This is a genomic window from Nonomuraea rubra (assembly GCF_014207985.1).
In the GTDB taxonomy this organism is placed as follows: Bacteria; Actinomycetota; Actinomycetes; order Streptosporangiales; family Streptosporangiaceae; genus Nonomuraea; species Nonomuraea rubra.
Genome location: NZ_JACHMI010000001.1, coordinates 637,406 through 752,748, shown reverse-complemented (window position 1 = coordinate 752,748; position 115,343 = coordinate 637,406). Strand labels below are relative to the sequence as shown.

The 115,343-nt window shown below is 68.2% G+C and carries 93 protein-coding genes, 1 tRNA gene and 2 pseudogenes (1 of these 96 cut by a window edge); 50 read left to right on the top strand and 46 right to left on the bottom strand.

Annotated elements, in window-relative coordinates; all coding sequences use genetic code 11:
* The 5 genes from HD593_RS03420 to galU form a co-directional block, all read right to left on the bottom strand.
* Positions 1-412, bottom strand: the 5' portion of a protein-coding gene (locus tag HD593_RS03420; RefSeq protein ID WP_185111629.1) for a GNAT family N-acetyltransferase. It extends 242 nt beyond the left edge of the window; 412 of the gene's 654 nt are visible here — the first part of the coding sequence; its start codon is at positions 410-412; the stop codon falls past the left edge of the window.
* A 57-nt stretch (positions 413-469) separates the two neighbouring features.
* On the bottom strand, positions 470-949 hold the full coding sequence (locus tag HD593_RS03415; RefSeq protein WP_185111628.1) for a MogA/MoaB family molybdenum cofactor biosynthesis protein: 480 nt from the start codon (positions 947-949) through the stop codon (positions 470-472).
* Between the two features lie 223 nt (positions 950-1,172).
* Positions 1,173-1,649 carry a cyclic pyranopterin monophosphate synthase MoaC gene (moaC, locus tag HD593_RS03410; RefSeq protein WP_185100674.1) on the bottom strand — a complete coding sequence of 159 codons (477 nt, stop codon included), beginning with the start codon at positions 1,647-1,649 and terminating at the stop codon, positions 1,173-1,175.
* On the bottom strand, positions 1,646-2,833 hold the full coding sequence (glp, locus tag HD593_RS03405) for a molybdotransferase-like divisome protein Glp (RefSeq protein WP_185100673.1): 1,188 nt from the start codon (positions 2,831-2,833) through the stop codon (positions 1,646-1,648). Before glp ends, moaC begins: the two co-directional genes overlap by 4 nt.
* Positions 2,820-3,722: a UTP--glucose-1-phosphate uridylyltransferase GalU gene (galU, locus tag HD593_RS03400; protein WP_185100672.1), complete on the bottom strand. Its 903-nt coding sequence runs from the start codon at positions 3,720-3,722 to the stop codon at positions 2,820-2,822. Before galU ends, glp begins: the two co-directional genes overlap by 14 nt.
* Before the next feature lie 24 nt (positions 3,723-3,746).
* Between galU and HD593_RS03395 the strand changes: the two genes are divergently transcribed.
* From HD593_RS03395 to HD593_RS61055, 3 genes and pseudogenes are all read left to right on the top strand, one after another.
* The gene (locus HD593_RS03395; protein ID WP_185100671.1) at positions 3,747-4,316 is read left to right on the top strand and encodes a 5-formyltetrahydrofolate cyclo-ligase; all 570 of its coding nucleotides are present in this window, start codon (positions 3,747-3,749) and stop codon (positions 4,314-4,316) included.
* Positions 4,317-4,340: 24 nt separating this feature from the next.
* Positions 4,341-5,846, top strand: coding sequence for a potassium/proton antiporter (locus HD593_RS03390; protein WP_185100670.1), 1,506 nt, complete (start codon positions 4,341-4,343; stop codon positions 5,844-5,846).
* A 71-nt stretch (positions 5,847-5,917) separates the two neighbouring features.
* Positions 5,918-6,010 (top strand): annotated as a pseudogene (locus HD593_RS61055) (FmdB family zinc ribbon protein); the annotation flags it as partial.
* 62 nt (positions 6,011-6,072) lie between these two features.
* Here HD593_RS61055 and HD593_RS61050 read toward each other — a convergent pair.
* Positions 6,073-6,270 (bottom strand): hypothetical protein, encoded by a 198-nt coding sequence (locus HD593_RS61050; RefSeq protein ID WP_246549834.1) that lies wholly within the window; start codon positions 6,268-6,270, stop codon positions 6,073-6,075.
* Here HD593_RS61050 and HD593_RS03380 point away from each other — a divergent pair.
* Positions 6,262-6,423 carry a hypothetical protein gene (locus HD593_RS03380; RefSeq protein WP_185100668.1) on the top strand — a complete coding sequence of 54 codons (162 nt, stop codon included), beginning with the start codon at positions 6,262-6,264 and terminating at the stop codon, positions 6,421-6,423. The genes HD593_RS61050 and HD593_RS03380 overlap by 9 nt on opposite strands.
* 263 nt (positions 6,424-6,686) lie before the next feature.
* Here the strand turns inward: HD593_RS03380 and HD593_RS03375 are convergent, their stop codons facing one another.
* Both HD593_RS03375 and HD593_RS03370 read right to left on the bottom strand, forming a co-directional pair.
* Positions 6,687-6,848: a hypothetical protein gene (locus HD593_RS03375; RefSeq protein ID WP_185100667.1), complete on the bottom strand. Its 162-nt coding sequence runs from the start codon at positions 6,846-6,848 to the stop codon at positions 6,687-6,689.
* A 353-nt stretch (positions 6,849-7,201) separates the two neighbouring features.
* Entirely contained in the window at positions 7,202-9,169 is a 1,968-nt protein-coding gene (locus tag HD593_RS03370) for an MFS transporter (protein ID WP_185100666.1), read from the bottom strand.
* A gap of 140 nt (positions 9,170-9,309) precedes the next feature.
* Between HD593_RS03370 and HD593_RS03365 the strand changes: the two genes are divergently transcribed.
* The 3 genes from HD593_RS03365 to mscL are packed head-to-tail and all read left to right on the top strand — an operon-like array spanning position 9,310 to position 11,134.
* Positions 9,310-10,116, top strand: a complete 807-nt coding sequence (locus HD593_RS03365) for an S-methyl-5'-thioadenosine phosphorylase (RefSeq protein WP_185100665.1) — start codon at positions 9,310-9,312, stop codon at positions 10,114-10,116.
* Positions 10,113-10,709: an RcpC/CpaB family pilus assembly protein gene (locus HD593_RS03360; RefSeq protein WP_312903329.1), complete on the top strand. Its 597-nt coding sequence runs from the start codon at positions 10,113-10,115 to the stop codon at positions 10,707-10,709. Before HD593_RS03365 ends, HD593_RS03360 begins: the two co-directional genes overlap by 4 nt.
* Positions 10,710-10,732: 23 nt before the next feature.
* On the top strand, positions 10,733-11,134 hold the full coding sequence (mscL, locus tag HD593_RS03355; RefSeq protein ID WP_185100664.1) for a large conductance mechanosensitive channel protein MscL: 402 nt from the start codon (positions 10,733-10,735) through the stop codon (positions 11,132-11,134).
* A gap of 10 nt (positions 11,135-11,144) precedes the next feature.
* Here mscL and HD593_RS03350 read toward each other — a convergent pair whose 3' ends face one another.
* Positions 11,145-12,233 (bottom strand): D-alanyl-D-alanine carboxypeptidase family protein, encoded by a 1,089-nt coding sequence (locus HD593_RS03350; RefSeq protein WP_312903328.1) that lies wholly within the window; start codon positions 12,231-12,233, stop codon positions 11,145-11,147.
* An 867-nt stretch (positions 12,234-13,100) separates the two neighbouring features.
* Between HD593_RS03350 and HD593_RS03345 the strand changes: the two genes are divergently transcribed.
* The 3 genes from HD593_RS03345 to HD593_RS03335 all read left to right on the top strand — a co-directional run bounded on the left by HD593_RS03345 (position 13,101) and on the right by HD593_RS03335 (position 15,548).
* Positions 13,101-13,173, top strand: a tRNA-Arg gene (locus HD593_RS03345).
* Between the two features lie 670 nt (positions 13,174-13,843).
* Complete coding sequence (locus HD593_RS03340; protein ID WP_185100662.1) at positions 13,844-14,443, top strand: hypothetical protein; 600 nt, start codon at positions 13,844-13,846, stop codon at positions 14,441-14,443.
* Positions 14,436-15,548: a DUF262 domain-containing protein gene (locus tag HD593_RS03335; RefSeq protein WP_185100661.1), complete on the top strand. Its 1,113-nt coding sequence runs from the start codon at positions 14,436-14,438 to the stop codon at positions 15,546-15,548. Before HD593_RS03340 ends, HD593_RS03335 begins: the two co-directional genes overlap by 8 nt.
* A gap of 325 nt (positions 15,549-15,873) precedes the next feature.
* Here the strand turns inward: HD593_RS03335 and HD593_RS03330 are convergent, their stop codons facing one another.
* Positions 15,874-16,419, bottom strand: coding sequence for a GIY-YIG nuclease family protein (locus HD593_RS03330; protein ID WP_185100660.1), 546 nt, complete (start codon positions 16,417-16,419; stop codon positions 15,874-15,876).
* A 113-nt stretch (positions 16,420-16,532) separates the two neighbouring features.
* Positions 16,533-18,368 carry a DUF2075 domain-containing protein gene (locus HD593_RS03325; RefSeq protein ID WP_312903327.1) on the bottom strand — a complete coding sequence of 612 codons (1,836 nt, stop codon included), beginning with the start codon at positions 18,366-18,368 and terminating at the stop codon, positions 16,533-16,535.
* A gap of 336 nt (positions 18,369-18,704) precedes the next feature.
* Here HD593_RS03325 and HD593_RS03320 point away from each other — a divergent pair, with 336 nt between their 5' ends.
* The 4 genes from HD593_RS03320 to HD593_RS03305 all read left to right on the top strand — a co-directional run bounded on the left by HD593_RS03320 (position 18,705) and on the right by HD593_RS03305 (position 22,359).
* Positions 18,705-19,364 carry an HAD family hydrolase gene (locus HD593_RS03320; protein ID WP_185100658.1) on the top strand — a complete coding sequence of 220 codons (660 nt, stop codon included), beginning with the start codon at positions 18,705-18,707 and terminating at the stop codon, positions 19,362-19,364.
* A gap of 108 nt (positions 19,365-19,472) precedes the next feature.
* Positions 19,473-19,766: a hypothetical protein gene (locus HD593_RS03315; protein ID WP_185100657.1), complete on the top strand. Its 294-nt coding sequence runs from the start codon at positions 19,473-19,475 to the stop codon at positions 19,764-19,766.
* The gene (locus tag HD593_RS03310; protein ID WP_185100656.1) at positions 19,763-21,805 is read left to right on the top strand and encodes a hypothetical protein; all 2,043 of its coding nucleotides are present in this window, start codon (positions 19,763-19,765) and stop codon (positions 21,803-21,805) included. Before HD593_RS03315 ends, HD593_RS03310 begins: the two co-directional genes overlap by 4 nt.
* A complete protein-coding gene (locus HD593_RS03305) occupies positions 21,802-22,359 on the top strand; it encodes a hypothetical protein (RefSeq protein WP_185100655.1) in 558 nt (185 codons plus the stop codon). Before HD593_RS03310 ends, HD593_RS03305 begins: the two co-directional genes overlap by 4 nt.
* An 805-nt stretch (positions 22,360-23,164) precedes the next feature.
* Here the strand turns inward: HD593_RS03305 and HD593_RS03300 are convergent.
* From HD593_RS03300 to HD593_RS03265, 8 genes are all read right to left on the bottom strand, one after another.
* Complete coding sequence (locus HD593_RS03300; protein WP_185100654.1) at positions 23,165-24,529, bottom strand: tyrosine-type recombinase/integrase; 1,365 nt, start codon at positions 24,527-24,529, stop codon at positions 23,165-23,167.
* Positions 24,526-24,717, bottom strand: a complete 192-nt coding sequence (locus tag HD593_RS03295) for a helix-turn-helix transcriptional regulator (protein ID WP_185100653.1) — start codon at positions 24,715-24,717, stop codon at positions 24,526-24,528. Before HD593_RS03295 ends, HD593_RS03300 begins: the two co-directional genes overlap by 4 nt.
* On the bottom strand, positions 24,714-26,042 hold the full coding sequence (locus HD593_RS03290; protein ID WP_185100652.1) for a replication initiator: 1,329 nt from the start codon (positions 26,040-26,042) through the stop codon (positions 24,714-24,716). The genes HD593_RS03295 and HD593_RS03290 overlap by 4 nt, the downstream gene beginning before the upstream one ends.
* Before the next feature lie 243 nt (positions 26,043-26,285).
* Positions 26,286-26,447, bottom strand: coding sequence for a hypothetical protein (locus tag HD593_RS03285; protein WP_185100651.1), 162 nt, complete (start codon positions 26,445-26,447; stop codon positions 26,286-26,288).
* Between the two features lie 12 nt (positions 26,448-26,459).
* Entirely contained in the window at positions 26,460-26,783 is a 324-nt protein-coding gene (locus HD593_RS03280) for a hypothetical protein (protein ID WP_185100650.1), read from the bottom strand.
* Positions 26,784-26,791: 8 nt separating this feature from the next.
* The gene (locus tag HD593_RS03275) at positions 26,792-27,490 is read right to left on the bottom strand and encodes a DUF2637 domain-containing protein (RefSeq protein WP_185100649.1); all 699 of its coding nucleotides are present in this window, start codon (positions 27,488-27,490) and stop codon (positions 26,792-26,794) included.
* Positions 27,491-27,503: 13 nt separating this feature from the next.
* Positions 27,504-28,838, bottom strand: coding sequence for an FtsK/SpoIIIE domain-containing protein (locus HD593_RS03270; protein ID WP_185100648.1), 1,335 nt, complete (start codon positions 28,836-28,838; stop codon positions 27,504-27,506).
* Positions 28,831-29,160 (bottom strand): SCO3933 family regulatory protein, encoded by a 330-nt coding sequence (locus tag HD593_RS03265; protein ID WP_185100647.1) that lies wholly within the window; start codon positions 29,158-29,160, stop codon positions 28,831-28,833. The genes HD593_RS03270 and HD593_RS03265 overlap by 8 nt, the downstream gene beginning before the upstream one ends.
* A gap of 152 nt (positions 29,161-29,312) precedes the next feature.
* On the opposite strand from HD593_RS03265, the gene HD593_RS03260 reads away from it, so the two are divergent.
* The 3 genes from HD593_RS03260 to HD593_RS03250 all read left to right on the top strand — a co-directional run bounded on the left by HD593_RS03260 (position 29,313) and on the right by HD593_RS03250 (position 31,517).
* Positions 29,313-29,678, top strand: a complete 366-nt coding sequence (locus HD593_RS03260; RefSeq protein WP_185100646.1) for a winged helix-turn-helix domain-containing protein — start codon at positions 29,313-29,315, stop codon at positions 29,676-29,678.
* Positions 29,679-30,222: 544 nt separating this feature from the next.
* A complete protein-coding gene (locus tag HD593_RS03255) occupies positions 30,223-30,954 on the top strand; it encodes a P-loop nucleotide/nucleoside kinase family protein (protein WP_246546238.1) in 732 nt (243 codons plus the stop codon).
* Positions 30,951-31,517 carry an AAA family ATPase gene (locus tag HD593_RS03250; protein ID WP_185100644.1) on the top strand — a complete coding sequence of 189 codons (567 nt, stop codon included), beginning with the start codon at positions 30,951-30,953 and terminating at the stop codon, positions 31,515-31,517. The genes HD593_RS03255 and HD593_RS03250 overlap by 4 nt, the downstream gene beginning before the upstream one ends.
* On the opposite strand, the gene HD593_RS03245 is transcribed toward HD593_RS03250, so the two are convergent.
* Positions 31,505-31,798, bottom strand: a complete 294-nt coding sequence (locus HD593_RS03245; protein ID WP_185100643.1) for a hypothetical protein — start codon at positions 31,796-31,798, stop codon at positions 31,505-31,507. The genes HD593_RS03250 and HD593_RS03245 overlap by 13 nt on opposite strands.
* A gap of 332 nt (positions 31,799-32,130) precedes the next feature.
* Between HD593_RS03245 and HD593_RS61040 the strand changes: the two genes are divergently transcribed.
* Positions 32,131-32,382 (top strand): GntR family transcriptional regulator, encoded by a 252-nt coding sequence (locus HD593_RS61040; protein WP_185100642.1) that lies wholly within the window; start codon positions 32,131-32,133, stop codon positions 32,380-32,382.
* Between the two features lie 51 nt (positions 32,383-32,433).
* Here the strand turns inward: HD593_RS61040 and HD593_RS03235 are convergent, their stop codons facing one another.
* Positions 32,434-32,967: a hypothetical protein gene (locus HD593_RS03235; RefSeq protein WP_185100641.1), complete on the bottom strand. Its 534-nt coding sequence runs from the start codon at positions 32,965-32,967 to the stop codon at positions 32,434-32,436.
* A gap of 996 nt (positions 32,968-33,963) precedes the next feature.
* Between HD593_RS03235 and HD593_RS03230 the strand changes: the two genes are divergently transcribed.
* From HD593_RS03230 to HD593_RS03215, 4 genes are read left to right on the top strand one after another with little or no spacing between them, the layout of a single operon-like run.
* Positions 33,964-37,239: an ATP-binding protein gene (locus tag HD593_RS03230; RefSeq protein ID WP_185100640.1), complete on the top strand. Its 3,276-nt coding sequence runs from the start codon at positions 33,964-33,966 to the stop codon at positions 37,237-37,239.
* Complete coding sequence (locus tag HD593_RS03225) at positions 37,236-37,715, top strand: DUF7680 family protein (RefSeq protein ID WP_185100639.1); 480 nt, start codon at positions 37,236-37,238, stop codon at positions 37,713-37,715. Before HD593_RS03230 ends, HD593_RS03225 begins: the two co-directional genes overlap by 4 nt.
* Before the next feature lie 12 nt (positions 37,716-37,727).
* Positions 37,728-40,646 (top strand): DUF1156 domain-containing protein, encoded by a 2,919-nt coding sequence (locus HD593_RS03220; protein WP_185100638.1) that lies wholly within the window; start codon positions 37,728-37,730, stop codon positions 40,644-40,646.
* A gap of 2 nt (positions 40,647-40,648) precedes the next feature.
* Positions 40,649-43,981 carry a DEAD/DEAH box helicase gene (locus HD593_RS03215; protein ID WP_185100637.1) on the top strand — a complete coding sequence of 1,111 codons (3,333 nt, stop codon included), beginning with the start codon at positions 40,649-40,651 and terminating at the stop codon, positions 43,979-43,981.
* A gap of 482 nt (positions 43,982-44,463) precedes the next feature.
* Here HD593_RS03215 and HD593_RS03210 read toward each other — a convergent pair whose 3' ends face one another.
* Both HD593_RS03210 and HD593_RS03205 read right to left on the bottom strand, forming a co-directional pair.
* On the bottom strand, positions 44,464-46,119 hold the full coding sequence (locus HD593_RS03210; RefSeq protein ID WP_185100636.1) for a DUF6119 family protein: 1,656 nt from the start codon (positions 46,117-46,119) through the stop codon (positions 44,464-44,466).
* A 602-nt stretch (positions 46,120-46,721) separates the two neighbouring features.
* Complete coding sequence (locus HD593_RS03205) at positions 46,722-47,471, bottom strand: NUDIX hydrolase (protein ID WP_185100635.1); 750 nt, start codon at positions 47,469-47,471, stop codon at positions 46,722-46,724.
* Between the two features lie 86 nt (positions 47,472-47,557).
* On the opposite strand from HD593_RS03205, the gene HD593_RS03200 reads away from it, so the two are divergent.
* From HD593_RS03200 to HD593_RS63210, 4 genes are all read left to right on the top strand, one after another.
* Complete coding sequence (locus tag HD593_RS03200) at positions 47,558-49,273, top strand: hypothetical protein (RefSeq protein ID WP_185100634.1); 1,716 nt, start codon at positions 47,558-47,560, stop codon at positions 49,271-49,273.
* The gene (locus tag HD593_RS03195; RefSeq protein ID WP_185100633.1) at positions 49,270-50,145 is read left to right on the top strand and encodes a 5'-methylthioadenosine/S-adenosylhomocysteine nucleosidase family protein; all 876 of its coding nucleotides are present in this window, start codon (positions 49,270-49,272) and stop codon (positions 50,143-50,145) included. The genes HD593_RS03200 and HD593_RS03195 overlap by 4 nt, the downstream gene beginning before the upstream one ends.
* 12 nt (positions 50,146-50,157) lie before the next feature.
* The gene (locus tag HD593_RS03190; RefSeq protein ID WP_185100632.1) at positions 50,158-50,799 is read left to right on the top strand and encodes a hypothetical protein; all 642 of its coding nucleotides are present in this window, start codon (positions 50,158-50,160) and stop codon (positions 50,797-50,799) included.
* 503 nt (positions 50,800-51,302) lie between these two features.
* Positions 51,303-51,425 (top strand): hypothetical protein, encoded by a 123-nt coding sequence (locus tag HD593_RS63210; RefSeq protein WP_281402443.1) that lies wholly within the window; start codon positions 51,303-51,305, stop codon positions 51,423-51,425.
* A 512-nt stretch (positions 51,426-51,937) separates the two neighbouring features.
* Here HD593_RS63210 and HD593_RS64995 read toward each other — a convergent pair.
* From HD593_RS64995 to HD593_RS03165, 5 genes and pseudogenes are all read right to left on the bottom strand, one after another.
* Positions 51,938-52,168: pseudogene (locus HD593_RS64995) on the bottom strand (transposase); the annotation flags it as partial.
* 157 nt (positions 52,169-52,325) lie between these two features.
* Positions 52,326-53,636, bottom strand: a complete 1,311-nt coding sequence (locus HD593_RS03180) for an AAA domain-containing protein (protein ID WP_185100630.1) — start codon at positions 53,634-53,636, stop codon at positions 52,326-52,328.
* Positions 53,633-55,063 carry a hypothetical protein gene (locus HD593_RS03175; RefSeq protein WP_185100629.1) on the bottom strand — a complete coding sequence of 477 codons (1,431 nt, stop codon included), beginning with the start codon at positions 55,061-55,063 and terminating at the stop codon, positions 53,633-53,635. Before HD593_RS03175 ends, HD593_RS03180 begins: the two co-directional genes overlap by 4 nt.
* Entirely contained in the window at positions 55,060-56,169 is a 1,110-nt protein-coding gene (locus HD593_RS03170) for a hypothetical protein (protein WP_185100628.1), read from the bottom strand. Before HD593_RS03170 ends, HD593_RS03175 begins: the two co-directional genes overlap by 4 nt.
* Positions 56,166-56,912, bottom strand: a complete 747-nt coding sequence (locus tag HD593_RS03165) for a hypothetical protein (protein WP_185111626.1) — start codon at positions 56,910-56,912, stop codon at positions 56,166-56,168. Before HD593_RS03165 ends, HD593_RS03170 begins: the two co-directional genes overlap by 4 nt.
* Before the next feature lie 217 nt (positions 56,913-57,129).
* Between HD593_RS03165 and HD593_RS03160 the strand changes: the two genes are divergently transcribed.
* On the top strand, positions 57,130-58,785 hold the full coding sequence (locus tag HD593_RS03160) for a TIGR04141 family sporadically distributed protein (RefSeq protein WP_185100627.1): 1,656 nt from the start codon (positions 57,130-57,132) through the stop codon (positions 58,783-58,785).
* A 144-nt stretch (positions 58,786-58,929) separates the two neighbouring features.
* The gene (locus HD593_RS03155) at positions 58,930-62,064 is read left to right on the top strand and encodes a DEAD/DEAH box helicase (RefSeq protein WP_221524592.1); all 3,135 of its coding nucleotides are present in this window, start codon (positions 58,930-58,932) and stop codon (positions 62,062-62,064) included.
* A gap of 179 nt (positions 62,065-62,243) precedes the next feature.
* On the opposite strand, the gene HD593_RS03150 is transcribed toward HD593_RS03155, so the two are convergent.
* Positions 62,244-62,822: a dihydrofolate reductase family protein gene (locus HD593_RS03150; RefSeq protein ID WP_185100626.1), complete on the bottom strand. Its 579-nt coding sequence runs from the start codon at positions 62,820-62,822 to the stop codon at positions 62,244-62,246.
* Positions 62,823-63,083: 261 nt separating this feature from the next.
* On the opposite strand from HD593_RS03150, the gene HD593_RS03145 reads away from it, so the two are divergent.
* The gene (locus HD593_RS03145) at positions 63,084-63,611 is read left to right on the top strand and encodes a nuclear transport factor 2 family protein (RefSeq protein ID WP_221524591.1); all 528 of its coding nucleotides are present in this window, start codon (positions 63,084-63,086) and stop codon (positions 63,609-63,611) included.
* A 76-nt stretch (positions 63,612-63,687) separates the two neighbouring features.
* Here HD593_RS03145 and HD593_RS03140 read toward each other — a convergent pair whose 3' ends face one another.
* Both HD593_RS03140 and HD593_RS03135 read right to left on the bottom strand, forming a co-directional pair.
* Positions 63,688-64,935 carry an esterase/lipase family protein gene (locus HD593_RS03140; RefSeq protein WP_221524590.1) on the bottom strand — a complete coding sequence of 416 codons (1,248 nt, stop codon included), beginning with the start codon at positions 64,933-64,935 and terminating at the stop codon, positions 63,688-63,690.
* A gap of 150 nt (positions 64,936-65,085) precedes the next feature.
* A complete protein-coding gene (locus HD593_RS03135) occupies positions 65,086-66,210 on the bottom strand; it encodes an alkene reductase (RefSeq protein WP_185100625.1) in 1,125 nt (374 codons plus the stop codon).
* Positions 66,211-66,326: 116 nt separating this feature from the next.
* Between HD593_RS03135 and HD593_RS03130 the strand changes: the two genes are divergently transcribed.
* Positions 66,327-69,467 (top strand): AfsR/SARP family transcriptional regulator, encoded by a 3,141-nt coding sequence (locus HD593_RS03130; RefSeq protein WP_312903326.1) that lies wholly within the window; start codon positions 66,327-66,329, stop codon positions 69,465-69,467.
* Positions 69,468-69,496: 29 nt separating this feature from the next.
* Here the strand turns inward: HD593_RS03130 and HD593_RS03125 are convergent, their stop codons facing one another.
* Positions 69,497-70,084, bottom strand: coding sequence for a CGNR zinc finger domain-containing protein (locus tag HD593_RS03125; protein WP_246546233.1), 588 nt, complete (start codon positions 70,082-70,084; stop codon positions 69,497-69,499).
* Between the two features lie 85 nt (positions 70,085-70,169).
* On the opposite strand from HD593_RS03125, the gene HD593_RS03120 reads away from it, so the two are divergent.
* The 3 genes from HD593_RS03120 to HD593_RS03110 are packed head-to-tail and all read left to right on the top strand — an operon-like array spanning position 70,170 to position 73,030.
* Positions 70,170-71,012 (top strand): MBL fold metallo-hydrolase, encoded by an 843-nt coding sequence (locus tag HD593_RS03120; RefSeq protein WP_185100623.1) that lies wholly within the window; start codon positions 70,170-70,172, stop codon positions 71,010-71,012.
* Positions 70,963-72,465 (top strand): MFS transporter, encoded by a 1,503-nt coding sequence (locus HD593_RS03115; RefSeq protein ID WP_185100622.1) that lies wholly within the window; start codon positions 70,963-70,965, stop codon positions 72,463-72,465. Before HD593_RS03120 ends, HD593_RS03115 begins: the two co-directional genes overlap by 50 nt.
* A 46-nt stretch (positions 72,466-72,511) precedes the next feature.
* On the top strand, positions 72,512-73,030 hold the full coding sequence (locus HD593_RS03110) for a CAP domain-containing protein (protein WP_185100621.1): 519 nt from the start codon (positions 72,512-72,514) through the stop codon (positions 73,028-73,030).
* Positions 73,031-73,102: 72 nt separating this feature from the next.
* Here the strand turns inward: HD593_RS03110 and pafA are convergent, their stop codons facing one another.
* From pafA to HD593_RS03090, 4 genes are all read right to left on the bottom strand, one after another.
* Positions 73,103-74,461 carry a Pup--protein ligase gene (gene pafA / locus HD593_RS03105; protein ID WP_185100620.1) on the bottom strand — a complete coding sequence of 453 codons (1,359 nt, stop codon included), beginning with the start codon at positions 74,459-74,461 and terminating at the stop codon, positions 73,103-73,105.
* A 9-nt stretch (positions 74,462-74,470) separates the two neighbouring features.
* Complete coding sequence (locus tag HD593_RS03100; protein WP_312903325.1) at positions 74,471-75,607, bottom strand: acyltransferase family protein; 1,137 nt, start codon at positions 75,605-75,607, stop codon at positions 74,471-74,473.
* A 65-nt stretch (positions 75,608-75,672) separates the two neighbouring features.
* Positions 75,673-77,463 carry an AMP-dependent synthetase/ligase gene (locus HD593_RS03095; protein WP_185100619.1) on the bottom strand — a complete coding sequence of 597 codons (1,791 nt, stop codon included), beginning with the start codon at positions 77,461-77,463 and terminating at the stop codon, positions 75,673-75,675.
* Positions 77,464-77,556: 93 nt separating this feature from the next.
* A complete protein-coding gene (locus HD593_RS03090; RefSeq protein ID WP_246546227.1) occupies positions 77,557-78,864 on the bottom strand; it encodes an acyltransferase family protein in 1,308 nt (435 codons plus the stop codon).
* A 270-nt stretch (positions 78,865-79,134) separates the two neighbouring features.
* Between HD593_RS03090 and HD593_RS61035 the strand changes: the two genes are divergently transcribed.
* The 3 genes from HD593_RS61035 to HD593_RS03080 all read left to right on the top strand — a co-directional run bounded on the left by HD593_RS61035 (position 79,135) and on the right by HD593_RS03080 (position 88,590).
* The gene (locus HD593_RS61035) at positions 79,135-80,856 is read left to right on the top strand and encodes a DNRLRE domain-containing protein (protein WP_246546224.1); all 1,722 of its coding nucleotides are present in this window, start codon (positions 79,135-79,137) and stop codon (positions 80,854-80,856) included.
* Positions 80,763-82,391 (top strand): LamG domain-containing protein, encoded by a 1,629-nt coding sequence (locus HD593_RS03085; protein WP_312904428.1) that lies wholly within the window; start codon positions 80,763-80,765, stop codon positions 82,389-82,391. Before HD593_RS61035 ends, HD593_RS03085 begins: the two co-directional genes overlap by 94 nt.
* Before the next feature lie 73 nt (positions 82,392-82,464).
* Positions 82,465-88,590, top strand: a complete 6,126-nt coding sequence (locus HD593_RS03080; protein WP_185100617.1) for an RHS repeat-associated core domain-containing protein — start codon at positions 82,465-82,467, stop codon at positions 88,588-88,590.
* Positions 88,591-88,620: 30 nt separating this feature from the next.
* On the opposite strand, the gene HD593_RS03075 is transcribed toward HD593_RS03080, so the two are convergent.
* On the bottom strand, positions 88,621-89,325 hold the full coding sequence (locus tag HD593_RS03075) for a response regulator transcription factor (protein WP_185100616.1): 705 nt from the start codon (positions 89,323-89,325) through the stop codon (positions 88,621-88,623).
* A gap of 195 nt (positions 89,326-89,520) precedes the next feature.
* On the opposite strand from HD593_RS03075, the gene HD593_RS03070 reads away from it, so the two are divergent.
* Positions 89,521-90,765 (top strand): FxsB family cyclophane-forming radical SAM/SPASM peptide maturase, encoded by a 1,245-nt coding sequence (locus HD593_RS03070; RefSeq protein ID WP_312903324.1) that lies wholly within the window; start codon positions 89,521-89,523, stop codon positions 90,763-90,765.
* Between the two features lie 15 nt (positions 90,766-90,780).
* Here HD593_RS03070 and fxsT read toward each other — a convergent pair whose 3' ends face one another.
* Positions 90,781-93,288 carry an FxSxx-COOH system tetratricopeptide repeat protein gene (fxsT, locus tag HD593_RS03065; protein WP_312903323.1) on the bottom strand — a complete coding sequence of 836 codons (2,508 nt, stop codon included), beginning with the start codon at positions 93,286-93,288 and terminating at the stop codon, positions 90,781-90,783.
* A 269-nt stretch (positions 93,289-93,557) separates the two neighbouring features.
* Between fxsT and HD593_RS03060 the strand changes: the two genes are divergently transcribed.
* Positions 93,558-93,722: a hypothetical protein gene (locus HD593_RS03060; RefSeq protein ID WP_185100614.1), complete on the top strand. Its 165-nt coding sequence runs from the start codon at positions 93,558-93,560 to the stop codon at positions 93,720-93,722.
* A gap of 121 nt (positions 93,723-93,843) precedes the next feature.
* Entirely contained in the window at positions 93,844-96,948 is a 3,105-nt protein-coding gene (locus HD593_RS03055; RefSeq protein WP_379478769.1) for an NACHT domain-containing protein, read from the top strand.
* 12 nt (positions 96,949-96,960) lie between these two features.
* Here the strand turns inward: HD593_RS03055 and HD593_RS03050 are convergent, their stop codons facing one another.
* The gene (locus tag HD593_RS03050) at positions 96,961-98,379 is read right to left on the bottom strand and encodes a hypothetical protein (protein WP_312904427.1); all 1,419 of its coding nucleotides are present in this window, start codon (positions 98,377-98,379) and stop codon (positions 96,961-96,963) included.
* A gap of 24 nt (positions 98,380-98,403) precedes the next feature.
* Positions 98,404-98,889 (bottom strand): ALF repeat-containing protein, encoded by a 486-nt coding sequence (locus HD593_RS03045; protein ID WP_185100611.1) that lies wholly within the window; start codon positions 98,887-98,889, stop codon positions 98,404-98,406.
* Between the two features lie 295 nt (positions 98,890-99,184).
* Between HD593_RS03045 and HD593_RS03040 the strand changes: the two genes are divergently transcribed.
* The 4 genes from HD593_RS03040 (at position 99,185) to HD593_RS03025 (ending at position 104,002) form a co-directional block, all read left to right on the top strand.
* Positions 99,185-101,710 carry an FG-GAP-like repeat-containing protein gene (locus HD593_RS03040; protein WP_185100610.1) on the top strand — a complete coding sequence of 842 codons (2,526 nt, stop codon included), beginning with the start codon at positions 99,185-99,187 and terminating at the stop codon, positions 101,708-101,710.
* 357 nt (positions 101,711-102,067) lie between these two features.
* Positions 102,068-102,256 (top strand): hypothetical protein, encoded by a 189-nt coding sequence (locus tag HD593_RS03035; protein ID WP_185100609.1) that lies wholly within the window; start codon positions 102,068-102,070, stop codon positions 102,254-102,256.
* Positions 102,249-102,827: a sigma-70 family RNA polymerase sigma factor gene (locus HD593_RS03030; RefSeq protein WP_185100608.1), complete on the top strand. Its 579-nt coding sequence runs from the start codon at positions 102,249-102,251 to the stop codon at positions 102,825-102,827. Before HD593_RS03035 ends, HD593_RS03030 begins: the two co-directional genes overlap by 8 nt.
* Positions 102,827-104,002 carry an NsdA family TPR-like regulatory protein gene (locus HD593_RS03025; protein WP_185100607.1) on the top strand — a complete coding sequence of 392 codons (1,176 nt, stop codon included), beginning with the start codon at positions 102,827-102,829 and terminating at the stop codon, positions 104,000-104,002. Before HD593_RS03030 ends, HD593_RS03025 begins: the two co-directional genes overlap by 1 nt.
* 47 nt (positions 104,003-104,049) lie before the next feature.
* On the opposite strand, the gene HD593_RS03020 is transcribed toward HD593_RS03025, so the two are convergent.
* Positions 104,050-104,604, bottom strand: coding sequence for an ArsR/SmtB family transcription factor (locus HD593_RS03020; RefSeq protein ID WP_221524588.1), 555 nt, complete (start codon positions 104,602-104,604; stop codon positions 104,050-104,052).
* Positions 104,605-104,698: 94 nt separating this feature from the next.
* Here HD593_RS03020 and HD593_RS03015 point away from each other — a divergent pair, with 94 nt between their 5' ends.
* Entirely contained in the window at positions 104,699-105,349 is a 651-nt protein-coding gene (locus tag HD593_RS03015) for a hypothetical protein (protein WP_185100606.1), read from the top strand.
* A 24-nt stretch (positions 105,350-105,373) separates the two neighbouring features.
* Here the strand turns inward: HD593_RS03015 and HD593_RS03010 are convergent, their stop codons facing one another.
* Positions 105,374-105,799, bottom strand: coding sequence for a DUF6086 family protein (locus HD593_RS03010; RefSeq protein WP_185100605.1), 426 nt, complete (start codon positions 105,797-105,799; stop codon positions 105,374-105,376).
* Here HD593_RS03010 and HD593_RS03005 point away from each other — a divergent pair.
* Together HD593_RS03005 and HD593_RS03000 are read left to right on the top strand one after the other, a co-directional pair.
* Positions 105,716-106,975 carry a DUF6461 domain-containing protein gene (locus HD593_RS03005; RefSeq protein WP_379478768.1) on the top strand — a complete coding sequence of 420 codons (1,260 nt, stop codon included), beginning with the start codon at positions 105,716-105,718 and terminating at the stop codon, positions 106,973-106,975. The genes HD593_RS03010 and HD593_RS03005 overlap by 84 nt on opposite strands.
* A 77-nt stretch (positions 106,976-107,052) precedes the next feature.
* Entirely contained in the window at positions 107,053-109,164 is a 2,112-nt protein-coding gene (locus HD593_RS03000; RefSeq protein WP_185100603.1) for a hypothetical protein, read from the top strand.
* Between the two features lie 106 nt (positions 109,165-109,270).
* Here the strand turns inward: HD593_RS03000 and HD593_RS02995 are convergent, their stop codons facing one another.
* Positions 109,271-109,612 (bottom strand): hypothetical protein, encoded by a 342-nt coding sequence (locus tag HD593_RS02995; RefSeq protein ID WP_185100602.1) that lies wholly within the window; start codon positions 109,610-109,612, stop codon positions 109,271-109,273.
* Between the two features lie 112 nt (positions 109,613-109,724).
* Between HD593_RS02995 and HD593_RS02990 the strand changes: the two genes are divergently transcribed.
* Complete coding sequence (locus HD593_RS02990) at positions 109,725-110,318, top strand: hypothetical protein (RefSeq protein WP_185100601.1); 594 nt, start codon at positions 109,725-109,727, stop codon at positions 110,316-110,318.
* A gap of 51 nt (positions 110,319-110,369) precedes the next feature.
* On the opposite strand, the gene HD593_RS02985 is transcribed toward HD593_RS02990, so the two are convergent.
* A complete protein-coding gene (locus HD593_RS02985; protein ID WP_185100600.1) occupies positions 110,370-111,350 on the bottom strand; it encodes a hypothetical protein in 981 nt (326 codons plus the stop codon).
* A 93-nt stretch (positions 111,351-111,443) separates the two neighbouring features.
* On the opposite strand from HD593_RS02985, the gene HD593_RS02980 reads away from it, so the two are divergent.
* Positions 111,444-112,253 (top strand): MOSC domain-containing protein, encoded by an 810-nt coding sequence (locus HD593_RS02980; protein WP_185100599.1) that lies wholly within the window; start codon positions 111,444-111,446, stop codon positions 112,251-112,253.
* Positions 112,254-112,260: 7 nt separating this feature from the next.
* Here HD593_RS02980 and HD593_RS02975 read toward each other — a convergent pair whose 3' ends face one another.
* Positions 112,261-112,575, bottom strand: coding sequence for a hypothetical protein (locus HD593_RS02975; RefSeq protein ID WP_185100598.1), 315 nt, complete (start codon positions 112,573-112,575; stop codon positions 112,261-112,263).
* An 81-nt stretch (positions 112,576-112,656) separates the two neighbouring features.
* Here HD593_RS02975 and HD593_RS02970 point away from each other — a divergent pair, with 81 nt between their 5' ends.
* Positions 112,657-113,796 carry an RNA ligase RtcB family protein gene (locus tag HD593_RS02970; protein WP_185100597.1) on the top strand — a complete coding sequence of 380 codons (1,140 nt, stop codon included), beginning with the start codon at positions 112,657-112,659 and terminating at the stop codon, positions 113,794-113,796.
* Complete coding sequence (gene prfH / locus HD593_RS02965; protein ID WP_185100596.1) at positions 113,793-114,404, top strand: peptide chain release factor H; 612 nt, start codon at positions 113,793-113,795, stop codon at positions 114,402-114,404. Before HD593_RS02970 ends, prfH begins: the two co-directional genes overlap by 4 nt.
* A gap of 52 nt (positions 114,405-114,456) precedes the next feature.
* Here prfH and HD593_RS02960 read toward each other — a convergent pair whose 3' ends face one another.
* Positions 114,457-115,305, bottom strand: a complete 849-nt coding sequence (locus HD593_RS02960; protein ID WP_185100595.1) for a lytic polysaccharide monooxygenase — start codon at positions 115,303-115,305, stop codon at positions 114,457-114,459.
* Positions 115,306-115,343: the final 38 nt, after the last annotated feature.

Here is a 115,343-nt window from a genome sequence, read left to right as displayed (position 1 = left end):
TGGTGAAAAAGCAGTGGTCAACGGCCATGGCGAGCGCGGTGGGGGTGATCCCTTTGCCGGCCAGCGCCCCATCGACCCAGTAGCCGACCTGGGCAGAACGGGCAGAGCCCCACACAATGGCGCCCACGGTCAACTGCCCCGCGAACCGGCCGTCGTACGTCACCACCCACGGCAGCGCCAGCCCTTGCCGTGCCTCGCGGCGGAGGGCGCCGACCATCGAGATGTACGGCCCCAGCCCGGTCCTGAACAGCGGGGTCTCAGGATTGCTCGGCTCCCACGGACGTAGCCAGTCGGCGTTGCGCAGCCTGGTCTCGCGCCACACGCGTACGTCGCTCAGCCGCAGCGGCCGGAGGCCTACCGGACCTTCATTCAGGGTCACCGGCCAGCCACGAAGTCGATCCACATCTCTCATCATCCCCCTATCGGGCACGATGTCGCCACGGATCAAGGAGGGCGATCGGATTCGCCGTCAACGCGGGTGATCGCCTCCCCTGATTTGATCAACGGCGTGCCTCAGAATCGGAGCCAGTACGGCCACGCCATCACGCACGCCGCCGGACGAACCGGGCAGATTAACGATCAAGGTGTTGCCCGCCTGCCCCGCCAGACCGCGAGACAGCACGGAGGTCGGCACTTTTTCGCGATTTGCCAACCGGATGGCCTCCGCAATACCCGGAATTTCCCGGGAAATTACCCGGGACGTCACCTCCGGCGTCAAATCCATCGGTGTCAGCCCGGTCCCCCCGGTGGTGACGATGACGTCGTAATCCTGTGCCACCCCGTCACGGAGCGCACCCTCGACCGGCTCGCCGTCCGCCACCACGACGGGGCCGTCGACGACCTCGCAACCGGCCTCCCGCCGGAGCAGATCGGCGAGCAACGGCCCCGATTTATCCTCATAAATCCCCGCCGACGCCCGGTTGGACACCGTAATAACCAACGCCCGCATCACGCCCGGCTCCTGTCTGCCTCTCCAACCACCCCGGTCAGGCCGCAACCTCCGGCCCTGCTCCAACCGCCCCGGTCAGGCCGCAAGCCTCCGACCCGCTCCAACCACCCCGGTCAGGCCGCAACCTCCGGCCCCACTCCCGACCACCCCGGTCAGGCCCATCATGCCCGACCACCAGCGGCCCCGCAGCCGTGGTGAATCGCGCTTTTCCCGCCCAGGTGCCTCAAGCCTGATCGCGCGCCCACCGCCCCGTCTTCCCGCCCAGCTTCTCCTCCACCCGCACGTCAGTGATCACCGCACCCGGATCCACAGCCTTGACCATGTCGATCAGCGCCAGCGCCGCCACCGACACCGCGGTCAACGCCTCCATCTCGACCCCGGTACGGTCGGCCGTCTTGACCCGGCACGTGATCCCCACCCCCCAGTCCTCGACCTCGAGGGTCACCTTCACCCCGTGCAACGCGATGGGATGACAGAGCGGGATCAGATCGGGCGTACGTTTCGCCCCCATGATCCCCGCGATCCGCGCCACCCCCAGCGCATCGCCCTTGGGCACCTCCCCCGACCGCAGCAACGCCACGGTCTCGGCCGACAGCAGCACCCGCCCTGTGGCCGTGGCGCTGCGGGCCGAGACGTCCTTGGCCGACACGTCGACCATGCGCGCCGCCCCGGTCTCATCGATGTGCGTCAGCTCGCTCACAGCCGGACCACCTCCACAGAAGCCCCCGCCTCCACCTCGGTCACATCCTCCGGCACCACGATGAGCGCGTTCGCCGAGGCCAGCGCGGCAAGCTGGTGCGACCCCTGCCCGTGCGCGGGCGACACCGTGCCGTCGGCCGCCAGCACTCCGCGCAGGTACGACCGCCGCCCGAACGGCGACCGCAACGGCCCGGTGGTCCGCGCGGTGACCGTCTCCGGCATCCCGCCGGGCAACCCGCGCATCTTGTCGAGCGCAGGCCGTACGAACAGCATGAACGATACGAAGGACGACACCGGATTCCCGGGAAGCGCGAAGATCGGCACCTGGTCGTCCCCCAGGACTCCGAACCCCTGCGGCATCCCCGGCTGCATCGCCACCTTCTCGAACCGGACAGTGCCCAGCGGCGACAGCGCCTCCTTGACCGGCTCGTACGCGCCCATCGACACCCCGCCGCTGGTGATGATCGCGTCGGCGCGCACCAGGTGCGTGTCCAGCCGATCGAGCAGGATGCCCGGATCATCCCCGACGGACCCGGCACGGAACCCGTCGGCTCCCACCTCGCGCACGGCCGCCGTCAGGGTGTAGCTGTTGGAATCCCAGATCTGGCCGGGCTGGAGGGTGCCGCCCGGCTCGATCAGCTCGGCGCCGGTGGAGATCACGACGACCCTGGGTCGCGGCCGCGCCCAGACGCGCCGCCGCCCCACCCCGGCGATGATCCCGAGCTGCGCGGGCCCGATCACGGTGCCGGCCTTGAGCACGACCTCGCCGGTCTGCACGTCTTCTCCGGCCCGCCTGATCGCGTTGCCGGCCTCGGCGCGGCGATCGATGCGTACGGAGACGGTGCCGCCGTCGGTCCACTCGACCGGCACCACGGCATCGGCCCCGGCGGGCAGCGGAGCGCCGGTCATGATGCGTACGGCGTGCCCCGGCCCCACGGCCCGCAACTCCAGCGACCCGGCCGCCACATCGTCGATCACCGGCAAGGTGACCGGAATCTCCGACAAGTCCTCGGCCCGGACGGCGTACCCGTCCATGGCCGAGTTGTCGAACGGTGGCAGCGGCACCGGTGAGGACACGTCCTCGGCCAGCGTCGTCCCCAGAGTCTGCTCCAGCTCCAGCTCAAGGGGGGCCAGCGGACGTACAGTGGCCAGGATCTCGGCCAGATGCGCGTCAACTGATTTCATCAAGGAACTCCCGCAGCCACGGCACGAACTCCGGCGCCAGATCCTGACGATCCGCCGCGAACTTCACCACAGTCCGCAAGTAGTCGAGCTTGTCGCCCGTGTCGTAACGCCGCCCCCTGAACAGCACGCCGTGCACCGGCCCGCCCTCCTCGGAGCCGCGCGAGGCGAGCGTCCGCAGCGCGTCGGTGAGCTGGATCTCCCCGCCGCGCCCCGGCGGCGTCTTCTCCAGCACCTCGAAGACCGCCGGATCGATCACGTACCGCCCGATGATCGCCCAGTTGGAGGGCGCCTCGTCGGCCGGCGGCTTCTCCACGAGGTCCGTCACGCGGACGACGTCCTCCTCGGCGGTCGCCTCGATGGTGGCCACGCCGTACAGCGAGACCTGCTCCTTCGGCACCTCCATCAGCGCGATCACGCTCCCGCCGAACGTGTCACGCACCTCGATCATGCGCCGCAGCAGGTGGTCACGATGGTCGATCAGGTCGTCACCGAGCAGGCAGGCGAAAGGATGATCACCAACGTGGTGCTTGGCACAGAGCACCGCATGGCCGAGCCCCTTCGGCTCGCCCTGCCGTACATAATGCAGGGTCGCCAGCGAGGCGGGCTCGCGAACCTGGGACAGCCGATGCTCGTCGCCCTTGGCCTCAAGGGCCTCTTCCAGCTCGAACGCCCGGTCGAAATGGTCCTCGATGGAGCGTTTGTTCTTGCCGGTGACCATGAGGACATCGAGGAGCCCAGCGGAGGCGGCCTCCTCGACGACATACTGGATCGCGGGCTTGTCGACGATGGGCAACATCTCCTTGGGTGTCGCCTTGGTCGCCGGGAGGAACCGGGTGCCCAGACCCGCGGCGGGCACGACGGCTTTCGTCACAGGGTCGAAGTCAGCCATGAGTAGACCCTAGTGGAGGGACCTGTGGACAAGCTGAACCTGCGCCGCGAGCTGAGCGCGGCGCGTACCTCCCTCTCCCCCGAGCAACTGCGCGCAAACGCCATCAAGGTTCGCGAAAACCTGCTCGAACAGCCCTGGGCCCAGATGGCCGGGCTGGTGGCTTGTTACTGGTCAACGGGGTCGGAGCCGGAGACGCACGGGCTGGTGTTCGCTCTCTGGAAACATGGGGCCACAGTTATCCTCCCGGTCCTCCGTGACGACAATGACCTGGATTGGGCGGTGTACGACGGGCCGGACACCCTCGCCCCCGGCCGCTTCGGGATCATGGAACCGGTGGACACCCGCCGCGGCGTGGACGCCGTGCGCACGGCCGCCCTCGTGATCGTGCCCGCCCTGGCGGTGGACCGGCGGACGGGGATCCGCCTGGGCCGCGGCGGCGGCTCCTACGACCGGGCCCTCGCCCGCGTCGGCCCGAACGTGCCCACCGTGGCGTTGCTGCACGACGGCGAACTGATCGACGATGTCCCATCGGAGCCGCACGACCGCACGGTCCGCTATGCCATGACGCCCGCCGGACTCACTAGGCTGATGTGAACGCAGGTACGAGAGAGGAGCCAGATGACGCTTGATCTCTGGCTCCTCGTCGGTGCCGCGATCGTCATCGCGGCCATCGCCTCCGTACGGCTGGCGCATCGCACCGGTCTGCCCAGTCTGCTGATATTTCTCGGCTTCGGGCTGGCTGTGGGGCCTTCGGGGTTCGGAATTCCGTTCGAGAGCCCGCAGCTCGCCCAGCAGATCGGCCTGTCGGCGCTCGCGGTGATCCTCGCCGAAGGCGGTCTGACCACGAACTGGTCCCATGTGCGGCGTTCCGTCCCCTTGGCCCTGGTGATGGCGACCGTGGGCGTGACGGTCAGCATCGTCGTGTTGGCACTGCTCGTCCAGGGGATACTCGGCCTCGACGGCACCACGGCGCTGATCCTCGGCGCGGTGCTGGCCTCCACCGACGCCGCGGCGGTCTTCTCCGTGCTGCGCAGGCTGCCGCTGCCGCCGCGCCTGGCGGGAGTGCTGGAGGCGGAGTCCGGCTTCAACGACGCCCCGACGGTCATCGCGGTGGTCCTGCTCAGCGGCGCGTCCGGCTCCCACGCGACGCTCGGAACGTTCCTGTTGGAGACGTCCGTCGAGCTGATCATCGGCGCGGCCGTCGGGCTCGCCGTCGGCCCCACGGGCGCGTACGCCCTGCGCCGCGTCGCCCTGCCCGCGTCCGGTCTGTACCCGATCGCCGTACTGGCGCTCACCTTCGTCTCGTACGGCGGCGCGGTGCTGCTGCACGGCTCCGGCTTCCTGGCCATCTACCTGACGGCGCTCATCCTGGGCAACTCCCGCCTGCCCCACCGGGCGGCGACCAGGGGTTTCGCGGAGGGCGCCGCGTGGCTGGCGCAGATCGGCCTGTTCGTCATGCTCGGCATGCTGGCCGACGTGGACGAGATGCCGTCCGCCATCGTGCCCGGCCTGATCATTGGCACGATCCTGGTGCTCCTGGCCCGTCCGCTCTCCGTGGTGGTCAGTTCGGCGCTGGCCTGGGCCCTGCGGCTGGGCTGGGTGAACTGGCGTGACCAGGCGTTCCTGTCGTGGGCCGGACTGCGCGGCGCGATTCCGATCGTGCTGGCGACCATCCCCTGGGCGGCCGGCGTCGAAGGCTCCAAGGACCTCTTCAACCAGGTCTTCGTGATCGTCATCGTGTTCACCCTGCTCCAGGGGCCGACTCTGCCGCTCACGGCGCGCGTCCTCGGGGTGTCCGCGCCCGGCGAGGCCCACGACCTCTCCGTGGAATCGGCTCCGCTGGAGGAGCTCAAGGCCGACCTGCTGCAGGTCAAGGTGCCGCCGGGCTCCCGCCTGCACGGCGTGGAGATCTTCGAGCTCCGCCTGCCCGCCGGCGCCCAGGTCACTCTCGTCGTACGCGACGGCAAGTCCTTCGTGCCCGCCTCCACCACCCGCATCCGTGCGGACGACCAGCTTCTCGTGGTCACCACCGCCTCCTGCCGTGAGCAGGTCGAACGCCGCCTGCGCGCGGTCAGCCGCAGCGGGAAGCTGGCCGGATGGTACGGAGAGCGGGGGTTGGAATAGGTGTTTGACCCGATCGGTTACCATTAGCAGTCGCATCGCTCGAGTGCTAGAGCTTGTTTAAGGAGGAGCGCGTGCCGACGTATCAGTACGCCTGCAACGACTGCGGTGAGCAGCTCGAGGTCGTCCAGAAGTTCACCGACGATGCGTTGACGGTCTGCCCGAACTGCCAGGGCAACCTGCGGAAGGTGTTCTCCGCGGTCGGCATCGTGTTCAAGGGCTCTGGTTTCTACAAGACCGACAACCGTTCGTCGTCCTCGACCTCGTCGTCCTCGACCTCTTCTTCGTCCTCGTCGAAGTCGGGGGAGAGCAAGTCGTCCGACTCGAGCTCGTCGAGCTCGTCGTCCAGCTCGACCACGTCGCCCGCGCCGGCCGCCGCGTCCAGCTGATCCGCACGGCTCCCGCTCGACGCGGAGCCGTGCCCCATGAGCCATCCCGCCGCCCCGGCGGGCGTTTAGTCGTGCCGCTGCCCCAGCGGGCGTCAAGGTGTGCCGCCGCCCCGGTGGGCGTGCGGCACCCGTCCAGCACGTACGGCGTGCTGCGGTTCGAGATGTGCCACCACCGCTTCGAACGGCTGTAGCTACCGGCGCCCAGCCCGCATCACCAGCGACGCCACACCGCAGCCCGCACTCCCCGGGCCGCCCGGCATGCCACAGCACGCGGTGCCCACTCCGAGCCACCACCGCCCCAGGACACGACCCGGCACCACCGGCAGAAGCACGCCGCGGCATACAGTGCTGAGCCCGCGCCACCGCCGCCCGCCCCGCGCACATTCATCTCGCGCCACGGATAGCAGTCAGGGCAACGTGCTGCTCAGCAGCACGTGCAGCCAGCACTTGGCGCTTAACCCATCACGTGGCGGCTCAGCCATCGCGTCGCGTTCAGCTCGTACTCAGCCATCACGTCGCGCTCAGCCATCACGTCGTACTCGGCCATCACGTCGTACTCGGCCTCACCCGCGACCAGCACGGCATCCGGCACGCCGGCTAAGGCACGCTGCGGCATGCGCGGCCAAGCCCACACCACCGCCGCCCCGCACCACGACCACGCGCACCCCACGCCCGGCGGACATCCGGCCGACGCCCCAGCGCGACATGCGTTAGCGTGCCCCACCCCAGGCACCCCACCCCAGGCACCCCACCCCAGGCACCCCACCCCAGGCACTCCGCACCAGCAACCACACGCACCCCACACCCCGCCGACGCCCAACAGGACACGCGACAGCGCACCCAGCCGACGCCCCAACACGACATGCGACAGCACACCTCACCCAAGGCACTCGCACGGCCTGATACCCCACCTCCCTCAAGCCCGTACGACACCGGGAGAAGCCTCTACGCCCCCATCAGCGGCCACCTCTAAGGAGGCCGATCAACCGGCGCCCCGAGCAGCTCCGGTGCGACCCGATCAACAAGCCGTTCAAGCTGCGGATCCGGCCCCCAATCAGCCACCAACCGCCTGAACCCCTCACACGCACACCGCAGAAGCCGTACAGCCGCCTCCTCCCCCTCCTCCGTGAGCCGCAACAGGTCTCCATCGTCCGACCGCCGCACCAGCCCCACCGCCACGAGCTGATCAACGTACGGCCGCCCGTACTCCCTGCTCACCTCGGCCCGTTCGGCGAGGTCCTCAGCCCTCACCCACCCCTCCCCGCCCAACCTGGCGAGCACCCACACCCCCTGCGGCGAAATCCCCTCCAACCCGGCCACCACCCCGAGCCGGTCGTAATACCCCCGCCGCAGTTCCGCATCGGCCATCCGCACCAGCCCTCGCTCGACCTCGGCCAGCGACGACCGCTCCGCGGACGTGGCCCCCAGCCCCTCACCCAGATCCGCCGCCTTCGTCGTCTCCCTGAGCCGCGTCTGCGGTATGAGCCAGCTGAGCAGGAACGCCCCGCACATCACGGGTGCCGCCACCCGGAAGACCGCCGCGATCGCATCCGCGTACACATGCAGAAACCCCTGCGCCAGCCCTCGCGGCAACCGCTGGATGACAGTCGGATCCTCCTGAATCCTCCCCGGATCGAACCCGGGCGGCAGCCGCGCGCCACGCAGCACCTCCCGCAGGTCGTCGTTCAAGGTGGCCGCGAACACCGACCCCAGGGTCGCCACCCCGAACGACCCCCCGATCGACCGGAAGAACGTGGCCCCGGACGTGGCCACGCCGAGATCCTTGAAGTCGACCGCGTTCTGCACCACGATCACCAGCACCTGCATGGTCATCCCCAGCCCCACCCCGAGAACCAGCAGGTAGGCCCCCATCGCGAGCAGACTGCTCCCCTCCGTTAGGGTCGCAAGCAGGAACATCCCCACGGTGGCCACAGCCGTCCCCGCGATGGGCAGGAACCGATATTTCCCGGTCTTGGAGATGATCTGCCCGCTCACGATCGACATGGTGAGCATCCCGGCCATCATCGGCAGCAGGTACACCCCCGACAACGTCGGGCTGACCCCATGCACCACCTGCAGGAACAGCGGCAGGTACGTGAGCGCCCCGAACATCCCGAACCCCACCACGAACCCGACCACCGACGACATCGCGAACGCCCGCACCCGGAACAGCCCGAGCGGCAGCACCGGCTCGGCCGCCCGCCGTGCGACGAGCACCCACCCGGCCAGCAGGGCCACCGCCGCCCCTGCCAATCCCAGGATGACCGGATCGGTCCACGCGTACGTCGTGCCGCCCCAGGTCGTCATCAGCACCAGGCACGACGTCGCCGCGCCGAGCAGCACCACACCCGCGTAGTCGATCGTATGCTTGGTACGCGTGTCGTCCCCCGGCAGCACCGCGACGACCACGAACAGCGCCACCGCTCCCAGCGGCAAGTTGATGTAGAACACCCAGTGCCACGACAAGTGGTCGACGAACACCCCGCCGAGCAACGGCCCCACAATGCTGGACACGGCGAAGACCGCCCCGAAGAAGCCCTGGTAGCGCCCCCTCTCCCGCGCGGAGACGACATCCCCCACGATCGCCTGGGCCAGCACCATCAGCCCGCCCCCGCCAAGCCCCTGAACGGCACGGAAGGCGATGAGCTCCCCCATGTTCTGACTCAGCCCGCAAAGCGCCGATCCCGCCAGGAAGATGCAGATGGCCCCGATGAACAGCTTCTTGCGCCCGTACTGATCGCCGAGTTTCCCCCAGAGCGGCGTGGAGACGGTCGAGGCCAGCAGGTAACCCGTCACGACCCATGACAGTCGCTCCAGCCCGCCGAGGTCACTCACGATCGTCGGCAGGGCCGTGGACACGATCGTCTGATCGAGCGCCGCCAGCAGCATGCCGAGCATGAGCGCGAGGATGATGAGCCCGAGGCCCTGTTGCCGCATGCGGCGATCCTACTCTTCGTACTGGTGTGCCCACTCCCTGCAACCGAGTTATCCACAGCCACCCGCCACGCGCCCCGGTTATCCACAGAACGCCGTTCGCGTTCACCCCGCCCACCACCGCTCCGGCTACTCTCTGCGCCATGGTCACTCGCGCAGATATCGGCGTTATCGGCGGTTCAGGCTTTTACTCCCTGCTCGACGACGCAGAGGAGATCGAGCTCGCCACTCCCTACGGCCCCCCGAGCGATGTCGTCACGGTCGGGCGCATCGGCTCGCGTTCCGTGGCGTTCATCCCCAGACACGGGCGAGATCACCGCTTCCCGCCGCACCGCATCCCCTATCGTGCCAACCTCTGGGCACTGCGTTCGCTCGGCGTGCGCCAGGTGGTCGCGCCCAGCGCCGTAGGTTCACTGAGAGCCGAGTACGGCCCCGGCGCCATCGTCGTCCCCGACCAGCTCGTCGACCGCACCTCCGGACGCCCTCAGACCTATTACGACGTCGACGGCGCGGTCCACGTCTCCTTCGCCGACCCGTACTGCCCGACGGGCCGCTCCACGGCCGTGGCGGCGGCCCGCGCCGGCGACTGGCAAACGGTGGACGGCGGCACCTTGGTGGTCATCGAGGGCCCGCGCTTCTCGACCCGGGCGGAGTCGCAGTGGTTCGCGGGCAACGGCTGGTCCATCGTGGGCATGACCGGCTTCCCCGAGGCGATATTGGCCCGTGAGCTGGCGCTCTGCTACACGTCCATCTCCCTCGTGACCGATCACGACGCCGGCGTGGAAGCCGGTCAGGGCGTGACCCACGACGAGGTGCTGGAGTTCTTCGCCCAGAATGTCACCCGCATGCGCACCCTGGTCGCGGAGACCGTCCAGTCCCTGCCGGAAGAACGCACCTGCCCCTGCGGCTCGGCCCTGGACGGCATCAAGCTGCCCTTCGAGTTGCCGTGATCCAGTCCTGGCTCTCACGCCACGGCCGTCGCCGCCGCCTCGTAGCGGCGGCACTCGCCGCCGTCTCGGTCATCGCGGCCTTCGTCGCCACCCGCCCCACCGGCTTCGCCCCCACGGTCCTGGTGGCCTCCCGCGACCTGTCCCCCGGCCCTCTCAACCCGGCCGACTTCCACCCGGCAGCCCTCGCCCCGCCACCCGCAGGAGCAGTACGCACGATCCCGGCGGGCCAGACCCTGGCCACCCCCATGCGCAAGGGCGAGCCACTCACCGACGTCCGCCTGCTCGCCTCCTACCGCCTTCCGCCGGGCCTGGTCGCCACCCCCGTACGCATCGCCGACGCCGCCGCGGCGGCCCTCATCTCCCCCGGCTCCACGATCACCCTCCTGGCCGCCTACGACCAGGGCGCCCCGGCCCGCCAGCTCGCCCAGGACACCACGGTCCTGTCGATCCCGAACCCACCGGTAAGGACAACTCACGACACAGGCGACGGCACGTTGATCGTGCTGGCCACAACCCCCACCCAAGCAGCCGATCTGGCGACGGCCCAAGCCCACGCCCGCCTGTCGATCACCATCAGAACTAACTTACCGTAATCATTCGGCTACGATTCCTTGCCGTGAACGGATTCAAGAAGTTCCTCATGCAAGGGAACGTCATCGACCTGGCCGTGGCGGTGGTCATCGGGGCGGCCTTCAACGCGATCGTGCAGTCGTTCGTGGCCGACCTGCTCACCCCGCTGATCTCCGCGTTCGGCGGCCTGCCCGACTTCTCCTCGCTCAAGGTGACGGTCGGCCAGTCCAACTTCATGTACGGCAACTTCGTCAACGCGGTCATCTCGTTCCTGATGGTCGCCGCGGTGATCTACTTCCTGGTGGTGAAGCCGTACACACACCTCAAGGAGCGCGCCGCCGCGAAGATCGAGTCGAAGACCCGCGACTGCCCCGAGTGCCTGTCGGAGATCCCCAAGCCCGCCTCCCGCTGCGCCTTCTGCAGCGCGGAAGTGGCCCCGGCGATCTGAGCGGAATCCCTCAGAGAAGCTCGTCGATCTTGGGGTCGTACTCCCAGTGCCAGGGCTCGAACGGGCTGCTGTAGGCCCAGGAGGGGTGGAACCACCCGTACCGCTTGGAGTTCTTCTCCATCCACACGAACTCCGCGGACCCGGACCTCTCCACCCCGCCACACAGGTCCACAGCCAGCCCGAGCCCGTGGTTGCTCCGCCCAGGCACCGCAGCGAACCCAGGCCGCCGATAGTAGATCGACTGCTGCTCGGCCAGGCTCCGGTACGCGTCGGTCACGCACATCGGCTTCCCGAACCGCTGCCGATAAGCCTCGTTCAAACTCACGAATGCGATGGTGGCATCGGCCCTCAGACTGAACCCCTTCTGCTGCAACGGACAGAGCATGCCCTTGGGAATCAGCCCGTTGGGGTACTGATCGGCCGTAGCAGCCCGAAGCGGATTGCATCCGAGCGCCGCCCGCCCCACCTTGTCGATCTTGATCCCCAGCTTCACCAGCGCCGCCGTCAGCGACTTCACGATCTTGTCCGACCGTTGCCGCAGGGTGTCGACCTCAGCGGCCAGCTGCGCCTCGGCCAGCAAGTTCCCCGCCCGCAGTTCCTGCGCCTCACCGGCCAGCCGCTCGGCCTCCTTGTACAAGGCGCTCGTCTGCTCAACGGCCTGCTGCCGCACGGCCACGATCTGGTTCGCGTCCATCAGCGCGCGCAGCGTCTTCTCATCCGCGCTCCCGGACAGGTACGGCACGATCCCCCCGGCCATGAACGGCTGCTGATACAGCAGCTCGGCCATCTGGGACACCGGCTGCCGCATCACGGCCAGCCGCCGTTCGAGGTCCTGCAGCGCGGTGAGCTTGCTCTTGAGCTCCTTCTCGGATGCCGCGATGTCGGCCCGCCGCTTCTCCAGGGCCTTGGTGGCGTCCTCGAGCTCCTTGGCCGACCGCTCGGCCTCTTTCCGCAGCTCACTCAGATTGGACGGATCCCGCCGCACGCCTTCCAGCTGAACCCGAGCCTGTGCCTGCGCAGGGATGCCCCGCAAGGGCACGAGAAGAGAAGCCACCGCCATGACAACCGCGATCAGACCCGCTGATCGAGGGGCTGGCACGTTCGACTCCTCCGTTTGCAATCTCGTTACCCTGGTCAGGCACGCACGTTACTACAGCCCCCCGAGTGCCCGGACCGAACTCCGAAGAGCTGTTATGAGACAAATAACCCACTTTGCGCAGCGAACCCCGCCCCGCACACCCCTCACCCAGCACCCCCGCCAAGACCACCCCTCTCAGCAGCAGCACAACCCCATCCCCTGACCCCACCTACGAGCTCCGCAGCACACCGACACAAACAACCCACACAGATCAGTACGCCCGCCCCTCACCTCCGGTTCAGATCCCAGGCAGCCAGCTGTCAACAGCCCCCTCCTGCTCCCGATCCCGGCACAACTCCCACAACCAGGTATCCACCCACTCCCCCGGACACCCGCCCTGAGTCTGCACAGGCGCCGGCGTAACAGGCTCCTCCTCGACGACCTCCGGAGCCCTCTCCTCACCCCTCACCCTCGGCACCCGCTCAGGCACCTCACGCACAGGCGAAGGCATCGCCGCCGCATACCGCCGCTCAGGCCGAGCAGGCGCCGGCACCAACACAGGCTCGAACGCCAACCTCACTGCCCCACCCCCACCCCCACCAGCCTCGGCAACCCCTTCCTCAAACCCACGTATCTCCCCCGCCAGCAACCCTCCCGCAAGAATCGCCGGCGCCAGCAACGCCCCGAACAGCACAACGGGCCGCCGACGGGCCTGCGCGCATCGCCTCCTGGTCACAGCCCCAGACGGTATCCGGGCGCGATGAGCAAGAATCTGATCACTTGTCATGCCTTTACCGCAGCTCAGAGCACCCATAACCAACCCCGGGAAACTGGCGGCGGGGCCACGTCGCACACAGTGCCAAACTTTCGCTAGGCTTACGGGAGTCCGCCTCCGTAGCTCAGGGGATAGAGCACCGCTCTCCTAAAGCGGGTGCCGCAGGTTCGAATCCTGCCGGGGGCACGCTTCTCGACCAGGCATTTCGGCTTCTGACCTGCGGTTTCTTGGCCGCAGGTCTTTGCTTTCTAGACCCTGTATAGGTCACCAAGAGCACCCGTATGCAGCCGTAGGACCTTGATCAGGGGACATGCGGGGGATGATCTTGGTGACGTTTCCCCAGTCACGGTCCCTGGCGTTGACGACCTTCCGGCGTGGGTGCTCTCCGGACGCCCGCTGTTGTCCAGCTCGGACAGTAGAGGCTCAATCAACTCCCATGGTGCGTCGGTCAGTCCCAAGGCAGCGATCAGGGGATGACTACTATCAGCGCAGCGTCTTCTGGGCTCCCCTTGGTGATGACGATGTAAATGGGCAGCCCGGCCGAGGAGGTAGCAGCGTGCTCGCGCTGGATGAGCATGGCGGTGCTGGTGGCAACGGTTCCTGCCAGGTCGGCGACGCTGCCCAGCAGTGGCTGGATACGGGCTGCGGAGCGGAGGGCGACGAGGACGGCCCGATCCTTAGCCGAGCTGCGGGGTGATGAAACGCGATAGAATCGCCGCACGATTTGCTGGGAGATCGTACGGTGACCGCGCTTCCGAGGTGGTGGTACCGGTTTCACCACTCTCACCCCGGTGGCGCGCAGATGTAACGGCTGTAGCGCACGCGTGCTCAGCTCGACGCTCGCTGAGGGGACACGATGGCCGATATTTCAGGGCTACCCGAATTCTGGAAGGAGTTCAGTGCTCTGGAGCAGCAAGTTGACTACTTTGTGACTGCCCGGCTATTCGACGGAACACCTGCGGTGTGGCCTCAAGAGCTTAACTACATCAGATGGCGACATCTGGTTGCAACCGAACTAGGCGTGGACCCGATGGCCGTCCAGCTGGTCGGAAGCGCTCGCCTGGGTTACTCCATGAACCCGAAGAAGAACTTCAGAAAGTTCCACGAAGGCTCGGACTTAGACATCGCAGTGATCTCACCAGAACTGTTCGACAAGGCATGGGGTGAGCTCCGACAGTTAATCGAGGACGAGCTTTTCCCCAGAAATAAAAACTACCTGCGCAAGCTGGTTTTCGAGGAGTGCATCGCCCTCGACATCGTGCTGCCGCGACTGTCCTTCGGCGAGCAGTGGTCACGGTCTAGAGATCTCTTCATCCAGGATCTCGGTGACGCCTTCAGAAACTGCGAGATCAATTACAGGCTATACCGCAACCATGCGTCACTCAGAAGCTATCAGGTCAAGAGTGTGAACATAGCGCGCGATCGCGCGATCGAGGAAGGCGTACACCATGGCTGATCACGGACTCAAGTTCGAGATCGAGTCGAAGACGGTGGCGGAGTTCCGGTCGCTGGACAAGTCCGGCGAGCTGATCCTCCAGCCCGAGTACCAGCGCAAGGCCGTCTGGCCCGACCGCGCCAAGGTCTCCTTGATGGAGACCATACTCCTTGGGTATCCGATCCCTGAGATTTACCTCGCATACGAAACAACGCCGGAGGGAGAGCAGACCGCATCCGTTGTCGACGGCCAGCAGCGCCTCACCTCCTTGCTCGAGTTTCTGAACAACAGGTTTCCCCTGGACGGGCTGGAGGATGAAAAGCTACGCGAGAAGTTCGAGGGTAAGCTCTTTAAGGAGTTGCCCGACGATGTGCGTCAAGAGTTCTTCCAATACCGCTTCCCGATTCGGCGCCTATCCAACCTTGCCGACGAGTTTGTGCGCGCAGTTTTCGCGCGCGTCAACAGGGTCAACATGGTGCTGACGGAACAGGAACTCCGAAATGCTTTGCTGCCTGGTCCGTTCAACGACTTCCTCAAAGACTGTGTGGCTCACCCGATAAGCGAACTATCCGGCGTCTTCAGCGGTGAACGACGCAAACGAGGCGGTGATCTAGAGTTCTATGCCGAGGTCTTCGGCACTTGCATATTCGGCCTGTCAAATAAAAAGACCGAACTCAACGAACGCTACGATAAGATCTCCGCAGATTTCGAGGACTACCAGGATCGTTCGGCGGAGTTTCTCGAACTACTGACGGTTCTCAGCAGCACCATCAAGTGGGTTGGCCGAACCAGATGGTCGAACATCGTCGACATGTTCACGCTGCTACATGTCTCCTGGGGACTGCGCGAGGAGCTAGCAAACACCAACCCGGAACAGACTATGCAGCTTCGCGACCTTCTGGACCTGTTCCAGCGCGCCGTCTCTGCCAGGAAGCGCAGTGGCGAGAACGGTGAAGCTAATGGCCTATTGGTATCCCTTGCGACCATGGTCAACATGACGGCCGAGGAAGTCGATAAGGTAATCGAGCAGTATACATCGGGCATCCGAAACTCGTCCGACCTTGGCTCACGTCGAGTTCGCTCCCAGCAACTGACATTGCTTCTTTCAAGAAAGCTTAAGAGCTGACCGATTTTAGCTTGGGGCGGCCATCAGCGACATGGTCCACCAGCTCACCTGAAATGAGCCCGCGAGTAAGGCATTCCCCTGCGATTCATCCTCGGAGAAGAGATTTACAGAGGATAGCCCCCATCGAGTCGGTTGCGTCGCGCGCACTCTATGGGGCATGTCGTCAACCTGACCGGTCCCGTAGGGATCTCGGTGGGTGTCAAGGCCGAGCCGGCGGTAGATGGTCCATCAACGCATGCGGTATCCGCCTGCACAATCACCCTTGATGCCGCCGATCGCTCGCCGCCCGCGCGAACATCTATATGGAGATGCGGCACCTCAGCTCTCAAGAGCTGATCGGATGGTTGCGGGCATGGGCGCGTGCCGAGGCGCGAAGACCACTCAAGTACGGATGAAATCCGTGACTGCGATTCTGATCCAAGTTGAGGGGGAGATCCAGCCGAGCGATCAGCTCGGCCTCTCCCGTCCAGGGCTCGTCATGACGAACCCAGCACACACGGGCATACTCCGCCATCCAGTCCGTCAGTTCCTTCTCGCCGGCCTGGCCGAAGGTCAACCGCTTCCCGCTGCCCACCCGCCGGAGTTCGAGCCCGAGCAGGCAACCGAGGCTGAGGCGCAGAGTGGAGCCCTCAGCGTTGCCCCGGAAGTGATACCGCACCCTACTCCGGAGATTCTGCTTGCTGGCCCGGGTCACCATGCGTCGGGGAGCGATCCCCACGTAGAGAAGGTGATCGGCGGGCAGGCTTGGATGCGGAGGCTGGGCGAAGTACCACCCATAGATGCCCGCAGCGTTCGGCACAGGACTTGGGCGGGTGAGTACTTCGGCCGCTTCCCACAACCTGACCGGGTTGAGCAGCCCGAAAGTGTCCATGCTCGCCCTCCACTCTTGTCCGTGCAGGAAGGCTAGGCCACGCCACCGACAATACGGATGAAGGTGCGACAGCGCGTACCGGGCAGGTTTGAATTCTGTCCAGTCGCTCATGCCTACGTCTCTAGCAGCCCCGCGAGGAACTCTTGCGTCGCCGGGTCGACCGAGTACACAGCAGTGCCCATCATGCCGCGGGTCAGCAGCACCTTGTAGGTGTTGCGGATCAACTGGTCCGCCTGTTCGTCGCTGACTCCCCTCCGCATCAGCGCCGGATCCTTGCTGGCGCTCCGAACAGTGACCAACCTGCCGTCGCGATAGACGAGGTCCGGGCCGAAGATCACGCCGTTCCAGTCGTACTCGAAGCCCTGCGCGGTGTAGACACACCCCACCTGCTCGAAGCCACCGGGCGCCGAGGCCCACAAGGCGCTGGCCGGCGCGTTCCCCACGGCCCTGTCACCCTTGACGTTCCACGGCCGCGCCCAGTCACCGATTCGCACGTCGGCGACCAGGCTGTCATCCCCGCTCGGTGCGCTCCAAGGCCAGCAGAACCCCGCTGTGATCCGTGCTGAATATCCCTCCTGAAGTCGAGCTCGCAGCATGGCCTCCAACTCGTACGGGGAATCGGTGAGGGAGACAGCGAAGTGGTCGTCCCTCTTCCATACCTCTGGACCGTCGCCGTCCAAGCCCAGCAGGCGCAGCACCCACTCCTCGTACCTACGGCTCCCGCCGCAGCGGAATTGCGCGTCCAGATCAACCTGGTGCACAGCAAGGCCGAGGGAATGAGCGTAGTTGGTGATGTCGGCGACACGCCCCATCTCACCGGGCCGTACCACCTGATGCTCGTCCAGGAGGAAGACCGGCACTCTCGCTGCGTTGATCAGCTCATCCAGTTGCGGCCGGCCTGTTCGCTGGTCCGATCTGGTGAACCTGTTGGCCGAAGTCTCGCGAATGCGGTGAGCCTCGTCGCAGATCAGGACATCCAGATCGTTCGGCTTGGCGGTCATGAAGTTGTTGAAGTACTTGAACATCGCCTTCATCCGGCTCGACCCCTTGGCGACGACGCGCCTCATCGTCTCAGTGAAGGAGCGTGAACCGGTGGCGTGTAGGGCCGAGTAACCACGGTCGGAGAGCTCGCCCAGCAGGGACAGCGCGATGACGCTCTTACCGGAGCCAGGCCCGCCAGTGATGATCACCACCTGCTTCGAGTTGCCCGCGCGAGCCTTCTCAACCGCATGCAGGGCCATCTCGTAGGCCAAGCGCTGCTCGGCCAGTAGGACGAACTGGTCGCGATTCTTGATCTCTCCGGCAGCGGCCTTGAGTAGTTGCTTGGACGGACGAATGGAACTGGACAGCAGACGATCGGCCGCCGCGGCACCAGGCTCGGGCGCGAACTGCGCCTGCAGGTAGTCGACGAACTGACCTCGGCGCGTCTTGCTGAAGAGCCGGGTGCGTTCGTCCTCGACGTGGTCATAGAGATCGTGGATGTCCGGGTCGCTGGCGTTGTGCAGGTAGGCAACCCCACGTACCGCGTTCCGGTGTTGGTCCAGGGCTCCGACGAAGTCAGCCAGGTACTCGCAGTAGCCCCGCACCTGTACGACCGGGTGAAGTTTGGGTCGATGCCCCATACCGGACACCAGGACGAGATCCGCGTCCTCCTCGTACAGCTCGGCCTGGCTCCACTGCTTGAGCTCGACGATCAGGTAAGAGTCGGCTCCTGTGCGCCGGTCGCGTCCGGCAAGAATGACGTCCGCCCGCTTGCTGGTCAACGGCAGTTGGTACTCGATGAGCATCTCGACGCCACCCAGCCCCGCTTCGACCAGATCTCGGGCCAGGATCGGGATGCTCCGGTCCCAGGACCTGCGTTCCCCCCTCCCCGGATTGATGCCTTGGGTAGCGCGCAGGTTCTCAGCGATTACCTCACTGAGGACACGTTCGGGCACCGACTCAGACACCAACTGCACAATGCTTTCCGCCGAGTGCCGGAAAACGGCCACGGATGTACCCCCAGGCAGCACGAAAGACTCGTGCGGTATGGGGGCCTGTCCGCCATCGAAGCGGAAGCCCGTCGGGCCGCATCACCGATACGTCCAGAAGATTACCGGGATCTTCCCTCAGTCCGGTCACGGATGAGCCATCGAAAGCCCGAACCGGCGCGCCCAGCAACTCTCAATGCAATCCGCCGATCGTGATCGCTAGAGCTAGCGCGAAAATTCGAAAGGGTAGTCCGAGTACGTAGCAGATCACGAACGGCCTGTTGTCGACGAGATGTTCGCACCTAAAGTGTCATCGTGCAGCGACTCACCCTCTTTGACCTCGATAGGACGCTCATTGACCTCAATGACGCGTTCTTGCGGTGGGCCGAGGAGTTCGCTGAGCGACATCGCTTGAACCATGAGGACCTGGCCTGGCTCGTCGGCCTGGACCAAGGCGTCCACCCACATCGAGAGGTCTTCTTCCAAACGGTACGCGAGCACTTCGCACTGGCGACACCGGTCGAGGAGCTGTGGGCTGGTTACCGTCGGCGGATGCCGTACCTCGTGCAGTGTTACCCAGGCGTCCTGTCGGGATTGGGAGAGCTGCGGACCGCGGGGTGGCGCGTCGGGATCGTCACCAATGGCATGGCAGACAACCAGCTCGGCAAGCTCCGCCGAACCGGCCTGGCTGACGTGGTCGACGGCTATGCCGTGTCAGGGGTCGAGGGCATTCGGAAGCCGGACGCTCGTCTCTTCCAGATCGCCGCTCAGCGGTGCGGAGCCAGCCTCACCGAGGGCGGTTGGATGGTGGGAGACAACCTCGTCGCGGACATCGCAGGTGCTCAGGCCGCGGGCCTACGCGGGATCTGGGTGGATCACGGGACGTGGTCAGGGCACGAACATCGGGCCGACCACGTGGTAGCGGACGTAACCGAGGCCATCGCCTTCATGAGTGATACGCACCAGCCGGGATGAATGTTGAGCTCATGCCATATGAGTAGTTCGGCTCGACGGCACCACGACGGCCCTTTATCGTCACATTGATCCCATAGATAGCCGTCCTCAAGGTCCAAAGGATCCAGGATGATGGCGACCCAGGAACAAATCGCCACCGCGCGACGCACGATCGAGCAGTTACGCGACCAGCACGCCAACGACGTGCGCAAGCTCATCGGCCTGCTCGAAGACGGCGCGATGAAGGGCAAGGCCGCCGACAAGCTGCTCAAGGACTGCCAGGCATGGGAGGCGGCGTACCGAGGCGTCTTCAACCGAGCCCTTGCACTGGTCGAGTCCGTACGTCCCGACCCGGCCAAGCCAGCAGACCCTGTAGGACTGTGGCCACCACCCCTGAATCTGCAGGGGAAGGCCGGCGGATGAGCCCAGCTCCGAACCGGATCGGCATCGACCCAGCGCTGATGACTCAGCTCATCAGCGAGTTCAAGCGCCTCAATCGAGCATGGCCGGACGCGGATGCGCAGATCGCCAGGGCGCTCAGCTCGATCGGCACCAGCATGACCGGACCAGGCCTGCTCAGGGACGTCGCTTCCCAGATCGCCCAGCACATCCCCGACCTCCAACGCCGCCTGGACCTCATCATCTCCACCCAGAAGATCGGTCTGGACAAGGGCGTCGTCTGGGCGGACGAGACGCTCTGGGTCTCCAGCTCACCGGCAAGCGGCGCCGCAGCGGCCAAGACCGTGGCCGGCCAGCTTCGCAAGGCGGTCGAGGACGTTGCCAACGGCCGGGGGGCGCTCTCCAAAGAGACCTTGGACCTGCTGGAACGGCACCAGCACGATCCCTACTTCGCCGTCGCTCTCGCCAAGGAGATACCGCCGAAGGAGTTGAAGGCGCTCCTGGAACGTCTCTACCTGGCGCACCGAGGATCCTTGGGAGACGACTGGGCGAAGCCGTCATCTTCCTCCGTGATGGACCGCCTGGCGCGAGCTCTCAGCGTGACGTTGGGAACGGCCTCGCGCGGAGTCGGCGACATGAAACTCCCCAAGACGTACGTCGACGAGCTGATCGCTACCGACGACGATCCGATGAGCGGCCGCATGGTCGACGAGCTCCTGCGCTACGGCACCTTCGACGACGCGTTCCTGCGCGAGGTCGCCAACAAGGTCTTCGACAACGCGCAGAAACCGGCATCCGAGCAGCAGGACATCATCAAGTTCGGGCCCGGCCTCGCAGCCGCCCTGGCGAACAACGCCAGGGTCGCCCAAGACTTCTTCACCGACCCTGTACGCAAGCCCCTGTCCTTCCTGATGCGAGACAACTTCTGGGGCAGCGGCAACGGTGAACTCGGCCGGGCCATCGAGGCAGCCACCACGAGGTTCCGCGACCACGGCCAGCCGCCCGGGAGTTCACGCGGGTACAAGTCGGCTTTGATTGCGTCCTGGGCGGCCCACTTCTGGTCTGACCCGCGAGCGCAGGCCAACCTTCCCGATACCAAGCAGAACGCTGCCCGCGTGTTCTCTGCCTACATGGGCGACGTTCATCGAGCGGCTATCTCCGATTTCCCGGAGCCGATGGGTGTGAATCCGCAGCCGGACTCTGACCCGAACCTCCCTGGCAAGCAGCCTCACGGAGCCATGTTCGACGGCGGCGCCGTCAAGAACGTGATGACGTGGGCCTTCAAGGATCCACAAGCGCTGAAAATCGCAGTCGAGGGACACGGCGAGTACAGCACGAAGGTGCTGGACGCCCAGGGCAAGGCGATCCGCGATACGGTCAACGCCGAATTCGCCGAGTGGCAGAGCACCCATCCGGACGCATCGAAAGAGGAGCAGGCGACACATCGCCAGAAGCTACTTATCGACAACATGAACAGCAATCCTGGAAAACTATTCAATGCTCAGGCGAGCGCCCTCGGCAAGTCGCTCCACCTCATAGTCGACGCCGGAAACTTGACCAACATTAACGAGGCAGACCAGAAAGATCAGAAGAGCGAAGCATTCAAGGATGGCGTATCCAGAACACTCAAGCTGGTACTTACTCCAGCCGGAGACTGGGTCGTTGCCGGCTACGAGTACCTCGAAGGCCCTGTTAGCGACAGCATCAAGCACACCGAGGGCAAGGCCGCACGCAGCCAGGGAGAGGAAACCCTCCGTGAAAGCCAGCGCCTCTTCAAAGACCTGACAGCTAATGTGATGATGCGGTACGGACTGTTCGGTGACGAATCAGCCAAAGGGTCCGCACATCCTCACGCATCCGAGAACTACGCTGAGCGGTCTGGTGGCGACTTCCTTGTCAATGGCCGGATCATCCCTCGTGACCAGATGACTTGGCAACAGAGGATTGCCTACGATGAGTGGCTGAAGAGCTCTCCGGCCGCCGCCGTCTTCCGTGAGGTCGACCGGGCAGTCTGGGAGGGATTCCAGCTAGACGTCCCTCCGTATCCGGAGGCAGAGGAATGAGAAACTGGTCGGCTCCCGCCTTGTTGGCTGTCATCCTCATCTCTGTGGCAGGGTGTTCATCGCCTCCCCCTGCGGATCGCCGCCCGCTCGGCAGTGTGACGACACCGCCTGTGGAATGCGGCCTGCTTTCCAACCAGGCCATTGGCCGGGCCATCGGGTTAAGCGACTTCTACGCGAGCGGGTCAACCTCGGCGAACGACTTCTCGCATTGCGTCGTCAGCAAATCTCCCAGCATCAGGGACAAGGCGTCGATGACCGTCGAGCTACAGGATCCCTTTCCTTCGACTTTGCAGAGTCTAGAGAACGGGAAAGCAAGGGATAGGGGCGTAGCTCTACCCAGCGGTGTCGGTCCAGGCTACAGCGCGTCGATAAAAGATACAGACGGAAACATCGTTGGGGCCAAGGCCTTTGCCTGGACGCAGGACGGCACCAAGATGCTGGCCATCCAGATCGTCAAGGGGGCACCGGGGCGGGATCATCAAGCCGATGCCGTCGAGTTCGCTCGCCAGCTCCGCCCCCTTCTCCTGACCTCGGCCCCGCAACAACCGCGCTAACCGTAGAGAAGGTGGCACGCCCGATTTCGGATTCGGAACTCGGGACGGGAAGGCGGGAACAGTTCGTCACATGCCGCGATGCTCTCCAGCAGCTCCGGGTTCATGTCTCTGGGGCGTGGCTCGTAGTTCCGCCTCCTCTTCGTGCGATCGGCAGGAACCACGGTCTTCATGGGCGGGACCAGCGGCCCAGTTCGATGACGATGGCGCGGCGTAGCTGACGGCGCTGGTCGCAGGTGGGGCCTCGGCGATTGCGCCTTGCGCTTCGACACCTTGGGGATGGACCTGGGCGTCGTCGAAGGCAGCGCTCGGGGCGATGGAGACACAGACGGCGCGGACGCGACCGAGCTCCCGCCAACGATCGGTGTGGGTGTCGGCATCGAAGCGGCGCTGGTTCGCGACGCGGCACCGTCCGTCCCCCAGGAACCCGACCAGACGCTGAAGGCCAGGCACCCCACGAGGCCCGCGACAAGCGCCGGCCGAGCCAGCCGACGCCGATCACGCAGCGGTGGTCGATCTGGCGGGATGGGGGTCGAGTACCTCCGCCAGCCGAGAGCATCGGGCGCGGTGCCAGGTCGAAGGCGGTCCCGGGGCGGCAGGCCGTATGGCGGGCGCCGCCGCGGGCGGGGCTCGTTCGGCGGCGGGGTGAGGCGGTTCTGGTCTTCTTGCATGATCCTCCCTACGGGCCGTCCACGCCTGCCAGGGTGCCGCAGGACACCTACATCCAGCGGGAATGACTCGGCAAAGACAGCGGTGCAAGACGAACCGGCCCCGCGATGAGCAGGGCCGGAAGCAGGTGAAATGTGGGCTATGTATCTAGGGCGTCGTTGATCTTGCCGTTGATCTGTTCCTGCTGGCCGTCCATGCACTTGGCATAGACCCGCAGCAGCACGTCAACGCTGTGTCCGGCCCTCTTGGCGACCTCCGGGGCCGGTACGCCGGCGTTCAGCCAGAGCGACACCGCCGCGTGACGAAGGTCGTACGGTCGAGCCGCCAGCGACGAGGCGACCTGCGCCGGAGTGAGGGCGAGCTTGCGGGCTTCCTGCCAGACGTAGGAGTGCGCCGAGCTGGAGTAGGTGCCGCCCGTGCCGGTGCTGAAGATCCGGCCGTCCTTGGCGGTGCCGTACTCGGCGATGTGCTCGCCGAGCATGGCGACCAGGACGGGCGGGATCGGGATCTCTCTGGTCTCCTTGTTCGCCCGGTGCTTCAGGCTGCGCGACTCGTGGGTCTGGCCGGAATCGGTCCAGCGCTTGATCCCCTGAGGCCGTGCGTTCTCCAGGACGATCAGGCCCCAGCCCGTCTCAGGCAGCGTGCAGTTCCTCAGCCGCAGGTCCGCTGCCTCCTCGGGCCGGAGGGCGGCGTAGTAGATGCAGGCGAACAGGGCTTTGAGCCGGGGTCCGCGCTTGCGGCCCACCTTGGGCACGGCGTCGAGGAGTGCCCGTGCTTGGGCGGGATTGACGACCGTGCGGGGATCGATCACCGTGACGGCCTTGGGCGCGGTCCACTTGATCTCATCCAGGGGGTTGCTGCCGAACAGCTTCTGCTCGACCGCGTGCTCCAGGAGGTGATGCAGGATGGCGCGCTTACGCCGTACCGTGTTCGCACCCGCCGGCGAACCGGCGAAGGTCACCGAGATCGCGTCGAGAGCCATTCGAAGGACCTGCGGCTCCTTCAGATCGGACAGCGGAAGCGACGCCCGTTCCAACCAGCCGAGAGCCACCGTCTGGGAAGCGGTCAGGACGGCTCGCCTCTTCTCCGGAAGAAGCGCGTGGATTCGGAGAACCTCCCGTAGGTCCTCGTCGGTAGGACGGTGCGGTGCCTTGGCCACCAATGCCGGAATCAGCGATAGGAGTGCGTAGACGTCGGTCTCCCGGGTTCGGGCCGCCGAGGTGTTCCAGCGGCGGAGAATGTACGCCTGAGAGAACTCGAAGAACGTCGGTCCGGAGGACGCACGGGCCAGCATCGACACCGGCAATCCGGTGACGACGTCGAACTCCTCCCCTGTCTTGGCCGCCTGCCGTAGATCGGACATGAAGGCGTTGGCCAGGCCCCTGGTCCGGAAGCTCTTCGACTTCTGCTTGCCTGCGACGCGCCAGCGGGCGATGAACGTGGGCGTGTCCCGGTCGGTACGGTGCTGGATTTCGCCGAGCTTCACGTCGTACGTGGTGTTCACGCCGCCTCCCGTCGAGTGTCGAGCCAGGCAGTGAGGTCGCTCCGCCAGACGCGGAGTTCGAGGTTGGGCAACTGGACGCAGACCGGCGCACGGCCGAGCTCACGCCAGCGGTAGAACGTGCGGCGGGAGACTCCGCCCAGTTCGGCGAGGACCTGAGGAACGGTCAGCAGCTCATCACGCCTGGTCATTGGCGATCACCCGCCCCTGAAAGTGGGGTGCCGCTGATTGCAGCCGCGATGACTTCTTCTCCTATCGAGAGCCCCTGTCCGGCGTACTCCCAATAGGCGATGACCAGGACGGTGTCCTCGTCGAACAAGGGCAGGCGCCCGGTGGTGATCTTCTCGTCGCGCATGTGTTCTTCGCGAGCGGCGCGGAGTTCGCCAAGGGTGGTGGAGTAGTGGCGGCTCTTCGTCGAGAAGTGGCCGCGGAAGCCGAGCATGTGGGCCCAGTGGATCAGCCGGAGGTCGACCAGGCCGGGGTGTTCGCCGAGGCGCATGCACGCCGCGATCAGCATGCGGGCGTGCTGGCGGACGGGTAGGGCGTCGAGGTTGTCGAGTGGTTGGATGCGCCGGTCGAGAGTGCCGACGCATTCGGCGGCCTTGGTGGCGTACTTGGCGATGTAGGCGGCGACCGCTTGTTCGGTGAGGTCGCCGTCCATGGTGATGCGCCGAACGTCGAGTTGTGTCCCCCAGCGGAAGGTCCGTCCCAGGGGCTTGATCTCCGCGGTGACCACGGAAGCCGCGTGCTGGGTGGCCTCCGCCAGAGCGTCAGCGGTCGCCCAGGCGGGCGGTGGCGAGGACGGGCCGTCAGGACCGTCGAGGCGGATGACGGCGTGGAAGTGGACCACCCCACGCCGCTGGTACTCGGCGACCTTGGCGAACGCGATGCTGACGAGCCCGCGCAGGGCCTTGACGGTCAGGCCGTTGAGGCGGGCGAAGCGACGGCGCAGAGCGAGTGTGAAGCGCCGCCACAGCTCGGGACTGATGGCGTTGAACAGGACCGAGCCGTCGTAGTCGTAGCAGTCCGGGCACAGCGGTTCCCCGAGTTGGGGGGCGTCGGCGCTGTGCCGGTCGGTGCAGGACATGACCCGCCCGTGCGGGCAGGTCTCGGCGTCTCGGCGGGCGTGGCAGGGCAGGACCTTGCCGTTCTTCTCCTTCCGGACGTGGACCGCGCCGAAGGAGGGCGCGGTGAGGGTGACGAACAGGCACGGGTGAGCGGCGACGGTCTCGGGCACGCCCTTGCCACCGACGAGGCCGGCGCGGACGAGCTGGTACGTGTCGGCGCGATAGACCTCGGCGCAGGCCGGGCAGCGGGAGGCGCGGCGGGTCTTGCACGGGACGCGCAGGACGCCGTTCGGTTCCGTGGTGGTGGAGTAGCGGTGGAGCAGGTGGCCGGTGGCCTGGTCGAAGTGTTCGACCTTGCCGCGCAGGTGGATGGGCTGTCGGCAGCCGCCGGTGCGCTTGATCTGGTTGGCCCAGCGGTCGTAGTCGGGTTGGTTGAGCCGGTCGATCACCCCGGCTACGGCGTGAGAGTGGGCAAGGCAGGGCAAGATGGGTTCCGTCCTATCCAGTGACGCTGGTGTGGATGGCCCCCGGCCTGGCGAACGTCTTGGCGGATGTGTGGCCAGGCGGGGGGCGCTACGGCTATGCGCCGTGGTTGTCGATGCCGGTGCCGTCGCAGTCGGCGCAGGTCCGGTCGTCGTAGAGGCCGGTGCCGTTGCAGGTGCTGCAGCCGTAGTGGCGGATATCGGTGTCCATCAGCGGTTGTCGCGCGGGCTGATGCGGACGTAGACGCGGTACACGCGGGGGTGTGCGCGGTCCGGGTAGGCCCGGGACATCGCGGTGACGGTGAAGACCTCGCGCAGGTGGATCAGTCCGAGCGTGATCTCCGCGCGGTTTCCTTCGAGGCGGATTCGCATGGTGGTTGGCTCCTAACTGGGGTCGATGCAGCCGCGGTAGCTGCGTTCGGCGTCGTGGCGGGCCTGGGCGGCGGCGAGGATCGCGACGGCGCGGTACTCGACCGGTCCGAAGGAGACGTAGGTCGCGTAGTGGCCGTACGGGGTGTCCTCGAAGTCGATCTGTGAGCCGACTCGGGCGGCGATCTGGTCGATCTCGGCGCGTAGGTCGTCGTCGTTGTCGTGGTTCGGGAAGTGGTGGAGGGTGAGGCTGGACGAGGCGGGCACGTCCGGGTGGGTTTCCAGGAAGATGGCCAGGTTGAGCAGGCCGTTGATCAGGGCTCTACGGAGGTCGTGCATGGTTCTCCTCAGGCGGTTTCCGATGCGGTCCGCAGGGTGCGGAGCAGGTCCGAGGCGAGTTGGTCGGACACGCCCAGGCGGGTACGGAGTAGGTCTCCGGTGATGGGCTTGCCGTGTTTGGCGTGGTGTTCGGCGGCGACGCGGCGCGCGTAGTCGATCAGTGCCGGGGCGGGCGCGGGCCCGTCGCCGGGGTCGTCCTCGTGGGCGGGGACGAGGGCGGGGCGATCCGCTTGCGGGACGGCTTGTGTTCTGTCGAGGACGTCCGGGGACGCCGCCGTCCAGGCCGGGGACGGTTGCGGGACGTCCAGGGACGGTTCGGTACGGGTTGTGGTGGCGCGGCGTTCGAGCATGGAGACCGCGACGAGGAAGGCGCCGGCCGGAGTGGCGGCGGTGATCCAGCCCCAGGCGGTCGGGGTGGCTTGTTGCAGGTTGGCGGCCAGCGAGAGGACCACGCCGCCGGTCAGGACGAGGACGGGCCAGGAGACGAGTCCGCGCCGAGCTTTGCCGATCTTCTTGTCTCGTTGGCGTTCGCGGGCGGCCATGACGCAGGTCAGGTCGATGCAGATGGCGATGGCCCAGGCCATCCAGCCTTGCTGGCCGTGCTCGGTGGCGGTGTCACGGATGTGGGTGAAGGAGCCAGCACCTGCGATGAGCGCGAGGACCAGGACTGGGCCGGTGTCGAGCAGCCAGGCGGCGAAGCGGCGCATCTCGTTCCTCCTCTCAGGCGGTCTGCGAGTCGGGCAGTTGATGAGGTTGTGCGGCCATGACCTCGGCCCAGGACGGGGCGCGGTCGGCGTAGGTGTGAGCGGCTTGTTCGGCGGTTTGCTCGCTGACGTAGAAGGAGCGGGCGCGGTACCACTGGCCGTCCTGGCTTGCGACGATGGCCACGCCGGGTGTTTCGGCGGCGATGGCACGGGCGGAGTCGAGCGCGGCGGGGTCGAGGTCGCCGAGCGTCATGGTGGCGGTCTCGGGATCGTTGACGCGGTGGCAGATCCGCCCCGAGCACTGAGCCCGGAGGGCGGTGACGCCGGGGCCGAGGTCGGAGCCGATGCGCTGGCCGCAGCAGAAGAGGTAGATGCCGAACGCCCGGCCGAGCTGTGCGATCCGGAGCAGTGCGGTCGAGGTTTTGGCGATCTCGTCCTTCTCCGACTTGTCGGCCATCAGGTAGAGCTCGGCGAGCTCGTCCACCAGGACCACGATCGGCACCGGCCGCAGGTGCGGCGGGAGTTGCCAGATGTTGCGGGCCGAGGCCATCCGGCAGACGCCCATGCGGTCGGTCATGAGCGCCACCAGGTCATCCAGCAGCCCGCCGCACTCGGCGCGTGTGGTGGCCAGCGCGGACAGCCGCGGTGCGTACGGGGTGAACTCCACGCCGCCCTTGAGGTCGAAGCCGACCAGAGCGACCGGTTGCGGTGCGAGGCCAACGATGAGCGCGTTGGCGAGGTTGGACTTGCCGGACTGGGTGGCGCCCGCGTTGATCCAGTGCGGGACGGTGCGGAAGTCGACCACCCACGGCTTGCCCGTCTCCAGCCGTCCCACCGTGACCTTGAGCAGCTCGGTGGACGGTGGCAGCTCATCGACCTTGACGAGCGGATCGCGGATGGTGGCGGCAAGCCGCACGCGGCCGGGCTTGTCGGAGGAGACGCGTACGGCGTGCACGCCCCAGGAGTGCGCGAGGCGTTCGGCGACGTCGGCATAGTCGGCGGGGATCTGTCCTTCCAGGGTGTGCAGGGTGACTCGCCAGCCGTGCCGGGTTGGCAGCGGCAGCCACATGAACGGTTTGGTGTCCACGGCGACGCGCTGGAACTTGCGCCGGACGCGGACGACGCCGGTCGAGGCGACCAGGCCAGGGACGGTGGTGAACCAGAAGCGCTGCCGCTTCTTGGTCAGCCCGCAGCCGAGAGCGACCTTTCGCCAGGTGCCCAGGATGCTGATCGCGGTCAGCGGGAAGGCGACTACCAGCCAGTACGACCGGTAGTGCCAGCGGCGCCAGGCCCACAGCCCGGCCGCCGAAGCGGCCAGGACTGCGAGCAGCGGGAAGAGCTGGTCAGACACTGGTGGCCTCCTGCTGCGGGAGCAGGGCGGTGGCCCGGTAGGAGATGCCCCAGCGGCCGGCCATCTCCCAGACGTAGCCGAGCAGCCCGACCGCGTTGACGGCGTCACCGGCCTTGATCGGAGGCTCTCCGCTGATGCCGATCTTGACGAGCTCGATCCGGCCGAACTCGTCCTCGACGGAGACGGTGACCTCGTAGACGGTGTTGCCTTTCTTGTCGGTCTTGATCTCACCGGTGTCCCTGTTGAGTACGCGAGGCCGAGGGGCCTTCACGCAGGTGATGGCGAGCTTGCTGGTGTCGACAGGGATGGGAAGGGTGCGCATGATCCGGGTTCCTTACGTAGTCGCGTTATGACTCTTAGTATTCATGGAACACTTGGCATCCTAAGTTGTCAAGGGATTCCACGAAGACTTGGTTGGCATGTCGTGCGGGGTGTGCTGAAGTAGAGGTCAGACGACCTCGTGAAAGGCATGGGATGGTCGAGAAGACCGGTCGCCCCGGCTACCTGCAGATCGCCGACGACCTCCGTACGCAGATCAGGACGGGCTCACTCGCGCCCGGCGCCGCACTGCCCTCGACCGCCCAGCTCTGCCAGCGCTACGACGTGTCCGCCAGCGTGGTGAAAGCGGCCATCAGCGTGCTTCGCACCGAGGGGCTGATCGTCGGCCAGCAGGGCAAGGGTGTGTTCGTGCGCGAGGACGCCGCGGCGTCGCTCGAAGAGCCGGCCTCGTCGGACATCATGGAGCAGCTCGCCCAGATGCGGAGCACCCTGGCGACTCTCGGCGACCGGATCGGGGAGCTGGAGAAGGCCGTGTTCCAAGAGCAGAAGCGATCTCGCTGACCCGGCAGGCCAGCTCCTCCATTTCTTCCCTTATCGCCTGAAGTTCAGCGAGAATCCGTTCGTTTGCGGTCACTTCGGCACCCCTTTTCTGGTCGGTCGTTATCCCGGCGGGGATGCCGTTAGTTCATCGCGTATCGGCGCTGGTGAGTATCACAGAGCGTTAGCTAAGCTTCTGCATTGCTGCCTGCATGGCGGTTACACATGCGCTTACACACGCCCGCCCTCCCGACGTGCGCAAAAGGATGCGATGAAGACAATTCAACGCCCTGGGTGGCAACCCATGATCTTGCGCCAGCACCGCGAAGCACACGGGCTCACCCTCGAAGCTGCAGGTGACCAGCTACGCCAGGTCGCCGCACGGCACGGCCTCACCGCACCAGCGGCCAATTTCCAGACACTATGGGCACACGAGCAGGGATCGGTATATCCCGGACCACATTACCGACGCGCCTATTGTCTCCTATATCAAGCGAACGAACCCACCCTTGGTTTCCGTCTGCCCCTACCCGGCGAAATAACCGAAGTGGAAAATTCCATCTCGGATTTGCCTCAGCCCACCGACCCCGCCATTGACAACGCCGCCGCCCAGGTGATCGAAGAAGCCTTGGTCAAAGTCTCCGGCGCCCCCACCAACGCCGAGCAGAACGCCCTGCTCAACCGGGTGGTGGACGCCTGGCGCCGCCGCCACGGCCAGGGCAGCCCCAAGCCCATCCTCACCCTCGTGGGCGGCTACGCCGGATCCGGCAAGACCGAGTTCTCCCGCTTCCTGTCCGACATCACCGGCTGGGCCTTCCTGGACAAGGACTCCCTGACCCGCCCCATGGTCGAGCGCCTCCTCATCTCCCTCGGCGGCGACCCCCACGACCGGCACACCGAGCTGTATCTGCGGGAGGTCCGCCCCCTGGAGTACCGATGCCTGATGGAGACGGCCTTCGACAACCTCAAGGTCGGCACCTCGGCCATCCTGTCGGCCCCGTTCATCGCCGAGCTCGCCGATCCCGACTGGGTCTCCCGCCTCACCAACCGCTGTGCCGCCAAGGGCATCGACGTCGCCGTGGTCTGGGTGCGCTGCGACCCCGAGTCCATGCGCGAGTACATCGAGTTCCGCGGCGCCGCCCGTGACGGGTGGAAACTCGCCAACTGGCAGACGTACGTCAGCGGCCTCAACACCGACACCAGTCCGCCTACCGCACACATCACCGTCGACAACCGTCTCGGCGCCGCGATCAGCCTCGCCGACCAGACCCGCGAGACCCTGAAGCGGATCCTCGCATGAGGGGCATCGTGCTGTACGGGCCGCCGGCCAGCGGCAAGAGCACCGTCACCGCTGCCCTTTGCCAGCTCGACCCGCGGTTCGCCCTCGTACGCAAGCTCAAGGCCGGCAACCGCCGCGGCACCGAGTACGACTTCGTCACCGCCGAGGAACTCGCCCGGCTGCGCGCCGCCGGACGCCTGATGCTGGAGACCCGTCGCTACGGCAACACCTACGCCATCGACCGCCACCACATCACCGAGCTCATCACCGCTGGCCACGTCCCCATCGTCCACCTCGGGAACACCGCGGACATCCGCCGCCTGGCCGAGACCGGCCCGTGGCTCACCGTCCTGCTGTGGATCCCGCGTCAGATGTGCGAAGAACGCTCCCGGCAGCGCGGCGACCGTGACACCCCGCAGCGGCTGAAGGCGTGGGACGAGACCCTGGCGGATCTGCAAGAGCACGTCGATCCACCTTTTCTCCACCGCTTCCGGACCGACCTCGTCACACCAGCGGAGATCGGCGAGCGGATCGCCGATTCGTATGACGAACTCACGACGATCCCGAGCAGTCAACGCGCCTGACCGGTCATGATCCGCATCCACAAGGTGCGCGCCGCCCGCGCGGACATCCACGCGCTCTCGACCACAATCTCCAGGTCCTTGCCGGTGAAGCGCCGGACGAACCACAGGCCGCCTGCCGTGCAGAGCTCGTAGGCCGGACGCAGGCACATACACGTGTGCTCCCGTACCCGCACCTTGGCGCAGCGATCCTCGCTCTTCTGCCAGCGCACCCGTAGCGCCCGGTCGTGAGGGCGAGCGGGATGATCGCCGTGATACTCGAAGTGCGAGGGCGGGGCGCTCATGACCTCACCACCAGTTCGGCTTGAGCCTGGAGCAGCGAGACGAAGGTCTCCGCATCGTCCGCGCTTACCGTCTGCCGGAAACCCGCATCGAGCTCCCGGGCACTGAGGCGGACCGCGCGCCGGCTCGCATAGTAGGCCCCGGCGTCACTACGGAAGATCGACCAAGCAGGGAAGGCGACGCGAAGCGCGTCCAGGTCATGACCAGGTAGTGCCATACCACGAGGGTAGGCACGAGTAAGCGAGCCTGTCTACCCCTAGGGGTACCGAGGGATAGCGATAGATCCCTATAGGCGCGTGAAGACCCTTAGAAGTCCCTTTCTACCCTTGACCCTGTGATCGAGTTCGAGCCTGACCGCCCCCGCTGGCAGCAGATCGCCGACGTCCTTCGCGCACGCATCAGCAGCGGCGAATACCCGCCAAAGTACCTCGTCTCCGAAGTGCGGCTGGTTCAGGAGTTCGGCGTCGCCCGCGACACCATCCGCAAGGCGATCCGCCAGCTTCGCGAGGAAGGCCTGATCTACACCGTCCCCAACCTCGGCAGCTTCGTCAGCCCACCCGGCGAAGTCTCCCCCGAAGGCACCTGAACCCCGGGGTACGAACATCGACACGTACTCGCAGCTCGGAGGGGTCTGTGATCAGCGATCAAGTTCCCGCATCCGCGTACGAGCCTTGCGCAGCTTCTCGTACGCCCTCCTGGCCTTCTCCGCTTCGGCGCGGCCGTTGTACCAGGAGGCTTGCAGTCTAGGAAACCACGAGCCGATCTTGTCCGGGTTCCTGAACAGATACACAACCGCGGAGATCACGCCCGCGCCCCCGGCACCCGTGGTTACCAGCTCCAGCGTGAGCGGAGAGTTCATGGAGATGGAGCGGAGGTGGACGTTTCCCCGGGAAACCACTCCGACCGACTCCCGATAGACCATCAGCTCAAGAAGTTCGATCACCTCCCTGCTGAAGGTGTCCACCTCGACGGGGAGCTCTTCGAGTGCGCCCACACGCTCCTTGATCTGCTGAGCGATTCTCACCGCTCTGATGACCTCGTTCAGGGTGCTCAGTAGGTCGAGAGCGTACCCATAGGCCGGATGAAGGTCAGCAGTCCCCACTGTCGAGTCGATCACGACCTCCAGGCCGCTGCCCACGCGGGTGCGCTCATCTAAGGCCTCTCCGCTCACAACAAAAGATCTTAGCCCCTGCCATCGGAGGTAGCGCCTGATGCAGACAACCTGCATCGGCTGTGGCACTCCCGACAAGGGCCACGACTCTCGCCGAAGCCGGACGCAACGTACGACGCCTATCTGGAGGAGCCTGACGGCCGGCCATTGCACGACTGCATCGAGGCCAGAGGTCAACCATCAAGCGAGACAGGACAAGGTCAAGCGATCAGCCGGATGAGAACTTTCTCTACGGTTTCAAGAGCCGAGCCGCCCGCGGCGCCTCGGCCGCGCGCCGGCGGCAAGCTGGCCCGGCTGCGGCTCTTCGGCCGGTCCGGGCCAGCACCGCCCACGCGCACATGACAATCAGCGGCACAGACCCACCAACCTTCAGCGATCAGAAATCACCATAGTGCGCGCGGATGTTCGACCTCTCCTCCGCCTCTTCCTCACCCGAGCGACTGTCGAGGCAGAAGCGGCCCACTCTGGGCATTGCCCCGGCCCTCTGCATGGACAGAAGGGCCTCGGCCGGTCATCCCCCAACGCAATCGTTCAGTCCGGCCGTGACGATCGCTCACTCTGGTTCTCAGCGTACGGGGCCGGGGCGATCGGCTGCCGCGGACCGACTTCGTCTGTCCTTGCCACCGGATGACCACGGCCGAGGTGAGAGATCGACGACCCCATAGTCCGCACCTGCCGTAAAAGGATCACTCATCCCATCTCCACTCAATTAGGACATGAGATGGGACACTTCGCATTTCGGTATTAGCAGGACAAGCTGCCCAGATTTTCATAGCCAGGATCAGTGCATGCTTGCGCTTCAAGCTCCCCAAGCCTGACAGTGCACCCTGTGACCGACGTGTCAAATAACGACTTAGACGCAGAATGATCATCACTTAACGACACCTCTGCCACTCCCCAGCGTCGTCTGATGTCATGTCAAGGTTCGGCAGATTTGGGGAACAACTTACGCTGCTGGAGCTCTTGAGCGCGCTAGAAACGGTGGGGTGGAGGCTTGTGGCACATCTGGTACCGCTCCGCGAGGTATGTCATCCTCGCGACGACGTCCTCGAAGGCGGGTTGGCGGACAACCACTTCGCAGCTCAGCTGGACAAGGTGGTCCGCGACGCGGAGCATTATCCGGTGTACGGCAACGCGGAAGCATTCTTCGCGCACACCTACCCCACGAGCGGTCTGAAGACGCTGCTCTCCAAGACTTTCGGTCGTCTCAGCGGAGTGAAGGGCGTCTCGGGGGAGAACGGCGTACTGCGCCCGACAACCTCGTTTGGTGGTGGTAAGACCCATGGTCTGACCGCCGTCTATCACCTCGCCAAGGGTGCTCGGCCGTCGAACATTACTGAGTTCCTCGACCTAAACCTGCTTCCCGACGGCCCGGTCCAGATCGCGGCGCTGGTCGGCGACGCGCTCGATCCAACAGCGGGTATCGACACCAACGGCCATCGCACGTACACGATGTGGGGTGAGATGGCCGCCCAGATCGGCGATGAGGCGTTCGCAGCGATGGAGGCGAACGAGATTCAACGCACCGCTCCGGGCACCGCCACGATCAGGGCAGCCTTCGGCGGCAAGCCAACGGTCGTGATCATCGATGAGTTAGCCAAGCATCTGCGCGCGGTGGCCTCCTCCGGAAGCGAGGACGTACGGCGCATGGCCGGCGCGTTACCGGTCTTCCTTGGCAACCTCTTCGAAGTCGCCTCCGATCCGACCAACAGAGTCTCGGTCATCATCACCCTGGCCGCGACCACCAACGCGTTCGGCGCGGAGACCACCGAGATCAGCGAGTTAACCGGTGAAGAGAAAGAGAAGACAGACGCCGCTAACGCAGTCTCGGTCAAGGCCGCCCAGGAGATTGGCGATGTGCTGACCCGCGCAGTGCAGCCGAGCGCGGTGATCAAGCCAGCCGATGACAACGAAATCGGCGAAATCCTCAAGAAGCGCATCTTCGGCTCTGTGGACGAGGATGCCGCCAAAGCAGCTGGGGATGCTTACCGGGACTTTTACGAAAAGCTCGCCAAGACCGAGCAGCTCGCCGGCGGCGCCGAGCACCCGGCTTCCTACGGCGATTTGGTCACCAAGAGCTACCCGTTTCACCCCGAGCTGGTTCGCGTCCTCGACAAGCGCCTGGGCAACATAACCGAGTTCCAGCGCGCTCGCGGCGCCCTAAAGCTCCTGGCTGAGGTTGTGGCCAACATCTACGCCACCAACGACAACACGGCGATCATCAACGTCGGCGACATTGACTATTCCAACGAGCCAGTCCTCAACCACCTCACCGACGGCCTCGGCCGCGCCGAGTACGCGGGCGTAGCCAAGGGCGACTTCGCTTCTAAGGCATCTCACGCCGCTGTCGTCGACGCCGACGTCTTCCCCGGCAAGCCCGCGTACGCCACCCGCGTAGCTCGCACCGTATTCACCCACTCCCTAGAGATGGTGTCCACTGCAGGGGCAGGCCGCAATGACTGGCTGGTCGGCACCCTGCGTCCTGGTGAGGACGCCACTATCTTCGAGAAGGCACTGACCGAGTCGGAGAAGGTCTTCTGGCATCTGTCGTACGACGGTGCTCGCTGGCGCTTCAATATCGAGCCCAACGTCAACGCCATCATCGAGACCGAGAAGCGCAACGTCGCCAACACCGCGGTGGCCGCGGAAGTCGATAGCCTGATACAGAAAGCGTTCGCCAATGACGGCGGCGTCACCGCAATCCATTTCCCATCAGGCCCCATTGAAATCCCGGACAAGGACTCGCTGCGTGTAGTCGTACTTGACCACGATGTCGTTACTGTCGACCCAGCCCACGCCGATCAGCCACCGGCACAGATCGTAGAGATGCTCGACAAGGTTGGCTCGGTCGGTGCGCCGCGTAAGTACCGCAACTCTCTGGTTTTCGCCTTGGCCGACGCCGAGCAAGTACACGTGCTCAAGGATCGTGCACGTGCCCTGATCGCTTCTAATAACCTCGCCACCGATACCCTCCGCCTGGGTCAGTTCAGCGAGGAGGTGCGCAAGAAGGTCGAGGCCTACGACAAGGAGGCCCACCTCAAGGCACGAATCGCGGTCACCCGATGCTTTAAGCACATTTACTACCCGGCCGACGAGAAGGCCACTGGCTACCTTCGCCACCGAGAGCTTCCCGCCCAGTCCCAGGGCGACCCGAAGAACACCACCTCCGCAGTCATCACCCTGCTGACCGACGAGGAAAAAATCCGTACCAGCCCGTTCACCGCCGCCTTCTTACGCAGCCGCACCTGGGCCAACAAAGAGGCCACGAACACGGCAGCGATCGCCGACTACTTCTGGTCCGACCACAAGGCCTCCATTGTCCGCAATACCTCCCTGCTGCGTGACGCAATCGTCAACGGCGTTAGCCACGACAACTGGGTCTACTACGACTCGGCCAGTGGCAAGGCCTACACGGCCCACAGTCAGGCTGGTATGTCGATCACCTTTAGTGCCGACGCCGAGGTCATGACCATGGCCGAGGCACAGAAGCGTGGCCTGCTGGTCCGTAAACCCACACAGACTGACCTTCGCTCGGTACTCACCGGCGACCAGCTCACCGGAGCCGATGTCCGCACCCGCCTTGAGGCCGTCTGCGGCGGCGAACCTTCCAAGACCGATGTGCTCGACTTGCTGGCCACCGCCGTCCAGTCCAGCGAGTACACCTGGTTCGTTGTCACCGACACCGCACCTGCCGCTGGCATCCGGGCGCTCTCACCCTCGGCGATTAAGGATAAGGGCCTTGACACCCTCTACGTCCTTCCCCGTGAGGCCGCCGACGAGATCGGCGTCGAGATCCCCACTCGCATCGCCACCGCCAAGGCCTTCACTGCGACCGGTCCCGGTGGCGCGGCCATGCAGACCCTGCTTGATGCTGTCTCCGACTACGCGATCCGCACCATCAGGACTCTCACCCTGAAGGTGGGCGCGGATACTGCGTCTGGCACGAACGACATTGACCTCGCCGTCCTCTCGCTCGGCATGCTGCAGAAACAGACCATCACAGTCCGCTCCACCATCCGCGCAGAGTACAAGGGTCTCACCGGAGGCGGCATCCAGTTCCAAGGCACCGCCGAGCGCGCCGACTTCCAGGTGGCCTATGGCCACGCCAAGAAGGCGCTCACCGCCGCAACGAAGGTGGTCGGCGACATCACCCTCACCTTCCGGTTCGACCCAGCACTCGACGTCGACGACCCGCAGTTCGCGCAGATCCATGACGTCATCAAGAAGCTCGGCATGAAGAGCACGACCATGACCGCAGAGGTGACCAAGTGACCGCCTCCCAAAACGTGACGACTGCCTTGAGTCGTCGGCTCGCTGCAGTCACGGGCGTCCGTGGTTTCCGTCTCATCGTGCACCCCGGCCGTGGCGAGACCTACGGCCTCACTATCGAGGAGACCTACGGCGAAGCTGGCTCTGTCCTTGCTACGGCCGTCGTCGCCCTCACCCCGCAGCAGACGGGACGCATCATCGACGCCCTCATTGCAGCTATCAGGGGATCGGGCCACCAGCCCAGTGTGCTGACCTTCACCCGGAAAGCACCGATTCGGCTCACCGAATCCTATGGCGTACGCCTGGCCCTGATTTTGATGGCCACCCAGCCCATTGCCAAGCACGAGCGCGTCCGTGCACTCGTCGCCGGCATCAACGCCATGAGCACCGAGGAGACCTATTACTGGTACTCCAAGTGCATTGGCATTGACGCTAATCGCGCCCGTAAGGCCCTCCGCACCCTCCTCTCCGGCGACTGAAAGAGCCACCTCATGAGCACCAAACCGCGTGTCCTCATCGAGGACTGGCTCCCCGTCGCTGAGCTCGGCATTGAATCCCGTCGCGAAGCGGCCCCCATCCCAGGTCAGTTTCCGAAGCTCAAGGCACTTCACGTATGGTGGGCTCGCCGTCCGCTGGTGGCGTCGTCCGCAGTCGTATTAGCAGGCCTGCTACCTGCATGGAGCCCAGAGCTGAGCAACGTCTTTCCTGACCATCCTGAGTTGTCGAACCCGGCAGCCTACAAACTCTGGGTTCTAAAGTTGGCTGGGATCTGGGGCGACCCCATTGCCGCACGCCGACGGATCGCTGCTGCCACTGAGCGAGGGCAGACACTGGGTGCAGCCGCATACGGGTACCGTCCCGCCTTCAAGAACCTACCGAGTCCTGGCGACATGGCACTTCTCCACAAGGTATTGCGTCACACCTGGGGTGGCTCCCTGCCGTTGGTGGCGGACCCAACCGCAGGAGGCGGATCCATCCCTTTCGTCTCAGCTCGGTTCGGTCTCCCTACCGCGGCGAATGACCTTAACGCGGTAGCCGCCACACTTCTGAAGGCCGGGGTCGAGATCCCCGTCCGGTTCGGTCACGAGCTGACGCCTGAGCTCAAAAAGTACGGGGAACGTTGGCGTAGCAGGGTCGAAGAGAGGCTTAGCAAGTTCTTCGTCTACGAAAAGGGCGAGAAGTACCTTACCTATATCTGGGCGAACGCCGTCCGCTGCCCGCGCACGGGCGGTCTTGTACCGCTCATCACTGATCAGTGGCTCGATAAGGCCAAGGGCCGCGAGACAGCCGTGCGGATCGTCGTGCACGACCAAAACGGCAACCTCCTGAGCGAGCCCATCTTCGAGATTGTTCGGGGCGACGAGATCAACTTCGACCCCTCTGCCGGGCTGATGACTGGCGGCACCGCCCGCAGCCCTTATGACGACCTTGCGATTGATGACACTTACATCAAGAACGAGGCCCGGTCCGATCGGTTCGAGCAGGTTCTCTACGCGGTTTACTACCGCAAGGCTGATCGCACCAAAGGATATCGGGCGCCAAGCAGTGAGGACGTGGCTTGTCTCGAACACGCCAGTGACTACCTCGCAAGACATCGGGCTAGCTGGGAGGCGTCTGGCTGTCTCCCAACAGAGGACATTGCCGAGATCTCGAACTACGACCGCGGCCACCGTATATACGGGATCACCAAGTGGGCAGAAATGTTCACGGACCGTCAGTTGGTTGTCCACGCCATTTTCGCAGAAGAACTTCAGCGCCTCCTTACTGAAGCAGAAGAGGAGTTTGGACAGGAGAAGGCGCGTGCGCTACTTACTGTGCTCGGGATGATCCAGGCTAAGGCGCTAAACTACAATGCCCGACAAACAACCTGGGATGTAGGTAGACAGAAGACACGGAGCGTCTTCGAAAAGCACAACTTCACGTTCAGATGGACCTTCGCCGAGTTCCAGGGTTCACAAGAACTTCCCTCTTTCGTACTAGATCAGATCCTCGACGCATACCACCAGCTAGTTACACTGGTGGGGCACACGTCACCAGATTCTTTGGTTGAGCCACAAATCGAAACACCGATCATGGTGACGCAGGGAACCGCAGCCAATCTCGGCGCGCTGGCGTCGGGGAGCGTCTCTCACCTATGCATGGATCCGCCGTACTACGACAACGTCATGTACGCAGAACTGTCTGACTTCTTCTATGTCTGGGAGAAAGCAACGCTCGGTCGCCTTTATCCAGACTTCTTCGCTGACACGGAGACCGACAAAGAGAACGAGGCGATCGCCAATTTCGCCCGTTTCGCTGCATTCGGGCGACGGAAGAAGCAACTTGCGGATGCCGACTACACAGCGAAGATGGTCGCAATATTTGCGGAGTGTAGTCGAGTTCTGCGAGAGGACGGTGTCATGACCGTGATGTTCACACATAAGAAGGCCGAGGCGTGGGACGCGCTGGGCACGGCCATCATCGACGCAGGCTTCACGATCGAGACATCCTGGCCGGTAAACACCGAGTCGGAGGCATCGTCCCATCAGAAGAACAAGAACGCAGCGAATAGCACCATCATGCTCACCTGCAGGAAGCGCGAGCAGGATGAGAGCAATGGGCCGATCTACCTAGAAGATGTCGAGGCCGAGATCCGGCTCGCAGCTCGCGATGCGGTACTTCGGTTTCAGAACGATGGCATCGGCGGAGTCGACCTTCTACTCTCAACCTATGGGCCAACGCTATCTGTCATCTCGCGTCGCTGGCCTGTGTACTCCTCGACACCGGACGAGAACGGGCGCGACCAACTTCTTCGGCCCGAGGACGCATTGTCCCTGGCTCGGGAGGAGATCGTCGACCTTCGTCGGGCAAGGCTGATTGGACAGGGCGCGAAGTCCGACACTCTGACCGACTTCGTCCTTCTTGCTTGGGACACGTTCGCGGCCAGGGAGTTCCCGTACGACACAGCTCGCCTGCTTGCCCTGGCGGTGGGCGGTCTGGATGTGGACAAGCTTGAGCGCGCGAAGATTCTCATGAAGGGATCTGGCACAGTCAAGCTCCTGACGCCCAGCGAGCGAGTGCGGCGTGGTGCCGAGCGCGATCTTCCCGGAGTACGTCCGGACGCAGAGTCCTTCGCGAACGTCATCGACGCGGTTGACACAGCCCTTTACATCGCCGAACACGACAACTGGGCAGCAGCTAAGAGGTTTCTCGACAAGCATGGCTACACCAGCGACGCTGGATTCACCGCCGTATTGCAGGGTCTTGTCAACGCGATTCCCCGTACGAAGGTCAAGGTTGGGTGGGCGGTGCCCGAGGCGGGTCGTCTTGACACGATGTGCACACTCTATTTCCCTGACGTGGCCCTGCCCGAGCCCGTCAACCTGGCCATGCATGACGACAAGCCCGGCACGCTCTTCGAAATGGAGTGAGGTTGGCTGAGGACGACGCTGCCCTGTTTCCCGGTGCTGCTGCCGAGCCAATGGCACCGGAAAGTCTCTTTGAATACAATCCAGCCACGGCCGAGGACTCGTTCCGTAGCGTGACGCTTAAGGCGATGTACTCGCCCGACGACACACCGTTCGAGACGTTCTATGAGCCGTTGCTTTCCCGGGCCGTCACCTATGACCGTGCAGTCGGCTACTGGTCAGGGGCAGAGCTGCAGTTTGCCGCACAGGGCACGGCGTACTTCATCGCCCGTGGTGGCGTGATGAGACTCATCGTCGGTGCCCAGCTCGGCAAGAAGGACGTCGATGCGGTGCTGTCCGGCGCCCCACTTGACGATGTGGTCGCCGAGCGTCTACTGGCTGATCCTGGCCTGGAAGGCACGAAGATCGTGCAGAGTCAGCATCTCAGCGTGCTGGCTTGGATGGTCGCCAACAACCGGCTCCACATCCGAGTCGGCGTTCCGATCGACAAGCATGGCCACTTGCTTACTCATCAGGAGTCGGGCCGCTACTTCCATACCAAGTACGGCATCTTCACAGACCGTTACGGCCAAAAGGTCGCATTCAGCGGCTCCAACAATGCCTCGGTCACCGCATGGGTGAAAAACCATGAAACCTTCGACGCCTACCGCTCCTGGCGTACCGAGTCCTGGGAGGACTACGGCAAGCCCAAGGAGCGAGCCTTCGATCAGCACTGGCGCGGCCACCCCGACAAAGGTTGGGCGGTCATCGACCTGCCCACCGCCGTCCGAGAACACCTGATTGAGCACGCTCCTGACGCTCCGCCGTTTCCCTCCGACGCTCTTATACCGCAGCCGAGGCCTGAGGAGACGGATCGTAAGACTCCGCCTGTCGAGATGGACGTCGATATCCAGGCGGCCTGGGACGAGCTGGTTGCACTCCGGGATGCGCCGAAGGCGTCCGCATGGACTGGCGTGGGTACAGCGTGGGCTCAGCCTCTACCACATCAGGCCGAGCTGATCCACCGGGTGGTGTCGACGTACCCGCGAGGCTATCTCTTGGCCGACGAGGTTGGCCTCGGCAAGACCGTCGAGGCCGGCTTGGTGTTACGCGAGCTCTTCACCTCCGGCAGAGCAAGGAACGCCTTGCTTCTAGTGCCGGCCTCGGTGATGAAACAGTGGCAGGAAGAACTCCACGAGAAGATGAACCTCGACGTCGCCCGCTACGACAAGGGCAATTTCGTCGACCGGTTCGACCAGCCCCTTGAGACCGATCTGAATGCCAACCCGTGGTCGGCCTTTCCGATTGTGCTTGCCTCCTCCCACCTCGCTCGGCGCCGCACTCGCCGTAGCGAGATCCTTGACGCTGGACCATGGGATGTCGTCCTTGTTGATGAGGCCCACCACGCCCGCCGCCGCGGTTCCAAGGCGACCGACACTCCCAATTCCCTGCTCACACTGCTCCAGGAGATGAAGAAGCGCGACCTATGGCGTGCGCTCTACCTGGCTTCGGCGACCCCGATGCAGATGCACCCCCACGAGGCCTGGGACCTCATCGAGCTCCTCGGGCTGCCAGGCAAATGGGGTGAGCAGGCGTTCTTCTTCACCCAGTACTTCACCTATCTCGGCGACCCGCCCAAGAGGCGCGGCTGGAAGCTCATCTGCGACATGTTGGAGGATTACTTCTCCGACCCGCTCGCTGAACACGACCACGAGCTGGAGCAGCAGGTCAGTGATGCACTCGGATGGGCCGACGCGTTGACGGTGATCGGGATGGCTGGCAACCCACCCTCGCCTGACCTCAGGGCACAGTTCCCCGATGCCACCTCCGAGTGGATGGATAAGTGGGCTCGCCGGCACACTCCAATGCGCGATCGAGTCTTCCGCAACACCCGCAAGACCATGCGGGCCTACCAAGCGGCCGGCATCATCCCTGCCTCGGTCGTCATCCCGTATCGACACGTCAGCGACGAGTTCATCTGCCTGGCTCCGAACGAGCGGACGCTGTATGACCGTATTGAGGAGTACATCCGCCGCCACTACAACGCCTACAAGTCCGACAAGGCCACCAGGGCCCTCGGTTTCATCATGACTGTCTACCGGCGCCGGCTGACTTCCTCCTTCGAAGCGATCAAGCAGTCTCTCCAGCGCCGCCTCGACGTACTTGAGCAGGGCAAGAGCCTGGCCGACCTCCTCACAGACGACGATGGTGCTGACCTGGAGAGCTCTCTCTTCGACCCCGAGGCTTTCGACGTCCGCGCCGACCGCCTAAAGGAGGAGATCGGCGAGCTCCGCTCCTTCCTCAACGACCTCGGCGACCTAACCGGTGAGGACACGAAGGCCAAGCAGCTCGTCGAGGATCTGGCCGAGTCGTTCAAGACGTATGACTCCGCGGTGGTCTTCACTCAGTACACCGACACCATGGACTACGTCCGCGAGCGCCTCCTGGCCGCCGGCTACAACAAGCTCGGCTGCTACTCCGGTCGCGGCGGCGAGATCTACGATCCGGTCGCAGGAAAGTGGAACCCGGTTACCAAAGCTGAGATCAAGAACCGGTTCCGCAACCGCAGTATCGAAGTCCTGATCGGTACCGACTCGATGAGTGAGGGCCTCAACCTGCAGACGTCGGGCCGCCTCATCAACTACGACATGCCCTGGAATCTGATGCGCGTCGAGCAGCGCATCGGTCGCATCGACCGTATCGGCGCTGCCTTCAAGGATCTCCAGATCAGCAACTACTTCTACCGAGACACTGTGGAGGAGCAGGTCTACATGGGCATCAAGGAGGACTACGACGACTTCACCAACATAGTCGGCGGCGCTGCACCTGTCCTTGGCACTGTAGAGAAGGTCATCGAAGGCCTCGTCCTTGCCGCAAATCTCAGCGACGAAGTCATCGCCAGCGAGATCGCGAGCATCCGAACCCAAATCGACGGCATCAACAACCAGCCCGTCAGCACCGACGACCTCGGCACCCCCGATGACGGCATCACCATCAAGACTCCACCGAACCTGGTAGGAGACATCACTCCGCCAGTCCTTGCCACCAACCTCACGAACAACCTTCTCTCAGGCCGCTGGCTGACCCCAGACGACGAACGCCCCGGTATCTACAACCTCTTCATTGCGCGTGACGCCCGTGTGTCCTTCAGACGTTCCGACGGCGCGATATCCATCGAGCACTACTTGGGTCAGCCACCCACAGCCTCAGTTCCCGTAACATTCGACCGCGACGTCTGGGACGCCAGCAGCGACAGCGACCTCATTTTCCTGACTTATGGGTCACCCGAGTTGGCCTCCCTCCTCCCCCGCGAACCCGATGAGCGACAGATGGCGGATTGGATCACTCCAACCGGCTAATTAGCAGCTCCCTCCGGTCTCCAACCTCAGCTCGGTTGCATAGAGGAGACCCTCGCCGCTGTTCCGTAGGAGTGCCGGGATCAACGAGATTTGGCGCGAGACGCCAGCAGCGGTGCTCGACGATCTTCCTGGCGCGGACTGTCCGTGAGTAGTTTCTCCAGCTCAAATCACATGTAGCCGGAGAGGGGCTCTCTCCTATCGCTGACGTGTCGATCAGCGATTGTCGAGCTGCCTGTTCCAGGGATATCGCCGCAGCCGCCGTCTGAAAACGGACGGTCACATCCCGCCCTGCCGATCTCTGCCTCGGCCCACAGACTATCGCTCTTCCCTTCCTAAGCGGCTGCTTCCTGGGTGAGTTGAGCATGGCGAGCCTTACGGTTCCGATCCTTTCGGACCGATTCATCAGTAGCCAACGAACTTCTATCGAAGATCAGTGGACCTGCATCAGCGGAACGTCGCGTACGTCGAAGTCAAAGTCCCCGTCATGCCACCTCCGTGTCATGAGCCGACTCAACCGGGATAGCAGCGACTTCAACCGTCACGCCGTACTGCCGCATGAGCGTGTCTGCGAGGTTCACGAGCGCCACCTGCGCGAACGGATAGAGCGAGTCGTGGGTTAGCTCCTTGTCCTTAAGAAGAATTGCCAGTATGACCTTTTCGGGCCTGAAGTCCTCCGGTACCGTGAGCTGGCCGCCGCTGAGCCTCGAGACTGCGGTGCTGAACTTCGCCCGCGCTTCCGGCTCCTCGTACAGGGCCTGGGTGGAAATGAGTGCCTGGTTGAATTGATGCCCCAGCGGTTCGGAGCTGGCGGCCGCCTTGACGTGGACCAGAGTGTGGCGGTCAGTGATTCCATCACAGGCCTCCATACCTCTGCCCCTGCTGTGCTGGGGCGTTCGGACGAGGTATCGGTCGAGGCAGACGTACGTGGCTGGGCCGAAGTGGCGCTGCATTCGCTTGTTGTAGTCCTCCTCGGTCTCGTCTGGATGCCACGGCAACATGGCCAGCTCTGGCTGCTCCACTACCAGCTCGCGCATTCGGCGCTTGATCGAATCCAGATAGACAGTGCCGCATTCGTACCACTCACCGTCACTGAGCTGATAGACACGCGGCCCGATTGGCACGATGGCCTCAATCCAACGGATCGCTGAGGTGTGGCCGATTGACTGCGTACCTTCGCCGTCGGAGCACATGTCGACGCGGCCCTCCCGAAGTGCGGCAACGGGGGTGCGGCTGTACTGGACCTTGCAGCGCTCCCGGAGGTCAACCAGGTCAAGCTCGTCTCTGACGATGGGCACGCTGCCGACTTTGATGAGATAGGAGCGACAACCATGGCGACGCTCGCCGAGATCCGCCGGGATGACGAGTTGCACTCGGATGTCGCCGCTCTCTCGTAGCCCTTCGTCTAGCAGCGCGTCCAGCCGCTGGGACAGCGCTTCGTCGCCCACTGGCTGGATGGCCTCAAGCGACTCGAACTCGGGACGCACCTGGCGGTCGCGGATCTCGTTGAGGCGCCGCAGCAGTGCCAGGAATTTCACCTGCTCCAGTGGGATCGGGAGTCGAAGCCCGTCTCCGCCTTCGACAGAGATCGACTCACGGTGGTTGAGGCCCAGATCAGCGGCTTTGATCAGGCCGCCGAGCCTCTTAACCAGTTCGGTGTAACCGCGCACCCCGACCACGCCAATAGGAATTCCGCCCGGGGCCATCGTCGAGTCCTGCCGGGAGAAGCCGCCGATTGCCCGGCGGACGACATCCTGGACCTGGCCCGGGTCGACGGTGCGTAGCGCGCAGCGAAGACCAAAACCGCGCTCCTTGATGCCGGAGATGGACAGATAGCCCTGGCCGAAGCCAAGCGCGTAGACGTGACCGTCGACGGCGATGACGAGTACTGCCTCCGCCTCCTGCCTAAGGAGGGCAAGGGGCAGGCCCGTGAGCTGGGACAGTCTCGGGCACCACGCAGGCTCCGTAGTGCCCCGCTGGCTGTGGTAGAGAATCGCTGGCGCGCCCGCGATCTCGAACGCGTGGAAATCGACGCCTGACCCTGCCAGGCGGCCGGAAGTAGTAGCGTCGAACATGCCCTCCATGGTCGGTCTGACGCCGGCGATTCGATAGACGGTGGCCCTCAGCGTGGTGGACGGCATAGCGTTTCTCCAGGGGAAGCCGAGGCGGCTATGCCGCCTCTGATATTTGCCTACACCCCCTACGACTGAAAACGCTGCCATTTAGTTCGCTATTTTTTTTTGCGGCTTTTATGTTGATGTCGTATACTTTGCCAGATATATCCATCATGGACGCCGAGTGGCAGATTTGACACATATGGACACTTTTGACTTTTGTTTTGACGCCATGCATGCAGCAAACCGGCAGTCTTTCCCTTTTCAATGAAATGCCCGTCAGGCTTCGGCGACTTTGTGCACGTCTACTTGAAGCAAATAGAGCGGCTTCCGGTTAGAGGTGCGCTGGCGTACGGCCGCGCTCGTCCTGTATTGATGCTCGCGCAGGGGAAGACACAGAGACCCGGCATTTGTGTACACGCGGCTGGTCGGTCTCACTATCGCGCGGTATCTGGGACGGAGCCGACCGGCAGTTCGGCGTATCCGAAATGGGGGTATTGGTCTATGCCATCCAAGCACGGAAGCAGTCCAGGTTTCACGGGCAGGAGCAGCGAATACTTACGCCTCAGACGCTCCGCATGCCTCGCATCTCGCCCAGAAATTGACGCGCCAGATAACGACTTAGATAGCTAGGTGAGCTTCTCGTCGTCAGCCAAAGGCTGCGCGATGCTGCCCAACCTTGTCAACGGTGGAGTGAGTGTCTTGGCGAGTCCTCGGCGGAACAGGGCAGCAGGGCGTCCGATGTCAGGGCTTCGTCGTTCACCGATAGGAACGACGAAGCCCTCCGTTTTCATGACCTTACGACGGAAGTTGCTGGGGTCGAGAGGGACGCCCCACACAGCTTCGTAGATCTGACGCAGGTCAGCGATAGTGAAGGGCTCCTTACAGAAAGCGGCGGCAATTGTGGTGTGCTCAATCTGGGACCTGACCCGCTCGAGGCCATCACGGAGGATCTCTTCGTGGTCAAAGGCAAGTGTGATTTGCCCGTCGAGGACGGAAGAGACCGGGATCCAGTGGGCGGCGGACGCGTCGGTTCCTGCCTGGGGCACAGGCAGATCGGGACCGAACGCGAGGTAGGCGATGGAGATGATCCGTCCACGCGGGTCGCGACCGGGCTCGCCATAGGCGTGCAGTTGTTCCAGGTGCAGGCTGCCGCCACCGACTCCGGTCTCTTCTCGTAGTTCCCGCCGCGCGGCCGCGCCCAGCGCCTCGCCGTCGCGGACGAACCCGCCGGGCAGCGCCGCTTCACCACGGTAGGGCAGGTTGCCGCGCTCGATTAGCAGAACTTGGAGTCGACCATTGCGTACGGTGAAGATCACCAGATCCACGGCTACGGCCAGGGAGGCGGGCGGGCGGCGTCGGCGAACTGCCTTGCTCATTGCCATACCCCTATTAAAGGTCTAGTTGACTCCAAGTCGTGACGGACTTATGGTCAGATTTACCTAAAGGACTACCGGGAGGGCTCATGGCCCGATCGCGCACGGTACGTCTCGAGAAGAGCACGGGGGCAGTCGACTCGAAGGCGACACGGTACCTCTGTGCCGGCGTCTACCTCGATCGCGACTTCCGCGAGATGGTCATCCGCCGGGTCTACAACGACTCCAAGCACATGGTCGCGCCCTCCTACGGCTTCGATCTGGTGCCAGTCGTTGTGCACGCGTGGCGGGCGTGGCGCCTGGAGACACTGAAATGGATGCTGGTCCTCGCAGTCCTCCTGGGTGGCATCGCATGGGCCCCGGCCGCGACCGCCGCTGAGGCCGCGGTATTCGGCCTGTGCTGGTCTGCTGCGGTCGCTGTCAGAAGCGCTCTGGTCGCCTTACCACTGAAGGCAAAAGAGCGTGCGGACCGGTTCTTGCGACGCGCCCGCTGGAACAGCGAGTCGAACGACCTCGCCGCGTACCTCCGCTCCCTGAAGCTTGCTTGTATCGGCAGCGGTGCTTTAGTCGTCGCCGTTCCCGTGATCTCCGGTATAGCGGGCATTCCGCTCTCCCAGTTGCTGCAGCAAACAGCGATCTTGGGGATTTTGACGGTTCTCGTCGCGGGCGGCTGTGGTGCAGCCCAACGCGGCGCACTGCACCAAACAGCCAAGAGTCAGCTGCCCTCGCCTGACAGCCACCGATATCAAGCGATCGACGAACAGCAGCACCACACATTCGTCATTTACCGCAGGGCGCCCAAGGAGGAGCCGGAGCCGGAGAGCTTCCGCGACATCCTGGCACGCGACGACTCACATAAACCATTCGTCGGAGCCGGACGATTGACTCATCGCTGGAACCCGCCACTCAACATCCACCTGTTGCAGATAGGCGAAGGCAGCATGGCCGATCGGGAGTTTGATCCTCCCCCGTTCAAGGCCCATGAGCTGGTCGCGTATCTGAAGGACGAGATGCAACGGCTCGACGGACAGGATGACGCCACCAGCCTTCCGGACTTCGGAAAAGCAGACCGTATTTATGTAGCGGAAGCTGATGTCGATCCAGAGCGCGGCTGGCTACAAGGCACCCCTGCTGCGCATGAAATCAACGAGATCATCGATCGGCCGTTCGACCGATTCCATCACTTCCTTGAGGTCCGTACATCGGTAGCCGGTGAGCTTGTCACCACTGTGTTCCTTCGCACCACAGTCAAAGGACGCGCGCTCAGCCTCGACTTCGCTGCCTGCGCGCTGACGCGGACGCCGGACGAATATCACGTCCTAGACGAGTACGGCGAGGTCGGAGTCACTGCCATCCTCCGGGCAGCGGTCCGAGCACTTACCGAACTTCCGGCCGACATCATGCAGTCATGGCGCCTCATCCACGTCCCGGCCACCCTGCTCGGGGCCCTTCGAGCACGGCGAGCCCGCGTACTCTATCCCAAACGCGGTGTGAAGATCGGAGCAAAGCTGAGTGTGCGCGAAGAAAAGCGCATGTCGTGGGAGACGGCCCAACTCGACCGAACGCTCATCTCCGACCACGTGAAGCTCATAGAAGACCGTCTACTGAAGGCGGCGACCGAGTTCCTGCGCGAAAAAAAGGTCGACATCTCGGAATTCGAAGAACGCGCCACCAACATCATCAATACAGGGATTATGAACTTCGGTGAATCGATGAATGTAAACAACTCCGCAGTCGGCACCAACGCGGTGAAACTCGATCTACCTGAGAACTTCGGAAGCGCATCAAGAGGAGGCCACACATGAACGATCAGTTCAAGAACAGCGGAATAATCAATCAGGGCGGCCCAATGACCATCAGCGGCTCCGCGATCGGCGACGGCGCTGCGGTCGTCCACCACCACCTGACGGAGGCCGTGGCTGGTAGGCGAGCAGACGTCGGCGTGATAACAATCAAAGAATCGGAGGCCAGGGCAGTCATAGATACCCTCAAACTCGAACATGCCCCCGTGAACGGGATTCCCTTCTGGCACGGCACTATCGACCTCCGAGGCGTACCCTCCAGAGTGGCGATGACTCGATCGCTGCGCCAGGGCCAACGATCGACAATGGCCGCGTTCGAGAATCTCAGGGAGATGTTCCGCCCGGCGGTCGTCGCACTTGTCGGCATCGGTGGCGGATTCCAGCCGGACGTTTCCACCGGCGACGTCGCCATAGCAACGAGAGCCGTCTACTATGACCTCCGAAAGGAGACGGCTGACGGCACCCAACGCAGAGGCGAGGACCGTGAGACATCCGCAATCGTGGGAAACGCCGTAAACAGCTTCTTCGTCGACTACGGCGAACCTGCACGATTCGGAAGCGGAGAGAACGAATTTCAGGTCATCCCCTGCATCGTCGGAACCGGTGACGCCGTTATCGCGGACGCCGAGTCCGAGATCAGGAAATACCTCAAACACTACAATGACAAGATCTCCGTGGTTGATATGGAAGCCGGCGGTCTGGCTCAAGCATTCCACGAGCGCGGCAATCTGGCTCAGATGCGCGGATGGGTAGTGATCCGCGGAGTCTCCGACTACTCGAACGAAGAAAAGGATGACATCCTACAGAAACCGGCCGCCCGGAACGCCGCAGAGGTACTGCGAGCCCTAATCCCCTACCTTCCGTCTCACACCTGACGGGAAGCCCCAATGGGAGAGTTCGTTATCGGGGTGGTGAGTTCGCTCGTCGCCACCGCGCTCGCCGTTGTGGGAGGTATGGCGTTGTCGCCCCGTGTGCGCTCCTGGCCAGCTCTGCTTCTGTCCAGATTCACCGGTTTGGGAATCTCCCGGGTGCATCCACGACAGCGCGTCGCCACCGAAGATCTCACAGCAGAACTCGGCAAAGCCCGCTGGGTACGGGTGCTCGCAGGCCGAGGGAATGAACTCACCCGCGACGGGTTCGTGGCCCTGTGGGAGGACGAAGGACGTCGCCTAGAGTTCGTTCACGTACTGCTTCCCGATACCAACCACGCCTCCGCATCATGGCTGGAGTGGCGCGAGGACCAGATCCGGCGCATCGACCCGGGCTTCTCCCGCGGAATGCTGGCTGAGCAGGTCGACATCAACGCTGGATACGTCAGGGAGGTCGCGGCTGACAGGGACAACATCGAGCTGCGCCGCTACAACCTTCCCAACCTCCACCGAATAGTGATCACCGATCGCGTCGCCTTCCTCACTCTCTACCGTCGAGCGGCCCACGGCCGCGACTCGCCCTGCATCGTGGCGCCCCGGCCTGGCCTAATGTATGACTACGCCCTTCAGCTCTTCACCACGGCCTGGGACCATGCCTAGATGGGCGTGACGTTAAGTGACGTGGTAGTGGCCAGCCTCGACGAGTCCGGGGACATACGCGGGATGATCTTCCAGCTGGCGCATGCGTCGCGAAGCTTCTGCACAGGTCAGAGCGTGTGCGCCAGCCCTACGGCTACCACTCTCCTAAAGCGGGTGCCGCAGGTTCAAGTCTTACTGGAGGCACGCATCTCGACCAGGCATTTCGGTTTCTGACCCGCGGTTTCTCAGCCACAGGTTCTTCCTGTGTAGACCTTGATAGGCAGCGGACGGTGCCCGCATGCAGCCACAAGACCATAATCAGGGGACAGAAGCGGGATCCCCTCCTGACCCAGGCCGCCGCAACCCAGCCCCGATCACCAAGGCCCGGGCCGGCAGCGCCTTTCGCACCACTCCCTCAAGGGTGCTGCCGCACTCGGCATCGACCTCAATGTCGTCATCCGCGACCCGCCACCAGAACCCCGCTGCGACGCCGCTGAGCGGCCGAGCGCACCCTTGGCAGGCTGATGCTGCGCCGCCGCCTGGTACGCGACTACGAGGCACGCCCCGACCGCTCCAGAACCGTGATCCATGTCACCATGCTTGACCTCGTGGCCCACCGCCTCACCGGCGAGCACACCTCCACCTAGCCTGGCGCCTGAACCCGGGGCCGGACAGGACTAAATGCCACGCAGAGGCAGCTGTCAGAGGTCGTGCCACACCAGGATCACGGCGCCGCGCCGACACCAGTTCAGCGCCTTACGGTGCCCGACCACGGCGATCGCCAGCACCGTCGAACCAGTGGGACGCGGCGGGACGGCCGTTCCCGGAGCCCGTCCTCGCCGACGGGGGGATCACGAGCGTTCTGTTGCGGTCGCCGGTGATCGCGTACCCCACCCCGTCGGTCGCCGCCAGCGTCACGGCGGTGACCGGATTCGCGTGGAGGACTAGCGGGTCGCCCAGTGGTTCCGGCGCAGTGCAGCGTGCGGCGTTGCGCGGTGGCCGAGGCCGGCCGCTTGCGCCACTCGTAGTAGCCCGAACGGGACACACCCAGCCAGGCGCACATCTTCACGATGAAGTGACGGGCCTTCTCCGCGTCGATGATCTTGTACGTGGCGAGCGTCATCGAGTCTCGGACGCGAAGAAGGCTTTTTCAGGAAGATCAACTTCTCGCGCAGCTCGGCGTTCTCCCGCTCCAGCTCCCGGATCCGGACCCGGACCGGCCCGGACCGGCCCGGACCGGTCCGGAGACCGGCTGCTCGTCCTGGGCGTGCGCGATCCGATACCGGTTCACCCAGTTGCCCAGCGTACTGGCGTTGATGTCGAACTCGCGCGCCACCGACGCGACCCTCCGGTCCCCCTCCAGCACCATGCGGACGGCTTCTTCGTTGAACTCCGGCGAGAACTACCTGCGACGCCTCGTCACGTACCTACCTCTTCCAGACTTATGTCAGCCTATGTAGCCGACTGTCCGGAATCTGATGGGCACCTCACTTGAGCGTCGTCTGATCGTGCAGTTCGACGCAGGCTGCAACAAGCGGCTCGTCGAGTCAATCTCTCCCGACGGCGGCGACGCGGTGCCGATCGAGGTGTGCGAGGACGGTGTGGTTGGCGGCCCAGCCGTCAGGAAACTTGATCGGCACGTTGAGCTGGACCTTCGGACTGGAGGGATGGCTGTCGAGCAGGTCGGTGATTCCGGCTCTGGCCACCACGATGCACGCGTGACGATGCCGGGACGTCAGCACGCACAAGCGCCCCGACTCGAGATGAAAAGCCGTGGCGTCACGGCGGCCGGACAATGGATGCCAGACGATCGTGATGTCGTACTCGCGCCCCTGCAGCCGGTTCGCCGTGTCGACGGTCACGCCACCGGGGACGCCTGCCTTTCGTACGGCTGCCACCTGGTCCTTGTGGGCACAACCGATGGCGATCCGGGTCACCTCCACGTCGTGCCAGCCGTGTTCGTCCTCGGCCACTGTCCCCCGCTGCAGCAGGCGGCGGGCGAGGCCGGCGCAGGCTTCGGCGAGCTCGGGGTCGGTGCGGACGGCGTGACGGTTGGGCAGTTCATGCAGTGCCCAGCCATGCGCCGCCGCCTCCGCCAGGGTCGGGTCCCAAGGGTCACGCAGTCCTGGAAGGGTGAAGCGAAGCCGCCTCTGTCCGGGCCCCGTTCCCGAGGTGAAGGCGTTGGCCGGGTAGAACGCCTCCGACACGACCTGGGCGGCGCTGGCCGGAAGCCTCCATGACACCGGCAGTTGATGAACCTTGAGCCGGTTGAGCCGCTGGGTCACGGCGACCGCACTCTGCATGGGGTCCCACGCCAGACCGGTCCACCGTTCGCTCTCGATCACTGAGAAGGGATCGAGCTGTCCCGGGTCCCCGACGAACAACGCCTGACCGTCGGCGAACAACGGAGCCACGGCCAGGAGCTTGTCCGAGCGCATCTGATAGGCCTCGTCCACGATCGCCCACTCCCACGTCCGGTCTTCGACGTAGGCCCACTTGTCGGCAGTGGAGACGACGACCTGGCACTTGTCGACGTTCTCGGCCTTGTTGTGCGTGGTGACGTTGTCGTGGCGGGTGACACGGGGCGGCGGTTCGAAGCCTTCGGCGTGCAGACGTCCGATGGTGAGTTGTGGGTCTCGGCTCGCGAGCCGGTCGACGAGGTCGTCCACCTGCTCATTGGTCTGCGCGACGATCATGAGCCGCTCGCCTGCCTTGGCGATTTCCACGGTGGCCGCCACCACCAACGTCGTCTTGCCGGCACCGGGTGGGGAGTCGACGACCAGGCCTTTGTGCGTGCGGCTGGTGTAGTCGGCGAGGATACTCGCAGTGGCGGCCGCGGCGGCTTCCTGTGGACTCATGACCAGATCTCCCCCGCGTCCTCGTCGGTGGGCACGTATTCCGTGGGCGGACCGCCGTGGGTCCAGGGCGTCAGTTCCAGCGAGGGCAGTCGCGGCCTGCGTCCTTCAAAGGGGTCCAGCTCCGTGTAGCAGACGGTCTCACCGATGGCGGGTATCGTCGCGCCTCTGCTCATGCCGGAGTTGATCTGGACCACCACGAGCCCGTCGTCGATGGATATGAGCTGGCACGACTGCTTGGGCCGTTGCGGGGACAGCAGCTTCTTGCCGGGCGTGAGGCGTACCGGATCATCGGTACGGATGGTGACCAGCGGGCGCAGGACCCGGCGAACCTTTCCAGGCGGGATGATCTTCCTGTCGGCCTCGAGATCCACGACCCGGCCCTCGAAGGCCACCCCTTCCATGCGGTGGTCCGCCATGACCAACGGATCATCGAACGCCTTGCCGGCTTCGTAGCCTTGCTGGGCGCTCTCCAGCATGGCGAGCCTGCGGGCCGCGGCCTGCGGGTTGTCCCACCGTCCCGGAGGAAACGCCCCCTCGGCGATCCTGATGCTCTCCCTGGCCAGCGCCATGCGGTCACGTTCCCAGCGAGCGGCCACGCGAGCAGCTGCAGGAAGAGCGCGTAGCAGGTCGGCGCCTCGCCACATGAGATCCCAGGTGGGCGTGAGCTGCTCAAGAAGCGCCGCACGGAGCTGGCTCTGAACGCCGGTGGACTCGTACAGCTTGATCAGCGGTTCCAGGACCTGATGGTCGAAACCGGGGTCTGTGTCGGGACCGGCCGGCGGCGACCGCAGCGGATCCTCCGCCAGCAGAGCCGCGGCATCGCCCCGCGCACCCGCGGGTGGATCGATCCAGGCCAGAAGAGCGGCCAAGTTGCCGTCCTCGGCGGTGCTCTGGCCGGTGACCCAGTGCTCGCTGAGCACGTCCGTCATGGCGAGCAACATGGCGGAGCCGGCGAACTCGCTGCGTTCGTGCAGGAAGGTCAGCCATCGGCCCAGCAACGGCACCAGCGGCGGCACGGCATACGGTCCAGTCGTGCTGCGGAAGCGGGTGGAGCGGCCGAGTAACCGCGTGAAACTCACCCCGCCTGGATTGGGCACCAGGATCTGGGGTGCGTCGAGGCAGCGCTCTTCCTGAAGGTCGATCCGGGAGGCGAACTGCCTGATGTACGGCACGAGGATCTCGGCCAGCTCGGCCATGAAGGCGAAGCGATGATCGCGGTTGCGCGGCTGCGGAACGATCAGAAGCCGGGGAACAGCCCGATCGTCCCCCACCATCGCGGCCACAGGTGCCGCTGCTTCTCCCGCCATGCGCAGCGGGATGAAAACCATGGGCCTCTCCGCCAGGTGCACGTGGCGGAGAGTCGTCAAGGCCTGGGCTCGCCCCGTCTGCAGGGCCTGCACCTTCAGGTAGGAGCCGAGGAAGGTCACGCGACCACCTCTCCGTGGATTCTGCGGGCGTACCTGAGCCGCTCGGTCACGGCAACTTGATCGTCGGATGGCACAGCGGCGCCGGTGGCGAGATTGACCACCGTGCTCACCGACTCGATCCCGCCGAGGTCGTCACGGACAGCCCTCCCGAGGGCCTCCAGCGAGCCGCAGGCCTTGGCCTCCGCCCGGCAGAAGTAGGCCAGCTCGCAGACGGACAGGCATTCAGGCGCATACCGCGCCGGAATCCCGGAAACGGCCGCGCCGAGCTCCGCTGCCGATCGCGTCGGGGTGTCACCGTCCATCATCAGGTCGAGGCTGAGATCGGGCGGCAGAGTGTCGAGGATCGTGTCGATCCTGGCCAGGCGTTCGAGCTGGCGTCGCAGCACCTCCAGTTGGTGGCGGACGTCGACCAGCCGGGCAGTCGGAAAGTTCCTGAAGTTCTCAGGACAGACCAGGACGATGTCGTGGGAGACCCGCTGTGGATCCAGTCGGAGTTGCTCGAACAGGACGCGCAACGCATGGACGTAGACGGCCGCCTCTCGCGCGGCCGCGGAAACCTTCGCAGTCTCGGCCTGGTCGTCGATGATGGCGAACGTCTTGATCACTACGACGTGGAACTTGCCCTGCGCCTGGAAGGCGATGACGTCCGGCTCAAGGTAGACGTCGTAGCCCGCGACGTTGAGCTTGAGCAGCGGATGATCCACGATCGTCGCCGCGTCACCTCGGTTCTCGGCGGCGCTCCTGAGCAGTTGCTCCGTGTGCTTTCGGAGCAGCGCGCGACCCGCGTGCTCGTCGACGTCCTCCACGTCCCGATAACCGGCCTCCTCCACGGCCAGCCCCAACAGCTCTCGTAGCAGGCGCAGGAGATGAGCACCGCCGCTCTCCTTGACGATCGCCTTGAACTGCCGGCTGCGGATCAGCGCGAAGGGCGACTGGCCGAACTGCATGGGGTGGCCAAGGTGCTGGACGACCTTTCCCTTGTCGATCCCCGCCGCGTCGAGCACGGCCCTGCGGTGACATGCGGGATTGGCGGCCAGGGCTGCGATGCTGCGGGCGTTGTGGTCGACGGGCGGGCTCGGGCCGCGCAGCGCGTCGAGCCGGCTCATGCGGTGCTCGCCGTCCTCAATCCCGCGCCGAAGAGCTGGTTGACCTCCGCGAGCTGTGATGCCGCACGCTCAGCGACCGCCTTGCGGTGCTGTTGGTCTTTTTCCTCGTGTACGGCGAGTTCGGCGCGGGCGGCGGTGATGACTCGGTCCGGATCCGCGGGGCCGAAGTCGGCCACCGCGCCGGGGATGTTCTGTGCCATGGCGGTGAGGAGCCGGAACCCGCCGAGCGGGCTCTCGCCGGCGCGGGTGAGCCGCTGCAGATGCTCTGCGATGCGGATGGTGGAGGTCAACAGGTCGGTGCGTGGACTCAGCGGCCCGATGATCCGCCGGTGCAGTGGCCAGGTGCTGACTGCCAGCACGCCTCGTACGGGAGATAGGCGTTCGGCGCTCAGCGCCGCGCAGAGGTAGTAGGGCCTTGAGTTGGGGGACGAGCGGAAGGATCGCTCCTCGTCCCTGCGCAGACTCGTGAGTTTGGCGTTGGTGATCGTACCGCTGAAGAACGACTCGTCGACCGCGACGATCGTCTTGGCCGCAGCCGGTACACCCAGCAGGGTCAAAGCCTGGTGCACATGTTCCCTGACCGGGGCGGGCGGTGCGGGAGGGGGATTGATGGCCTCCTCCCAGGTTCGCTCCACTTGACGGAGCTCGGCTCTCAAGGATCGCACCCGGGCGTGGTCTCCGGCGGCCGAGGCTACGCGTATCTCGCGCCTCAGCGTCAACATGCGTTCTTCAAGCCCGTCCATGTCCACGTTTCCGCAGCTTAGCAAGCGACACATCCGGAGCCAAGCTATTCCACTTGCTTCCACTATTTTCCACGGTTACTCTGGGCGAGTAGCCCTCACGGCAGACGTGGCATTCGGCGTGGATGGGGGATCCACCGCCCGTCCCCGAGGGCCATTTCTTCTTCCCCTAGGCGCCGGTCCCCTGGGCCGGCGTCTTCCGCGAGCTAGGAGACGACACATGGTGCGACCGAGGACGCGTGACCTGACCCTGTACCGGCTCACGGGCGTGGAGCCCACCCCGTACGGCATGCTCAGCGTGCTGGACCTCGCCAAGCTCGACGAGCTCGAGGTGGAGCCGCGAGAGCTCTCCCTGGCCGGGGCGCCCGCCCTGTGGGTGGCCGGGCACCAGGAGGTGCCGCTGGCCAGCTGGTGCGAGGACGCTGCGGCCACGACAGGCCTGAACGTGGCCTTCGACGAGCGGCGCTCCTTCGGGCTGCTGATGATCGCCGTCGACGGCGCCGTCTACGCCATCGGCTACGGCCAAGGCCACTGGTGGATTCCGGACGAGCACAAGGACCACGGGTTCGGCATCCGCTTCGCGGTGCGCCGCCTCGACCCCGACCACGTGCAGGACGTGGCGCGCCGCCGCATCGGCGCGCGTGGCCGCAGCGACCTGACTCTGATCCCCGGCGGCATGCCGATCTGGGCTCTCGGCATCGAGGAGCAGGCCGAGGTGATCCGCCGCATGGGCGGGCGCTCGCGCGACCTCAAGGTCACCTTCTCCAAGGCCGACGAGCGGCCGGTGCGCCTGGAGGCCGGCGTGGGGCTGAGCATGAGGTTCGGCATCTGGCCGGAGGACCTCGTCGCCGACATCCGGGAGATCGCCCGCGTCTGTCGTGAGGACGAGCCGCACCCGGCGCTCGAGTTCGTGGATCACATCCGCCCCATCGTGGACAACGCGCTGGTCACCCGGCTGGACGCCCAGCTCGACGAGCTCCTGGGCCACCCCGACAGGGCGGAGCTCGTCTGCGTGGTGCCGACCCCTTGCCTGCCCGGCTACGCTCAGGCCCGCCGGTTCGAGGTGAAGATCGGGACTGCGACGCAGCGCGTGGACGAGCTCGACGTCCAGCTCATCCGTGTCCGCGCTCGGCTCCAAGCCCCGGGGGCGCGGGTGACGGCGTTGCGGAAGGGCAAGATCCGCATGTTCCGGGACGCCGAGTGCACGCACGAGGTCGGGGACGCGGCGGCCATCAAGTGGCTGGAGGTCGTGCTGACCATGGGCGGGCGGCGCTACTTCCTGCTCGACGGCGAGTGGTACGAGATCGACCCCGCGTACCTGGAGGACAAGCTCAACGAGATCGTGCCGCTGTTCGCCTTGCACCCCTCCGTCGAGCTCCCGACGCGATACGCCGGTCAGAACGAGAAGGAGTACAACATCGACGTCGCGGAGATGTGCGACGGGTTCCTGTGCCTGGACCGCGCTCTCCTGAAGACGAAGTTCTTCACCGGCAACGGCTTCGAGGCCTGCGACCTCCTGGGCCCCGGCGACACCCTGGTGCACGTCAAGTTCGCCGAGGGCGCCAGCACGCTCAGCCACCTGTTCGCCCAGGGCGTCGTGGCGACGCAGGCGCTCCTGCACTCCGACGAGGCGCTGCGCCGTTTCAGGGAGAAGGTCGCGGAGGTGAGCCAGGGCCGTCGCCAGGTGCCGGAGGACTTCCGGCCGAGCAAGGTCGTGTTCGCCATCCACCTCAAGACGGGAGCCTCGCTCACGCCCAAGACGCTCTTCCCGCTGGCGCGAGTGGCACTCGCGAACGCGGCCAGGGTGCTGCGGACGTACGGCATCGAGGTCGAGGTGGTGGGCATCCCCGCCGCTGACGGCGTGCTGGCCGCCTAGATCCCTGCTTGCCGGCCAACATCGCCATCCTGCCCACGTCTCTCAGGGCGTCCCGTTAACCTGTGGTCGCCCTGAGAGCTCCAGTACCGAGACCTGACGTGGTCGAACCGGACGAAGTCCTGCAGTCCCTCAGCTAGGAGTGCCGTGAGCCATCTGAACGACAGCCGCGCGCGTGTCATGGAGTTCTGGCGGGCCTGCGAGCTGTTCAGCCCGCCCAGTCTGCCAAGGGTCGACCCTCGGGACGAGCGGGAGCCGGTGTTCCGGGTACAGGCCGGCGCCCTGCTGCCCTGGGAGGCCGGTCACCCTCTCCAGCGCAGGCGCATCAGGCCGAACATGACGTGGCGCTACATCGTCTACGGCGGCGTCTTCCAGCTCGAGCGCGTGCGGCTCCTGCTGGAGAAGGTGTTCGGGCCCGATCCGGAGAACTTCGACCGTGCCCCGCAGGGGGCGAGTGCGCTCTTCGCCATGCTGGTCACGGAAGAAGGCCGGCCGTTGCTGGGAGCGTGGGAGTTCTCCAGTGCTGCCTGGGCGGCAGGTCGCACGGTGTCCCCCGGCCACCGGGATCCGGCCTGGCTCAGGGGCTTCGACGTGGCGGCCGGACGCGTGGGTGCCGCCGGTGAGGAACTCGTCGCCGCCCTGGAGCATGACACGCGGGCCGCCGAACTGCGAGACGAAGGCGTCTGTGTAGGTCGTCCTCTCAGGCAGGACGACTTGCGGGCACTCATGAAGCTCACGGCCGACCGGTTCGGGGTGGAGGAGGTCCTGGCCCCCGACGGTCTGCTCGTCAAGTGCGTACAGGTTTCGCGCCGGCGCGAGCACGACGATGACGGCAGCACCGACTTCCTGAACAGCTTCATCGTCCAAGATCTCGAACGAGTGGCCTCAGCCGTCCGGGCAGGCGCCTATGGCGCAGCCTTGGACACCTACCTGCGGATCCCAGAGCCGTCCCGTGTGGACGTGCGCAAGGAGCCGCAGGTGGTTCTCGACCACGTGGCACCCGAACAGGTCCCTGCGGGACGTTGGCCTCAGGGGCCGGGCCTGCCGCTCGCGCTGAGCCAGCAGTTCGCGGTCAACACGATCATGTCCGAGCTGGCCCCGCGGGCGGGATTGTTCGCCGTCAACGGGCCTCCGGGCACCGGCAAGACCACGATGCTCAGGGATCTGATCGCGGCCAACGTCGTGGAGCGCGCGCTGCGCCTGTCCAGGCTCCCCAGCACCGAGGCCGCGTTCAGGGGAGAGATGCGCTGGCAGACGGGCGACTTCCGGCGGGTGGTGAGCCTGTGGCGCGAAGAGCTCACCGGCTTCGAGATGGTGGTCACCTCGGCCAACAACGGGGCTGTGGAGAACGTCACGACCGAGATCCCCGGAGAGAAGGCGATCGACGCGCTCTGGCGAGGAGAGGCCGCCTACTTCGACGACGTGGCGAGCCGCGTGCTCGGCGAGCCCGCCTGGGGCCTGGTGGCGGCCAAGCTGGGCCGGAAGTCCTACCGCATGGAGTTCGTCAGCAAGGCCTGGTACGGCACCGCCGACGAACCCGGTCTGCGGATGAGCTTCGAAACCTGGCAGGACACCACGACGGAGCCATGGGCGACGGCGGTCGAGTCCTTCACCCTCGCTTACGAACGCGTCCAGGCTCTTCGGAGCGAGCGAGCCACCGCCCACGACGCCTTGCGGGACATGCCCGTACAGCAGCGCATCATCACACGGGCGACCGCGCAGATCACCGCCGCCGAAGATCGCCTCACCACCCTGCGCACCGAGTTCGACGACGCCAAGCGGCTCGAAGGGACGGCCCGGGAGGAGATCACCGCACGCAAGCGCAGCCGCCAGGAGCATCAACAGTTCCAGCCCAGCCTGGTCACCGCGCTCTTCACCCTCGGGAAGGCCTCCCGGGAGTGGCATGCGCAGGACCGGGCCCTGGCAGGTGACGTTCAGAGCGCTGAGCACGCGCTCGGCACCGCGACCGCGCGATTGGAAAGACTCCGCCAGGCCGCCGCGCAGATCTCCCACGAGCGCGACTCCCGGCGCGCCGAATTGCACAACGCCCGGTCCCGGCTGGCCGAGATCCAGTCCCGGCTGGCCGTCCAGCAGGAGCGGCTCGGGCGGTTCTTCCCGGACGAGCGCTGGTGGACCGACGAGAAGCACCGGGAAAGTCAGACGCTGTGGACCGACGAGGCCTGGAACCACGCCCGCACCGACCTGTTCGTGGAGGCCCTCCGCCTGCACCAGGCGTTCCTCCGCGCGGAGGCGAGGCGGATGCGCAGAAGCCTGCAAGCCGCCATGGACGTCGTCACCGGGGACGTGCCCGCCGGCGTGCCGGAGGAGGCCGTACGGGCAGCGTGGCAGAGCCTGTTCTTCCTGGTCCCGGTCGTCTCCACCACCTTTGCCTCCTTCGATCGCGTGTTCGCGCACCTCACTCGTGAGGCGCTGGGCTGGTTGTTCATCGACGAGGCCGGCCAGGCCGCACCTCAGCTCGCGGCGGGCGCAATCTGGCGGTCACGGCGAGTGGTGGCCGTAGGGGATCCTCTGCAGCTGGAGCCGGTGGTCACGCTGCCGTTCGCCGCCCAGCAGGCACTGCGGCGTACGTTCGGCGTCCAGGAGGAGCACTGGCTTCCGGGACGCACCTCGGTTCAGCAGCTGGCCGATCACACGAACGCGTACGGCACGTATCTGCCCGGAGAAGACGCTCCCGTCTGGGTCGGAGCCCCGCTGCGCGTCCACCGACGCTGTGACGAACCCATGTTCGGCATCTCCAACACCATCGCGTACGACGGGCTCATGGTTTACGGCAAGATCACTGAAGCCCCGGTCGAACTGCCGGAGAGTGTGTGGATCGACGTCGTCGGAGCCGGCTCGAGCGGACACTGGATCCCCGAGGAGGGGGCCGCGCTGGAACGCATCCTGACCCGGCTCGCCCGCGACAAGGTCGCACCGGAGGACATCTTCGTGATCAGCCCGTTCCGCGACGTCGTACGCGGGATGCAGCAGGTCGCACGGCGATTTCCCGGCGTGGAGGCAGGGACCGTGCACACGGCCCAGGGCAAGGAGGCCAAGGTGGTCGTGCTCGTCCTGGGCGGCGATCCGCAACGGCCAGGCGCCAAGGCCTGGGCGGCCATGCGTCCGAACCTGCTGAACGTGGCGGTCAGCCGCGCCAAGCGGCGCCTCTACGTGATCGGCGATCGGGCGTCGTGGTCGACGCAGCGCTACTTCAACGTACTCGCCCGCGATCTTCCGAAACTCGTGCTGCCGCCCGAGTCCCCGACGTACTCGGACCGTTGAGATTGCCAAGCAGGTCATCGACCGGATGCCCGTGCTCCTCCGCCCAGGTGACACACCGCCGGATCAGCAGGTCCTTGGCGGCCTCGAACTCCTCGGCCTTGTCGGGCGCGAACCAGGTACGCACGGTCCAAGCCTCCCATTGCGCGGGCTGCCGACGGCGCGATCACCCTCGACCTGGATCAGCGCTTGACGTCGTACACCAGCTTCAGGATCCCGTTCGGGTAGCTCTCCGATTCCCGCAGCGTCAGCATGTACTTGTCCCGGTCGGCGCGGCCGAACATGCTCTTCCCGGCACCGAGCAGCACGGGAAAGACGAGCAGGTTGTACTGGTCGATCAGGCCCGCGTCCGACAGCCGCCGAGCCAGCTCCGCGCTCCCGTGGATGTAGATCGCGCCGCCCTCACCCTCCTTGAGCGCGGCGACGTCCTCGGTCGAGCGCAGGATCGTGGTCGGTCCCCATCCGTCGACGATGGCGTCGTCGGACAGCGTGGCCGACACCACGTATTTGGGCAGCTCCTTGTAGTCGGCGTGGTCCTCCGAGCCGGGCCAGACCGCTGCGAACGATTCGTAGCTGCGACGGCCGAACATCAACGCCGTCGTGTCGGCGAGCTCCTCACCCTTCAGCGACCAGGCCTCGGGGACGAACTCGAGGTCCTTGAACACCCATCCGCCGCTGCGGTGCTCCTCCCCCGGCCCGCCGCCGGGCGAGTCCACGACGCCGTCGAGTGACATGAAACCGGTGTAGACCAAGTTACGCACTGTGCTGTCTCCTCGTGCTCGGGCGTGCTCCGGGGTACACGGTAGATGACGGCCGCGGTTGCCGTCTTGGGCGGAGACGACGGATTCAGAACGCGTAGGTGATGACGTCGGCTTCACATTCGCGCCGGGACCACGCCAGGTCTGCGGAACCGAGGATCACCCGGCTCTCGTAGGTGATCCGGCCATCGTACGATCCAGGCGGGTACGGCAGACTCGTCGCCGGGACACGTCGTCGATCACCCGGATTGATGGAGGAGACGGATGGCCGATCGCCAAGCCATGGAGCGCATGTGGGAAGCGCACACCGCGGCCGAGTTCGAGACCCGCGACGTGGACGCCACGATGCGTACGATGACGGATGATCCGACCGTCCTGCACGTGCCGACCGGCATGGGCGGTACGGGGTACGAAGGGGTTCGTGACTTCTACCGGCGATGGTTCGTGGGGCGGAACGCGGCCGACATGTCCATCGAGTCGCTGAGCCGCACGGTCGGGGACGATCGCATCGTCGACGAGATGATGATCACCTTCACCCATGACATCGAGATCCCGTGGATCCTGCCCGCCGTGGCGCCGACGGGCAGGCGGGTGCGCGTCCCGGTGATCGGGATCGTGGGGTTCGAGGGGACGGCGGTCGCGAGCGAGCGCATCTACTGGGATCAAGCCGCGGTGCTCGCCCAGGTGGGGTTGCTCGACGGTGACGTGGTCAGGGGGTTGCCCATCATCGTCTCTCCCGATGGGCTGCTGGACGGAACGGTGGCTCCCAACGGACTGGCGCAGCCCCGCTAGGCGCAGCAAGTCCTCCGCATTCATGACCGCAGAGCCGATCTTCTACGACGCCGGTTGCGGGCGCTGCGCCGGACGGTCAGCCGAGCCAGGCCGCGATCTGGGACATGGCGGTCGCGGACCAGCCGAGCTTGAGGTGGTTGAGCGGGAGCGTCGCCGTGGCGGCCCGGTTCGCGAGGCCGTCGGGCGCGGTGCAGCTCGCCACGAAGACGGCGCCGTCGGACGGTCCTGTGTGCTCGTTGTGCAGCAGGGCCATGTCCGGCATGTTGCCGCACAGCTGGTAGACCGGCACGCTCGACGGTGTCCCCGCGTTGATGAGGGGTTGCACGAGCGAGCCTCTGTCGATGGCCCACTGGATGCCGCGGCCGGCGGTGTAGAAGCCGGTGCCGCCGTAGTAGGTGGTGTACCAGTCCTGTTCGGCGGTGGACAGCGGGTAGACGTTGTCCCAGCGGTAGAGCATGTCGTCGGAGCCGGGGTAGGCGGTGCCCTCGTAGCTCAGGTCGGGGTGGTTGCGCCACAGTCCGTAGCAGACCATCTGGGTGTGGGGTGCGGGTGCGTTCAACGAGCCCCCGCATTCCGGAAATATCGCGAAATCGTGGGTCCAGCCGTGCCGGTAGCCCCAGTCGAAGCCCTTGTTCGGCCCGCCGACGAGGATCAGCTTCCTGACGCCGCCCGCGTAGGCCGTGCCCCAGGACTTGCGCAGCGACGAGACGTACATGCGGGCGTTGAACGCGCCCTTCGACCAGCCGATCACGTCCACCTGCGCGGCACCGGTCTTCGCCCGGATCCTGGTGACGGCGTCGTGGATCTGCTCGGCCCAGTAGTGGCCGTCCCCCGTGACATGCGGGAAGCCGATCGCGAACACCTTGTAGCCCTGGCCGCTGAGGTGCTGCATGAGGCCGGTGGTGGGGCAGCTCGCCTGGCCGCAGCCGTACGAGCCGGCGGCGTTCGGGTTGGCCCAGGCCAGGTCGGCGGTCTGGTTGGCGCCGTGCACCAGCAGCACGGGCGTGCTCTTGGCGCCCGTCTGCCAGCCCGGCGCGTGGTACAGCAGGAACCGCGAGGAGTGCGGGCGGGCGACGTCGCCGAACAGGCGCCTGGTCTGTCCCTTCTGATCACCCCGCCCGTCGGGCGGGTAGGTCTCGGCCTGGAACGCGGTCGAGCCGTCCCGGTAACGCTCGACGAGCGCCCAGCCGTTCTCCAGGCCCGAGGTGTAGGTGGCCTCCAGCGTCACCGAGCGCGTCGCGGTCGCCGCGGCGGGTGTCGCGAGCAGCGCGCCGGCTGCCAACCCGAGGGCCGCGGCCATCCGTGTCCACGAACGTCGTCCCATCAGACCTCCCATGTAGCCGAGATGAGTCAAGTTCGCCCGATCCGGAGGTACCGGTCAATGTGAGCCGCCCCCATAGCCGGATGAGACGGCGTGGCCGGGCCACGACTCGGCCCGGCGCCGGGCGACGTACGTCGATCGATCGGAAGGCGGTCAGGCCAGGGCCGGAGCGCGCTCCTCCGCGGCGGCCAGCACCGGGTAGTCGGTGTATCCGAGCTCCCCACCCCCGTACCAGTACTCCGCGCGCACCGGATTGAGCGGCGCGCCGCGGCGGAACCGTTCGACCAGATCGGGGTTGGCCAGGAAGGCCCGGCCCAGCGAGATCAGGTCGGCGCCGGCCGCGAGCAGCCGCTCGCCCGCGTGACGCCCGCCGTCGGCGGGGAGCGGGGTCGGCCAGGGCAGTGCCGGGTTGGCGATCAACGCCGCCGGCCAGTCGGCGCGGACGCGGTGGAACAGGGGCTGGGCGGGGTCGGCGAACACGACATGCAGATAGGCCAGGCCCATGTCCGCCAGCGCGCCGACGAGCGCGGGATAGACGTGCTCGATGTCGTGCTCGCGCATGGCGTTGGCCGTGACGCCGGGTGCGATGCGCAGGCCCACCCGCGCGGGACCGATCGCGTCGGCCACGGCCTCGACCACCTCGACCGCGAACCGGATGCGGCCGGCCGCCGAGCCGCCGTAGGCGTCGGTGCGGTGGTTGGTGACCTCCGACAGGAACTGGTGGATGAGGTAGCCGTTGCCACCGTGCACCTCCACCCCCTCGAACCCGGCGTCGATGGCCCGCCGGGCTGCGGCGGCGAAGTGGGCCACGGTGGATCGGATCTCCGCGACGGTCATCGCGCGGGGCACGACCCCCGGCCTGGACCCGGCAGGGGTGTGGATCGGATCGGGGAACGCCACCGGCGAGGGGGCGAGCGGCGTCAGCCCGGTGGTGTCCGGGTGGCCGATCCGGCCGCCGTGCTGCAACTGCAGGAACATCGTGCCGCCCGCGGCGCGCACCGCGCCGGTGACGCGCCGCCAGCCGGCCACATGCCTGTTGTGGTAGATGGCGGGAATGTCGGGATAGGTCTGCCCGACCGCGTTCGGCGTGGTGGCCTCGGCGATGATCAGTCCGGCGGACGCGCGCTGGGCGTAGTACGTCGCCATGATCGGCTGGGGGACGCCGTCGGCCGACGCGCGGTTACGCGTCAGCGGCGCCATCACCAGCCGGTTGGGCAGGTGCAGGGAGCCGAGCCTGGCGGGCTCGAACAGGCGGGAGGTCAACGCTGTGCTCGACATGGTCGTCGTCCGATCTCTCATGTTCCGTGGGCGATGACGACTGTGCTCCTGAGCGCTTCGGAGCCCCTGATGGTCCGCTGATGGCCCGCCGACCGGCCCTGTGTACGGTGACCACTGTGTGGTTCGGAGTGCTTGGCCCGCTGATGGTGCGGGACGACGAGGGCCGGCCGATCAAGGTTCCCGAAGTCAAGGTCAGGGCGCTGCTCGCCGACCTGCTCGTGAACGAGGGACGGCCGGTCGGCGCCGATCGGCTCATCGAGGACCTGTGGGGGGCGGAGCCGCCGGGCAACCCCGCCAACGCCCTGCAGGCCAAGGTCTCCCAGCTGCGCCGGGCCGTCGGCCGCGACCGCGTGGCCTACCAGGCGCCGGGCTACGTGCTGCGCCTCGGCCCCGCCGACCAAGTGGACGCGGACCGGTTCCGTGCCCTGGCCGCCGGGGCCCGGTCCGCCGACCCGGCGACGCGGGCCGCGCTGCTCGCCGAGGCGCTCGAACTGTGGCGCGGGCCGGCGTACGCCGACTTCGCCGACGAGGAGTTCGTCCGCGCGGCGGTGCACCGGCTGGCCGAGCAGCGCCTCGCCGTCGTGGAGGAGCAGGCCGAGCTCCGCCTCGCCGCGGGCGACCACCTCCTGCTCGCCGGGGAGCTCGCCGATCTGGTGGCCCGTCATCCGCTGCGCGAGCGGCTGCGCGCCGTCCAGCTCCGGGCCCTCTACCTGGCCGGTCGCCAGGGCGAGGCGCTGGCCTCGTACGAGGAGCTGCGCCACCGGCTGGCGGACGAGTTCGGCGCGGACCCCGGCCCTGAGCTGGCCGAGCTCCACCAGGCGATCCTGCGCCAGGACGCGCCGGATCGTCCACGGGCGAACCTTCCCGCGCAGCTCACCACCCTGATCGGGCGTCGTCATGCCCTGGAGGAGATCGACAGGCTCCTCGCCGGTGCCCGCCTCGTCACGCTGATCGGGCCGGGCGGGGTGGGCAAGACGCGGGTCGCTGTGGAGGCGGCGGCGCGAGCGGGCGGTTCGCGGTTTCCCGATGGGGTCTGGCTGGTCGAGTTCGCCGGCCAGCGCGGGGGCGTGGCGGACCTCGCGCAGGCCGTCGCGGCCACGCTCGGCGTGAGCGGCGACGTCCCAGCGGGCCCCGGTACGCCCGCCGACCGGCTCGCCGCCGCCCTGCGCGAGCGCCGGATCCTGCTCGTACTCGACAACTGCGAGCAGGTCGTCGAGCCGGCCGCCGAGCTCGTGGACCTGCTGCTGCGCGCCGCGCCCGGGGCGCGCGTCCTGGCCACCAGCCGGGAGCCGCTCGGCCTGGCGGGCGAGACGCTGTTTCCGGTCGAGCCGCTGCGGCCTGACGACGCGATCCGGCTGTTCACCGAACGGGCCACCGCGTCCGCCCCGAGCTTCACCCTCGACGGCGAGATCCGCGAGGCGGTGGCCGAGATCTGCCATCGCCTCGACGGCATCCCGCTCGCGCTCGAACTGGCGGCGACCCGCGTGCGGGGCCTGGGCGTGCGGGAGCTGGCTGCGCGGCTCAAGGACCGGTTCCGGGTGCTCACGGCCGGGCAGCGGGGTGCCCCGGCACGGCAGCAGACCCTGCGGGCGGTGATCGACTGGAGCTGGGAGCTGCTCGGCGAACAGGAGCGGATCGTGCTGCGCCGCCTGGCCGGGTTCGCCGGCGGTTGCACGCTGGACGCGGCCGAGGCGGTGTGCGCGGGGGCCGGCCTGCCCCGCGAGGAGGTGCTCGACCTGGTGACGCGCCTGGTCGACCGGTCGCTGGTCGTCATGGCCGACAGCCCGGCGGGGCCGCGCTACCGGCTGCTCGAATCGGTGGCCGCGTACGCGATGGAGCGACTGCGCGAGGCGGATGAGCTCGCCGGCGTCCGCGAGCGGCACCTGCGCCACTACCTGGACCTCGCCGAACAGGCCGAGCCCCAGCTCCGCGGCGCGCGGCAGCAGGCGTGGCTCGGCCGCCTCGACGCGGAGGCCGCCAACTTCCGGTCGGCGCTCCAGGAGGCGGTCCTACCGGATGCGGCCGCCCGGCTGGCCACCGCCCTCTGCTGGTGGTGGCTGCTGCGCGGCCGGCTGAACGAGGGCCGCCGCGTGTTGTCGGCGGTGCTCGACGCCGTCCCCGAGGCCGCCGAACTGCGGGCGCTGTCGGCGGTGCTCGGTCTCGGTGCCGCCGAGCTGCGGGTGCTGGAAGGTGCGTTCATGCTGCTGACCGGCGACCGCTCCCGCCCGAAGCCGCCGTCCCACGAGGAAATCACCGATCCTGTACGGCGGGGCCGGGCGTTGTGGCTGCACGCGTACGGCCTGTTCCACGCCGGGCTCCCGGACGCCTGCGAGGAGGTCAGCGCCCAGGCTCTGGGCCTCCTGGCCACCGATGACTGGGGCACCGCCGCCGTACTCGGGCTGCGGGCCATGAACGCGCTGGCTCGTGGCGACCTCGACACCGTCACCCGGGACGGCCTGCGCGGCGCCGCGCTCTTCCGCGAGCTCGGGGACCGCTGGGGCGAGTTGCAGACCGTGTCGCCGCTGGCCACGCTCGCCGAGATCAAGGGTGACTACCCCGAGGCCGCCCGCCGCCAGACCGAGGGGCTGCGCATCGCCGAGGAGCTCGGGCTGGCGGCGGAGGTCGCCGCCCGCCTGTCCGGGCTGGGCCGGCTGGCGCTGCTCTCCCATGACTGGGATCGCGCCCGTGACCTGCACGAACGGGCCCTGCGGCTGGCCGTGGAGCAGGGGTACGTCTACGGCGAGGTGCACGCGGTCATGGGGCTCGCCCTCGGCGCCCGCCGTTCCGGCGACCTCGACGCGGCGGAGGCGCACCTGGCCCGGCTCCGCGACGAGCTCGTGTCCTCGCCGGCCGGCGAGCACCTGCTGCTCGTCGAGCTGGGCTTCACCGCCGAACTGCGCGGGGACGCGGCGCGGGCCGCCGACTGCCAGTTGCGCGGGCTGGAGGTGGCCCGTTCGATCGGGGAGCCGCGGGCCGTGGCCCTGTCCTTCGAAGGGCTGGCGGGCGCGGTGGCGTTGTCCGGGGACGCGGGCCGCGCCGGGAGCGCGGTGCTCCTACTCGGTGCGGCGGACGCGGCGCGGCGGAGCGTGGGCGCGCCGCTGCCGCCCGCCGAACGGGGTGACGTGGATCGGATCACGGCGGTGACCAGGGCTCTTCTCGGTGAGGACGCGCATGCCGAGGCGTTCCTGCGTGGTGCCCGACTGGGTGTGCAGGAGGCCGCGTCCCTCGCCAGGTCGTTGTTGCCCGACGTGTCCTGACTGTCCCGGTCGGGGACACGTCGGCAGCGTCAGCTCGCCTTCGTGGTGGAGCGCCGGGCGTAGGCGCGGGCGGCGCGGGCGCGGTCGCCGCAGCGGGTGGAGCACCAGTGGCGGCGGCCGTGGCGTAGCAGGTAGCGGTTGCAGGGGGTGGAGCCGCAGGCGGTGAGGCGGCCGGCGTCGGGGCCGGTCAGCAGGTCGGCCGCGTTGGCGGCGAGGGTGGCCAGAGCGCGGTCGAGGATCTCGTTGGTCGGGCACGGGATCGCGCGGAAGGGGCCGCTCTTCTCGTCCCACTGGAGCAGAGCGGCCGCGGGAGCCCTGGTCAGCGCGTCGTTGACGGCGGACAGGGCTGCGGGATGGGGCGGCAGCCCGCCGACGCGGGCGGCGAACAACGCCCTGAGGTGTTCGCGCAGCGATCGTAGCTGCGTCGCGCACATCTCCTGCACCCCGGCATCGGCCGGAGCGAGGCCGCGTTCGGTGAGCCACCGGTTCGTCGCCTCGGGCGTGCCGAGGAGATCGACGAACTGCCCTCCAGGAAGCGCGATGGCGCTGTTCACGAAGTCGATGGCGAGGTAGTCCCCCGCCCCTGGCGCGGGCGGCAGCACGGGCTCGGCGCTCATACCTCTCATGGTACGGCTTGCGTTCATCCGTGATGCACCGCTACCGTCCTTCACGGATGAATTACCTTCTATCCGTGAGGCATTGATGAACCCCGACCAGATTCCCGTCCGCGTCCTCGGCGGCCCCACCGTTCTCTTCGAATACGGTGGCCTGCGCTTCCTGACCGACCCGACTTTCGACGCTCCCGGCGTCCACCTCGTGCCGGGCGGCCAGTTGACCAAGACGGCGCCCTCCGCCGCCACGCCTGCCGAGCTCGGCCGGGTCGACGTGGTCCTGCTCTCCCACGACCACCCGGACCATCTCGACGGCTCCGGCCGGGAGCTGCTCTCCGGCGTCCCGCTCGTCCTCACCACGCCCGCGGCCGGGCAGCACCTGGGCAACGGGGCCAAGGGGCTGGCCGACTGGGAGCCGGTCGAGCTGGACCGTCCGGGTGGCGGTGTGATCACCGTCACCGGTGTGCCCGCCGTCCACGGACCCGGGACTCGCGAGGAGGTCGAGCCGGTCACCGGGCAGGTGGTGGGGTTTGTGCTGACCGGCGAGGGCCTGCCCACGGTCTACATCAGCGGCGACAACGCCTCGCTCGACGCGGTCAGGCAGATCGCCGAACGCTTCGGCCCGGTGGACACCGCCATCCTCTTCGCCGGAGCTCCCCGGTTCCCCATGCTCTTCGACGGCGCGCTGATCGTGCTCGACAGTGCGCAGGCCGCCGAGGCCGCCGGGATCCTCGGCGCCCGGCGGGCGATTCCCGTTCACTACGACAGCTGGGCGCACTTCACCGAGGGCCGCGACGATCTGGTGACCGCCTTCACCGCCGCGGGGCTGGCCGACCGCCTCGACCTGGGCGACCGGCTCGCCCCGCATGACCGCCTCGCTCCGAATGACCGCCCCGATCTGGGCGACCGCCTCGATCTGGGTGAGCGGCGATGACGTGTGGCCGATCAGCTCCGGCCCCGGCGCGTCCGAGCGGAAGAGGTCGCACGTGACGGCCGGCGTCCCCGCCCGGATCGACGACCTTCCGCGCGTTCGGGCACAGCGCCGCGCTCTGATCGTCCTGGCCGCCACCCAGGTTCTCAGCGGTGCCGGGCTGGCGGCCGGCGTGACCGTCGGCGCCCTGCTCGCGCAGGACCTGCTCGGATCCACCAGCCTCACCGGGCTGGTCAGCGCGCTGGCCACCGCCGGCTCCGCGCTGGCGGCCGTTGCCGTCGGGCGCGTCTCACAGGCCCGCGGGCGCCGTCCCGGCCTCGCGGCCGGTTACCTGGCCGGCGCTGCCGGGAGCGCGGGGGTCATCGCCGCCGCCGCCCTCGGCAACGCCGTCCTGCTGTTCGTCTCGATGTTCGTCTACGGCGCCGGCACGGCCACCAACCTGCAGGCCCGGTACGCGGGGGCCGACCTGGCGACGCCCGCGCGCCGCGCCCGTGCCGTGTCCACCGTGCTGGTGGCCACCACCATGGGCGGCGTGGCCGGCCCCAACCTCGCCGCCTCCACCGGCGACCTCGCGCACGGTCTCGGCATCCCGCACCTGGCCGGGCCGTTCCTGCTCGCCGGCGCCGCCTACGCGCTCGCCGCCCTGGTCCTGACCGTCTGGCTGCGCCCGGACCCGCTCCTGCTGGCCCGCACCCTGCAAAGCGAACGCGCCGACCCGGCGCTCGACGAGCACGAACGTTCGGAGACCGCGTACGGCGAGCACGCACGTACGGACACGGCGCATGGCGAGCACACGCGTACAGACAGGGCACACGGCGAGCAGGCACGGAGAGACACAGAGCACGGCGACGTCGGCCGCCGGCCAGTGGCCACAGGGCGGAGCCCCGGCGTGCCGGCCGGGGTGCTGATCATGGTGCTCACCCAACTGGTCATGGTCGCGATCATGACGATGACGCCCATCCACATGCACGGCCACGGCCACGGCACCGCCGCCTCCGGCCTGGTCATCGCCATCCACATCGGCGCGATGTACCTGCCCTCACCCCTGAGCGGCTGGCTCGTAGACCGCTACAGCCATCTCACGATCGCCGTCACCGCCGCGCTGGCCCTGCTGGCCGCCGGAATCGTCGCCGCCACCGCCCCCGGCGGCTCCGTGGCCTCGTTCGCGGTGGCCCTGGCACTGCTGGGCCTGGGCTGGAACCTCGGCCTCGTGGCCGGCACCACGATCATCACCGACTCCGTCCCGCTGGCGGTCCGGGCCAGGAGCCAGGGCCTGGTCGACCTCTCCATCGCCATCGCCGGCGCCGTGGGAGGCCTGGTGTCCGGCTTCCTCGTCGCGGCCGCCGGCTATCCGGTCCTGGCAGTCGGTGGCGGCATCCTGGCGCTGGCCATCGTGCCGGTGGTCATCTCCACGGCACGCGGCCGAAGAGCACCTGGGGTGACAGATCGATGGTGATCGCGCCAGAATGCGGCAGCGTCTACCGCGACTGGAGGAGCTTCCGATGCGCCGATCCCTCGGGTTACTCGCCGCAGCCACCGCCCTGGCCACGATCGGCACGCCACTGAGTACGGCGCAGGCCGTCACGGCGTCCGGAACCGGCGCCGCCAGAGTGGGAACGGCGCAGGAGAACCTGGTCGTGCGGCTGGTCAACGCCCGGCGGGCGAAGAAGAAGGGATGCCGGGCGCTCAGGCACCACCCGCAACTCCACCGGGCCGCCCGCGGGCACTCGGCCGACATGGCGGAACAGGGCTACTTCTCGTACACCTCCCGCGACGGCCGAACCTTCACGGACCGCATCAGGGAGGCCGGCTTCACCGGCGGCACCCGCTTCGCGGAGAACATCGCCAAGGGCCAGCGCACCCCGGCCGAGGTCGTGCAGTCCTGGATGGACAACTCCGGAACCAAGGCCGCCATCATGGACTGCAGGTTCACCTTCATCGGGGTCGGCGCGGTCGAGGACTCCGATGGCGCGATCTACTGGACCCAGGACTTCGCCGCCAAGCGACCCGCGTCGCGGTGAGCCGCGCGTTCACGCCGGTCCGGGCCGCCGAGCCGCGCTTGGTCACGCCGGGCCGGGCCGAGCCGCGCTAGGTCACATGTCGGCGATGAGCTTGTTCACCCGCTCGTCCACGCTGCGGAACGGATCCTTGCACAGCACGGTCCGCTGCGCCTGGTCGTTCAGCTTCAGGTGCACCCAGTCCACGGTGAAGTCGCGCCGCTTCTCCTGCGCCCTGCGGATGAACTCGCCGCGCAGCCGCGCCCGGGTGGTCTGCGGCGGCACCGACTTCGCCTCGAAGATCTTGATGTCGGGGGCCACCCGCTCCACGGCCCCGCGCCGCTGCAGCAGGTAGAACAGCCCCCGCTTGCGGTGCACGTCATGGTAGGCCAGGTCGAGCTGCGCGACCCGCGGGGACGACAGCGGCAGGTCGTACTTCTTGCGGTAACGCTCGATCAGCTGATGCTTGATCACCCAGTCGATCTCGCGGGAGACCAGGTCCAGGTCCCCCGTCTCCACCGCGCGCAGCGTGCGCTCCCACAGGTCCAGCACCCTGTGGGTGACCGGGTCGCCGCCGTGCCGGTCCACGAAGTCCTTGGCCTTGCCGAAGTAGTCCTGCTGGATCTCCAGGGACGACGCCTCCCGCCCGTTGGCCAGGCGGACCCGCCGCCGCCCGGTCATGTCGTGGGAGACCTCGCGGATCGCCCGGATCGGGTTCTCCAGGCTCAGGTCGCGCATCACGACGCCGGCCTCGACCATGCGCAGCACCAGGTCGGTCGCGCCGACCTTGAGCAGCATCGTGGTCTCGCTCATGTTCGCGTCGCCGACGATCACGTGCAGGCGGCGGAACCGCTCGGCGTCGCCGTGCGGTTCGTCCCGGGTGTTGATGATCGGCCGGGACCGGGTGGTCGCCGACGACACGCCCTCCCAGATGTGCTCGGCACGCTGCGACACGCAGTACACCGCCCCGCGCGGGGTCTGCAGCACCTTGCCCGCGCCGCAGATGATCTGCCGGGTGACCAGGAACGGGATCAGCACGTCGGCCAGTGCCCCGAACTCGCCGTGCCGGCCCACGCAGTAGTTCTCGTGACAGCCGTAGGAGTTGCCGGCCGAGTCGGTGTTGTTCTTGAACAGGTAGACGTCGCCGGCGATGCCCTCCTCATGGAGCCGCTTCTCGGCGTCCACGCGCAGGCCCTCCAGGATGCGCTCCCCCGCCTTGTCGTGCGTGACCAACTCGACCACGTTGTCGCACTCGGGCGTGGCGTACTCGGGATGGCTGCCGACGTCCAGATAGAGGCGGGCGCCATTGCGCAGGAACACGTTGCTCGACCGGCCCCAGGACACGACCCCCCGGAACAGGTAACGGGCCACCTCGTCCGGGGACAGCCTGCGCTGGCCCCGGAACGTGCACGTGACGCCGTATTCGGTTTCCACGCCAAAGATGCGGCGATCCATTACCTCACACTACTCTGATCCTTCCCGCGCCGGCGGTGGGGATGATCTCGGCCGCGAACGGCGGGCGGCCAGCTCGACCCGGATGAAGAGCACCACCAGCACGACCATCACGACCGACGGCGCCACGAGCCAGAGCCAGCGCTGGGCCCACCAGGCGGCGGTCGGCTCCGCCGGCAGGGTGCCGCCCAGCCCTTCGTAGGCCCACAGCACCACCAGGTACGCGGTCATGTGCCAGAGAAAGATGGTCAGCGCGCCCACGTTGAGTGCCACCACCGGCTTCCAGGCGGCCGGGTGGCGCAGCAGGCGTTCGGCGGCCGGCGTGATCAGGACCAGCAGCCCGAGCTGGAAGACGGCCAGGGCGGCGATGGCGGCGTTGGTCGGGAAGATGTTGGATTCGACGCCGGCGGTGGCCACCATCGAGGCGGGGTAGCCCGCCACCGCCGTCAGCCCGGCCAGCCCCGCCAGTCCTGCCCCGGCGACCGCGAGCCGTTGCGCCAGCGGCCGCCGCCCCAGCTCCCAGCCGCGCCAGGCGTAGCCGAGCTGGTGGCAGAACAGCCACACCAGGCCGGCGGTCACCCAGCCCGCCCAGGCCAGGCCGGCGCCGCGGTGCGCCACGCTGCCGAGGGCGATCAGCAGGACGAGCACCGCCAGGACCCTGGCTCCGTAGCGGGCGTCCAGGCTCGCGGTGATCGGCACCACGGCGATCAGCAGGCCGTACACGACCAGGAACCACAGCGGCGTCAGGTAACCGGGGAACCACTCCCCCATCCACCGGTGCGGGCCGGGCAGGGCGGCCGCGACCAGCTCGCCGGCGAGCCAGATCAGGGCCCAGACGGCGGTCGGCCAGAGCAGCCGGCGCAGCCGGCTTCGGACGAACCCGCCGGCGGTCGTCCCGCGGGCCTGGGCCCGCTGCCAGCCGACCAGGTTGGCGTACCCGCCGACCAGGAAGAACACCGGCATGATCTGCAGCACCCAGGTGGCCAGCCAGCCGCCGGGCACGGCGTGGATCGGGTTCGGCATGGTCAGGCTGCCGTCGGCGGTGCGGTGGGTGACCGACAACGTCCAGTGCCAGAGGGTGACGACCACGATGCACAGCGCGCGGGCGGCGTCGACCACCCGGTCGCGGGACGCCGGCGTGGCCGCCACCAGCCGGTCCAGCGCCGATCGTCGGTCCGTGGCGGGGCGGGGCCGCCGGTCCCGGCGTCCGGCGCTCAGCGGTACAGCTCCTCGATGTCGGCCGCGAAGTCCTTGTGGACCAAGGCCCGCTTGACCTTCAGGGTGGGGGTCAGATATCCGTTCCGCTCGGTCAGGTCGACCGCGAGGATCCGGAACCTGCGGATCGACTCGGCCCGGCTCACCATCGTGTTGGCCTCGTCCACGGCCGCCTGCAGCCTGGCCAGCAGCTCCGGATCGTCACGGAGGTCGGCCGGGCCGGCCTGCTCGGGCCTGCCCGCGGCCCGCTTCCACGACGCCAGCGCCCCGGCGTCCAGGGTGATCAGCGCGGCGGTGTACGGCCGCCGGTCGCCGACGACCACCGCCTGGCTGATGAGCGGATGGCTGCGCAGGCGGTCCTCCAGCGGCTCCGGGGCCAGGTTCTTGCCGCCGGCGGTCACGATGATCTCCTTCTTGCGGCCGGAGATCGTCAGGAAGCCGTTCTCGTCCAGGGCGCCGAGGTCGCCGGTGAGCAGCCAGCCGTCCTCGGTCAGGGTCTCCCTGGTCTTCTGCTCGTTGCGCCAGTAGCCCTGGAACAGGACCGGTCCCTTGATCAGGATCTCGCCGTCGTCGGCGATCCGGATCTCGACCCCGGGCAGGGGCGGCCCCACCGAGCCGATCTGCTGCGCCTGGGGCAGGTTCACGGTCGCGGCGGCGCTGGTCTCGGTCAGCCCGTAGCCTTCCAGCACGGTGATGCCGATCCCGCGGAAGAAGTGGCACAGCCGTACGCCCAGCGGCGCCCCGCCGGAGATGGCGTAGCCGACCCGGCCGCCGAGCGCGGCCCGCAGCCGCCGGTACACCAGCCGGTCGGACAGGCGGTGTGCCAGGCGCAGGCGCAGTCCTGGCCGCCCGTCCTCCAGCGCCTGGCTGTACGCCACGGCGGTCCGGTCGGCCCAGTCGAAGATCCTCCCCTTGCCCTGGGCGTGGGCCCGCTTCCGGGCACCGTCGTGGACGCGCTCGAACACCCTGGGGGCCGCCAGCAGGAACGACGGTCGCAGGGCGGCCAGGTCCTCGGTCAGCCTGGCCCGGTCGGCGCTGTGCGCCAGGCACACGCCCCGCTCCACGCAGGCCACCTGGATCACCCGCGCGAACACGTGTGCCAGCGGGAGGAACAGCAGGGTCGAGGCGTCCCGGCCGAAGATGCTCTCCAGGCTGTCGATCGCGGCGCGGGCCTCGTACAGCAGGTTGCCGTGGCTCAGCATGCAGCCCTTCGGGCGGCCGGTGGTGCCCGAGGTGTAGACGATCGTGGCCAGGTCGTCGGCCGACACCGTACGGCGGCGCTCGCGCAGCCGGGCGTCGTCCACGTCCCGCCCGTCCTCGCGGAGCCGGTCCAGGCCGCCGCCGTCGATCTGCCACACCTGCGGCGGCCTGGGCAGGCCCCCGGCCGCTTCCTCGACCAGGCGGCGATGCGTCTCCTGCTCGGCCACCACGGCGACCGGGCCCGCGTCCTCCAGCACCCAGCGGATCTGCTCGGCCGAGGAGGTCTCGTAGATCGGGACCGGCACCGCCGCCACCGTCCACAGGGCATAGTCCACCAGCGTCCACTCGTAGCTGGTTGCGGCCAGCAGCGCGACCCGGTCACCGGGCTCTATCCCGGCGGCGAGGAAGCCGGCCGCCAGATCGCGGACGTCGGCCGCGAACCGGCCGGCCGTCACCGGCCGCCAGCCTTCGTCCGACCGGCGCTTGAACAGGACCAGGTCACCGTTGACCCGATCGTCGGCGAACACCACGTCGGCGAGCTGGGTGTCGGGGGCAACGGTTATCGGAGCGGGGATCGTAGAGACACCCATCGTCCATCTCCCTGTGCAGAACCGGCCAACCGGGCGGCGGCGAGTAGCGGCCCATAAGCCTGTTTCCCCAGGTCATCACGTGCACACCTGCGATCAGCGACCGGAGCCCTGCCGGGTTCGTGCCACGCGCAGCACAGCGGCACCGCATAGGTACGAGAGCACCCCGCCCCATGGCAGCCCGGTCGGCCCGTGGTAGCCGGGCCCGGAAACGGCGACGAGGAGCAGCCCGGCCAGCACGGCGGCCGATCCGAGCACGGTCGCGCCATCGCGCCACGGACCGCGCTCGGCGGGACGCGGCGCCGACCGGCGCAGTTCGATCCGCCCGAAGAGGGCGACCAGGACGCCGAGGGCGAGGGCGCAGGCCGCTATCCACGGCACCCGCCACAGCAGCCACGCCGTGGAGTGCGGCGGCGGCTGTGCCAGGACCCCGGTCGGGAACAGCAGGGCGGCCGCGACCGCCGCCGCCGTCATGTGCCAGAGGAACACGGTCAGGATGACCGCGTTGACCGCGATGACCGCGCTCCACGGGCCGGTCCGGCGCAGCCATCGGTTGGCCGCGGGTGCGAGGGCCAGGACCAGTCCGATCTGCGTGGCGGCGAGCGCCATCAGCGCCAGGCTCGGCGGGGCCGTGTTGTACCCGACCATGCCCACCGGGTACGGGCCCACCACGGTCAGCCCGATCAGGGCGACCAGGCCGCCGGCCACGACCGCGAGCGCCTTGCCGCGGCTCAGCCGCAGGAGCCCGTCCCGCCAGCAGAAGCCGAGCTGGTAGATCGCCATCCAGGCGAACAGGTAGGTGCTCTGGCCGACGACCGGCACGTGCAGGCCCCTCCGCAGCAGGTCGGCGATGGCGACGAGGACCACCATCGCCACCGGGGCGGCAAGCCCAGCGCGGCGGTGCAGCGCGTGCAGCAACGGCGTGAGCACCACCAGGACGAGGTAGGCCAGCAGGAACCACAGCGGGATGGAGGCGAGCCACGCCGCGTGACCGAGCAGCTGGCTGTTCACCCCGGCCGCCGTCGCGGCCAGGGATGCCAGCGCCACCACCAGGAACAGCGCGGTCGTCGGCCGGAGCAGCCGGTCGGTCCGCCTCAGCACCCAGCCGATGCCGTCGCCGCCGGAGGCGCGGTGCGAGGCCATCGAGGCGCCGCCGGCGTAGCCGCCGACCAGGAAGAAGATCGGCATCACCTGGAACAGCCAGGTGACCGGGTCCATCCAGCTCAGGATGTCGAGCGCGTTGTACCCGGACAGCCGGCCGTCCCGGTAGGTGACGGCGACGACGAACCAGTGCCCGAACACCACCAGGCAGATGGCCAGCGCGCGCCACATGTCGACGCTGCGCTCGCGACTCTCCGGCGTACGCGCCGCCAGGTCGCGCACCATCGCCGCCAACCCCCGCATGACTGCAACCCTCGCCCACCATGGATCATCGCGCGCACTTGTTGAGCCTGTCCCCGTGACCTGCGGTTTCTAACCTTCGGCAGGCAGCCGCAGATCGTCGGTCCAGCGGATTTGACCACAAATACCGCAGCGGGTTGACGACAGGATGTAGGGGGCGGTCCCTACTGTGCGGGGTGGAGATCGGGGCACGGGCGGACGTGCCGATCTTCACCCACCTGAGCAGGAGGACCAGATCGTGCACGCCCCCAGAGCCCCGTTGACGGAGCGGTGATGGCGCCCGTTCGCATCGCAGCAGTCGCCGCGGCGGCTGCCTTCTTCATGAGTCCGGCCCTCATGGGCTCGCCGGCCCACGCCGTCCAGCAGGCGCCTCCGGCGGAGGCGGAGCGCACCGACACCGAAGCCGGCGCCCGGCGGGCCGCGCTGCGGTCAGGTGAGCGGGTCGAGGTCGGCTCCCTGCGCACCGAGACCCGCACCGTCTACGCCACCCCCGAGGGCCGTTTCGTGCTGGAGCAGCACGCCCGCCCGGTGCGGGTGCGGCAGAACGGGCGCTGGGCCGAGGTGGACACCACCCTGCGCCGCCTGCCCGACGGGTCGGTGGCGCCGGTGGCGACGGCCGTGGGGCTGCGCTTCTCCGGCGGCGGGAAGGCGCCGATGGCGACGGTCGCGCGCGGCGCCAGGTCGCTCGCGCTGTCCTGGCCCGGCGAGTTACCCGCGCCGGTCCTCGACGGTCCCACCGCCACCTATCCCGAGGTGCTCAAGGGGGTGGACCTGAAGGTCACCGCCGACGTCGACGGCTTCTCGCACGTGCTCGTGGTCAAGTCCCGCCAGGCTGCCGCCAAGCTGGGCAAGCTGCGGTTCTCCCTCGGGTCGGAGGGCCTGAAGGTACGCGAGGGCAACGGCGGCGGGCTGCAGGCGGTGGACGAGGCGGGCGCCGAGGTGTTCGCCGCGCCCACCCCGCTGATGTGGGACTCGCCGGGCAGCAGCGCGGCGGCCAGGGCGGTCGAACCCGGCAGGGGCGTACCCCCGGGGTCCCGGCACGAGGCGATGGGCCTGGAGGTCAGCGGCGAGACGCTGGAGCTCACGCCCGACCAGGCCATGCTCAGCGACCCGGCCACGCGTTACCCGGTCTACCTGGACCCGTCCGTGTCGGCGCCGCGCGGCGCCTGGGCGGCCGTCTGGCAGCGGTACCCGAACACGAACTACCTGAACGCCGCCGACGTGGCCAGGGTCGGGCACGAGAGCCAGACCGGCCACACCAACCGCTCGTTCTTCCAGCTCAACAACGGCAACGCCATCCACGGCAAGCAGATCATCAGGGCCACGTTCCGCATCTACGAGGACTGGTCGTGGTCGTGCAGCCCGCGCCCGGTCGAGCTCTGGCTCACCAGCATGATCGGCAACACCACCACCTGGAACAACCAGCCGGCCTGGGTGACGTGGCTGGACACCGAGCACGTGGCCAAGGGCTGGGGCGCGGGCTGCCCGCCCGGCGGCGTCGAGTTCGACGCCACGCATGCCGCGGCGCGCGCCGCCGCGGAGAACTGGCCGCACATCACGCTCGGGCTCCGGGCCGCCGACGAGCGCGACACGTACGCGTGGAAGAAGTTCAACAGCAACCCCGTCCTCGTGATCGAGTACAACAGCCCGCCGGCCACGCCCGCCGCCGCCGACGTCTGGTCCGACCCGGGCGGCGCCTGCACGACCGTCGCGGGGACGGCGACCCCCGGCTGTACGCGCGGCTGCACGACGGCGACAACGCGGTGCGCGGCCGCTTCGAGTGGTACGACGGCGACGCCAGGGTGGGCGAGTTCCTCACCGCCTCGGCCGGCTCGGGCAACGCGTTCTACGCCACCGTCCCGGCGGGGGCGTACCAGGACAGATCCACGATCCGGTGGCGCGTGCGCGCCGAGGACGGGATCACCGCCGGCGGCTGGAGCCCGTGGTGCGAGCTCCGCGTCGACACCACCGCCCCGGAACGCGAGCCCGAGGTGAGCTCGGCGCGGTACCCGGAGAACGCCTGGGGCGACGGGGTCGGCCGGGCCGGCTCGTTCGCGTTCGGCGCCAACGGCGTCACCGACGTGACCGCGTTCGTGTACGGGCTCAACCACGAGCCGGACACCGAGGTCGAGGCCGCCGACGGCCGCGCCGCCGTCGAGATCACCCCGCAGGAGGAGGGGCCCAACGTGCTCTCCGTCCGCGGCAAGGACGGCGCGGGCAAGCTGGGTCCGATCCGCACCTACGTCTTCAACGTACGGGCGGGCACGGCCCCCGCCGGCCACTGGTCCTTCGACGAGGGCCAGGGCGGCACGGCGGCCGACTCGGCCGGCGACCATCCGGCGACGCTGGCCGGCGCGGGCTGGACCGAGGGCAGGCAGGGCGGCGCGGTGCGCTTCACCGGCCAGGGACAGCACGCCGTGACGGGCTCCCCGATCGTGGCGTCCGACCGGAACCTCGCGATCTCGGCCTGGGTGCGGCTCGACACGCTGCCCGCCCACAACGCCGCCGCGGTCGCCCAGGACGGCGAGCTGCACGCCGGCCCCTGGCTCGGCTACCGGGCCGCGTCCCGATCGTGGTCGTTCAACCTGAACCACACCACCGGCACGTCCCAGCCGGTGTGGGCGTACAGCGCGCAGGACACCGCCAAGGCCGGCGTGTGGACGCACCTGACCGGCGTGTACGACGCCGCGGCCAAGAACATGTACCTGTTCGTCAACGGCCGCCTGGCCGCCGGACCCGTCAAGTACCACGGCGGCGCCGGACCCGCGGGACCGCTGCGGTTCGGCGAGGCCCAGTTCCAGGGGAGCATGGTCGACCCGTGGCCGGGCGACGTGGACGACGTGCGGGTCTGGGACCGCGCCGTGGTCCCCGAGGAGATCGCCGGCCTGGTCAACGGGGCCAAGACGCTGACCGCCCACTGGACGCTGGACGGGACCGGCGAGGACGCCACCGGGGGGACCGGGCCGCTCACCCCGGGCGGCGGCGCGGCGTGGACCTCCGGCTGGCTCGGTGACGCGATCACGCTGGACGGCGTCGCCGGCCACGCCGCGGCGGGCCAGGCGGCGGTGCGCACCGACCAGAGCTACACCGTCTCCGCCTGGGTCCAGCTGGACCGCCTGCCCGCGTCCGACGCGGTGGTCGTCTCCCAGGGTGGCAGCCGGACCAGCCATTTCTCGCTGGGGTACTCCTCGGCGGGCCGCTGGGGGATCGGCGTGGCCAGTGCCGACACCGACAACCCCGGCGCGTGGGCGGCCCTGTCGGACGCGGTGGCGTACCCGATGGAGTGGACGCACCTCGCGGGCGTCTACGACGCCCCTGCCGGGAAGGTGCGCATCTACGTCGGCGGGCAGCACGTGCCGTCCACCGATCTCGGCTACGTCAGCACCTGGAACGCTGAGGGCCCGCTCCAGGTGGGCCGCGGGATGTCCGCCGGAACGGTGGGGGGCCACTTTCCCGGCGCGATCGACGACGTCCGCGTCTACCAGGGCGCGCTGAGCTCCGACGACATAGCCCGGCTCGCAGCCGGATAACCCCTTCCGCAGTCCCCGGGTCACCCCGCGCGGGTGGCCGGGTGCTCCGCGGGCGATTCCCTGGATGGTGAGCATGGACGGCTTCGGGGAGATCCCTGAGACCGAGCGTTCGACGTTACTGATCTACGACCGGTCTCCGCGTGCCGCGCGATGGTTCGCCCGGGCCTGCGCGGTGATGGCGGTGCTCGTCACCGCGCCGCTCGCGCCGGCCCTCCCGGCGCGGGCCGAGAGCCGGGACCGGCCCGGCGTGCAGGAGGAGGAGCCCGTCCCGGGCACCTCGGTCCCCGTGCTGGCCAAGCGCGAGGACCCCGCGGCCGGCGAGGCGCTCAAGCAGCCGCCGGCGGTGGCCTGGCCGCGCGCGGGCGCGGTGGAGCTGGAGCCCGGCGGGCCGGAGAAGACGGCGGGCGGCTCGCTCGGCGTCCGCCTGGACAAGGCGCCGGGCCGGGTCCGGCTGGAGGTCCTGGACCGGGCCCCCGGCCAGCAGGTTCAGGCTTCCGCGCGGGCAGGGGCTCAGGGCACGGGAGGGGCTGAGACCCCGGCGTCGGAGCTGGTGCTGCGGGTGTCGCCGGGGAAGGGCGTCGCCGCGCGCGGCGGCAAGGCGCGGGTGCGCCTGGACTACTCCGGGTTCCGCCACGCCTTCGGCGGCGACTACGCCGCCCGGTTACGCCTGGTCGAGCTGCCCGGCTGCGCCGAGGACTGCGCGACGCCGGAACCGGTACCGGCCGAGAACGACGTGCGCACCGCGACGCTCACGGCCGACGTGGACCTGAGCACCACCAGGTTGTACGCGCTGACCAGCACCGCGGCGGGCCCGTCCGGCGACTACAGGGCGACGTCGCTGGCACCGTCGGCGAAGTGGAGCGTGGGCCCGCAGTCGGGCGACTTCTCCTGGAGCTACCCGATGCGGGTCCCGCCGGCGATCGGCGGCGACGAGCCGGCCGTGAACCTGAACTACTCCTCCCAGAGCGTGGACGGCCGCACCTCGGCCACCAACAACCAGGCCTCCTGGGCGGGCGAGGGCTTCGACCTGACCCCGGGCGGCTACATCGAACGCCGATACAAGGCGTGCACGGCCGACGGCAGGAAGACCGGCGACCTGTGCTGGGACCACGACAACGCCACTCTGGTCCTGAACGGCTCCGCCGTGGAGCTGGTCAAGGGCGCCAATGGCTGGCGGCTCAAGCGTGACGACGGCACCAGGATCGAGCAGCTGACCGGCGCCGCCAACGGCGACGACGACGGCGAGCACTGGCGGGTCACCGGCACCGACGGCACCCAGTACGTGTTCGGCCTGAACCGGCTGCCCGGCTGGAGCTCCGGCAAGCCCGAGACCCGCTCCGCCTGGACCGCGCCGGTGTTCGGCAACGAGGCCGGAGAGCCCTGCCACAACAGCGTGGCCGAGAACGCCTGGTGCCAGCAGGCCTGGCGGTGGAACCTGGACAGCTCCACCGACCGGCACGGCAACACGATCACCTACTGGTACGAGACCGAGCAGAACCACTACGGCCGCGGCGAGCACCCCGAGTGGGGCACCCCGTACGTCCGCGGCGGCCACCTGGCCAGGATCGACTACGGCTACCGCTCCGGCGAGCTGTTCACCGGGCAGCCGGCCGCCCGCGTGGTGTTCACCGTGGCCGAGCGCTGCCTGCCCAGCGGGACCATCACCTGCGACCCGGCACAGCTGACCAAGGACACCGCGGCCCACTGGCCCGACGTGCCGTTCGACCGCAACTGCGCGGCCGGCGAGCAGTGCAAGGACAGGACCTCGCCCACGTTCTGGACGCGCAAGCGGCTGGCCAAGGTGACCACGCAGATCCGGTCGGGGAACGCGTACCAGGACGTCGACTCCTGGACGCTGAACCACTCCTTCCCCGCCTCCGGCGACGGCCTCAGCCCGGCGCTGTGGCTGAAGGGCATCCGGCACGCCGGGCACGTCGGCGGCACCGTCCAGCTTCCCGAGGTGACCTTCGCCGGTGTGCAGCTGGACAACCGGGTGGACGGCGACGAGGGCCGCGCCCCGCTGATCAAGTGGCGGGTCCAGTCCGTCTACAGCGAGGCCGGCGCCGAGCTGCGCGTCAACTACGCGCCCGAGGAGTGCACCCCGGCGAACCTGCCCGCGCCCGACCGCAACCCGATGCGCTGCTTCCCGCAGCGGTGGGCGCCGGAGAACGAGCAGGAGGTGCTCGACTGGTTCCACAAGCATGTCGTCGCGCAGACGGTGGAGATCGACCGCACCGCCCGCTCGCCCTGGCTGGTCACGGACTACGAGTACGCCGGCGGCGCCGCGTGGCGCTACGCCGAGAACATCCTGACCAGGCCGGAGCAGCGCACCTGGTCCGACTGGCGCGGCTTCGGCAAGGTACGGGTACGCCAGGGCGACGGCCAGGACGGCAGGCGCACGCTCACCGAGCACGTGTACTACCGCGGCATGCACGGCGACCGGCTCGCCGCGGGCGGCACCAAGAGCGTCCAGGTGATCGACTCGGAGGGCGGCGCCCGCGACGACCTGGACCAGTACGCCGGGTTCGAGCGGGAGACCGTCGTGCACGACGGCGACGGCGGCAGGATCCTCACGGCCACCGCGCACGAGCCGTGGTCGCGGCAGACCGCCTCCTCGACGTTCGAGGGCGTCACCAAGGCGGCGCACCTGGTGCGTGCCGGGGCCACGACGGTGCGCACGCTCACGGCCGACGGCTCGTGGCGGCGCACGTCCGAGGAGCGCGCGTACGACGAGCACGGTCTCGTCACCCAGGTCGACGACCACGGTGACCTGGCCGATCCGGGCGACGACACGTGCACCCGCTACACCCGCGCCAGGGACACCGCCACCTGGATGATCGACTTCGTCAGCCGTACGGAGACCGTGGCCAGGCCGTGCTCGGTGACGCCGCAGCGGCCCGCGGACGTGCTGGCGGACGACCGTACGCACTACGACGGGCGGGCCTTCGGCGAGCCGCCGGTCAGGGGCGACGTCACCAGGACCGAGGAGCTCGCCGAGTACGCCGGCGGCGCCCCCCGCTACGTGACCGAGGAGGTCCAGACCTACGACGCCTACGGCCGCGTCACCTCCGAGACCGACGCGGCGGGCGCGAAGGAGACCACGGCGTACACGCCGGCCTCCGGCGCGTACGCGACCGAGGTCAAGGAGACCAACGCGCTCGGCCACACCAAGGTCGGCCACCTGCACCCCGCGTGGGGCGAGCCGGTGGCCGAGGTGGACCAGAACGGCCGCCGCATCGACCTGGCCTACGACCCGATCGGCCGGCTCACCAAGGTCTGGCAGCACGACCGCGACCGGGCCGCCGGCCAGTCGCCCAGCACCGAGTACGCCTACCTGGTCCGCACCGACGGCCCCAACGTCGTCACCACGAGAACCCTGTCGGCCGAGGGCGCCTACATCACCAGCCACGAGCTGTACGACGGCCTGATGCGCAAGCGACAGACCCAGGAGCCGGCCATCGGCGGCGGCCGGGTGCTCACCGACACCTTCCACAACTCGATCGGCGAGGTCGCCAAGACCAACTCCGGCTACTACAGCACCGGCGAGCCGTCGACCGACCTGCTGGCCGTGTCGGACGACGACGTGACCGGCCAGGTCGTCAGCACCTACGACGGCGCGGGCGAGCTGGTCAGGCAGGCCTTCCTGGTCAAGGGCGCGGAGAAGTGGGCGTCCACGGCTCTGCGGCAGGGCGACCGGGTGAGCGTCACCCAGCCGCAGGGCGGCGGCGCGACCACCCACGTCGGCGACGCCGAGGACCGGGTGATCGAGCTGCGCCAGTACAAGGGCCCCACGCCGACCGGCGCCTACGACGCCACGAAGTACACCTACGACCAGGCCGGCCGCCTGTCGACGGTGACCGATCCGGCGGGGAACGTCTGGCGCTACCACTACGACCTGCGCGGCCGGGTGATCAAGACGGAGGACCCGGACAAGGGCGTCACCACGACCGTCTACGACGACCTCGACGAGGTGATCTCCACCACGGACGCCCGCGGCAGGACGCTCCACCACGTCTACGACGCGATCGGCCGCAAGCTCGCCACCCACGAGGGCTCGGCCTCCGGGCCGAAGCTGGCCGAATGGCGTTACGACACCCTCGCCAGGGGACACCTGGCCGGGACCGTGCGGTACGCGGGCGGGCAGGCGTACACCGCGCAGATCAACGCCATCGACCGGGACTACCGCACGCTGCGGCAGACGATCACCATCCCCGCCTCCGAGGGCAGGCTCGCCGGCTCGTACGTCTTCAGCACCCGCTACACGGCCGACGACCAGATCCAGTCGATCACGTTCCCCGAGGCGGGCGGCCTGCCGGCCGAGACCGTCACCTACGCCTACGACGGGCTGCGGCAGCCGGTCCAGGTCACGGGCCTGGACTCGTACGTCACCGACGCCCGCTACAGCAAGCTCGGCGAGACCCTGCAGTACGAGCTCAGCACCGGCACCCGCAAGACCTGGCTGACCTTCACGCGCGAGGAGGGCACCCGCCGGCTGGTCGGCTCCCGGCTGGACCGGGACCTCGCGCCCGGCGCCGACCTGGACCTGCGCTACGCCTACGACCCCGCGGGCAACGTCACGAAGATCGCCGACAGGGACGCCGACACGCAGTGCTTCACCTACGACCACCTGCGCCGGCTGACCTCGGCGTGGACCGCCACCGACGACTGCGCCTCGCGGTCGCCGCGGGCGGAGGTGATCGGCGGCGTGGCGCCGTACGCGACCAGCTACGAGTACGACGCCGTCGGCAACAGGACGAAGGAGACCCAGCACGCCTTCGCCGGGCGCGGCGAGGTGACCAGCGCGTACTCCTACGCGGGCCCGCACACGCTGGCCTCCGTCACCCCGACGGCCGGCACGCCCTCCGCCTACTCCTACGACGCGGCCGGCAACACCGTCACCAGGCGGGTCGGCGGCTCCGAGCAGCAGCTCGCCTGGGACGCCGAAGGCAACCTGGAGTCCGTCACCCAGGACGGCAGGACCACCTCGTACGTGTACGACGCCGAGGGCGAGCGGCTGCTGAGCAAGGGCCCCGACGCGACCGTCCTGTCCATCGACGACCTGGAGCTGCGGCTCGACCGCGCCAGGGACGTGGTGGAGGGCAGCCGCTACTACACCGTCAACGGCGAGGCCGTGGCCATGCGCGACTCCGCCGGCAAGGTGTTCTTCTTCGGCAGCGACCACCACGGCACCGCCAACGCCGCCGTGGACGCTGCCACCGGCGAGCTGGCCGTCCGCCGCCAGACCCCGTTCGGCGCCGATCGCGGGGCCAGGCCGGCCTGGTGGCCGGGCCGGCGCGGCTTCGTCGGCGGCACCGTCGAGGCGAGCACCGGCCTCGTCCAGCTCGGCGCACGCGAGTACGACCCGGCCACGGGCCGGTTCGTGTCCGTGGACCCGGTGATCGACGTCTCCGATCCGCAGCAGCTGCACGGGTACGCCTACGCCGGCAACAACCCGGTGTCGATGAGCGACCCCGACGGGCAGCTCTGGTGGTTCCTGGCCGTCGCCGCCGTCCGCATCGCCATCCAGTTCGCCGCCAGGCGGGCCGCGATGGCGGCGGCCGCGCGGGCGGCAGCGGCGGCGGCGCGGCGCGCGGCCCTCGCGGCGGCGGCCAGGCGGGCTGCCGCCGAGGCGGCCAGGAGGCGCGCGATCGAGCTCGCCAGGCGCCGGGCCATGGAGATCGCCAGGCGGCGGGCGGCCCAGCTCGCGGCGCGCCGGGCGGCGGAGAAGGCCAGGCGGGCGGCCGAGGCGGCGGCCCGCAGGCGTGCCGCGGCGGCGGCGCGCGCGGCCCGGGCCCGCGCGGCCAGGGCCAGGCAGGCGCAGCGGGCGCTGCAGGCGATGCGCCGGCAGCAGCAGAAGCGCTGGGCCAAGCGGGAGGCGTGGACGAAGCGGTCCACCCCGAACCACCGGCCCACCAACCGCAACGCCTACCACCGCCAGTCCCCGCCCAAGACACAGCGCACGCCCGTCTCCGGCACTCAGCGGCGCTACGACTGGAACAAGATCCACGAGCAGGTCTTCCCCGGGTCGACCAGGGAGCGCTACGCGTTCTCCACGGAGCCGGAGACGCCGGCCGTCATGTTCAAGCAGCACGACCCGCCCGGCGGGCCCACCATCAAGTACGACGGACGCGGTGGCAAGGCGGCCGCCGTACTCAAGATCGGTGAGCTCCTCGTACGGCTGCTGAGGCCGGCGGAATGACCGGCCGCCGTGGCCCCTCCGGGCGAGGGGTCACGGTGAGGGCCTGACCAGACCGCGGTCGTAGGCGTACGCGACCACGTGGGCGCGGCTGGACAGGCCCAGCTTGGCCATCACCCGGTTCAGGTGCGTCTTGACGGTCGCCTCGCTGATCCACAGGTACGCGGCGATGTCCTCGTTGGACAGCGCCCGTGCCACCAGCGCGATCACCTCGGCCTCACGCCTGGTCAGCACGCCCGGGCCGGGTGCCTCGTCGAGCGGGCTCTCCGTCAGCGCCTCCACCACGGCCCGGGCCAGCACGACGTCGCCCGCCGCCACCGCCCGGATCGCCGACAGCACCCGGGCGGGCGGGGTGTCCCGCGGCAGCAGCCCCGCCGCCCCCGCCCGCAGCACCGCGCGGGCGTAGCCGCCGATCTCCTCCCGTTCCCCCAGGACCAGGACCTTGGGCTCGCCTCCGGCCAGGACCCTGGTGGCCGCGACGGCGCCGGGCGCCCGCGCGTACAGCAGGGCGACCTCGGCGCGGATGCCCGCCGCCTCCTCGGCGGTCGCCGCCTCTCCGGCGACCTCCAGGCCCCGCGCGCCCCGGATGAGCGCCGCCACGCGCGCCCGCCCGAGCTCCTGGTCGCCGGCCACCACCACCGTGATCGTCTCCCTGTGGGCCGGCGGGCAGCACGGGATCGCGGCCCGCTCCCGCCCCCACGGAGCGGCACGACGCCTGGACGGGGATGCTGCGGTCATCGGGGCTCCTCGAACGGGGAAATCTGCCCCTTACTACCGGATGCCCTTTTCGTTTTCTTGGTGTGCCCGGCCTGCGGTTCGGCGGCCGCTCACCGGTGTGCCCGGGTGACCGTGGAAACACCGGCGGAGGCGTTTTGACAGCACCGATCCTGTGGCCATGATGGAGGAGCACATTCGGCTCAGGAGCTGATCGACGTGTACGGAGACAGCAGGGCGCAGACCGGTACGGACGCTGACGAATGGCCCGCCAGGCTCAACGTCGGGCTCTTCCTGGAGTCAGGCTGGCGCCCCACTGCCTTCCGCCAGTTCATCCTCAAGCTCCACAGCCGCTGCAACCTCGCCTGCGACTACTGCTACGTCTACGAGATGGCCGACCAGAGCTGGCGCCGCCAGCCGCGCAGCATGACGCGGGCGACCGTCGACGGCGTGGCGGCCCGCATCGCCGAGCACGCCGAGACCCACCAGCTGAAGAGCGTGGAGATCACCCTGCACGGCGGCGAGCCGCTGCTGGCCGGCATGCCGCACCTCCGCTACGCGGTCAACGCCCTGCGGTCGGCTCTCGGTGAGAGGACGACGGCGACCGTCCAGGTGCAGACCAACGGTGTCCTGCTCGACGAGCCGTTCCTGGACCTGCTGTCGGACCTCAACGTGTACGTCGGCGTCAGCCTCGACGGCGACGCCGAGGCGCACGACCGCCATCGCCTCCGTCCCGACGGGCGTGGCAGCCACGGCAAGGTGACCGCGGGGCTGGAACGCCTGACCTCCCCGCCCTACCGTCACCTGTTCAGCGGCCTGCTGTGCGCGCTCGACCTGGCCAACGATCCGGTGAAGACCTACGAGGCGCTGCTGGAGCACGATCCGCCGACGATCGACTTCCTGCTGCCGCACGGGAACTGGGACTCCCCTCCGCCCGGCTGGTCGCCGACGGCCTCCCCCTACGGCGACTGGCTCGTCGCCGTCTTCGAGCGCTGGCGGTCGGCCCGGCCCCGCGAGACCCGGGTCCGGCTGTTCAACGAGATCATCCGGCAGCTCTGCGGCAGCCCTTCCAGGAGCGAGTCGATCGGGCTGGCCCCCGTGGCGGTGGTGGTCGTCGAGACCGACGGCGGCATCGAGCAGATCGACACTCTTAAATCCGCGTACGACGGGGCGACCAGGACACCCCTGCACGTCCTGCGGAACTCCTTCGACGAGGCGCTGTTCGAGCCGGCCATCGTGGCCCGGCAGATCGGCCGTGACGCGCTGTCGGAGACGTGCCTCTCCTGCGACCTCGCGGGGATCTGCGGCGGCGGCCTCTACCCGCATCGGTACCGCAGCGGCAGCGGCTTCCGCAATCCGTCCGTCTACAGCCGCGACCTGTACCGGCTGATCACGCACATCCGGAGCGCGCTCCGTGAAGAGCTGGCCGCACCGGCGTCGCGCCCGTCACCCGCCGAGGCGTGAGGCCGGCGCCGGCCGTCACACCGGCGGAGGGTCGAAGTCGAGGTCGAGATGGCGGCCCTCCTCGGCCGCCAGGGCGTCGGGATGCTCCATGCCGCGCGTCTCGCGGTAGTTGCGCAGCGTCTCCTCGCGCAGGGCCTCCGCTTCTTCCCTGTGCCCCGCCTTGGCGAGGTCGGCCGCGAGGTTCGCGGCACAGGCCATGGTCGTCGGGTGTTGCTCCCCCACCAGCGGGCGCAGCCGCCGGTGGGCGTCCCTGCCCAGCTCGCAGGCCGCCTGGTAGTCGCCGAGGGCGGCCAGGTCGCTGGCGAGGTTGACGGCGACGGTCAGCACGTAGTGGTGCCCGTCGCCGAGCTTGGCCTTCAGCCCGTCGATGACGCGCTCGTTCAGCTCCCGCGCGCCCTTCAGGTCGCCGCGGACCCGCAGCAGGACCGCCACGTTACTGGCACAGCCGAAATAGTACGGATGGTCCGCCCCGTACAGCTTCGGATACCGCACCATGGCGTCCTGGGCCAGCTTGTACGCTTCCTCGATCTTGTCGTTGACCCGGAACGCGTTGGCCAGGCACAGGGCGGCGGCCAGCGTGCCCGGGTGCTCGATCCCGAAGTTGCGCACGTAGCGCGCGTGCACGTCGTACGCGAGTTCGAGGGCGTCGGGCGCCTCTCCCATCCGGAGCCGGGCGATGGCGAGGTCCTTCTGCACGAGCAGGATGCGGGGGTGATCGGCGTCCAGTTGCTCCTGACCGTAGGCCAGCGCCTCCTCGCCGATGTCGCAGGCCTCCACGTAGTCACCGCACAGCCTGGTCATGCGGCTCAGGCCGGCCCACAGGTTCAGCACGGTGCCTCTGCTCACGACCGACTCGGTGAGCTGGGCCGTCGTGAAGGCCTCTTCGAGCAGCTTCCTGGCGCTTCGGTAGTCGCTGTTGAGCCCGTGGTCGAGCGCCAGGCTGTTGACCGCCATGAGCGTGCGGGCGTGGTTGGGGCCGAACACCTCTCTGTGCAGCTCGACCGATTCGGCGTCGTGCTCGCGCGCCTTCCGGAACAGGCCGCGTCCGCGCAGGTCGGCGCCGATGCCGTTGCGCAGGACCAGGGTGTCGCGGTGCTCGCCGCCCGCCACCTCTCGCATCGCGGCGAGCGTGGTCATGTCGAGCTCGTAGGCCTCGTCGTACCTGCCCAGGAACCGGAGCAGGTCGCCCTGGACCCGCTTCGCGCGCAGCACGCTCATGTCCCGCGGGCCCGAGTCGGCGGTCCACCGTTCCACGAACCTCTCGACATGGGTGCGCGCGACGTCGTAGTTGCCCGAGGCCATCAGGTAGTCGAGGATCTGCAGGGCGAACTCCCGCACGTCGGCCCGCTCGCTGTCGGCCAGCCGGGTCGGTGCGACATGGGCCAGCAGGGCGTCGAACCGCGGCCAGTTCGCGGGGTTCGCGCTGCCGCCGGGCGCCGCTCCGGCGAGCAGGGAGTGCACCTCCGCCCGGATCTCGTCCTGGGTGGCGGGTGGCAGGGCGTCGCGCAGCAGCGCCTGGATGAGCCGGTGCACCTGGATGGTGCGCTCGCCGGTCACCGTGCGTTCGCCGGACTCGGCCTCGATGCGGACCAGTGCGTACTTGCCCAGCCTCTTGATCGCCCGGCTCAGCCGCAGCGGGTCGGCGACCAGCTCGGCGATGACGGGGCGCACGGGCCCCTTGACCGGGCGGAAAACACCTCTGGGGATGGGCTCGGGCCCGAAGAAGGCGCAGCAGCGCAGCAGCTCCATGGCCTCGGGCAGCTGCTCCTTGAGCTTGTTGACCGACAGCTCCCACGCCGCGGACATCGAGCGCGGGTACTCGCTGGGCTTGCCCTCGTCCAGCAGGCTCGCGGTGCGCTCGTTGAGCAGCTGAAGGTACTCCTCCGCGGACATGCCCGTCTCGGTCTGCAGCGCGGCCGACTGCTCCAGCGCCAGCGGCAGGTCCCCGAGCGCCTCCGCGAGCCGGTCCGCCGCGTCGTCGGCGAGCGACCGGCGCATGCGCCTGCGGAGGAACTCCACGCTCTCCTCGCGGGTGAACACGTCGACGGCGACCGTGTCGGCGTTGTTCGCCCAGTCGTGGTTGCGCGAGGTGATGAGCACGTGCCCCGGACCGGGAGGGATGTTCGGGAGAAGGTCCTGCGGCTCGTCGGCGTTGTCGAAGATCAGCAGCCAGCGGCTGTACGGCTCCCCGCTGCGCAGCTTGTCGAGCACCGCCTCGGCGGCGTCCTCGCTGCTGGTCATGGTGGATCCCGGCACGCCGAGCTTCGGCGCGAGCTGCGCGAGGTTCGACCGCACGAGGCCCGGCTGGTCGGCGGGGATCCACCAGACGAGGTCGTAGTCCTGGTGGTAGCGGTAGGCGTACTCGATGGCCATCTGCGTCTTCCCGACGCCTCCCAGGCCGTGGAGGGCGCTCGGGCCCTGCAGTCCGTGCGCCACCACCGCGGTGACCCTGTCGAGGATGCCGCCGCGGAGCTTGTCCAGCAGCTCTTCGCGGCCGGTGAAGTTCCGGTTCCGCGGTGGCACCTTCCAGACCGGAGGGAACCCGCCCGTGGTTCTCCGCGTAGCCGACTGCGGTGCATCCGTCACGCGTTTCGCCTCCCATCCGGAGTACCAGCAAGGGATTACCGCACTGGCGACAGGGGCAAGATGGTGATGCCGATATTATGATGAATAGCGTACAGGTCAACACTTGCCGACGATTACGGTCAGCGCCACCGACCCTTTCTGGTTAGTTCCTTCAAATTCGGGCCGGCGAACGTCAGTGCCTCCGAGACGAGCATGAGGAGATGTCCATGGCAACATCGCAAGCCGATGTCATCGAGCTGTCCGACCTTGACAGGCTCGGCGACTCCCCCATCGCTCTGACCGTGCGGGAGATGCTGGTGGAGCCCCGCCAGTCGGAGGACGTCAGGTTGTTCGACAACCGCACTCCGCCGCCCGCCCCAGGAAATTGGTAGAAACCGGCTTTTAACGCCCTTAGGTGAATAATTTCGTCTATTCATCAGAGGTCTAACCATAGGGCCACATCAGCACCCCCAACCGTAGACGACTCATCCTTCGCTGTGGTGTAGGTCTTGTGTGACCGTAGGGTGGTTCAACTATTCGGATGCCGTGAAAGTGCTCGGCGGCGACGGGAAACTCATCAAGGCGATCGATCGCCTGGTCGGAGGGCTGCTGCACACCGCTACAGGCCCGGCCGGCGAGCTCGTGGTCAGCCTGTTCGACGTGCAGGGAGAGCTGTCCCGCTTGAGCGGGCAGCTCGGCTCCGCGTTGCACGAGCGTTTCCTGGGGCTCGGCAGATACCAGCGCACCCAGCGCATCGCCGCCGCCCACGCGGTCATCGTCGTCACCGCGTTCTTCGACACCGTCCGGCAGGGCGAAGCGCACCTCGGCCCCGGCAGGCTGCGGATGCTCAGGTCGGAGCAGGCGATCATCGCCGGCGCCCGGGACGTCACCGGCACCAGGCTCGGTGACCTGGTCGAGCAGCTCCTGCACGTCAAGCTCCCCTGCCCGGGCCCGACCCAGCCGTACGAGCAGGTCGAGCAGGCCCTGGACGACTACTACCGGCTGCTGTCGCAACGGCTGCTGGCCTTCCTGCGCGGTCTGCGCCTGTGGGAGTCCATGACCGAGTCCCAGCGCGAGCACGCCGAACGCTGGCTGACCGACGCCGTACCCGCCGAGGCACGCCACCGGTACGACGAGCTCTTCCACCGCCTGGCCACGGAGGTGCCCGAGATCGCGTACTGGTCGGCCCGCGTCGACCACCAGGCCACCCGCGCCGTCATCGGGTCGCTCGACACCGGTCTGCGCGACCTGCGCCGCCTGCTCGAATCGGTCGCGTCGGGAGCCGTGCCCACCGGCATCCGCGACGCGCTCTCCCAGCACTACCGGATGGCGTTGAACCAGCCCATCATCTCCAACGCCGACCTGCCGGACGAGATGACCATGCCCTCGCTCGACCAGGCGTACATCAGCCCGTGCTTCCGGCGGGCGATCATGACCAGCTCGGCGAAGCCGTCCGAATGGAGCTGGTGGCGGAACTGCCCCCTGGAGAACGACCTGCACACGTTCCTCTTCGGCTATCTCACGCACCCGAGCGCCACGCAGCTCCCGCTGCTGGTGCTCGGGCAGCCCGGCGCGGGCAAGTCCGTCCTGACCAAGATCCTGGCGGCCAGGCTGCCGCCCGAGCAGTTCGCGGTCGTCCGCGTCCCGCTCCGGGAGGCGCCGGCCGAGCAGGACCTGCAGATGCAGATCGAGCACGCCGTCCGGCAGGCCACCGGCGACAGCGTGCGCTGGCCCGCGCTGTACGCCGGAGCCGCCAACCTCGTCGGCGTCGTCATCCTGGACGGCTTCGACGAACTCCTCCAGGTGACGGGCGTGAGCAGCTCCAACTACCTGGAGAAGGTGGCGCGCTTCCAGGAGCGCGAGGCGGCCCAGGGAAGGCCCACCGCGGTCATCGTGACCAGCCGTACGGTGGTGGCCCACCGCGCCCGCCTGCCGCGGGAGACCGTGGTGATCCACCTGGATCCGTTCAACGAGACCCAGATCGAGCGGTGGCTGGACATGTGGAACCGGCTGAACGCCGAGTACTTCGCCGGCCATTCCCTCTCCCCGCTGGAGATGCCCGTGGTCGCGCGGCTCGGCGAGCTCGCCTGCCAGCCGCTCCTGCTGCTGATGCTCGCCCTCTACGACATGGACGGAAATCCCCTGCGCCACGAGATGGGCAGGCTGGACCGGGCGCAGCTCTACGAGAGGCTGCTCGTCAGGTTCGCCCGCAGGGAGGTCCGCAAGTCCGGCGAGGCGCTGTCGGAGCAGGCGTTGGAGCGTTCCGTCGAGCGGGAGCTGTTACGGCTGTCGGTCGTGGCGTTCGCGATGTTCAATCGCTACAGCCAGTGGGCGACCGAGGAGGAGCTCGCGGGCGACCTTCTCCACCTGCTCTCCGAGCAGACCACCCAGCCCGACGAGTTCGAGACCCCGCTGAACGCCGCCGAGCTCATCGTCGGACGGTTCTTCTTCGTCCACGAGTCGCAGGCCGTGCAGGAGGACAGGAAGCGGAAGGCCTACGAGTTCCTGCACTCCACGTTCGGCGAGTATCTCGTGGCCCGCCTCACCACCCACGAGGTCGAGGACCTCGTGGCCGCGGCGGAGCTGCACACGGGGCACGCCCGGCGCAACCGGCCGAACGACGACTTCCTGCACGCGCTGCTCTCCCACAGCCCGCTGTCGTCACGGGAGTCGGTGCTGGAGTTCCTGCAGGACCTGATCCACGGGCTCGATCCCGGGTTGCGGGACAAGCTCAAGCGGACCCTGCTCGCCCTGTTCCACGACGCGCTGCACTACCGCAGCTCCTCGGCCTACGGCGCGTACCTGCCGGCACGGGTCCGCGGGCTGCGCACCGCGCCCATGCAGTTCGCCACGTACAGCCTCAACCTGTTCCTCCTGCTGACGCTCGCGGGCGGCGAGGTCACCGGCGCCGAGCTGTTCCCCGAACCGGCGGCCACGGCGGGCACGCCGACCTCCGTGGTGAGCAGGTGGCGGAGCATGGCCCGCCTCTGGCGGTCCCAGATCGCCTACAACGCGTGGATGAACCTCGTCCGGAACGTGGAGGTCCAGCGGCGCTGGCGGGACGGGGAACGCGACCTGTCCATCCACTGGGCCGGGAGCAGGGGATCCAGCCCGCCCACGTTCGACCTCTACTGGACGTTCGAGATGGGGCCGGATCACGAGGCCCGCGGGCAGTCCTCATGGATGCACGAGGAGTTCCTGGCGGCGGCCCGCTACTTCTACTTCCTCTGCGGTTACGAGGAGGAGCTGCTGATCCATGCCGTCGCGCCGCTCGCGGCGGACCTCAGCCGATCGCTCATGACCGTGGCCGGCTACTGGCCGGATCAGGCGATGTCCCCCGCCAACGCCCTGCTCCGCCTGTGGTTGCTCTCCAGCCGAGGCGCCGAGCCGACCGAACTGGCCGGCGCCTACGCCGACTGCGTGCTGCTGAGCCAGGCGTTCGCCCCGTACGCCGAGAAGGACGCCACCGGCTTCCTCGACATCGTCCTGGGGCATCTCAGGCTGGACGCTCCCCGGCTCCGCGGCGTGCTCACCCTTCGCGACCTGCGGCTCGGCAAGGACAAGCCCGAGATGGCGGCGAAGATCCGGTCGGTGCTGGCGGAGCTCGGTCTGGTGTGAGCCGGCGCGCGGCTAACACTGGGAGCGATCGGAGACGACCCGCACCTCCTTCCCGGTGGTCAGGTCGATTATGGTGATCTCGGTGACGTTGGGGTTGGCCAGGAGCTCGAAACACTCCGTGGGCTTCCACACGCTCGTCGAGCGCACCTCCGCTCCGAGAATCACTCGAACGTCGCCCGAGGCGTTTCTGGCATAGGCGAGCGACACCCGCTTCCACAGGGCGTCCACCTGGTCCTTGATGGCGTCCCACGGCACCTCGGCCGGGTCCCAGTCCATGTCTCTGCTGCCCCAGGTCGCCTGCGGAATTCCGCGGCTGTCCATGAGCCTTTCGAGCGTGGTGCCGCCCATTCCCTTCGCGATCTCGGCGGCCTTGTCAGGCCCGGCGTACACGTACGCGTCTCCTTCCGGGCTGCGGCCGGACCAGAAGAAGGCGGTGCCGCTGGGGGCGGTGTAGTTGCCGGCGGAATGCAGGCTGGCCTCCACCGCCCGGACGTGCGCGAGGACCAGTTGTTCCTTGCTCCTGATGAGGCCGATCTGGATTTCCGAGACGGCGTCCGAGCCCGTCCTGGCGGCCGTGTAGGCGTTCTTGAGCGCCTGGAAGGTGAGGGCGTATCGCTGCATTCCCTCGAACGCGGGGTCCAGGGTGCTGTTGATGCAGTTCTCGTAAGACTGGCTGTCTTGCGGATATATGTCGCAGAAAGCGGAATTGATATAGGCCCGGGTGGCCAGATCCTCAGGATTTCCGATGACGTTCTCTATACAGTTGCTGTAGAAGCCGCCCTCTTCTAAGCCGTACAGATCCTCCAGCTTGGCGTAATCGTCCCTGGTGTACTCGTGACCGCATTTGGCGATTTCCACGCCAGCGGCATATTCGTAGGCCTCGTAGGCCTCGTTGGCCGCTGCGACAGCCGCCTCGGCGTCGAGGCCGGCCTCGTTGACCGACCTGTAGGCGCTCTGGGCGGCCGCGGAGGCCCTGTTGGCGGCGTCCACGGCGATCTCGTAGGAGGCGATCGCCCAGGTGGCATCCACGGACGCCTCGGCGGCCTTCTGGTTGGCCTTCGCCGCCATCTGCGCCGCCTCGGCCGCCTTCTGCGCCGCCCGCTTGGCCTGCGCCTTCACCTCGGCCATGTTCTCGCGCGCGGCCTCGGTCGCCTTGGCGGCCTCCGCCGCGGACCGGCGCGCCGCGGCTGCGGCGTCCCTGGCGCGGTCGGCCTCGCTCGTGGCGTTGGCGGTCTCCTGGGCCGCCAGCGCGGCGGCCGCCTTCGCCTGGCCGAGCAGGTCTTCCAGCGTCGCGGTCTCGTCGTCCCGCGCCGAGGCCACCGCCCAGCCGTGGACGAGGAACGCCTCCAGCGCCTCCGGCGTACCGGCGCCCAGCGCCTTCTGGCCCGCGGCGCGCACCTGCGGGCCACCGGTGGCCATGGCCTGGTTGATCCGTAGCCGCTGGTCGGTGTTCCACTACGCCTGCCGGCCCGACTCCAGGAACTCCCGCAGCGCCTGGGTGTCCCCTGAGTCCAGTACGGCCTGCGCCGCCTGCTTGACCTGTTCGCCGCCGGCGCTCATCAGCTGGTTCACCGGCACCCGCACGTCGATGTCCGACGGGCCCTGCCATCCGCTCTGCAGGAACGTGGCGATCGCGCTCTGATCACCTGCCGCGTCGGCGTCCAGGGCGGCCTGAGCCTTGGCCCGTAGCGCGGGACCACCGTTGCCGATGACGCTCGCGAGGCTGTCCCGCTCGTCGAGACGCTGCGCCTGGCGCCATCCTCCGGCCAGGAACGCGCTGACCTGCTCGTCCGAGCCCAGCAGCGCCGCCTCGGCCGCTGATCGAACCTGCGGGCCGCCCTTCTGCCAGGCCGCCACCACGTGGGAGCGATCGGCGGCGACCGGCTGCTCCGCATGTGCGGGCGTCACCCGCAGCAGGCCGGCCAGCAGAGTCAGGACCACGAGGGCCGCGATCCTCGCCTGCCGGCGCACCGCGCCTGGGCGCGTTCGTCCCTTCGTGACCGGTGTCCACGCACGCATTTGCAGCCGCCGTCACCGCTCGAGCCTTCGCACACGGGGAGCGCTGAAGAGGTGAAACCGATCACCGTCCATTCAGCACTGCTGAGTGTCACACGCTGCTCGAATGCCCGGCAATCCCAGAAATGGGCGGATATACCGGCCGCATACCGGGCGTCTCTAGCCTCGCTTCGGGCCCGTGGATGGAACGGGTCGGGGCAGTCACCGGAGGTTTGTGATCATGAGTTCTCCACCGCGCTGGGCGACGCTGGGCGTCGTCGCGGCGATGGCAGCGTCCTTATCCGTAGCCGTCGGGCCGGCGCCGGCCGGCGCGTCCGCGATCTCGCCTCCGTCGCTGGTGGACGACGGCGTCCACCCGTACCCCGGTGCGGCGGAGATCCTGGCGGCTCAGAACGTCAGGCTGATCTCCGGCGACGGCCACATCCTGCTGGCCGACTGCGCCACGCCGGCACAGGGTGACCTCGGCCTGCTGAAGATCTGGACCACCGACGAGGCCATCGGCTCCGACGGGATCGGCCGGGTCTGCTTCAAGGTGACCGCCTCCGCCGGCGTGCTGAACCTCGAGGTCCCGGGCGTGTTCGAGATCCGCGGCGACGGCCAGCGGGAGGGCACCGGTCACCAGGTGACCGCGCGGCTGCGCAGCGACGACGGCGAACAGCTCACCGTCGACGTGGATCCGGACGGCAGCACCCAGGTGGGCCTGGGCGCCGACCCGAACGCGTCGCCGACCATGCTGCTGCAACTCCGTGCCGGCACCGGCCCCGCGCCGGGCACTGGCGAGCACCCGGCCGTCGGCAAGCTGGCCACCACCGGCCGCGAGTGCACCGCGACGCTGGTCGCACCGCGCTGGGCGCTCGGCGCCGCGAGCTGCCTGGCCACCGATCCGAACCAGCCCCAGCTGGCCGAGGGACCGCCTGCCGGCGCGACCTACGTCGCGTTCCCGGGAAAGGCCGCCGCCAAGGTCGACTGGCTGAGCCCGCGTCCCGGCCGCGACGTGGTGCTCGCCCGACTCGCTGCCCCGGTCGAAGGGATCACCCCGATCCCGCTGGCCGCCACCGCTCCCACCGGTGCCGAGCTGACCGCCGTCGGCCACAGCCGCACCGTGACGGCCACCGACTGGACCACCGACCGGCAGCAGAGCACGCAGGTCACCTTCACCGCCGCCACCCCGACGACGCTGACCGCCGCGACCGCCCCGCTCGTGTGCAGCGGGATGGCCGGCGCGCCCGTACTCAACGGCGGCAAGCTCGCCGCCGTGCTCAGCCAGGCGGGCCAGGCAGGCTGCCCCGGCACCGCCGGGAACGGCACCGCCCTCACCGCCGCCCGCGCCGACGATCTCTCGACCTGGGTCAGCGCCATCACCACCAGCACGGCGGCCCACACCTGGTCCCTGGCCGACCTGCCCGCCACAGCCGCTCCGGGCAGCGCCGTCGGCACCACCGCCGACAGCGCCTTCACCGGAACCGGCCTCCCGCTGACCGCCACCGCCGGCGCGACCTGGAGGACCGGCGACACCTTCAGCCCGGCCGTCGAGCTCAACGGCACCACCGGAACCCTCTCTGCCGGCGGCCCCGCCGTCGGCACCGATGCCGACTTCAGCCTCAGCGCCTGGGCCAAGCCCGCCGCCGGCGGTACCGTCCTGTCCCAGGACGGCGTCAACACCGCCGGCTTCAAACTCTGGGCCGAGAACGGATCCTGGCGCTTCGCCATGAGCCGGTCCGACGTGGCCAGTCCCGTCTGGGACACCGCCACCGCGCCCGCGGGCAGCGCCCCGGCAGGCGTCTGGTCACAGGTCGCCGTGACCTACAAGGCCGCCACCGGCGTCGCGATCCTCTGGGTCAACGGACGGAACGTCGCCAGCGTGCGGCACACGGTGAAGTGGAAGGCGACCGGCGCACTGCGCGCGGGCGCGCACAAGACCGGCGCCACCAGCCTCGGCGGCCACTTCAAGGGTGTCCTGTCCACTCTCCAGACCTGGAACGGGCTCTCGCGCACGCCCGCGCCGAACGATCACGACTTCGACGGGGACGGCAGGAACGATGTCATCATCACCGACGCGGCCGGTGACCTGTGGATGTACCCGAGCCAGGGCGGCTCGGGACTGAACACCGTCAGCGGCGCCAACCGGGTGAAGATCGGCACCGGGTGGGGCTCGCTGAAGTGGATCGTCACCGACTGGGACGCCGACGGCCTGGCCGACGTCGTCATGAAGGACTCCGGCGGCGATCTGTGGATGTATCCCAACCAGAACGGACGGCTGGTGTCCGGCGCCAGGAAGCTGGTCGGCACCGGCTGGGCCAACTACGTCCACGCCGCGGGGAACGCCAACAGCAGGCCGGACGCCGATCTGTTCGGCGTCAACAACAGCAACGGCGCGCTGTACTACTACCCCGACGGGGGCGGCAAGACGCCGATCGGCAACAGCGGCTGGACCGGCTACCGCGTCTTCCCCGCCGACTTCAACGGCGACGACCGCGCCGATGTCATGGCGATCGACACCTCGGGCGAGCTCTGGTTCTACGCGAACACCAGCCAGAACGGGGTCACGCTGGCCGGCCGTACCCAGTCCGGCACCGGCTGGAGCACCTACAAGCTCGCCGCCATGGATCTGAGCGGCGACGGCAAGACCGACCTGGTCGCCCTCGACGGCAGCCGTAATCTGTGGGTCTATCCCGGCCTGGGCAACGGCCGCTTCGGCAGCCGCTCGCAGATCGGAACCGGCTGGACGGTCAACGCCATCGGCTGACACACGGGATTCGGCGGGCTGGACGTCGGCGTACGGCCCGCCGAATCTTCCTTGGATCTAGAAATTCCTATCCCAGCCGGCGATGGCGGCGTCACCTGGAGGCTAGGTGGCCTCGGCCGTCCAGGACCTTGCGGATGCCCGTCATGGCCGATGACCTCGCCAGATCGTGGACGGGCTCTCCCCGCCGAACGGCTCCCGGCCGCGCCGCCGCACGTCACTACGGGTGATCGCCTCAGCACGCTAAAGGATCTCTTCCTGTCAGGGCTCCCGATCAAGGCCCTCTCGCCCCTCATAGATACATACGCCCTCGACAAGCGGGCCCGGCAGTGTCTCAGGCGAGACCGAGGAGAGATGATCATGAACTCCGACTCGGTGATCGCGGTGGTGGCCGACCTGGTCGCCATCGGTTACGCGATCGCCTACGCAGGGCGCGGCATCATCGACTGGGCCCGAGCCAGGCGTTCTCGGGACGGCGCCGTGGCGGCCCGTCGCACCCCGGATCCAGCCCTGGTCGAAACCGGCGCGAAGGCCCACCACGATGCCTGACGACGACCGGGCCTTCTCGTATCACGACCAGCTCACCGGCACCACCTCGGACCACCCGGCCACCACGCTGCGCAGCCAGTTCCTGAAGCTGTTCGACGGCGAACATCGCAAGGTGGTGGGCGCGGTGATGCGCTGCGGCGCCTCGCTGCCGGAGGCGGAGGACGCCGCCCAGGAAGCCTTCATGGCGCTGTGGAAGCAGATGAAGAAGCAACAGGATGGCACCGAACGCATCAGCAAGGTGCCGGAGTGGTTGCGGACGGTGGCGGTCAAGGCTTACTGGCGGTCGTTGCAGCCGGCGATCACGGCCGTGGCCGAAGTACCCGCGCCCCACGCCGCCGTGGACGATCACCAGGACCTGGCCGCCCGCACGATCGACGTCATGACGGCCCTGCGGGAGCTCGATCCCGACACCCGCATGATCCTCGCCCTGTCCATGGAGGGCTTCACCGCCGTAGAACTGGCCGCTCAGCTGGAGCACCTGAGCGCACAACAGATACGCGACAAGCGGAAGCGGGGCCGCCGGCATCTGGCCCGCCGGCTGGGCCTCACGTCCAGAAGGAGGGCCGACTGATGCTCCCCCCTGAGCCTCCGCCCGGCGCCGACGGCGATCAGGCCGATGCCCGGTCTCTCGACGCCGACACCGAGCGCGCCCTGGACGATCTGCTCCAGGCCGTCCACCATGACATTCAGCTCTACGCCGACCGGAACGCCGACCCCACCGCCACGCTGATCGCGATCATGGCCGCGGACGAGGCCGGCACGCCCCACGACGAAGCCCGCTTGCTGGATCACCTGGACCTGCTGCGCCAGCGCATCGAGGCCACCATCACCACAGCGGTCACCGCACCGGCAGCACTGCTCGCCCGCTGGGAACAGCGCACCACCCGCCACGCCCAGCACTACATGAGCGCGGCTCCGCTGACCTTGCTCGGCGAGGTCACCTCCGACCTGGAGGCCATCCAGCACCGGTGCGGTCCAGGTCCGTGGCCGGACCGGCATCGGCGCCTGTGCCGCATCACCGCCAAGCTCACCGGTCTGACCGGCATGCTGCTGATCAACCTGGGTCATCAGGATCCCGCCAGCGCCTTCTTCACCACGGCCCGCGCCGCCGCCGACCGCGCCGCCGATCCCGCGCTGCAGGCCTGGGCGACCGTTCGTCAGGCGCTGGTCTCGCACTACTACGGCGATCCGCGCGAAACCCGCGAGCTCGCCCTGACCGCGACCGCGCTGGCCGGCGACCGCCGCTGCGCGGCCACCGCGATGGCCCCGGTCACCGAGGCCCGGGCGCTCGCCCGCACGGCTCAGCACGCCGAGGCGGTCGCCGCGATCCGCAGCGCGCTGGCCCGCGGCCAGGAGCTGCTCGCCGAAACCGACCAGTCCGAGCAGAACGACCCGGTCTTCGGCTACACGCGCCGCCAGATGTTGTTCCACTCCGGTGAGGCCATGGCGGAGCTGGGGCTGTTCGAGGAGGCCGACGACTACCTGAACCGGGCCCTGGAGCTGTACTTGCCGAGCGAACGGCTGGATCGCACCCTGATCCAGCTGGACCGGGCCTACTGCCAGGCCGCCAGCGGCGAAACCGAGCAAGCCGTCAACCTGACCCTGCAAACCGCCGAGAGCCTGCCCGCGGACTACCGCACGCGCATCATCCGCCGCCGCGCCCACCACCTGGAGCAGGTCATCGGCTCCCACAACCCCGAGGCCCCGGTCCTGCGCGCCTTCCAGCACGCCCTCGCCCAACTGTGACAGCCGATCGTCGTGCTGATCGGCAACGGCCGCGGCGGCGAGCCCCATCAGGAGCCGCGGGGGTCGGGGAACCCGACCCAGCGCAGCAGGACCATCCGGGCGTCGGCGGGCGCGGCGTCGCGGTCGACGCTGAAGCGGTGCACCAGCTTGAGGTACTCCTCGTGGAACTCCTTGAGCTGCGCCTTGGTCATGAAGGTGCCGGCGCGGGAGCTCTGCTGCCAGTCGCTCTCCTCGTCCCTGTTGCGGGCGAAGGCCGACAGCAGCCGCAGGTCTTCGGCGAGTTTGGAGTCGCCGAGCCGCTCGGCGAGGTCCTGGTCGGCATCGGTCAGGCTCTCGCGGGCAGGCGTGCGCCGGTCGGCCTTGACGACGTCCCACCAGCGTTCCCGCCCCTTGGCGCGCTCGCGCAGCTCGGTCACGAACCCCGTGTCGGACAACATGCGCAGGTGGTAGCTGGTGGTCCCGGTGTTCTGGCCCATGGCCCTGGCCAGCGTGGTGGAGGTGGCCGGTCCGTGGTTGGCGAGGTGCCTGAGGATCTCTCGCCGCAGGGGGCTGGCCAGTGCCTTCATCGCCGCCGGGGTGTGCATGACCGGTTCGGTGGACATCTGGCCAGCTTAGACGTACTGAGGCCGTTGTGCAGCAAAAATTCTGCAGAGAAAAACTTGCAGAAAAAATTCTGCATGATTAGGGTCGGGGCCCATGATCTGGAAACGAATCGCCGGATGGTCACTCGTCCTGGCGCCGGTCGCGCAGCTCGGCGGCTGGACCTTCATGAGGTTCGGCGGCAACGAAGGAGTCGAGCCGTGGACGACGATCGCGCACTCGGTATGGCTCGCCGGCTTCGTGATGCTGGCCTTCGTCTGCGTCGAGCTGTACAGCCGCGTCCGAAGCCGCGGCGCCGCGCAGCTCCTCGCCAGGGCGAGTCTCGCGGTGGCGCTGATCAGCGTCGCCGCCTCGATCGCCGAGATGATCGTCGACCTGTACGTCGGCTTCGCCACCGACGATCACGCGCAGTGGGAGGTCATGGACCAGCAGATCCGTAGTATCCCGGCAGCCGAGGCCATCCTGTACGGCTTCGGCACCCAGCTGGTCTACCTGGGCCTCCTGGTCCTGATCATTCAGCTGGCCGTCCTGAAGCGGATCAGCTCGACCACCCTGGCACTCATCCTGGCCACCCTGGCGCTGTTCGTCACCTACGAAGCCCTGGACGGGGCCGGCCGCCAGGTCCTCATGCCGTTCGCGGTGCTGTGCATGTGGCTGGCCCTGGCACCCTTGGGGTGGAGGTTGCTGAAGCAGGCGCGGGGGCCGCTCGACCCGTCCCGTCAGGCGTCACGGACTGCGGTGTCGTGAGCGCGGGTGGCGACGCCCGAGGGCTCAGCGCGGCATGGACCGGGCGTACCGCGCCGAAAGCTCCGCCCATCGCCCGGCGGTGCCGCCGCCGGGCAGCCTGGTGGCAGGGCCGCTCACCTGCACGTCCCGCCAGCCGTCGCCGTCCACCCGCTCCGATCGGACCAGTTCCGCGCCGCCGCGCTGGACGAGCACCAGCGCCGTGGCGATGAATCCCTCCATGAGCGCGTGCAGGACGGGGTGGTTCGAACGCTCGTAGCGTTCGACCAGTGCGCTCACGAAGGCGGCGAAGGCCTCCAGGTCGATCTGGCACTCGTCGCTCCGCATCGGCCCGAGCCCGGTCGGCAGGCCCGTCTCCGGTGCCAGGGCGTGAGCGGATCGCATGAACAGCGCGGAGACCCCGTTCGAAGGGTTCCAGAGGACTTGATCGCCGACCTGGTAATACTGGCTCACCGCACCTCCAAGGCATGTGGACGCGGCCATACTGATGGGGCGGCGGCTCCGGCCGCAACAGGCGGCTCGCTGCCTGACAGGGCTTGGCCTCGCAGAAACGGGCACGTGATGACGAGCGTTGACGAGGTCTTCCCCGACCCGGTGGGTGTCCTCTGGCTCAAGGGCGTCGCCGCCGATGAGGTGCTGCGCGGCCTGGGCGCCGATCCGGCCGTCGGCTGGAGCCGGGCACAGTGGGACGACGACGAGGGGCGGCTCGGGCGTGCGGCGTTGTTCGCCGTCGAGAGTGACGGGGCGGTTCTGATCGAGCCGAGGTCGTGTGTCGGCAGCGACACGGCGCTGCTCCGGCGGCTGACCGCGTCCGGTGGAGAGGCGCTGGCCCTGAGCTGGACCGTCAACCTGCATGTCTCGGTGACCTTCGCCGCGCACGGCGGCATCCTGGCCACCTTCGACCCGATGGAGCTGTTCGCCGCGACCGGCGACGACCCGGACGCCGTAGCCGGCTGGCTGGACTCCTTACCCGTGACGGCCGCCGAATGGCACCACAACGGCAAGGCAGCCGCCTTCGCCCTGGGCGAGCGCCTGACCGGCATCCACATCGACCGCGCCTGGCTGGCCCGTCCCCACCGGCTCGTGATCCCGTCCGCCGCAGCGGAGCGCCCCGTGCTGTTCCTCGACAAGCAGATGCGCGAACTGGCCGCGGCCGACCCCCGCATCGCCGCGCTCGCCGCCGACCCTGGCCCGGACAAGCTGCCGGAGATCATCCGCATGGCCGTGGACCTGGCCCTGCGCACCACCGACCTCAACGGCGAACTCGTGGACGAGGTCCTCGAACTGCTCGCCACAGGGGAACGAGGAGACCGCGGCGCGGTGGCGGGCGAACGGCTCAGAAGCCTGCACGAGACCCTGCGGCAGGAGGCCCAAGCCACGTACGAGCGCTCCGGAGCGACCGGCTACGCCGTGCCCGGCCACGACACGGAGATCGGCCGGCTCATGCTGCGGCAGGAAGCGGTCGAAGCCCTGCGGCACGCACTCGACCCCGACCTGGAGAGAGCCGCCTCCAACGCCCTGGACCGGGCGAGGGCAACCCACTTGAGCCAGGAGAACGGCGACCACCTTCGCCACCGCACCCTCACCGCGATCCAGTACTACATCGCCCACGGCGAGAACTGGCTGTAGCCCACGACAGGAGATGGCCAGACCATTTCCGGCGAGTAGGGCGCGAACCCGCGAAACGCCCTGTCACCCTGTGGCCCGTGATCTCCATGGAGCACGTCGAGCGGCTGCGCGTAGACGGCGTGCTGTTCCGGGGCTATCTGGACGCCGGACGGCGCCTGGTGCGGCTCGCGCTGCCCAGCGTGCTGGTGCACGTGCCGCTCGCCACGCTGTCCCTGCTGGCCCTGATGTTGACGGCCGGCGGTTCTGCGGTGCTGGTCAACCAGCGGTTCCAGCTCATCGGGACGTCCGATGCCCCGCTGCTGACCTGGACGGTCGTGCTGGCGGCGGTCGCGCTCGCCGGGGACGTCGTGGTGTTCCCCGCGACAGTGGTCATCGCCGCGGGCCACCTGGTCGACCGGCACGTTCCGCCCATCGAGGCGCTGAGGGCGACGGTGCGGCGGCTGCCGTCCCTGCTCGTGCTGTTAGCGGTGGCCGCGCCGGCGTTCGGGGCGAGCTGGGCCGCGAGGGCCGGCATGCTGATGGCGACCGATCGGCGGTGGCAGGCCGATGCTCTGCTGGTGGTGGTCTCGTACGCGGCGATGCCGGTTCTGCTGGCCGTACCCGGCGTTCTGCTGCACGGCTGTTCGGGGCTGGGCTCGATCCGCCGCGCCTACCAACTGACCAAGCTGCGTTTCCTGCCGACCGCGTGGACGCTGGCCCTGGAAGTCGTCCTCCTTCCGGGCGCGGCGGCGTGGGCTCTCCATTCAGGGCTGCTTCTGCTCCCCGGGCCGGTCGCGACGCTCGGATGGGGGCTGGCCGGAACCGTGCTGGTGCTGGCGGTGACGCCGTTCCAGGCCGCCGTGGTGGCGCGCCAGTTCCTCCACTGCATGGCCTGGCGCACCCAGGTGGACGACTCGGACCTGGCACACGGCCTGCCCGACGGCCCGCCGCCACGCCCGCTCACGCCACGCTTCCTACCTGCGGCGCTGCTGCCCGGGCTGCTGTTCAGCGGGGCTGTGCTGATCAACCCGTTCGGCTGGCCGGAGATCGCCGAGACGAACGTGACGGAATCCTGGCCCGCCTCCGCCCACGCTCGCACACCGGAGGTGCGCCCGTTCGACCTGCAAGCCGTGCACACCGGACGCGGCGAGCGCCTGATCGTGGTGATGGACGGCTACCAGGACCATTCCAGCCTGCTGGAATGCGCCGACCCCTCATGCCGGAGCACGAGCTTCGATTGGGCCGAGCCGCAGAACCGCGGCTCCCGGTGGGAGGCCGCCACGTCCGGCGCACGACTCCCCGACGGGCGGCTCCTGCTGACCAGCTGGACCTTCAACAGGCTCGAACTGCTCACCTGCGAGGGGACCAGGTGCGTACGGAGCAGCGGAACCGTCGCGACGACCCGCTCGCGGCCGGAAACGGTGGGGGTGACGCCGGCCGTCCGGCAGGGCGGCGGCCTCGTCCTGGCCTACGCCGACGAAGATCCGGCGAGCGGTGACAGACCGACGCACGACCTTCTCTCCTTCATCTTCTGCGCGGACCCGAGCTGCGCACACCCGGAGCGCCGGCAGGTCGCCCGGCTGGAGACGACCGTGTACTCGGCCACCGACCACAACCTGGCCGCCGCCGTCGGCCCTGGAGACCGCCCGGTCGCCGCCCGGTACGACCCGCTCAGCGGTCAGATCCACGTGATCTCCTGCCTGGACGCCACCTGCCACCGGCCGATCGTGACCAGTCCCGTGCCTCCCGCCGCTGCGGACCCCTACGACCTGCCTTGGACGTTCGGCCTGGCCATGGCCGTACGCCCCGACGGCCGCCCGGTCATCGCCTACCGGGATCCGGGCGACCACGCGAACAAGCTGCTCGACTGCCGCACCGCCGACTGCGCCCAGGCCGACGTGCGCACGCTGGGCGCCGGGAACGAGTACCACGCGGCCCCGGCGCTGGTCCTGGATCGGGCAGGGCGGCCGCTGGTGGCGTTCGAGAGCCGCGAGCACCAGCGGCTCATGCTCGCCACCTGCACCGGCGACCGTTGTGAGAGCATCGCGGTGGCCAGGAACAGGGGCGGCTTCGGGGAGAGACTCGCCATGACCCTGAACGCCGGGGGCGACCCGACGATCGCCTGGATCGACCACCAGCTCGCGCCACCCGGCCTCAGCTGGAACCTGCACGTCACCACCCCGCTCAACCTCACGCGTGACCCGCCGTGAAGCTGCACCGCCCGGCATGATCCGCCGCTGCCGTCCGGAACATGGCCGGCGCTCCACCGGACGGCCCCGCCACCGTTCACATCTTCCTGGGACGACTTCTTGAGCGTCATGGGCCGGCAGCGGTGTCACGGATGACGGCGACGGCGATCTCGCCGCCGGCGGCATGAGCCGCGACCACTGGAGCTACGACGCTGTCGACGATGACCGTGGCCTGACTGGCCGACCCGGACGTGTAGCTCACGCCGTCCACCACCGCTTCCTCCGCGACAAGCACCGGCACTCCGGTGTCATGCCTGCGCCCGGGGATGTGGATGAGCTGCACCCGTTCCCCTCGCCGCAGGTCATGGGGCGCCTGGCCCGGCTTGAGCGCCAGCCCCAGCCTGACGGCACACCATCGGAATGTCGTGAACGGGCCAAGCGCCGGCAGGTACGACGCCAGCGGCTGCATGGCGAGCTCGCACCGGCGGCACTGACCGCCGCAGGAGCACCCCCGAAACGCCTAGGAAGATCTTTTAGCCTTCTCCTGACCGGCTGCTGAACGACCCACCACACTGAGTGTCGTGACATCCGATCTCGCCAACGCGCGGGACCGCCTGGTCCCCCTCCACCGGCTCCACCAGGTGGCAACCCTGCTCAACATGCCGCACCTGGGCGAGACCGCCACCCAAGCCGACACCCCCCAGATCAACCAGCATGCGGCGCTCTATGCCGACATCGCCGACTGGGCCCGCCTGTCGGCGCACGCGGCGCGGCAACTTCGCGATCCGGACCAGGGCGAGAACGCCGGCCCATTCGTCTACCTCATCGAATACACAGACCAGCACACCAAGGGCTGGCGTAAGGCTCCCGGCGAGCACACCGACGGATGCACCCTGGCCGAGAGAGCCGAGACGGTCGCGCAGACCGTACTCACGCGCTACCTCACCCACCTGGCCGACCACCGTGACGACTACGAGCTGTGGCTGGTGGATTCGCTGACCCTGCGTGCGAACGTGTGGCACATGGTCACCGCCGACGCGCACCCACGTGGCCGCCGCTCCAGCTGGCCCTCCTCGGCGTGCACCTTCCAGGAGGCGCAGATCTTCCCGCACGCCATCGAGATCCGCACACCCGCCCAGATACAACGATTCATGGATCATCACATCTCCCCATGACGGAGAGCCGAGGAACATGCCCAGCGGCGCGGGCCGGCGTGACCAGATGAATCAGCCGGATGGAGCGGTCAGGGTTTGGAGTTCGCCCCGGTACAACATCTGGTTGGCGAACATCACGTTCGTGGTGCCGTTCAGCGTCAGCACCGCCCGCAGCACCGTGTGATCGTCCGCACTGACCCGTTCGTGCGTGATCTCCGTAGAGTGCTTCCCGTACGTCCCGCCGTCGCGCATGTTCCCCGCCGGGGTGAGCCGGGTGGTCAGGGTGCGTTCGACGTCGGCGGTGGCGGAGGGTGACGGGAGCACGCAGATGACGTTGACCGGCTGGTCGTTCAGGCCGGACGGGCGGCGCAGGCCCACGCCGTACAGCGTGATCGTGGTGGCGGGGGACGGGGCCATGATGGTGGCCGCGGCGACGTCGCCGAGGCAGGTGGCCATGGCCGCGTGCGGCGGGTTGTCGGCGAGGGTGGAGTCGCCGCCGAGGACGGCCGCGAGGGGGTCGGGGGCGGAGGCGGTCGCTACCTGGGTGTCGGTGATGACGACCTGGTTGAGCTGGTTGGTCACGCCGGGGACGATCAGGCGCGACAGGTCGATCTCGTTGCCGGGGGCGAAGGAGAGGCCTTCGTGGCCGGCGAGGTCGCGGGGCTTGGCGCCGAGGGCGGTCAGCTTGGTCCGTACGTCGTCCGCCTGGATGTCGCCGTCGTAGCGGAAGGCCTGGTGCGGAGGGACGCCGATCGAGATCGCCCGGATGGCGGTCGCCGGGGTCAGGCCCGTGGCCTTCGGCAGGGCGTCCGCGGCGGTGGCCAGGCTGCCGAGGCCGGAGACGGCCGCGGGTAACCAGCGGCGGGCCTCGGCGGAGCCGGGTTCGACGCCGAGGTCGCGCCACCAGGACGGTTCGCCGTATTCGAAGTACGCGGCGGCGGGTCCCTCGGCCGAGACGGTGGCCATCGCGTCCCGCAGCCCGCCTTCGCCGGGCTTCTGCGCGCACCCCGTCAGGACCAGCAGCGCCGTCAGCGCCACGCCTACTTTTCGCATGGGCGTGAGCGTAGGGGGTGGGACTTGCAACTCGCTGGTGAACGGGGTCCCGGATCCCTGTCTCCAGAGAGCGCTTTCTCTTATTCTTGGCCAATGGAATTAGCGGAGATCCGCACCTACCCCATCAAGTCCATCAAGGGCATCTCCCGGTCATCCGCCCGAATGCTCCCCTGGGGTCTGGAAGGGGATCGCCGCTGGGCGGTGGTGGACCCGCTGGGAGAGTTGATCTGGGTGGGCGAACACCCTCAACTCCTCTCGGTTTCGGCTGAAGAGACGCCCGAGGGCGACCTGCTGTTGTCAGCGAGGGGTCTGGGCGAGCTGAAGGTCTCTCCGGCCACCGGCGAGACGATCGCCGTCGGTTTCGCCAACTTCGAACGGGGCGTCCTCGCCGGCGCCGACGCTCATGAATGGTTCACCCGGCTGCTCGGTAAGCCGGCCCGTCTCGTCTGGCAGGACGAGCCGCGACGATACAGCGTCAACGGGGAACCCGGCGGGGGCCCGGAAGAGTTCGCCTGGGCCGGCGCGCTGCACCTGGTCTCCCGGAGTTCGCTGGCGCGCCTCGACGACTGGATCGCCGAAGGCGCCATGCAACGCCAGGAGCCTGCCCCGGATCCCCTCGACGTCGCCCGCTTCCGTCCCAACGCGATCATCGACGGCGCGGAGCCGTTCGCGGAGGACGCCTGGACGTCGGTGCGCATCGGCGAGATCGACTTCCGGGTCTCGGAGTTGTGCGACCGCTGCGCCGCCACCACCTGGCATCCGGCCACGCAGGACGGCGGCAAGGAACCCCTGAGGACCCTGGCCAGACATCGCCGCTGGGACGGGGCGTCCTGGTTCGGCATCCGGCTGGTGCCCAGGAACCTCGGCGAGTTGAAAGTCGGTGACGAGGTCCGGCCGGGCTGACCCTCCGTTACGGGGTGGTGCCGAAGAAGTTCGCGATGGTCTCGGCCGGTCGCCGTGGCTGGTCCTCTTGCGGGAAGTGCCCGGCGCCGGCGAGCGTGACGTGCGGCTCCCCCTTGGCTCCCGGGATGCGCTCGGCCATGCGTTCGCCGTGCAGGAGGACGACGGTCTCCCCCGGCGGCCGCCCGGCGGGACGTTCGTCGAGGTAGTGCACGAGCCCGGGCGGGGGGAAGGGTGGCGCGCCGAGGCTGAGTACGTCCCCGAAAATCAGTTGCCCCGCGGTGGCGCGCTCGGGGAACGTGGTGTCCATGAGGCTCTGACGCACAGCACCCGCCCCCCTTCGAGACGCCACGGCGCCCGTTCGCGCCGTGCTGCCCCCGTACCCCTTTCAGCGAAGAGAGCGTCCTTGTCTCAGCAACAGGCCACGGTCACCGTGTTCGCCTCCCCCACGAGCTGGATCGAGTCCGATGCCGTCGCGCAGTGCCACCAGGTGGCCGCCCTCGACGGCATGATGCACGTCGCCGCCATGCCGGACCTGCACCCCGGCAAGGGCGCCCCCATCGGCGCCGCCATGACCTCGACCGTCCTGTACCCGTTCCTGGTGGGCTCCGACATCGGCTGCGGCATCGCCGTGTTCCCGGTGAGGCTCAAGCGCGCCGTGCCGGAGAAGCTCGCCAGCCGGTTCCCCGACCTCGATCGGGCGCTGGACCCCGAGCGGGACGCCGGCGATCCCGCCTGGGACGTGGTGAAGGACGAGATCCCCGCGGGTCACGTCGAGGGGCTCGGGACGGTCGGCCGGGGCAACCACTTCGTCGAGCTGGCCCGGATCGGGACCGTCTTCGAGCCCGGCCACGCGAGCCGGCTCGGGCTCGACGCGGGTGACCTGGTGCTCGTCGTCCACAGCGGTTCCCGCGGGCTGGGCGAGCGGATCCTGCGGGAGCACACCGAGGTCCACGGCGCGGGCCCCGCCGCCGATCCCGCGGCCTACCTGGCGCGGCACGACGACGCCGTACGCTGGGGGTCGCTCAACCGGCGGCTGCTGGCCGCCCGGGTCGCGCACGCGCTGGGGTTCGAGCCCGCCGAGCCGATCGTCGACCAGTGCCACAACCTGGTGGAGGTCCGCGACGGCGCCTACCTGCACCGCAAGGGGGCGGCGCCGGGTGACGGCCGCGACGTGCTCATCGCCGGTACGCGCGGCACCCCGTCCTACCTCGTGGCCGGGCACGCGGGGCCGGAGGCCGGCCATTCCGTGGCGCACGGCGCGGGGCGCAAGATGTCGCGCGCGGACGCGCTGCGCCGGGGGAAGGCCAAGCACACGGTCGAGGAGCTGCGCCGTACGCCGGTGGGGTCGCTGGTGGTGTGCGGCGACCGGCAGTTGTTGTTCGAGGAGGCGCCGACGGCGTACAAGCGGATCGAGCAGGTGATCGCCGACCTGGCCGACCACGGCCTGGCGACGCCGGTGGCGACCACGATCCCGCTGGTCACCTACAAGACGGCCGACCTCGGGTCCGCGCCTCGCGGGCGGCGCAGGCGGGGGCAGGCGTGAGCGTCCATCTGCTGCTGTCGGCCGGGCGCGGGCCGCAGGAGTGCGCCTGGGCGCTGGCCGAGCTGCTGCGCCGCCTGGAACGCGAGGCCGGCCGGCGGAAGCTGGAGACGCATCGGGTCGAGACCGTTCCCGGCGACCGGCCCGGCACGTTCCGGTCGGTTCTCGTGCGGATCGCGGGTGACGGCGCCGAGACGTTCGCCGCCTCGTGGACGGGGACGCTGTGCTGGCAGGCGCCCAGCCCGTACCGGGCCGGGATCGGGCGCAAGAACTGGTACGTCATCGCCCAGCAGTGCCAGGTCGGCACCCCGCGTACGACGTTCGCGGAGGCGGACGTCGACGTCGTCGCCTGCCGCACCGGCGGCCCGGGCGGGCAGCACAGGAACAAGGCCAGCACGGCCGTGCGGGCCACCCACCGGCCCACGGGGATCGTCGTCGTGGTCGACACCGAGCGCCAGTTCAGCCTCAACCGCCGCCTCGCCATGCGGCTGCTGCGGGAGCGCATCGAGCGGGGCGACGAGGTGGCGGAGCGGGCCGCCGGCACCGCCCGCTGGCGGATCCACGACGAGCTCGTACGCGGCAACCCGACCAGGGTCGAACGCCGATCATGAGCTCCCGGCGGCGATCGGCGAGGCCGGGCGCCGCCGGGACGGGGTCATCGCGTCAGACGCGCTTCCACAGGGCGGCCACGTTCGGGGGCTCCCAGCCGGCGAGCGCCGTGTGCGGCTGGATGCATTCGTAGGTCTGCCCGTTGTACGTCACCCTGTCCCCCGCGCGGTAGGCCGTGCCCGCGCTCCAGGTGCCACCGGGCTGGGTGACGGTCGGGGTCGGCGTGGGCGTCGGGGTCGGGGTGGGCGTCGGAGTGGGGGTGGGCGTCGGGGTCGGGTTGCCGCCGCCGCCGAAGTCCACGTCGGAGCAGGTGTAGAACGCCTCGTTGCTGCCGACCACGCGTTGCCAGATCGAGTACAGGATGTGGCGGCCGGAGCGCTGCGGCAGGTTGATGGTCCAGTTGGTGAACGTCGTCGGGTTCTGGTTGTTGAACGTCCTGATGTGGACCAGGTCGGACCACTTGAGGGGCATGGTCGGGTTCCAGCCCTCGCGGGTGATGTAGAACTCGAAGTTGCTGTTGGCGTGCGGGGCGGAGGCGTGGTAGGTGAGCGTGAAGTTGCCGGGGCTCACCCTGGTCGCGGGCCAGTCGGCGCGCTGCAGGTCGAGGCCGCGGTACTTCTCCCGGCCGGCGCTGCAGAGCTTGCCGTCGGGGATGAGCTCGCGGTGCCGTCCGCCGGCCTCCAGGAGGGAGACCTCGTTCCAGTCGTAGTAGGCCTGCGTGCCGCCGGCGGCTACGGCGGCCTTGCACGCGGCGGACTTCGGCGTCTCGGGGCCCTCGTTCTTGCAGACGTAGACCCGGCTGGGCGGGTTGGACATGGTGCCGTGGGCGTTGGCCGCGGACGCCGGCAGCAGGGCCAGCAGTCCGGAGGCCGCCACCGTGGCGGCGATGGTGCTCTTGCGCATCTCGTACTCCCGGGGGTGAGAGGAGTTCGTACGGGCCG

Coding starts and splice junctions, on each gene's coding strand:
- HD593_RS03015 (WP_185100606.1), top strand. CDS start 104,699: ATGATCTGGAAACGAATCGCCGGATGGTCACTCGTCCTGGCGCCGGTC.
- HD593_RS03035 (WP_185100609.1), top strand. CDS start 102,068: ATGAACTCCGACTCGGTGATCGCGGTGGTGGCCGACCTGGTCGCCATC.
- HD593_RS03040 (WP_185100610.1), top strand. CDS start 99,185: ATGAGTTCTCCACCGCGCTGGGCGACGCTGGGCGTCGTCGCGGCGATG.
- HD593_RS03075 (WP_185100616.1), bottom strand. CDS start 89,325: ATGACCGCAGCATCCCCGTCCAGGCGTCGTGCCGCTCCGTGGGGGCGG.
- galU (WP_185100672.1), bottom strand. CDS start 3,722: ATGGCTGACTTCGACCCTGTGACGAAAGCCGTCGTGCCCGCCGCGGGT.
- HD593_RS03310 (WP_185100656.1), top strand. CDS start 19,763: ATGAGCCCAGCTCCGAACCGGATCGGCATCGACCCAGCGCTGATGACT.
- HD593_RS03330 (WP_185100660.1), bottom strand. CDS start 16,419: ATGGACACTTTCGGGCTGCTCAACCCGGTCAGGTTGTGGGAAGCGGCC.
- HD593_RS03190 (WP_185100632.1), top strand. CDS start 50,158: ATGGGAGAGTTCGTTATCGGGGTGGTGAGTTCGCTCGTCGCCACCGCG.
- HD593_RS03090 (WP_246546227.1), bottom strand. CDS start 78,864: ATGCGGGGGTTGGCGGCGATGGTGCGCGACCTGGCGGCGCGTACGCCG.
- HD593_RS03335 (WP_185100661.1), top strand. CDS start 14,436: ATGGCTGATCACGGACTCAAGTTCGAGATCGAGTCGAAGACGGTGGCG.
- HD593_RS03080 (WP_185100617.1), top strand. CDS start 82,465: ATGGACGGCTTCGGGGAGATCCCTGAGACCGAGCGTTCGACGTTACTG.
- HD593_RS02995 (WP_185100602.1), bottom strand. CDS start 109,612: ATGCAGCCGCTGGCGTCGTACCTGCCGGCGCTTGGCCCGTTCACGACA.
- HD593_RS03265 (WP_185100647.1), bottom strand. CDS start 29,160: ATGCGCACCCTTCCCATCCCTGTCGACACCAGCAAGCTCGCCATCACC.
- HD593_RS02985 (WP_185100600.1), bottom strand. CDS start 111,350: ATGCGAAAAGTAGGCGTGGCGCTGACGGCGCTGCTGGTCCTGACGGGG.
- HD593_RS03120 (WP_185100623.1), top strand. CDS start 70,170: ATGAACCCCGACCAGATTCCCGTCCGCGTCCTCGGCGGCCCCACCGTT.
- HD593_RS03305 (WP_185100655.1), top strand. CDS start 21,802: ATGAGAAACTGGTCGGCTCCCGCCTTGTTGGCTGTCATCCTCATCTCT.
- HD593_RS03020 (WP_221524588.1), bottom strand. CDS start 104,604: ATGTCCACCGAACCGGTCATGCACACCCCGGCGGCGATGAAGGCACTG.
- HD593_RS03390 (WP_185100670.1), top strand. CDS start 4,341: ATGACGCTTGATCTCTGGCTCCTCGTCGGTGCCGCGATCGTCATCGCG.
- HD593_RS02960 (WP_185100595.1), bottom strand. CDS start 115,305: ATGCGCAAGAGCACCATCGCCGCCACGGTGGCGGCCTCCGGACTGCTG.
- HD593_RS03195 (WP_185100633.1), top strand. CDS start 49,270: ATGAACGATCAGTTCAAGAACAGCGGAATAATCAATCAGGGCGGCCCA.
- HD593_RS03220 (WP_185100638.1), top strand. CDS start 37,728: ATGAGCACCAAACCGCGTGTCCTCATCGAGGACTGGCTCCCCGTCGCT.
- HD593_RS02980 (WP_185100599.1), top strand. CDS start 111,444: ATGGAATTAGCGGAGATCCGCACCTACCCCATCAAGTCCATCAAGGGC.
- HD593_RS03125 (WP_246546233.1), bottom strand. CDS start 70,084: ATGAGCGCCGAGCCCGTGCTGCCGCCCGCGCCAGGGGCGGGGGACTAC.
- HD593_RS03170 (WP_185100628.1), bottom strand. CDS start 56,169: ATGAGCCGGCTCGACGCGCTGCGCGGCCCGAGCCCGCCCGTCGACCAC.
- HD593_RS61035 (WP_246546224.1), top strand. CDS start 79,135: ATGGCGCCCGTTCGCATCGCAGCAGTCGCCGCGGCGGCTGCCTTCTTC.
- HD593_RS03245 (WP_185100643.1), bottom strand. CDS start 31,798: ATGAGCGCCCCGCCCTCGCACTTCGAGTATCACGGCGATCATCCCGCT.
- HD593_RS03095 (WP_185100619.1), bottom strand. CDS start 77,463: ATGGGTGTCTCTACGATCCCCGCTCCGATAACCGTTGCCCCCGACACC.
- HD593_RS03315 (WP_185100657.1), top strand. CDS start 19,473: ATGATGGCGACCCAGGAACAAATCGCCACCGCGCGACGCACGATCGAG.
- HD593_RS03115 (WP_185100622.1), top strand. CDS start 70,963: ATGACCGCCCCGATCTGGGCGACCGCCTCGATCTGGGTGAGCGGCGAT.
- HD593_RS03060 (WP_185100614.1), top strand. CDS start 93,558: ATGGCAACATCGCAAGCCGATGTCATCGAGCTGTCCGACCTTGACAGG.
- HD593_RS03160 (WP_185100627.1), top strand. CDS start 57,130: ATGGTGCGACCGAGGACGCGTGACCTGACCCTGTACCGGCTCACGGGC.
- HD593_RS63210 (WP_281402443.1), top strand. CDS start 51,303: ATGCTGCGCCGCCGCCTGGTACGCGACTACGAGGCACGCCCCGACCGC.
- HD593_RS03210 (WP_185100636.1), bottom strand. CDS start 46,119: ATGCCGTCCACCACGCTGAGGGCCACCGTCTATCGAATCGCCGGCGTC.
- HD593_RS03205 (WP_185100635.1), bottom strand. CDS start 47,471: ATGAGCAAGGCAGTTCGCCGACGCCGCCCGCCCGCCTCCCTGGCCGTA.
- HD593_RS03275 (WP_185100649.1), bottom strand. CDS start 27,490: ATGCGCCGCTTCGCCGCCTGGCTGCTCGACACCGGCCCAGTCCTGGTC.
- HD593_RS03250 (WP_185100644.1), top strand. CDS start 30,951: ATGAGGGGCATCGTGCTGTACGGGCCGCCGGCCAGCGGCAAGAGCACC.
- HD593_RS03295 (WP_185100653.1), bottom strand. CDS start 24,717: ATGACCAGGCGTGATGAGCTGCTGACCGTTCCTCAGGTCCTCGCCGAA.
- HD593_RS03110 (WP_185100621.1), top strand. CDS start 72,512: ATGCGCCGATCCCTCGGGTTACTCGCCGCAGCCACCGCCCTGGCCACG.
- HD593_RS03340 (WP_185100662.1), top strand. CDS start 13,844: ATGGCCGATATTTCAGGGCTACCCGAATTCTGGAAGGAGTTCAGTGCT.
- HD593_RS03260 (WP_185100646.1), top strand. CDS start 29,313: ATGGTCGAGAAGACCGGTCGCCCCGGCTACCTGCAGATCGCCGACGAC.
- HD593_RS03200 (WP_185100634.1), top strand. CDS start 47,558: ATGGCCCGATCGCGCACGGTACGTCTCGAGAAGAGCACGGGGGCAGTC.
- HD593_RS03135 (WP_185100625.1), bottom strand. CDS start 66,210: ATGTCGAGCACAGCGTTGACCTCCCGCCTGTTCGAGCCCGCCAGGCTC.
- HD593_RS03180 (WP_185100630.1), bottom strand. CDS start 53,636: ATGAGTCCACAGGAAGCCGCCGCGGCCGCCACTGCGAGTATCCTCGCC.
- HD593_RS03365 (WP_185100665.1), top strand. CDS start 9,310: ATGGTCACTCGCGCAGATATCGGCGTTATCGGCGGTTCAGGCTTTTAC.
- glp (WP_185100673.1), bottom strand. CDS start 2,833: ATGAAATCAGTTGACGCGCATCTGGCCGAGATCCTGGCCACTGTACGT.
- HD593_RS03375 (WP_185100667.1), bottom strand. CDS start 6,848: ATGCCGCAGCGTGCCTTAGCCGGCGTGCCGGATGCCGTGCTGGTCGCG.
- HD593_RS03140 (WP_221524590.1), bottom strand. CDS start 64,935: ATGGGACGACGTTCGTGGACACGGATGGCCGCGGCCCTCGGGTTGGCA.
- HD593_RS03165 (WP_185111626.1), bottom strand. CDS start 56,912: ATGGACGGGCTTGAAGAACGCATGTTGACGCTGAGGCGCGAGATACGC.
- HD593_RS03030 (WP_185100608.1), top strand. CDS start 102,249: ATGCCTGACGACGACCGGGCCTTCTCGTATCACGACCAGCTCACCGGC.
- pafA (WP_185100620.1), bottom strand. CDS start 74,461: ATGGATCGCCGCATCTTTGGCGTGGAAACCGAATACGGCGTCACGTGC.
- HD593_RS03285 (WP_185100651.1), bottom strand. CDS start 26,447: ATGCGAATCCGCCTCGAAGGAAACCGCGCGGAGATCACGCTCGGACTG.
- HD593_RS61050 (WP_246549834.1), bottom strand. CDS start 6,270: ATGGGGCACGGCTCCGCGTCGAGCGGGAGCCGTGCGGATCAGCTGGAC.
- HD593_RS03025 (WP_185100607.1), top strand. CDS start 102,827: ATGCTCCCCCCTGAGCCTCCGCCCGGCGCCGACGGCGATCAGGCCGAT.
- HD593_RS03370 (WP_185100666.1), bottom strand. CDS start 9,169: ATGCGGCAACAGGGCCTCGGGCTCATCATCCTCGCGCTCATGCTCGGC.
- HD593_RS03280 (WP_185100650.1), bottom strand. CDS start 26,783: ATGCACGACCTCCGTAGAGCCCTGATCAACGGCCTGCTCAACCTGGCC.
- HD593_RS03415 (WP_185111628.1), bottom strand. CDS start 949: ATGCGGGCGTTGGTTATTACGGTGTCCAACCGGGCGTCGGCGGGGATT.
- HD593_RS03145 (WP_221524591.1), top strand. CDS start 63,084: ATGGCCGATCGCCAAGCCATGGAGCGCATGTGGGAAGCGCACACCGCG.